The organism is Caballeronia sp. LZ034LL (assembly GCF_031451215.1).
In the GTDB taxonomy this organism is placed as follows: Bacteria; Pseudomonadota; Gammaproteobacteria; order Burkholderiales; family Burkholderiaceae; genus Caballeronia.
Genome location: NZ_JARUXR010000001.1, coordinates 1,574,007 through 1,688,590 on the forward strand (window position 1 = coordinate 1,574,007; position 114,584 = coordinate 1,688,590).

101 protein-coding genes (2 of these 101 cut by a window edge) are annotated in these 114,584 nt (G+C 64.7%); 37 read left to right on the top strand and 64 right to left on the bottom strand.

Translation table 11 applies throughout. From position 1 onward, the window contains the following. On the top strand, positions 1–122 hold the end of the coding sequence (locus QCE83_RS07250; protein ID WP_309808391.1) for a GGDEF domain-containing protein. Its footprint begins 985 nt before the window's first position; only the last 122 of its 1,107 coding nucleotides appear in the window; its start codon lies off the left edge, out of view; the stop codon is at positions 120–122. Positions 123–138: 16 nt separating this feature from the next. Here QCE83_RS07250 and QCE83_RS07255 read toward each other — a convergent pair whose 3' ends face one another. Further along, the gene (locus tag QCE83_RS07255) at positions 139–1,050 is read right to left on the bottom strand and encodes a recombination-associated protein RdgC (RefSeq protein WP_309808392.1); all 912 of its coding nucleotides are present in this window, start codon (positions 1,048–1,050) and stop codon (positions 139–141) included. Positions 1,051–1,177: 127 nt separating this feature from the next. On the opposite strand from QCE83_RS07255, the gene QCE83_RS07260 reads away from it, so the two are divergent. Then, entirely contained in the window at positions 1,178–2,044 is an 867-nt protein-coding gene (locus tag QCE83_RS07260) for a methyltransferase (protein ID WP_309808393.1), read from the top strand. 112 nt (positions 2,045–2,156) lie between these two features. Further along, positions 2,157–2,477 carry a hypothetical protein gene (locus tag QCE83_RS07265; protein WP_309808394.1) on the top strand — a complete coding sequence of 107 codons (321 nt, stop codon included), beginning with the start codon at positions 2,157–2,159 and terminating at the stop codon, positions 2,475–2,477. Between the two features lie 83 nt (positions 2,478–2,560). On the opposite strand, the gene QCE83_RS07270 is transcribed toward QCE83_RS07265, so the two are convergent. Next, the gene (locus tag QCE83_RS07270) at positions 2,561–2,716 is read right to left on the bottom strand and encodes a hypothetical protein (RefSeq protein ID WP_309808395.1); all 156 of its coding nucleotides are present in this window, start codon (positions 2,714–2,716) and stop codon (positions 2,561–2,563) included. A 158-nt stretch (positions 2,717–2,874) separates the two neighbouring features. On the opposite strand from QCE83_RS07270, the gene QCE83_RS07275 reads away from it, so the two are divergent. The 3 genes from QCE83_RS07275 to QCE83_RS07285 all read left to right on the top strand — a co-directional run bounded on the left by QCE83_RS07275 (position 2,875) and on the right by QCE83_RS07285 (position 5,818). After that, the gene (locus tag QCE83_RS07275) at positions 2,875–4,269 is read left to right on the top strand and encodes a selenium-binding family protein (RefSeq protein ID WP_309808396.1); all 1,395 of its coding nucleotides are present in this window, start codon (positions 2,875–2,877) and stop codon (positions 4,267–4,269) included. 19 nt (positions 4,270–4,288) lie between these two features. Beyond that, on the top strand, positions 4,289–4,912 hold the full coding sequence (locus tag QCE83_RS07280) for a hypothetical protein (protein WP_309808397.1): 624 nt from the start codon (positions 4,289–4,291) through the stop codon (positions 4,910–4,912). 297 nt (positions 4,913–5,209) lie between these two features. Beyond that, on the top strand, positions 5,210–5,818 hold the full coding sequence (locus QCE83_RS07285) for a methyltransferase domain-containing protein (RefSeq protein ID WP_309808398.1): 609 nt from the start codon (positions 5,210–5,212) through the stop codon (positions 5,816–5,818). 79 nt (positions 5,819–5,897) lie between these two features. On the opposite strand, the gene QCE83_RS07290 is transcribed toward QCE83_RS07285, so the two are convergent. From QCE83_RS07290 to QCE83_RS07305, 4 genes are read right to left on the bottom strand one after another with little or no spacing between them, the layout of a single operon-like run. Then, positions 5,898–6,143, bottom strand: coding sequence for a hypothetical protein (locus tag QCE83_RS07290; protein ID WP_309808399.1), 246 nt, complete (start codon positions 6,141–6,143; stop codon positions 5,898–5,900). 58 nt (positions 6,144–6,201) lie between these two features. Continuing rightward, positions 6,202–7,728, bottom strand: coding sequence for an efflux transporter outer membrane subunit (locus QCE83_RS07295; RefSeq protein WP_309808400.1), 1,527 nt, complete (start codon positions 7,726–7,728; stop codon positions 6,202–6,204). Beyond that, positions 7,725–8,939: an efflux RND transporter periplasmic adaptor subunit gene (locus tag QCE83_RS07300; RefSeq protein ID WP_309808401.1), complete on the bottom strand. Its 1,215-nt coding sequence runs from the start codon at positions 8,937–8,939 to the stop codon at positions 7,725–7,727. The genes QCE83_RS07295 and QCE83_RS07300 overlap by 4 nt, the downstream gene beginning before the upstream one ends. A gap of 2 nt (positions 8,940–8,941) precedes the next feature. Then, a complete protein-coding gene (locus QCE83_RS07305; protein ID WP_309808402.1) occupies positions 8,942–12,154 on the bottom strand; it encodes an efflux RND transporter permease subunit in 3,213 nt (1,070 codons plus the stop codon). Positions 12,155–12,724: 570 nt separating this feature from the next. On the opposite strand from QCE83_RS07305, the gene QCE83_RS07310 reads away from it, so the two are divergent. Further along, the gene (locus QCE83_RS07310; RefSeq protein ID WP_309808403.1) at positions 12,725–13,051 is read left to right on the top strand and encodes a DUF4148 domain-containing protein; all 327 of its coding nucleotides are present in this window, start codon (positions 12,725–12,727) and stop codon (positions 13,049–13,051) included. Positions 13,052–13,285: 234 nt separating this feature from the next. Here QCE83_RS07310 and QCE83_RS07315 read toward each other — a convergent pair whose 3' ends face one another. Then, positions 13,286–14,404 (bottom strand): hypothetical protein, encoded by a 1,119-nt coding sequence (locus tag QCE83_RS07315; RefSeq protein WP_309808404.1) that lies wholly within the window; start codon positions 14,402–14,404, stop codon positions 13,286–13,288. A 196-nt stretch (positions 14,405–14,600) separates the two neighbouring features. Continuing rightward, complete coding sequence (locus tag QCE83_RS07320; RefSeq protein WP_309808405.1) at positions 14,601–14,858, bottom strand: hypothetical protein; 258 nt, start codon at positions 14,856–14,858, stop codon at positions 14,601–14,603. 260 nt (positions 14,859–15,118) lie between these two features. On the opposite strand from QCE83_RS07320, the gene QCE83_RS07325 reads away from it, so the two are divergent. Next, positions 15,119–16,162: a DUF2235 domain-containing protein gene (locus QCE83_RS07325; RefSeq protein WP_309808406.1), complete on the top strand. Its 1,044-nt coding sequence runs from the start codon at positions 15,119–15,121 to the stop codon at positions 16,160–16,162. 99 nt (positions 16,163–16,261) lie between these two features. Beyond that, a complete protein-coding gene (locus QCE83_RS07330) occupies positions 16,262–17,845 on the top strand; it encodes a hypothetical protein (protein WP_309808407.1) in 1,584 nt (527 codons plus the stop codon). A gap of 24 nt (positions 17,846–17,869) precedes the next feature. Here QCE83_RS07330 and QCE83_RS07335 read toward each other — a convergent pair whose 3' ends face one another. The 5 genes from QCE83_RS07335 to QCE83_RS07355 form a co-directional block, all read right to left on the bottom strand. Further along, positions 17,870–18,256: a hypothetical protein gene (locus tag QCE83_RS07335; protein WP_309808408.1), complete on the bottom strand. Its 387-nt coding sequence runs from the start codon at positions 18,254–18,256 to the stop codon at positions 17,870–17,872. Positions 18,257–18,409: 153 nt separating this feature from the next. Beyond that, positions 18,410–19,645 carry a porin gene (locus QCE83_RS07340; RefSeq protein ID WP_309808409.1) on the bottom strand — a complete coding sequence of 412 codons (1,236 nt, stop codon included), beginning with the start codon at positions 19,643–19,645 and terminating at the stop codon, positions 18,410–18,412. Positions 19,646–20,186: 541 nt separating this feature from the next. Beyond that, on the bottom strand, positions 20,187–20,459 hold the full coding sequence (locus QCE83_RS07345) for a hypothetical protein (RefSeq protein ID WP_309808410.1): 273 nt from the start codon (positions 20,457–20,459) through the stop codon (positions 20,187–20,189). Positions 20,460–20,570: 111 nt separating this feature from the next. Further along, positions 20,571–21,728 carry an aromatic ring-hydroxylating dioxygenase subunit alpha gene (locus QCE83_RS07350; protein ID WP_309808411.1) on the bottom strand — a complete coding sequence of 386 codons (1,158 nt, stop codon included), beginning with the start codon at positions 21,726–21,728 and terminating at the stop codon, positions 20,571–20,573. Between the two features lie 121 nt (positions 21,729–21,849). Next, on the bottom strand, positions 21,850–22,803 hold the full coding sequence (locus QCE83_RS07355; protein ID WP_309808412.1) for a LysR family transcriptional regulator: 954 nt from the start codon (positions 22,801–22,803) through the stop codon (positions 21,850–21,852). Positions 22,804–22,907: 104 nt separating this feature from the next. Here QCE83_RS07355 and QCE83_RS07360 point away from each other — a divergent pair, with 104 nt between their 5' ends. Then, positions 22,908–23,855 (top strand): EamA family transporter, encoded by a 948-nt coding sequence (locus QCE83_RS07360; RefSeq protein WP_309808413.1) that lies wholly within the window; start codon positions 22,908–22,910, stop codon positions 23,853–23,855. A 5-nt stretch (positions 23,856–23,860) separates the two neighbouring features. Here QCE83_RS07360 and QCE83_RS07365 read toward each other — a convergent pair whose 3' ends face one another. Next, entirely contained in the window at positions 23,861–24,508 is a 648-nt protein-coding gene (locus QCE83_RS07365) for a DUF938 domain-containing protein (protein ID WP_309808414.1), read from the bottom strand. Positions 24,509–25,205: 697 nt separating this feature from the next. Here QCE83_RS07365 and QCE83_RS07370 point away from each other — a divergent pair. The 3 genes from QCE83_RS07370 to QCE83_RS07380 all read left to right on the top strand — a co-directional run bounded on the left by QCE83_RS07370 (position 25,206) and on the right by QCE83_RS07380 (position 28,533). Next, complete coding sequence (locus tag QCE83_RS07370; protein WP_404984747.1) at positions 25,206–25,712, top strand: ankyrin repeat domain-containing protein; 507 nt, start codon at positions 25,206–25,208, stop codon at positions 25,710–25,712. A 288-nt stretch (positions 25,713–26,000) separates the two neighbouring features. Beyond that, positions 26,001–27,263, top strand: a complete 1,263-nt coding sequence (locus QCE83_RS07375) for a hypothetical protein (protein ID WP_309808416.1) — start codon at positions 26,001–26,003, stop codon at positions 27,261–27,263. A gap of 31 nt (positions 27,264–27,294) precedes the next feature. Beyond that, complete coding sequence (locus QCE83_RS07380) at positions 27,295–28,533, top strand: MFS transporter (RefSeq protein ID WP_309808417.1); 1,239 nt, start codon at positions 27,295–27,297, stop codon at positions 28,531–28,533. A 28-nt stretch (positions 28,534–28,561) separates the two neighbouring features. On the opposite strand, the gene QCE83_RS07385 is transcribed toward QCE83_RS07380, so the two are convergent. After that, positions 28,562–29,944, bottom strand: coding sequence for an FAD-containing oxidoreductase (locus tag QCE83_RS07385; protein WP_309808418.1), 1,383 nt, complete (start codon positions 29,942–29,944; stop codon positions 28,562–28,564). A gap of 218 nt (positions 29,945–30,162) precedes the next feature. On the opposite strand from QCE83_RS07385, the gene QCE83_RS07390 reads away from it, so the two are divergent. Together QCE83_RS07390 and QCE83_RS07395 are read left to right on the top strand one after the other, a co-directional pair. Then, on the top strand, positions 30,163–31,476 hold the full coding sequence (locus QCE83_RS07390) for a cation:proton antiporter (protein ID WP_309808419.1): 1,314 nt from the start codon (positions 30,163–30,165) through the stop codon (positions 31,474–31,476). An 86-nt stretch (positions 31,477–31,562) separates the two neighbouring features. Then, a complete protein-coding gene (locus tag QCE83_RS07395) occupies positions 31,563–32,147 on the top strand; it encodes an ATP-binding protein (RefSeq protein ID WP_309808420.1) in 585 nt (194 codons plus the stop codon). Between the two features lie 69 nt (positions 32,148–32,216). On the opposite strand, the gene QCE83_RS07400 is transcribed toward QCE83_RS07395, so the two are convergent. The 3 genes from QCE83_RS07400 to QCE83_RS07410 all read right to left on the bottom strand — a co-directional run bounded on the left by QCE83_RS07400 (position 32,217) and on the right by QCE83_RS07410 (position 35,199). Further along, positions 32,217–33,326 (bottom strand): saccharopine dehydrogenase C-terminal domain-containing protein, encoded by a 1,110-nt coding sequence (locus QCE83_RS07400; RefSeq protein ID WP_309808421.1) that lies wholly within the window; start codon positions 33,324–33,326, stop codon positions 32,217–32,219. Positions 33,327–33,476: 150 nt separating this feature from the next. Beyond that, the gene (locus QCE83_RS07405) at positions 33,477–33,932 is read right to left on the bottom strand and encodes an Lrp/AsnC family transcriptional regulator (protein ID WP_309808422.1); all 456 of its coding nucleotides are present in this window, start codon (positions 33,930–33,932) and stop codon (positions 33,477–33,479) included. A 376-nt stretch (positions 33,933–34,308) separates the two neighbouring features. Further along, entirely contained in the window at positions 34,309–35,199 is an 891-nt protein-coding gene (locus QCE83_RS07410) for a LysR family transcriptional regulator (RefSeq protein WP_309808423.1), read from the bottom strand. Positions 35,200–35,344: 145 nt separating this feature from the next. Between QCE83_RS07410 and QCE83_RS07415 the strand changes: the two genes are divergently transcribed. Both QCE83_RS07415 and QCE83_RS07420 read left to right on the top strand, forming a co-directional pair. Further along, complete coding sequence (locus tag QCE83_RS07415; RefSeq protein ID WP_309808424.1) at positions 35,345–35,884, top strand: Spy/CpxP family protein refolding chaperone; 540 nt, start codon at positions 35,345–35,347, stop codon at positions 35,882–35,884. Between the two features lie 124 nt (positions 35,885–36,008). Continuing rightward, positions 36,009–36,437 (top strand): PGDYG domain-containing protein, encoded by a 429-nt coding sequence (locus QCE83_RS07420; RefSeq protein WP_309808425.1) that lies wholly within the window; start codon positions 36,009–36,011, stop codon positions 36,435–36,437. A gap of 25 nt (positions 36,438–36,462) precedes the next feature. Here the strand turns inward: QCE83_RS07420 and QCE83_RS07425 are convergent, their stop codons facing one another. The 8 genes from QCE83_RS07425 to QCE83_RS07460 form a co-directional block, all read right to left on the bottom strand. After that, the gene (locus QCE83_RS07425; RefSeq protein WP_309808426.1) at positions 36,463–36,828 is read right to left on the bottom strand and encodes a DUF3022 domain-containing protein; all 366 of its coding nucleotides are present in this window, start codon (positions 36,826–36,828) and stop codon (positions 36,463–36,465) included. A gap of 38 nt (positions 36,829–36,866) precedes the next feature. Next, positions 36,867–37,646, bottom strand: coding sequence for a YhfC family glutamic-type intramembrane protease (locus tag QCE83_RS07430; protein ID WP_309808427.1), 780 nt, complete (start codon positions 37,644–37,646; stop codon positions 36,867–36,869). Positions 37,647–37,655: 9 nt separating this feature from the next. Beyond that, positions 37,656–38,735, bottom strand: coding sequence for a LacI family DNA-binding transcriptional regulator (locus QCE83_RS07435; RefSeq protein WP_309808428.1), 1,080 nt, complete (start codon positions 38,733–38,735; stop codon positions 37,656–37,658). Positions 38,736–38,840: 105 nt separating this feature from the next. After that, a complete protein-coding gene (locus QCE83_RS07440) occupies positions 38,841–39,809 on the bottom strand; it encodes a D-glycerate dehydrogenase (protein ID WP_309808429.1) in 969 nt (322 codons plus the stop codon). Between the two features lie 46 nt (positions 39,810–39,855). After that, positions 39,856–41,139 carry an MFS transporter gene (locus QCE83_RS07445; RefSeq protein WP_309808430.1) on the bottom strand — a complete coding sequence of 428 codons (1,284 nt, stop codon included), beginning with the start codon at positions 41,137–41,139 and terminating at the stop codon, positions 39,856–39,858. A 126-nt stretch (positions 41,140–41,265) separates the two neighbouring features. Next, positions 41,266–42,267 carry a sugar kinase gene (locus QCE83_RS07450; protein ID WP_309808431.1) on the bottom strand — a complete coding sequence of 334 codons (1,002 nt, stop codon included), beginning with the start codon at positions 42,265–42,267 and terminating at the stop codon, positions 41,266–41,268. 58 nt (positions 42,268–42,325) lie between these two features. Then, a complete protein-coding gene (locus tag QCE83_RS07455) occupies positions 42,326–43,180 on the bottom strand; it encodes a TIM barrel protein (RefSeq protein WP_309808432.1) in 855 nt (284 codons plus the stop codon). Positions 43,181–43,287: 107 nt separating this feature from the next. Then, positions 43,288–44,178, bottom strand: coding sequence for a LysR family transcriptional regulator (locus QCE83_RS07460; protein WP_309808433.1), 891 nt, complete (start codon positions 44,176–44,178; stop codon positions 43,288–43,290). 109 nt (positions 44,179–44,287) lie between these two features. Between QCE83_RS07460 and QCE83_RS07465 the strand changes: the two genes are divergently transcribed. The 4 genes from QCE83_RS07465 to QCE83_RS07480 all read left to right on the top strand — a co-directional run bounded on the left by QCE83_RS07465 (position 44,288) and on the right by QCE83_RS07480 (position 50,066). Further along, positions 44,288–45,364, top strand: coding sequence for a YeiH family protein (locus QCE83_RS07465; protein ID WP_309808434.1), 1,077 nt, complete (start codon positions 44,288–44,290; stop codon positions 45,362–45,364). A 67-nt stretch (positions 45,365–45,431) separates the two neighbouring features. Further along, positions 45,432–48,362, top strand: a complete 2,931-nt coding sequence (locus QCE83_RS07470) for a molybdopterin oxidoreductase family protein (RefSeq protein ID WP_309808435.1) — start codon at positions 45,432–45,434, stop codon at positions 48,360–48,362. 11 nt (positions 48,363–48,373) lie between these two features. Then, positions 48,374–49,108: a 4Fe-4S dicluster domain-containing protein gene (locus tag QCE83_RS07475; RefSeq protein ID WP_309808436.1), complete on the top strand. Its 735-nt coding sequence runs from the start codon at positions 48,374–48,376 to the stop codon at positions 49,106–49,108. Between the two features lie 19 nt (positions 49,109–49,127). Next, positions 49,128–50,066, top strand: coding sequence for a DmsC/YnfH family molybdoenzyme membrane anchor subunit (locus tag QCE83_RS07480; protein ID WP_309808437.1), 939 nt, complete (start codon positions 49,128–49,130; stop codon positions 50,064–50,066). 54 nt (positions 50,067–50,120) lie between these two features. On the opposite strand, the gene QCE83_RS07485 is transcribed toward QCE83_RS07480, so the two are convergent. Further along, positions 50,121–51,362: a cystathionine gamma-synthase family protein gene (locus tag QCE83_RS07485; RefSeq protein WP_309808438.1), complete on the bottom strand. Its 1,242-nt coding sequence runs from the start codon at positions 51,360–51,362 to the stop codon at positions 50,121–50,123. Between the two features lie 190 nt (positions 51,363–51,552). Here QCE83_RS07485 and QCE83_RS07490 point away from each other — a divergent pair, with 190 nt between their 5' ends. The 5 genes from QCE83_RS07490 to QCE83_RS07510 all read left to right on the top strand — a co-directional run bounded on the left by QCE83_RS07490 (position 51,553) and on the right by QCE83_RS07510 (position 55,842). Beyond that, entirely contained in the window at positions 51,553–52,287 is a 735-nt protein-coding gene (locus QCE83_RS07490) for a glutathione S-transferase (protein WP_309808439.1), read from the top strand. 59 nt (positions 52,288–52,346) lie between these two features. Further along, positions 52,347–53,150 (top strand): aldo/keto reductase, encoded by an 804-nt coding sequence (locus QCE83_RS07495; protein WP_309808440.1) that lies wholly within the window; start codon positions 52,347–52,349, stop codon positions 53,148–53,150. Positions 53,151–53,323: 173 nt separating this feature from the next. Next, positions 53,324–55,060, top strand: coding sequence for a ClcB-like voltage-gated chloride channel protein (locus QCE83_RS07500; protein WP_309808441.1), 1,737 nt, complete (start codon positions 53,324–53,326; stop codon positions 55,058–55,060). Positions 55,061–55,289: 229 nt separating this feature from the next. Beyond that, positions 55,290–55,556, top strand: a complete 267-nt coding sequence (locus QCE83_RS07505; RefSeq protein ID WP_309808442.1) for a hypothetical protein — start codon at positions 55,290–55,292, stop codon at positions 55,554–55,556. A 43-nt stretch (positions 55,557–55,599) separates the two neighbouring features. Beyond that, positions 55,600–55,842, top strand: coding sequence for a DUF2795 domain-containing protein (locus QCE83_RS07510; protein ID WP_309808443.1), 243 nt, complete (start codon positions 55,600–55,602; stop codon positions 55,840–55,842). 79 nt (positions 55,843–55,921) lie between these two features. Here the strand turns inward: QCE83_RS07510 and QCE83_RS07515 are convergent, their stop codons facing one another. Further along, positions 55,922–56,185 carry a hypothetical protein gene (locus QCE83_RS07515; protein WP_309808444.1) on the bottom strand — a complete coding sequence of 88 codons (264 nt, stop codon included), beginning with the start codon at positions 56,183–56,185 and terminating at the stop codon, positions 55,922–55,924. A 351-nt stretch (positions 56,186–56,536) separates the two neighbouring features. On the opposite strand from QCE83_RS07515, the gene QCE83_RS07520 reads away from it, so the two are divergent. Continuing rightward, the gene (locus tag QCE83_RS07520) at positions 56,537–57,637 is read left to right on the top strand and encodes a hypothetical protein (protein ID WP_309808445.1); all 1,101 of its coding nucleotides are present in this window, start codon (positions 56,537–56,539) and stop codon (positions 57,635–57,637) included. Further along, entirely contained in the window at positions 57,634–58,068 is a 435-nt protein-coding gene (locus tag QCE83_RS07525; RefSeq protein WP_309808446.1) for a hypothetical protein, read from the top strand. The genes QCE83_RS07520 and QCE83_RS07525 overlap by 4 nt, the downstream gene beginning before the upstream one ends. 29 nt (positions 58,069–58,097) lie before the next feature. Here the strand turns inward: QCE83_RS07525 and QCE83_RS07530 are convergent, their stop codons facing one another. Further along, complete coding sequence (locus tag QCE83_RS07530) at positions 58,098–60,461, bottom strand: AsmA family protein (RefSeq protein ID WP_309808447.1); 2,364 nt, start codon at positions 60,459–60,461, stop codon at positions 58,098–58,100. 134 nt (positions 60,462–60,595) lie between these two features. On the opposite strand from QCE83_RS07530, the gene QCE83_RS07535 reads away from it, so the two are divergent. Further along, the gene (locus QCE83_RS07535) at positions 60,596–61,303 is read left to right on the top strand and encodes an ATP-binding cassette domain-containing protein (protein ID WP_309808448.1); all 708 of its coding nucleotides are present in this window, start codon (positions 60,596–60,598) and stop codon (positions 61,301–61,303) included. Then, entirely contained in the window at positions 61,300–62,115 is an 816-nt protein-coding gene (locus tag QCE83_RS07540; RefSeq protein ID WP_309808449.1) for an ABC transporter permease, read from the top strand. Before QCE83_RS07535 ends, QCE83_RS07540 begins: the two co-directional genes overlap by 4 nt. A 19-nt stretch (positions 62,116–62,134) precedes the next feature. Here the strand turns inward: QCE83_RS07540 and QCE83_RS07545 are convergent, their stop codons facing one another. From QCE83_RS07545 to QCE83_RS07595, 11 genes are all read right to left on the bottom strand, one after another. Beyond that, a complete protein-coding gene (locus QCE83_RS07545; RefSeq protein WP_309808450.1) occupies positions 62,135–62,608 on the bottom strand; it encodes a VOC family protein in 474 nt (157 codons plus the stop codon). Positions 62,609–62,634: 26 nt separating this feature from the next. Beyond that, positions 62,635–63,111: a VOC family protein gene (locus QCE83_RS07550; RefSeq protein ID WP_309808451.1), complete on the bottom strand. Its 477-nt coding sequence runs from the start codon at positions 63,109–63,111 to the stop codon at positions 62,635–62,637. A gap of 141 nt (positions 63,112–63,252) precedes the next feature. Continuing rightward, on the bottom strand, positions 63,253–65,190 hold the full coding sequence (locus QCE83_RS07555) for a response regulator (RefSeq protein WP_309808452.1): 1,938 nt from the start codon (positions 65,188–65,190) through the stop codon (positions 63,253–63,255). 80 nt (positions 65,191–65,270) lie between these two features. Continuing rightward, a complete protein-coding gene (locus QCE83_RS07560; protein WP_309808453.1) occupies positions 65,271–65,735 on the bottom strand; it encodes a response regulator in 465 nt (154 codons plus the stop codon). Then, positions 65,728–68,121, bottom strand: coding sequence for an ATP-binding protein (locus tag QCE83_RS07565; RefSeq protein ID WP_309808454.1), 2,394 nt, complete (start codon positions 68,119–68,121; stop codon positions 65,728–65,730). The genes QCE83_RS07560 and QCE83_RS07565 overlap by 8 nt, the downstream gene beginning before the upstream one ends. Then, positions 68,118–68,747, bottom strand: a complete 630-nt coding sequence (locus QCE83_RS07570; RefSeq protein ID WP_309808455.1) for a biliverdin-producing heme oxygenase — start codon at positions 68,745–68,747, stop codon at positions 68,118–68,120. The genes QCE83_RS07565 and QCE83_RS07570 overlap by 4 nt, the downstream gene beginning before the upstream one ends. 261 nt (positions 68,748–69,008) lie before the next feature. Beyond that, positions 69,009–69,311: a hypothetical protein gene (locus QCE83_RS07575; RefSeq protein WP_309808456.1), complete on the bottom strand. Its 303-nt coding sequence runs from the start codon at positions 69,309–69,311 to the stop codon at positions 69,009–69,011. Positions 69,312–69,332: 21 nt separating this feature from the next. Next, on the bottom strand, positions 69,333–72,050 hold the full coding sequence (ligD, locus tag QCE83_RS07580; RefSeq protein ID WP_309808457.1) for a DNA ligase D: 2,718 nt from the start codon (positions 72,048–72,050) through the stop codon (positions 69,333–69,335). 40 nt (positions 72,051–72,090) lie between these two features. Then, positions 72,091–73,002: a Ku protein gene (locus QCE83_RS07585; RefSeq protein WP_309808458.1), complete on the bottom strand. Its 912-nt coding sequence runs from the start codon at positions 73,000–73,002 to the stop codon at positions 72,091–72,093. A gap of 216 nt (positions 73,003–73,218) precedes the next feature. Then, positions 73,219–73,770: a DUF6013 family protein gene (locus tag QCE83_RS07590; RefSeq protein ID WP_309808459.1), complete on the bottom strand. Its 552-nt coding sequence runs from the start codon at positions 73,768–73,770 to the stop codon at positions 73,219–73,221. A gap of 177 nt (positions 73,771–73,947) precedes the next feature. Next, a complete protein-coding gene (locus tag QCE83_RS07595) occupies positions 73,948–74,964 on the bottom strand; it encodes a zinc-binding alcohol dehydrogenase family protein (RefSeq protein ID WP_309808460.1) in 1,017 nt (338 codons plus the stop codon). Positions 74,965–75,066: 102 nt separating this feature from the next. Here QCE83_RS07595 and QCE83_RS07600 point away from each other — a divergent pair, with 102 nt between their 5' ends. Both QCE83_RS07600 and serB read left to right on the top strand, forming a co-directional pair. Continuing rightward, a complete protein-coding gene (locus QCE83_RS07600) occupies positions 75,067–76,023 on the top strand; it encodes a LysR family transcriptional regulator (protein WP_309808461.1) in 957 nt (318 codons plus the stop codon). A gap of 71 nt (positions 76,024–76,094) precedes the next feature. Further along, positions 76,095–76,934 carry a phosphoserine phosphatase SerB gene (gene serB, locus QCE83_RS07605; protein ID WP_309808462.1) on the top strand — a complete coding sequence of 280 codons (840 nt, stop codon included), beginning with the start codon at positions 76,095–76,097 and terminating at the stop codon, positions 76,932–76,934. Positions 76,935–76,986: 52 nt separating this feature from the next. Here serB and QCE83_RS07610 read toward each other — a convergent pair whose 3' ends face one another. The 13 genes from QCE83_RS07610 to QCE83_RS07670 form a co-directional block, all read right to left on the bottom strand. Beyond that, positions 76,987–78,186, bottom strand: a complete 1,200-nt coding sequence (locus QCE83_RS07610; RefSeq protein ID WP_309808463.1) for a cystathionine beta-lyase — start codon at positions 78,184–78,186, stop codon at positions 76,987–76,989. 67 nt (positions 78,187–78,253) lie between these two features. Continuing rightward, a complete protein-coding gene (locus tag QCE83_RS07615; RefSeq protein ID WP_309808464.1) occupies positions 78,254–78,916 on the bottom strand; it encodes a hypothetical protein in 663 nt (220 codons plus the stop codon). Positions 78,917–78,963: 47 nt separating this feature from the next. Further along, the gene (gene bktB / locus QCE83_RS07620; RefSeq protein ID WP_309808465.1) at positions 78,964–80,148 is read right to left on the bottom strand and encodes a beta-ketothiolase BktB; all 1,185 of its coding nucleotides are present in this window, start codon (positions 80,146–80,148) and stop codon (positions 78,964–78,966) included. A 39-nt stretch (positions 80,149–80,187) separates the two neighbouring features. After that, a complete protein-coding gene (locus QCE83_RS07625; protein WP_309808466.1) occupies positions 80,188–81,111 on the bottom strand; it encodes a sugar kinase in 924 nt (307 codons plus the stop codon). 4 nt (positions 81,112–81,115) lie between these two features. Continuing rightward, positions 81,116–82,453 (bottom strand): 30S ribosomal protein S12 methylthiotransferase RimO, encoded by a 1,338-nt coding sequence (rimO, locus tag QCE83_RS07630; RefSeq protein ID WP_309808467.1) that lies wholly within the window; start codon positions 82,451–82,453, stop codon positions 81,116–81,118. Between the two features lie 139 nt (positions 82,454–82,592). Beyond that, positions 82,593–82,955: a transcriptional regulator gene (locus QCE83_RS07635; RefSeq protein ID WP_309808468.1), complete on the bottom strand. Its 363-nt coding sequence runs from the start codon at positions 82,953–82,955 to the stop codon at positions 82,593–82,595. Positions 82,956–82,960: 5 nt separating this feature from the next. Beyond that, positions 82,961–83,263, bottom strand: coding sequence for a type II toxin-antitoxin system HigB family toxin (locus tag QCE83_RS07640; protein ID WP_309811526.1), 303 nt, complete (start codon positions 83,261–83,263; stop codon positions 82,961–82,963). 302 nt (positions 83,264–83,565) lie between these two features. Then, positions 83,566–84,138 carry a polyhydroxyalkanoate synthesis repressor PhaR gene (phaR, locus tag QCE83_RS07645; RefSeq protein ID WP_309808469.1) on the bottom strand — a complete coding sequence of 191 codons (573 nt, stop codon included), beginning with the start codon at positions 84,136–84,138 and terminating at the stop codon, positions 83,566–83,568. A 174-nt stretch (positions 84,139–84,312) separates the two neighbouring features. Beyond that, positions 84,313–85,053 carry a 3-ketoacyl-ACP reductase gene (locus QCE83_RS07650; RefSeq protein ID WP_309808470.1) on the bottom strand — a complete coding sequence of 247 codons (741 nt, stop codon included), beginning with the start codon at positions 85,051–85,053 and terminating at the stop codon, positions 84,313–84,315. Between the two features lie 94 nt (positions 85,054–85,147). Further along, positions 85,148–86,329 (bottom strand): acetyl-CoA C-acetyltransferase, encoded by a 1,182-nt coding sequence (locus QCE83_RS07655; protein ID WP_309808471.1) that lies wholly within the window; start codon positions 86,327–86,329, stop codon positions 85,148–85,150. Positions 86,330–86,429: 100 nt separating this feature from the next. Continuing rightward, positions 86,430–88,490: a class I poly(R)-hydroxyalkanoic acid synthase gene (gene phaC / locus QCE83_RS07660; protein WP_309808472.1), complete on the bottom strand. Its 2,061-nt coding sequence runs from the start codon at positions 88,488–88,490 to the stop codon at positions 86,430–86,432. 330 nt (positions 88,491–88,820) lie between these two features. Continuing rightward, positions 88,821–89,654: a peptidoglycan editing factor PgeF gene (gene pgeF / locus QCE83_RS07665; RefSeq protein ID WP_309808473.1), complete on the bottom strand. Its 834-nt coding sequence runs from the start codon at positions 89,652–89,654 to the stop codon at positions 88,821–88,823. Then, entirely contained in the window at positions 89,651–90,856 is a 1,206-nt protein-coding gene (locus QCE83_RS07670) for an RluA family pseudouridine synthase (protein ID WP_309808474.1), read from the bottom strand. The genes pgeF and QCE83_RS07670 overlap by 4 nt, the downstream gene beginning before the upstream one ends. A gap of 164 nt (positions 90,857–91,020) precedes the next feature. Between QCE83_RS07670 and QCE83_RS07675 the strand changes: the two genes are divergently transcribed. Then, on the top strand, positions 91,021–91,857 hold the full coding sequence (locus QCE83_RS07675) for an outer membrane protein assembly factor BamD (RefSeq protein ID WP_309808475.1): 837 nt from the start codon (positions 91,021–91,023) through the stop codon (positions 91,855–91,857). A gap of 97 nt (positions 91,858–91,954) precedes the next feature. Here the strand turns inward: QCE83_RS07675 and QCE83_RS07680 are convergent, their stop codons facing one another. Beyond that, positions 91,955–98,464 (bottom strand): hypothetical protein, encoded by a 6,510-nt coding sequence (locus QCE83_RS07680; protein WP_309808476.1) that lies wholly within the window; start codon positions 98,462–98,464, stop codon positions 91,955–91,957. Here QCE83_RS07680 and QCE83_RS07685 point away from each other — a divergent pair. From QCE83_RS07685 to QCE83_RS07695, 3 genes are read left to right on the top strand one after another with little or no spacing between them, the layout of a single operon-like run. Further along, positions 98,429–99,130 (top strand): hypothetical protein, encoded by a 702-nt coding sequence (locus QCE83_RS07685; protein WP_309808477.1) that lies wholly within the window; start codon positions 98,429–98,431, stop codon positions 99,128–99,130. The genes QCE83_RS07680 and QCE83_RS07685 overlap by 36 nt on opposite strands. A gap of 51 nt (positions 99,131–99,181) precedes the next feature. Continuing rightward, positions 99,182–99,619, top strand: coding sequence for a hypothetical protein (locus tag QCE83_RS07690; RefSeq protein ID WP_309808478.1), 438 nt, complete (start codon positions 99,182–99,184; stop codon positions 99,617–99,619). Between the two features lie 48 nt (positions 99,620–99,667). Beyond that, complete coding sequence (locus tag QCE83_RS07695; protein WP_309808479.1) at positions 99,668–100,264, top strand: hypothetical protein; 597 nt, start codon at positions 99,668–99,670, stop codon at positions 100,262–100,264. A 432-nt stretch (positions 100,265–100,696) separates the two neighbouring features. Here QCE83_RS07695 and QCE83_RS07700 read toward each other — a convergent pair whose 3' ends face one another. From QCE83_RS07700 to QCE83_RS07710, 3 genes are all read right to left on the bottom strand, one after another. Continuing rightward, the gene (locus QCE83_RS07700; protein WP_309808480.1) at positions 100,697–102,925 is read right to left on the bottom strand and encodes an ATP-dependent DNA helicase; all 2,229 of its coding nucleotides are present in this window, start codon (positions 102,923–102,925) and stop codon (positions 100,697–100,699) included. Positions 102,926–103,015: 90 nt separating this feature from the next. Further along, complete coding sequence (locus QCE83_RS07705; protein WP_309811527.1) at positions 103,016–103,201, bottom strand: DUF465 domain-containing protein; 186 nt, start codon at positions 103,199–103,201, stop codon at positions 103,016–103,018. 123 nt (positions 103,202–103,324) lie between these two features. Further along, on the bottom strand, positions 103,325–104,134 hold the full coding sequence (locus QCE83_RS07710; RefSeq protein WP_309808481.1) for a colicin transporter: 810 nt from the start codon (positions 104,132–104,134) through the stop codon (positions 103,325–103,327). Positions 104,135–104,462: 328 nt separating this feature from the next. Between QCE83_RS07710 and QCE83_RS07715 the strand changes: the two genes are divergently transcribed. Further along, the gene (locus QCE83_RS07715; protein ID WP_309808482.1) at positions 104,463–106,802 is read left to right on the top strand and encodes a Tex family protein; all 2,340 of its coding nucleotides are present in this window, start codon (positions 104,463–104,465) and stop codon (positions 106,800–106,802) included. A gap of 73 nt (positions 106,803–106,875) precedes the next feature. Here the strand turns inward: QCE83_RS07715 and QCE83_RS07720 are convergent, their stop codons facing one another. The 7 genes from QCE83_RS07720 to hflK all read right to left on the bottom strand — a co-directional run. Beyond that, on the bottom strand, positions 106,876–108,768 hold the full coding sequence (locus tag QCE83_RS07720) for a potassium transporter Kup (RefSeq protein ID WP_309808483.1): 1,893 nt from the start codon (positions 108,766–108,768) through the stop codon (positions 106,876–106,878). Between the two features lie 292 nt (positions 108,769–109,060). Continuing rightward, positions 109,061–109,621, bottom strand: a complete 561-nt coding sequence (locus tag QCE83_RS07725) for a phosphoribosyltransferase (RefSeq protein ID WP_309808484.1) — start codon at positions 109,619–109,621, stop codon at positions 109,061–109,063. Between the two features lie 101 nt (positions 109,622–109,722). Then, positions 109,723–111,069: an adenylosuccinate synthase gene (locus QCE83_RS07730; protein ID WP_309808485.1), complete on the bottom strand. Its 1,347-nt coding sequence runs from the start codon at positions 111,067–111,069 to the stop codon at positions 109,723–109,725. A 166-nt stretch (positions 111,070–111,235) separates the two neighbouring features. Beyond that, complete coding sequence (locus QCE83_RS07735) at positions 111,236–112,387, bottom strand: ATP phosphoribosyltransferase regulatory subunit (protein WP_309808486.1); 1,152 nt, start codon at positions 112,385–112,387, stop codon at positions 111,236–111,238. Positions 112,388–112,507: 120 nt separating this feature from the next. Further along, complete coding sequence (locus QCE83_RS07740; protein ID WP_309811530.1) at positions 112,508–112,699, bottom strand: DUF2065 domain-containing protein; 192 nt, start codon at positions 112,697–112,699, stop codon at positions 112,508–112,510. A gap of 54 nt (positions 112,700–112,753) precedes the next feature. Next, on the bottom strand, positions 112,754–113,656 hold the full coding sequence (hflC, locus tag QCE83_RS07745; RefSeq protein ID WP_309808487.1) for a protease modulator HflC: 903 nt from the start codon (positions 113,654–113,656) through the stop codon (positions 112,754–112,756). Positions 113,657–113,667: 11 nt separating this feature from the next. Next, a protein-coding gene (gene hflK / locus QCE83_RS07750; RefSeq protein WP_309808488.1) for an FtsH protease activity modulator HflK crosses the window boundary here: on the bottom strand, positions 113,668–114,584 show its 3' portion. 475 nt of this gene lie beyond the right edge of the window; the window shows 917 of its 1,392 coding nt (coding positions 476–1,392); its start codon lies beyond the right edge, outside the window; it ends in the stop codon at positions 113,668–113,670.

Below are 114,584 nucleotides of genomic sequence, written 5' to 3' on the forward strand. Positions count from 1 at the left end.
GCGTCGACGATTACTGGCGCCTCGTCGCCGCCGCCGACGACACCATGTACACCGTCAAGCGCAACGGCAAGAACGGCTACGCGTTTGCTTCGGCTTCGGCTTCGGCTTCGGCATCGGCGTGAAGCCGAAACGGTAGCATCAGGCCGCCGCGCGCAAGTCCTCTTCGCCGCCCAGCGCCTCGGTGATGGCCGAGAGCATGCGCGCGAGTTCGCCCGTCATCAGGATGAAATCGGACTCGAAGCGTTCGTCGTCGTTGGCGGCGGTGGGATCGGCGGCTTCCTTGATGACGTCGAGCGCGGTCACGCGCTTCAGCGTCAGCGACGGCGTCAGCACGAACGACACGCGGTCATCCCACGTCATGGCCAGCCGCATGCACTGCTTGCCCGCTTCGATGTGACGGCGCATGTCCTCCGTTTCGAGCGCATGTCCGACATAACGGACCGTCGCGTTGCCTTCGCCGGTCGAGCGCAGTTCGGTATCGCGATCGAGCGTGAAGCCGCCGGGCGCGTCGCCCGACAGGAGCCACTCGGTCATCGCGGATACCGGTGAACGCGCGGTGCGCACGCTCGCGAGCGGCAAATCAGTCACCGACTTGACCAGCAGACCGATGATGTCGTCGCACACCGTGGCGGAGGCCGAATCGATCGCGAGCCAGCCGTTGACCGGATCGATCCACACGCGCGTATCGCGGCGAATGCTGAAGGCGCGCGGCAGCAGTTCGTCGGTGACCTGCTCCTTCAGTTCCTTCATTTGCTTGCGGCCGGGCTTGAAGCCCTGCTGCTCTTCGAGTTCGGCCGCGCGTTCCTTGACGAACTGCGTGACGACCGACGACGGCAACAACTTCTTTTCCGCGCGATACACGATGAGCATCTGGCGGTTCGTCGCATAGACGAGTTCGCCGTCGCCGCGCGGCGCGACCCAGCCGCGCCGTTCGTTCTCGATGCTCGACGCCGCGCTGAACGCGAGCGGCGCGAGCCATTGCTGCAGTTGTTGCGGCGTGACGGACCAGTGAGCGGGAAGACGGTGAAGCTGGAGATTCTTGAACCACATGGCGCGGAATATCGATGAGGGCGATTGCGGGCAATCGGGGGCGCCATTCTATACGACGTCTCCGGCGCGCAGCAGGCTCGGGCGGAAACGCGTATGGTGTCCCCTTCCCCGTCACGCTTTCAATCCCATGGATACTGCCCGTCTGCACCGTGCGCGCGCCGTCGCGCTTGCCACTGTCTTCTCTGCGCTCGTGCTGAGCGGATGCGCTGCATCGTCATCCAGCGCGCCTGCCGCTTCGCAGGCCGCGGCCACGACATCGCTCGATGCCGCGATCGCCGGCCCGCAACGCAGCGACAAGGCACGTGCGCGCGATGTGTACCGGCATCCGAAAGAGACGTTGCAATTCTTCGATCTTGCTCCGACGCAAGCGGTGCTGGAGATTGCGCCGGGCGGCGGATGGTACACGGACATACTCGCGCCGTATCTGCACGATGCGGGGCAGCTCTACGAGGCGCAGTATCTCAGCACGTCCGCGGATCTCGCCGCCGAGGACAGCGACACCGATGCCGCCTACCTTCGCAAGCTCGCCGCCACGCCCGCGCTCTATGGCAACGTGAAGGTGGGCACGCTGCACGCGGGCCGTTTCATCGGCTTCGACGCGCATGAACGGTTTGCACGCGTGCTCACGTTCCGCAACATCCATAACTGGATCAAGGACGCACAGGTCGATGCCAACTTCAAGGCCTTCTACGATGCCCTCCAGCATGGCGGCGAACTGGGCGTCGAGGAACATCGCGCGCGGCCGGGAACGAGCGTGCAGCAGATGATCGATACGGGTTATGTGACCGAGGTGTTCGTGATCGAACGTGCAACCGCCGCGGGCTTCGTGCTCGCCGGACGCAGCGAGATCAATGCCAATCCGCGCGACACGAAGGATTATCCCCACGGCGTATGGTCGTTGCCGCCGACCTTCAAGGGAGGCGATGTCGACCGCGCGCGTTATGCCGGGATCGGCGAATCGGACCGGATGACGCTCAAGTTCGTGAAGCCCTAACCAAGCGCGCTCCTGCGTTTTAAACCGAGCGCGAACGACGTGGGCGGCACGACCGGCGTTACACTAGGGACGCCTGAAAACCGATGACAGGCTGAGTGTGCAAGGAGCGATCATGAGTGACTTCGACGGCAACCGCACCTTTCGCGGACTACCGCTGACGCCCGAGCAGGACGCCGAGATCCGGCACTACATCAAGAAGCGAAAGCAGCGCGGCGAACCGTGGGAAACGCCCGAACTGGAGGCAATGCTGCAGGACATGCTGGAGCCGCCTCCCGACGACGACATCTTCGCCGACGAGGAAACGGAAGAGGAAACGCGCGGCGTGGCGGAACGGGCATCGGCATTCATCGACGAGGGCATGGATCCGATCGAGAACAGCGAGGAATGGCATGCCGCCATGGAAGCCGAAGCGATGAAAGGCCCGCGCCGCTGATCGGCGTTTCACACGAACCCTTCACTTCATTTCATGCATACGGCAGCGGGCCATGCCGGCGCGCTGCATGCTGCACTGCACGCTCAATGTCGGTGCAGCCAGTCGCGCTGCGGATGTGAATCCAGCCAGCGCGGCCGCGGCGTATGAATATGCGGATGCCGGCGATTCATCACGAGCACCGCCGCGATGCACAACAACAGAAGCACTCCCGCCATCACGCTGATCATCGGCTCGGTCATTGCAATCTCCCGTCGGTCAAGGGACGATACCTAGCATTCTAGGCCGCGATGCGCTTGCCGGTCCGACTTCTTCACCCAGGCGGCCCGCGTGGCCGGGAGCACGTCAAGCGCTTGTGTCCTATAGTGCTTGGCAGGCGAACCGATGACTGGAGAGGCACATGGCCACATGGAAACCGGATCCGAGCTTCTACCCTTCCCCGCGTCTTGCAGCGAAGGCGCCGCGCGAGACGCTCGCGTACGTGGCGACCTTCGACCCCGAGCGCCGCGCACCCGACAAGATCGCTGTGGTGGATGTCGATCCGGATTCGCCGGACTATACGAAGATCGTCGGCGAAATCGCCATGCCCGATACCGGCGACGAGCTGCATCATTTCGGCTGGAACGCGTGTTCATCCTGTCTGTGTCCCAATGCGCCGCATCCCCATATGGAGCGGCGCTATCTGGTGGTGCCGGGGCTGCGTTCATCGCGCATCCATATCATCGATACGAAGCCGGATCCGAAGAAGCCCGTCATCGTGAAGACGATCGAGCCTGCGGAACTCGCCGAAAAAACCGGTTATACGCGGCCGCACACCGTGCATTGCGGGCCGGGCGGAATCTATATCACGGCGCTTGGCAACGCCCTGGGCCAGGCGCCCGGCGGCGTGCTGATGCTCGACCAGCAGAGCTTCGATCCGCTCGGCCGCTGGGAAGTCGACCGCGGCCCGCAGCAGCTTGCCTACGACGGCTGGTGGCATCTCGGTTATGACACCATGGTCACGAGCGAATGGGGCACGCCGGACACCTTCGAGAACGGCCTCGTGCCCGATCTGCTGCTGGGCGCGAAGTACGGCCGCAAGCTGCATTTCTGGGACTTCACGAAGCGCAAGCATATTCAGGAGATCGATTTCGGCGACGAGTATCAGCTCGTCTTCGAACTGCGTCCCGCGCATGATCCGACCAAGGCCTACGGCTTCGTCAATTGCGTGATCAGTCTGAAGGATCTGTCGTCGTCGATCTGGACCTGGTACCGCGACAAGGACAAGTGGGCGGTCAGGAAGATCATCGATATTCCAGCCGAGCCCGCCGACGCCGATCAGCTTCCGCCCTTGCTAAAAGGCTTCAATGCGGTGCCGCCGCTCGTCTCGGACATCGATCTGTCGATGGACGACCGCTTCCTCTACGTGTCCTGCTGGGGCACCGGCGACATGCTGCAGTACGACGTGTCCGATCCGTTCGCGCCGAAGCTGACGGGCAAGGTGCGCATCGGCGGCGTGGTGTCTCGCGCGACCCATCCGGGCGCGGCCAACGGCGCGCTGAACGGCGGCCCGCAGATGGTCGAAGTGAGCCGCGACGGCCGTCGGGTGTACTTCACGAACTCGCTGTACGGCGCGGTGGATGCGCAGTTCTATCCCGAAGGCATCGACGGCTGGATGGTCAAGCTCGATGCCGGCGCGGATGGCGGGTTGTCCGTCGACGAGAAGTTCTTCATCGACTGGCCGAAGGGACATCGGCCGCATCAGATCCGGCTGCAAGGCGGCGATTGCTCGTCGGACTCGTTCTGCTACCCCTGACGCGCCGCGAGCCGCCCGCATGGATCCTGCCTCGCCCGCGCTGCTGCTCACGGCTGCGAGCCTCGGCGCCTTCCACGGGCTCAATCCCGCCATGGGATGGCTCTTCGCCGTCGCGCTCGGCCTCTATGCGCGAAGCCGGCGTGTCGCGCTGGTGTCGCTCGTGCCGATCGCGCTCGGGCATGCCGCCTCGGTCGCACTGGTGCTGGCGGGTGCGCTCACGCTCGGCATGGCGGTGGGCCACGACGTGCTCGCGCGCGGCTGCGGTGCGGTGCTTATTGGCTGGGGCGTGTGGCGTGCCTGGCGCGGACATCGCGGGAGACCGACGGTCGGGATGCGCACTGGGCTTGCCGGGCTCGCACTCTGGTCGTTCGTGATGTCGAGCGCGCACGGCGCCGGGCTAATGCTCGTGCCCGCGCTGCTGCCGCTTTGCACCGGCGGGATCTCCGAAGGGGCCTACGAAGCGGGCGCGCTCGCACTGTTCGTGCACACCGGCGCGATGCTCGCCGTGATCGCGCTGATCTCGATGATCGCGATGTCGGTGCAGGCGCGCGGCGGCCTGGGCTTTCTGCGCAGCGGCTGGATCAACATCGATTGGCTCTGGAGTGTGGCGCTCATCGCATGCGGCGCGTGGCTCTTCCTGTAGTCTCCACGTCTTGAAAGCGCCTTGATGCAGGGTGCGATGCGACCGCGCCGGCTCACTCGACGGCATGGCGGCAGGCGGCTTGAGTTCGGCGGTCAACGGCTATCGTGGCCGATTGCGCGGGGCAGCGAGTCCCGGCACTATCGCCCGGAACGAACAGTGAATATCGCGGCGCGCCACCGGAGCATCAGGCCGATAAAACCACGTGGGGAGTTTTTGATGCGCGAGATTTCATACGAAGAACAAACCGTCAATTCAGGCAATCCGCTCGCTCGTTTCGCCCATCGCACGAGAATGTCGATGGCGATCAATCTGGTCAGCGAATTGTGCCCGGAGCGCGGCACGGTCGCGGATTTCGGCGCGGGACCGGGGCTGTTCCTGCATGCCCTCGGCGAAACGCGTCCGGACGTGACGCTTATCGGTCATGACATGTTCATGGCGCCGGCGTTTCCGGAGATCAAGTACGCGGAGTCGCTCAAGTCCGTGGCGGCCAACAGCGTGGATGTGCTGACTGCATTCGAGGTCTGCGAACATCTCTACGATCACGAGCTCGATGCCCTGCTCGACGACGCCTCGCGGATTCTCAAACCGAACGGCGCGTTTGTCATCTCGGTGCCGATCATGTACGGACTCGCGATTGGACCGAAGGTCTCGAACTGGATGATCCGCAGCCGCTCGTTGCAGTCCGAGTATTCGCCGGCTGAATTCTTCAAGGCGATGGTCGGGATCCGCGTGAGCCGGCCCGAGAATCCGCGCACGACGCACAAGGGCTTCGACTTCCGCGAATTGCGCGATGTCGTGAGCAAGCGCTTCCGGATCGATGCGACTCAGCTCAGTCCGCTGCCCATCGCGCCGTGGTGGATGAGCTCGCAGTTCTTCATGACTTGCAGGCCGAAGGGCAAGAACTGAGAGACGGTGCGCGGGGCGAACGGCGTGGTCGCGTTGGCGTAGGGATAAGAAGTGAGGAAGCGCCGGGTCCTTGAGATCATCAGGGATCCGGCGTTTTGCGTTTTGCGTTTTGCGTTTTGCGTTTTGCGTTTTGCGTTTTGCGTTTTGCGTTTTGCGTTTTGCGTTTTGAATGCTTGATGCTGAATGCCAGGCGGTATTTTGCATGCTTCATGCGGCATGCATGACGCAGCATGCAGAGCGCGGAAGGCAAAGAGCCGAGTGCAGTGGCTCCGGCCTGAGAACCCGTCGCTGTTGCGCTGATCGCGACGCATCGTTCCTGCCCCATGGCATTTTGCCCTTTGCATGCATGATTCCATCCGGTCTAATGCATGCAAAATGCCTTATCACTCGCGCCGCGATAACTCGTCCGTGTCCGGCAATTCGGCGGCGCTCCAGCCGCCGCCCAGCGCCTTGATCAGCGCGACGCTCGCCGACATCCTGCGCCGCTCGATGCGCACCGCCGCCCGTTGATCCGACAACACGATTGCCTGCGTCACCACCACGCTCAGATACGTGATGGCGCCGTTCTCATAGCGGTTGCTCACTTTCGAGAGCGCGCGTTGCGCGGCGTCGACCGCATCGCGTTGCGCGGCGCTCTCGCGGCGCAACACGTCCAGCGCGTTCAGGTTGTCCTCCACCTGACCGAAGGCCGAGAGCACCGTCTGCCGATAGTCCGCGACGCTCTCGTCATAAGCGGCGCGCGCAGCATCGCGCGCTGCGGCGCGGCCGCCGAAATCGAGTACGGTGAACGCGAGCTGCGGCCCGAGCGACCAGAACCGGCTCGGCGCCTCGATCCACGAACTGAAGTGAGTGGCTTCCAGTCCGCCCGTCGCGGCGAGCAACAGGTTCGGAAAGAACGCCGCCGTGGCCACGCCGACGCGCGCATTCGCGTCCGCGACACGCCGCTCCGCCGCCGCAATGTCCGGCCGACGTTCGAGCAAGGCAGAGGGCACGCTGAGCGGCAGCGCGTTCAGCGCAGCCGATGGCCGAGGCGCATGCCCTTCGTTGAGCGGATCGACGTCGAGCGTGAAACTCGAGGGCGGCTCGCCGACGAGAATGGCGATCGCGTTGACGAGACTCGCGCGCGTCGTCTCCAGGTCGATCAACTGCGCCTGCGTCGAACGAAGCTGTTCCTCCGCCTGCGCCACGTCGGACTCAGCCGCGACGCCGCCTGCGAAGCGGTCGCGAGTCAGCGCCAGCGCCTTGTCGTAGGCCTGCAGCGTCGCCTGCAGGAGCCGCTCTTCCTCCACCGTGCCGCGCAGATCGAAGTAGTTGGTGGCGAGTTCGGCCTGCATCGACAGGATGGCGCCCTGGAGGTCTGCCGCACTCGCCTGCGCCTCGGCGCGGCCGCCTTCAACGGCGCGTGAGATGCGCCCCCACAAGTCAGGCTCCCAGGAGATCTGGGCGTCGACGAGATAGTCCGGCACCGTCACGCCCGCGCTCGACTTGTACAGCACGTTGGATGACGCGCGAGACTGGTTGAATGCCGCATTCGTGGTGATCGTCGGGAAGTACGCCGAGCGGGTCTGCGCCACGGTTGCACGCGCCCTGCGATAGCGCGCCGCAGCTGCGGCCACGGTCTGATTCGCTCCGGCGACGCGTTCCTCGAGCGCGTTCAACTGCGGATCGCCATAGACTTCCCACCATGGCGCACGCGGCGTGGCGTCGGCGGGCCGGGCGGGTTTCCAGTCCTGCGTGGCCGATGCCGATGCCGTTGCCGGAATGTCCGACGGAGTTTGCGTTTTGTATGCAACCGGCATCGCGACGTCCGGACGGACGTAGTTGGGACCCGCCGCGCACCCTGACAGCACGGCCGCTGCGAGCCAGGCGATCGGCCTGCCTCGCCGAAGAATGAATGCAGCCCGCGTCACGACTCGCTTCCTTCCGGCTTCGCCGCGCCCCCGCGCGGTCCCTGCGGCGCGCCGCCATGCGTCCGGCCGATGCGCACCGCAGTCCCGTCGATGATCGAATCCGGCGGATTCACGATCACGCGTTCATCGCCCTTCAGTCCCGTTGCAATGGCCACTCGCGTGCCGTAGTCCGTACCGAGCGTGACCGGCAACAGCTTGACGCGATCGTTGGCATCGACGCTTGCGGCATGCACGCCATCGGGACGGAACAGCAAGGCATTGCCCGGCAGCGTGTACGCAGGCGTCGCGCTCGTCAGCCGGAAACGCACCTGCGCATAGGCGCCCGCAAGCAGTTCGCCGGTCGGGTTCTTGACATCGACTTCGACCCGCATCGTGCGTGCAACCGGATCGACGGCGCCGGCTGTCCGCACCGTCACGCCTTCGAACTTGCGGTTGCGATCTTCGTTGAGCAGCAGCTCGGCAGGCAGCCCCACCGTCACCATGCGCGCATAGGCCTGCGGCACGTCGACGAACACCCGCAGCGCCGACGCATCCTGAATGTGGAACAGCTCGCGTCCTGCCGCACCGCTGCCCGCATCGATCAGCTGCCCGACATCCGTGTTTCGCGCGGTCACGACGCCATCGAAAGGCGCATAGATCTTCTGGAACGACACAAGCTGTTCGAGCCGCGACACGTTGGCTTGCGCGGCATTGAACGCGGCTTCCTTGGCGAGCATGTCGCCGTTCTTCTCATCCGTCTCCTGGCGCGAGACCGAGTTGTTCTTGAGCATCTGCGTCCAGCGCTCGGCCGTGGTCTTCGAGAGCAGATAGTTGGCCCGCGCGGTCTGCGCATCGGCGCGCGCCTGACGCAGCTGGTCGTTGATCTCGGGTGCATCGATCTCGGCGAGCAACTGCCCCTTCTTCACCCGTGTGCCGATGTCCACGGTCCAGCGCTTCAGATAGCCGTTGGTGCGCGCGAAGATCGGAGCATCGGAGAACGCGCGGATATCGCCCGCCAGCACCAGGTCCTGCGAGGCCTTCATGCGCGCCGGCTTGATTACCTCGACCGTCTGCACGCTGTGCTCGCTCGCATCGCGCTCCAGTTCCGCATGCGCCGCATGCCGCGAGACGATGCCCTGCGCGACGAGCGCGACGATCACCACCAGCGCGGCCACGAGCCACCAGCGCCCGCGCTTCGGCTTGTCGGATCGTTGCGACACCTGCTCTTCCATGCTCACTCCGCTTGCGGATCGTTGGTTTCAATGCGCGGCGCGCGCGCCGTTGCGCCCGGTCCCTTGCCGCGCGCTTCCATGCGCTGATAGATCATCGAGAACACGACCGGCACGAAGAACAGCGTCGCGATGGTGCCCACCATCAATCCGCCGATCACCGCGCGCCCGAGCGGCGCGTTCTGCTCGCCGCCTTCGCCGAGTCCGATCGCCATCGGCACCATGCCGATCATCATCGCGGTGGCCGTCATCAGCACCGGACGAAAGCGCGTATAGCCTGCCTCCAGCGCGGAACGCAGCGCATCGCCATGTTCGGCAAGCGCACCGCGTGCGAAGCTCACCACGAGGATGCTGTTGGCCGTCGCGATGCCGATGCACATGATCGCGCCCGTCAACGCGGGAATGGAGAGCGTCGTGTGCGTGAGGAACAGCATCCACACGATGCCTGCCAGCGCGCCCGGCAAGGCCGTGATGATGATGAACGGATCGAGCCATGACTGGAAGTTCACGACGATCAGCAGATAGACCAGCACGACCGCGAGGATGAGCCCGAACGCGAGACCCGAGAACGAGCTGTTCATGGTTTCGACCTGCCCGCGCATCTCGATCGACGAGCCCTTGGGCAACTCGCCGCGCGCTTCGTCGAGGATGCGCTGCACGTCATCCGATACCGCACCGAGGTCGCGCCGCTCGGTGGTCGCATAGAGATTGATGGTGGTCTGCGCGTTGTAGTGATACACGACGGCATCGCGCGCGCCACGCGACAGCGATGCAAGCGCGCCCAGAATATTCGTCTTGCCGCTCGCCGACGTGACCGGGATGTTCGCCACCGACTGCAGCGAATTCATGTCGTACTGCGGCGCTGTCGTGATCACCTGATAGCTCACGCCGTTGACGGGATTGAGCCAGAACGTGGGCGTCGTCTGCTGGCTGCCCGAGAGCGTGATGAGCACGTTGTTGGCGACATCGCGCTGCGTGAAGCCAGCTTGCAGGGCTTTCGTGCGGTCCACTTCGACATTGATCGACGGCAGGTCGGAAGGCTGCTGGATGCGCGCATCGACGAGCCCCGGCACGCGGCGGATCTTCTCGAGCAAGCGGTTCGCGAGCGCGCGGTTGGCATGCACGTCACGCCCGGTGATCGCGATATCGATCGGCGCGGGAACGCCGAAGTTGAGGATCTGGCTCACGATATCGGCGGGCAGGAACGAGAACGCCACGCCTGGAAACTCCTGCGGCAGGCGCTTGCGCAGTTCGCGGATATAGCCTTCGGTCGGCGCGTGATCCTCATTGAGGCTGATGAGCACGTCGGAATCCGCGGAGCTGATGGTGCCCGTGTTGCTGTACGAGAGATTGATGCCCGATACCGGCAGGCCCATGTTGTCGATGATCGAACGGACCTCGCCGCGTGGAATCAGTTGCCGGATACGGGCATCGACACGATCGGTCAGCGCCGCGGTTTCCTCGATGCGTGTGCCGGTCTTCGTGCGCATGTGCAGCGCGATCACGCCGGAATCGACGGACGGGAAGAAGTCGCGCCCGAGGAACGGCGCAAGCCCGAGCGACAGCAGACAGCACAGCAGGAACAGTGAAGCGAAACGTCCGGGATGCGCGAGTTGCGCTTCGAGAAAACGTCGATAGCGGCCGCGCACCGCCTCGAAGCGCCGCTCGAAGCCGAGATGGATGCGCACGAAGGGGTTGCGTGAGCCCTTCATCGATTCGACATCGCCGCCCATGTGTTCATGATGGCGCAGCAGGTACTTGGCGAGCGTCGGGATCAGTGTGCGCGAAAAGAAGTACGAAGCCAGCATCGCGAAGACCACGGCTTCGGCCATCGGCACGAAGAGATAATGCGCGACGCCCGTCAGCAGGAACATCGGGATGAAGACAATGCAGATGGACAGCGTCGAGACGAGCGTCGGCACGGCGATCTGCTGCGCGCCATCGAGAATGGCTTCTTCCAGCGCCTTGCCTTGTTCAAGGTTCTGGCTGATGTTCTCGATGGCGACCGTGGCATCATCGACGAGAATGCCGACGGCGAGCGCCAGTCCGCCCAGCGTCATGATGTTGATGGTCTGGCCGATCGCGGATAGCGCGACGATCGACGTCAGCATCGACAGCGGAATGGAGATCGCGATGATCAGCGTGGCGCGCCAGCTGCCGAGGAAGAGCAGCACCATCAGCGCGGTGAGTCCCGCCGCGATCACCGCTTCCCGCAGCACGCCCGACACCGACGCGCGCACGAACAGCGACTGGTCCGCGACCGGATCGATCTTCAGCGATTCGGGCACCATGCCCCGCAACGTGGGCAGCAGGTTCTTCACGCGCGCGACGATATCCAGCGTCGATGCATTGCCGCTCTTGTTGATCGTGAGGAGCGATGCGCGCGTGCCGTCCACGCGCACGATGTTGGTCTGCGGCTGGAAGCCGTCGCGCACGTGTGCCACGTCGCGGATATAGATCGTGCCGGCCGGGCCGGTGCGGATGGGAATGTCGTTGAGGCCTTCGATCGAGCCCGGACTCGCATTCAGTCCGACCGAATATTCCAGCGGACCTATTTTTGTGGTGCCGGTCGGCAGGATCAGGTTCTGCGCGCTGATTGCATTGACGACGTCGGTCGGCGCGAGGTTCTTCGCCTGCAGCTTGTTCGAGTCGATATCGACCATGATCTGCCGCTGCTTGCCGCCATACGGCAACGGCACGGATGCGCCCTGCACGGTCGCGAGCTGCGTCTTCAGGAAGCTGTTGCCGAAGTCGTAGAGCTGCTGTTCGGTGAGTTCGGACGACGACAGCGCGAGCCGCAGGATCGGCACCGTGGAGGCGTTGAAGCGCAGGATGTTTGGCGGCGTGATGCCCGGCGGCAGCGAGCGCAACTGCGTTTGCGAGAGCGCGGTGATCTCGGCGATGGCTTCATCGACGTTCGCACCCGGCTGAAAGTAGATGCGGATGACAGCGATGCCGGGCAAGGATTCCGACTCGATATGCTCGATGTCATTCACGGCCACCGACAGCCCGCGCTCGTAATTCAGCGTGATGCGGCGTTCCATCTGATCGGGCGGCAGACCCGTATAGGACCAGATGACACTGACGACCGGAATGTCGATGTTGGGAAAGATATCGGTCGGGGTACGCAGGATGACAAGCGGACCGATGATCAGCAGAAGCAGCGACAGGACGATGAAGGTGTACGGGCGCTTGAGCGCGAGTCTGACGATCCACATCGAAGTTCCGCTTGCCCCGTTTAGTGTTCGTTATTCGAATCGTTGGATTGCCCGACATGATCGGGCAAGAACATTCGCTACGATGACACAATTGAAGCTTACAAAACAATTTGCGCAAACGCTTGCGAGGGTTTATGCGGAAGTATTTCTGCTGAGGAATGAGCGATTGCGCCGTTTATGGCAGAACGGTCAGGGTATTTGATGGCGATTGGCTTGCAGCTTGCGCGCTAAACGATTTATGACGACGAACGCGGGCGTCGCGAGTCTAGCGGGACACCGACCGGCGATTAAGCACCGCTTCGAAGAATAATCTTTACACGTCATGCAACAAAGCATTATTCAAGCTTGCAGCCAAGGAGTTCTTTAGCCTTCAAACGCTGCTCCCAAAAGGGATCGCGCTAAAACTTTGCATGATGCGCAAAGCTCGTCATGGCGATTATTCCCGTCTCGACAAAGATCAATCAACAGATAAGAGAATGATCTTCATCAGGCCCGTCTTTAAACTCCGTTTCAAGCTGCTTGAGAAAAGAACGGCAGCACCATCAGACATCCGAATCGGAGTTAAATATCATGAAGACGCTCGTTTCCGCCCTTGCTGTTGCCGCTGCTCTCACTGTTCCCGCACTGTCGTTTGCACAGCAGTCCGATGCGCCGGTTTCGCGCGCACAGGTCCGCGCCGAACTGGTTCAGCTCCAGCAGGCTGGCTACAACCCGAACATCAGCGATCCGTCGTATCCGCAAAACATTCAGGCTGCCGAAGCTCGCGTGAGCACGCAGACGCTGGCCCAGGCTCCGGTGCAAACGAGCGACTACGGTTCGGTGGCGGCAGGATCGTCGCAATCGGGACGCACGGTCGGCGCGCAGCCGCGTGCACTGAGCGCGTATTTCGGCCAGTAAGGTCATCCGGACTCGCCCGCTTCCGTCGGATGTACTCCGACGGAGATAGATAAAAAGACAAAGAGCGGCATCTTCCGATGCCGCTCTTTGTCTTTTGCATGCGTGATGCAAAATGCCCTTCGGCATTACTAATGCTGCATGCAAAACGCAATCACGCGCGGACGGATTTCGCTACTTCCACGGTACGCCGCACGCCGCGCCTCGTGCATAGTGCCTCGTGCATGAACGTATCCGTCAATTCGCGGGAATAGTCACCACCGGCGACTTCGAGGTATCCGTCACCTCCGCGAGCGCCATCAGGTTCTGCACCACCGTGAACGCGTATTTCGAATCGAAGTCGCCGCGGTCGATCCAGTACGAAGACTCGTCGTAAAGCACGCTCACATAGGCATCCTTCGGCGGCTTCTCTCCCGTCTTCACCACGATGGTCGGCCGCGTTTCACCGCCGATCAGCCCGATCGTCGGCTTGGTCGCCCCGTTGCCCACCTGTTCGTTCGGCACGGCGATCTGCGCGCCGAGATCGGTCAGGATGCCCAGCACCGAGCGCGTGACCATCGGCACCCGGTCGTGATCCGCCGATTGCCCGTAGACGATCTCGTAGGTCTTCATCTTCGGCGACAGATGCAGGAGCTTGCGCACGAGCGCCAGGTCGTCGGTGACCTGCTTGCTGTCGCCGCTTCGCGTCGCGCCGAGCGTGATGAACACGCCGCTCTTGTCCGCATCGTTGATCCGGCTCGTGCCCTTGGCCGTCTTGTCGTCCTTGCCGCTGTCCGTATTGCGCGATTCGACGTTCAACTCACCCGCCAGTTGCAGACGGCGCAATGCCTGCAGCAACAGGAAGAACTGCGGCGAGCCCGACGAATTCGGCCCGCCCAGCGCCGTGCCGTTCTGCAGCCCTGCAATCGACTGCGCGGTAATGCGCAGCAGCAGGTCGATCGGAATTCCGCTTTCCGCGAGCGGCATGACGAGCGTCGGCGACAGCGGCCGGATATACGCGCTCGCGTAGGCATCGCCGGTGGTCGGCGTGAACGTGAAGGTGGGATGGTTCGAATAGGACACGCTGCCGGTCGCCTGCGCATAGTTCGGCTGGGCGCCCGAACCGGCGTTCAGTATTGCGCCGCCGGTGGCATCGAAAGTGTACGCGGCGATGATGCTGCTCACCGTGAGAAACGAAGGCGCATCGGCGAAGCGCAATCCGACAATCGCTGCAAGAATTTCACGTTTTTTCGCGTCGCCGAGCGCGCGGGCGTAGTCGACCTGATCGGCCTTGAGGCGGCCCGGTCCGATGCCCGCGCAGCCCGCTGCGAGTACGGAGGCGGAGAGAATGGCGATCGATAGCGCTTTCCTTGTCATGGGTCTCAATGAAGGTGAAAGGGAGGATCGACGGCGTACCGCCGCGGAGCACCCGGGCGGCGGCCGCAAATTTCATACCTTTACCCGAGAATAAAAAACGGAACGCGTTGCAAAAAAAATGCGTGCGATCGCCGTCCGGCGCGTTGCACGCCAGTTTTCCGGCAGGCCAGGCGGCCCGCCTTCGGTCATCGACAGGTCATGCGTCCGAAGCCGGAAGCGCCTGGTCTTTCGTCGGTGTTTGCAACGAAGCTGGCGATTGCGCACGGTCCTGACGCACCGGCGCCGCGCCGATGTTGCGCGCCGCTTCCCGATGCTGCGCGACGAGCGCATCGAGGCGGTCTTGCGCGAGACGCGGTCCGTCATCGCGCGCGAATGCGGATGTGCCCAGTATCGACAGCATCGCCAGCATGGCCGATGCAGCGATCAGCGCCGCGCCGAAAGGCTTGCTTTTCATGATGATCCCCGCAGGAGTGCGGCCTTTCATCCGACCGCAGACTCAGCATCGCACAAGGCCGCGCAATGTGCGCGGCATCCCTGCCGCCGCGCACGCGGACATGCCACGCTTATCCGCCAAAATGCAGCGCTTCGGTGCATGAAGCCCGCTTTCCATGCGTCGCGTGCTTGCACATGACCCCGCCGTTTCCTATTCCTTACATCGGGGCGTCAATTGTCATACCGGCGCCATCGAGTCAGGACCACCGGAGACCCGCGTTCATGAACCTCGCCATCTTCTTCGACGGCACGTGGAACGAACCCAACGATCGCACCAACGCCTATCTGCTTTACAAGCTTGCGCCGGAAACCGATCAGCAGGAAACCTTCTACGTGCCGGGCGTCGGCACGCAGGGCAAAGGCCTGTTCGCGCTCGCCGACAAATTCCTGGGCGGCGCCTTCGGCGACGGCCTCAGCCAGAACATCAAGAGCGGTTATGCATGGCTGTGCCAGCGTTACCGGCCCGAGGCGAAGATCTACATCCTCGGCTTCAGCCGCGGCGCCTATTCCGCGCGCAGCCTGGCAGGACTCATCCGTAAATGCGGCCTCACCAACGGCTGGGACGCGGACTCGGTCGATCAGGCCTACGGCATCTATCGCGATCGCGATAACGGCGCGTCGGCCGCTTCGGTCGTCGCTTTTCGCAAGCAGTTTTCGCGCGAGGTGGATGTCGAGTTCATCGGCGTGTGGGATACCGTCGGCGAACTCGGCATCCCGCTGGACGGCTTGCCGGTGCCGGGTTTCTCGAGTTATTACCGGTTCCACGACACCACGCTTTCGAACAGCACGAAGGCCGCTTATCACGCGATCGCGGCCAACGAATTCCGCTCGCTCTACAAACCGACCTTGTGGACTGCCGGCGACGAAGCGCGCGGCGACTTGCCGCTCGAACAGCGCTGGTTCGCGGGCGCGCATGCGAATGTCGGCGGCGGCTATCTCAGCCCGCCGCGCTCGCCCGCGGATCTGCTGCCGTTGATTCCGGCCGAATGGCTGCGCCAGAAAGCGGCCGCACGCGGTCTCGCCATCGACGGTCCCATCCAGATTCCACCGCTCGCCTACGACTCGCAGCCCATCGATTCGTACACCGAGTTCACCGCGCACCACCCGTTCCTCAAGGCAGTCTGCAAGGAGGAGCCGCGCACCGCTGGCCAGGCTTTGAACGAAACGATCGATCCGAGTCTCGTCGCGCGGCTGAAGGATCCGGGCTTTCTCAGCGCGTATCCGGCATTCGTCACGCAATTGAAGGCGCTGACTGTCGGCACATGAACGCCTTTCGCCGATAGTTGCAATCGCAATCATCCATGCGCCTGGCCAGCATGACGTCCGCCCGCAGCCCATGCTCCGCCCGGACACGAGGAGACCGGAATGAGCACATCCACGACATCGGAACGCGCCGCGCACGCCTCCAACGCTCAGGAACACGAAGAAGAAGACCAGGACGAAGCCGGCAGCGGCCAGCCCGGTCCGCGCGTCGCCGAGGACCTGGCTGCATGCGAAGCGCTGATCTCGCATGCGGCCGGGAGCGGCACCGTCCTGACGAAAGCCGATGTCGACGCCGTGCGCCGTGCGCGCGAGGCGTTCGATCAAGGCGTATGGGATCGCGAGATCGGCAGCGCGTTCTATGAGGCGATGATCCGCATCGCCGCTTCGGTGCACTATCCCGGACGGCGCATCGTCAGCGATCTCGACCACTGCCGCGACCTGATTTCGTATGGCGCGCAGAACGGCAAGCTGCTCGACGAGCACGATGTCGAAGCCATCGCGAAAGCGCGCGCCGCGCAGGGAGAGCACGCGTGGGACGCGGGCATCGAGAGCGCGTTCTACGCCGCCATGAGCCGCATCGCCCATGCGGTCACGCCGGTCGTCGCGGAGACCGCGGGCGACGAGGCGCGGCACGGCGCGCGCCGCGCGATCCGCATCTACACGTATTCGGCGATTGCGTTGACGGTGTTCGTCGTGTCCCTGTCGTGTCTGTTGTTCGTCGCCAATCAGGTCGCCACCGACATCGCCTCGGTCGTCAAGAGCAACGACGCCGCCGCGCTCACGCTGCACAACCAGTTGCAGGCGCATGCGGTGGCGATCGGCGAGGCCGAAAAAAAGCATGACGCCGATGCCGTCATCGCGTTGCAGAATTCGCAGCCCGCGCTGCAGATCAAGGAGGAACTGCAGAACTTCGCGACCAATAATCGCCAGTTGTTCGCGGACGTCTCGCGCATCAGCGCCTTCACGACGAGTCTCGGGCTCGGCGCGATCCGCAGCCCCTACAAGGCGCCCTGCGACGCCCAGGAAAGCGTGCTCAATTTTCAGGGCGCTTATCGCACTTCGCATTCACCGCGCTATTTCTCCGGCAAGACGCAGAGCGGCGACTGGCAATGCAATCCGGATGTCGCACGCAAAGTGCTCGAAATTACCCTGCCGCTGCTCGCCAGGCCGAACGCGGAACCCGGCGACAGCCATCCGCCCACCGACCTCGACGCCGTCCAGCAAGGCTTCCAGAAAATCGCCGTCTATCAGGACATTCGCGCAATGGCGCTCTATGCGAACGACATCATCCTGTCGATCGTCGGCGCGGTCACCGGCTTCATGTTGCCGGTGCTCTATGCATGGCTGGGCGCGTGTGCGGCGATCCTGCGCCAGTTGTCCGCGGATTCCGCGGCCAGCACCTTTCATCCGGAGCATTCGAAAGTCGCCAACCGGGCGCATGTGACGAGCGCGGTGATCGTCGGGATATCGATCGGGCTGTTCAGCGGCTTGCTCGAAGGCGGCAAGAACGTTTCGCCGCTCGCCATCGCGTTCATTGCGGGCTACGCGTCCGACAAGTTCTTCTTCTTCGTCGATCGTCTGGTCGGCGCGATGTTTCCGCCACGCACCGATCACGCCGATCACACCGCACGTCGTCCGCCTGGTGCACCGAAGGACACGGCGAAGACGCTGCGGTCCGGCTCCTGAATGCGCGCCGCAGCGCTTGGAACCTCAGAACAAATGCGGCGGCCGGGGTTCGGTCATGTCGCGCGGAAAGGTCTCGTCGAGTTCGAACTCGATGCCCGGATAGTCCTGCAAACGTCCGCTGACTTCGGCTTCGCGCTCGCTCGTGAAGAGGCCATCGAGGAAGTCGAACGACAGGTGCTCGACCAGCGCCTTCAACGCAAGCTCGGCGCTGCGCTTCGGCTCCGTGACGATGTCGCCCGAATCCGTGCGCGCGCAGAAGGCGCCGTTCTTTGCCTCCATCGCGCCGATATCGATCACCTTGCCGTCCACGTTCTGCGCCAGCAAGCGCTGTTCGACCGCGAACAACCTGAAGGGACGCGCGAGGGCGGCGGGAGCATCGGCGCCGGATGATGAGTCTGAGCGATTGGACATGATTGGATTCTCCATGGCTGCATTGGTGAAATGCGGTCAGCAAGGCCTGCGCCCGCCGGCGCAGCGGATCAGCGTGGAGAAGCACAAAAAAAACCGGACGCACGAGGCGTCCGGTTTTGCAACGATCCGCGGCACGCGGCCGCGAAGTAATGCTTAGAAGCGGTGGATGATACCCACGCCCGCCGCGAACTGGCTGCGCGAGGATGACGGTGCGCCCTGGAAGCCGTCGCCGATCGATGCAGTCGCATTGATCTGGCGGTTGACCGCGCCCGTCGGCGTGAACACCGGCGTGCCCAGCGTGCGGCCATTCGCGCGCTGGAACGCTTCCAGTGCGTACAGGCCCGTGCGCTTCGACAGCGAGTAGTACTGGGACAGGTTGAACTGGTGGTACGACGCTGCGTCGTCGATGCCGTTCGCCTTGCTGGCCCACGTGTAGCTGTAGCCTGCCGCGAAGTCCCATGCCGTCGTTGCCTTCCAGTGCAGCACGGTGCCGGCCGTGTTGAAGATGGCCGTGTCGGTGAACTTCGAGTTGATGCCCGGGATGTACTGAACGTTCGTGTACGTCGCCGAGACATCCCACGCGCTGTTGAAGGTGTAGCCGAAGCCCACCGCGAAGCGGTTCTGCGCCTGCGCGCCCTGGTAGCCGTTGGTCACCGCCGACACGCCCGACTGACCGCCGGTGTTGGTCGTCGAGTCCGCGCCGTACACGCCGCCGCCGTTGGTCGAGTTGTTGATGCGCGTGAACGCCACTGCGCCGCCGATCGGGCCTTGCTGATACTGGATCGCAGCCGACCACGTGGAACCCTGGTAGGCGCTGTCAGGCACGCCTGCGAGCGAGTACGAACCGCTCACCGTGAAGCCGTACAGCTTCGGCGACGTATAGACGATCGAGTTGTTCGCGCGGTAGATCGTGTCGAGTTCGTCCAGATCGCCCGGGTGCGCGCCGAAATAGCCGGTCAGCCAGTTGGTCGGGCTGTACGGCGACATCAGCGTGTAGTACGAGGTGTATTGACGGCCCAGCGTGAGGGTACCGTAGCCCGGGTTCGTCAGACCGACCCATGCCTGGCGGCCGAACATGGCGTTGGTGTACTGCTGGCCGCCGGTGTTGATGTTGAAGCCCGATTCCAGCTGGAAGATGGCCTTGTTGCCGCCGCCCAGATCTTCAGCGCCCTTCAGGCCGAAGCGGCTGCCTGCCCAGATGCCCGACGCCATCTTGACGTTGGAGCGGCCGCCGCTGTTCGAACCCAGCGACGTCTGGCTGCTTTGATAGACGATCGAATCGTCGACGATACCGTAGAGCGTGACGCTGCTCTGGGCGAAAGCCGGTGCCGCGGCCGCGAATGTCGTGGCTGCGACGGCAGCGGCCTGGGTCAGCGCGAAACGCTTCATTTTTAATCTCCTCATGCAATGGGCTGAACTTGTGTCGTCGACTTGTGGAACCGGTGCCGCTGAAGCGGCTTGACGTGTATCAAGTCGTAACTTTATCGACGGGAAGTGTATGGCTTACAGACAGAATGCGAAAGAACGTCACACTTTGTTGTCGTTTTTTTTCACTGTCTGGTTAACCAGAATTTTCGCAAGCTGCATTTGGCGGCATCCGGTCGCGAAACTGACGTTTAGCTGACTTCAGCGTGGCGTCGGAGCGGCTTTTGCATGAGACGAACGATCACACGGCAAATGCGGCCGGATCGCCTGAAAGGTCGATGGCGCGGGATTGCGGAGGGATTGGGATGCCGGAAAAAGACGACGCGCAAAGAGACCGGCACGGGGAACGCGCGGTACGGGTCAGCTGACCCGCGGCGTCAGTACTGGAATTACTTCGATAAGGCGTCTGGCTTTCTGCTCAGCGTTACAGCAATGGAAAACGAAAGCATAAAGAAAGGACTCTGCCAGCACCGGGGCGCGGCGCTGGCCGTATTCCCCGGCCGGTTCAGGGCTCGATTTTCGTGCGTAGTTCTCGCGCGGTTTCCAGAAGGCCTTCATAGCCCGAGCGCGCATGCGCGGGAAGATCGGGGTCGCCGACGAGCGTGCCGAGCGTCTCGATGATGCTGTACAGGATGCCCTTCGCCGCGCCCGCGGCCATCTTGCCGGCGGCGTAGGACTGATCGACGTGCGAGATCGCCGCGTCGAAGTGCTCGACTTCGGGATGCGCATCGTCGATGTGCGGAGCGTCGCTGCGCGGCTCGGTCGGGTCGTTGTTCATGATGAATGTCCTCCGTGCTTAACCGTTCGCCTGCTGTCGATGGATGCCTTCGGTTTCTGTATAACGCCGCGCCGCGGCGCGCGCAATCGAGAGCGCTCCGCAGGAAGCGCCTCACGAAGCCGGCAGCTCCTGCACCGGCTGAATGAAATGCACGCGACGCGTCTCGCCGCCGCCGCGTCCGGTGCCGTGCGGAACGCCTCGCTCCGACAACAGCGCGCGCAGATCCAGGATCACCGGGAACACCTCGTGGTTGTGATCCGCGCCCTGCCGGTCATGCGCTTCCTGCTCACGTTCGACGATCCACCGGTCCTCCGTGAAAATGCGCTCGGTAAACCAGACCAGCAGCGGCCACGCGGCGTCGAGCACCAGCGGCAGCTTCGGACGGCGGATCGACAGCAGGCCGAAGGTGCGGTTGGTGCGCTGCTCGGCGTCGAGCGGCACATACGCGATCCACAGATCCATCACCATGGTGTCGTCCTTGGTGCGGATCTTGAGCGTCTGCCACGGATACTCGGTGCGGACCGTCATGACGTCCTTGTTCGAGTCGTCGGGCTTCGCGCCGCGCTTCTGGCTGAACACCAGCGCCTCGCCGATCGGCTGCTTGCCTGCCTCCCGCGCGAACACGTAGTCGACCTCGATCCAGTCATCCCCGCGACGCCGTCCGAGCGAACGCGCGCGCATGCTGCCCATCTGCCGGCGATGCAGGAACTGATGGTTCATGTCCATCAGATTTTCGTGCATGAAGGTGTAGTGGCACTTCACATCGCCGCCGAAACGGCGTGTCTTGTAGGCGCGATCGTCGGCGGAACCGAGTTCGGGGAACTTCGCTTGCGGGGCGAGCGCCGGGTCGCCGGTGAACACGAAAATCAGCCCCGCCGCCTCGCGGCACGGATACGCGCGCACGCCGTTGGGCAGGCGCTCGCGGCCGAGATAGGGAATGTCGGTGCAGCGGCCGGTGCAGTCGTAGGTCCAGCCGTGATAGCAGCAACGAATCGACTCGCCGTCGACGACGCCCGCCGACAGCGGCACCTGCCGATGCGCGCAGCGGTCTTCGAGCGCGAACACCTGGCCCGATTCGGTGCGCACGAGCACGATCGGATCGCCGGCGAACTTCACGCCATGCGCGCGGCCGCGCTTCACCTCGCGCGACCATGCGAGCGGATACCAGTTGTCTGGATGGATGTCGACGCGGCGCAGATCGCGCGTCGGTCTTGCGGGTGTATCGGTGGAACCGGCTTCCTGCTCGCCTTGCGGCAACGCTGCGTGCATGTACGACGCCTCCGGGAAAGGGGAGATCGGATTGAGCGCCCCGGGCGACTGCGGCGCAATGAACGACCATTCGCAGTCTACACGGCGATGTCGGTTTCGGCGCGTGCAAGCTTGTCCTAAATCAAGCCGATGGCGACGCGTCCCCGAGGTGCGCATGCAGGTGATCGATCAGCGCCCGCACCTTCGGCGGCAGGAAGCGGTTCGGCGGATACAGCAGCCACACCGGGCCCTGATAGGCACGCACCTGAATCTCCCAGTCGGCCAGGACGGGCTGCACGCTGGCGGCGGCGAGCGCATCGCGGGCGGCGAATTCGGGCAGCGCCGCGATGCCGAGCCCGCGTTCCGCCGCCTCCAGCCGCGCGCCCGCGTGATTCGCGAGGTAGCGTCCGTGCACCGTGACCGTCGCCGTCTCGGCGTTCTCGCCGCCCGCGTGGCTCGCGTGCCGGGTGAAGCGCCAGCGATTGTCGTCGGCGGTTTCGCCGAGATAGATGCAATCGTGCGCCGCGAGTTCGCGCGGATGTTCAGGCACGCCCCGCGCGCGCAAGTAATCCGCCGACGCGCACAGCTGCCAGCGCACGCGCCCGAGCGGGCGGGCAGCGAGCCCTTGCGGCGGCTGGCTGGTCGCGCGGATGACGAGATCGATGTCGTGTTCGAGCGGATCGATGTCGTGGTCGCTGAAGACGAGCTGCACGTCGACTTCCGGATAGGCCGCCAGAAACGCCGGCACGAGCGGATGGATGACCGATTTCGCGTAGGCCGTCGGCGCCGACAGCGTAACGCGCCCCTGCGGCTTGCCGGTAGAGAGGCCCGCGGCATCGACGGCGGCCGCGGCGGCGGCGGCCATGTCGCGGCAGTATCGATACACCTGCTGCCCTGCTTCCGTGACGCGGACCTTGCGCGTCGAGCGTTCGAGCAGGCGCGTGGCGAGCGCCTCTTCGAGACGCTTGATCTGGCGGCTCACCGTGGAGGGCGGCGTGCCCAGCTGCCGTGCGGCGACGGAGAAGTTGCCGGCATCGACCACGCGTGCGAACACGGCCATGTCGGGCATCAGGGCGAACAGATCGACGGGATTCATTTGTGCATCTGCGACAATAACGCTGTGCGTGACGACCCGATTATCACGTACCGCGCATCATTCGACAATGACGGCTTCTTTCGCTTCTTCTTTCGGAGCCGTCCATGTCCCGCGAATCGCCCGCCCGCCGTATATTGCCGCTTGCCGATCTGCTGCTGTTCGCCGTCGCGATGGTGTGGGGAAGCAGCTACGGCGTCGTCAAGAGCGCGCTGGCCTTCTACCCCGTGCTCGGGCTGCTGACCCTGCGCTTCGGCATCACGTTCTGCCTGCTGGCTGTCCATTTGCGGCATCTGCGGTCGGCTGGCCGGAAGACACTTGCCGGTGTGGTCGTGCTCGGCCTTTTGCTGCTGTCGATCTTTCTCGCCGAAACCTTCGGCGTCTTGCACACGCGTGCTGCGAATGCCGCGTTTCTCATCAGTCTGTGCGTGGTGCTGACGCCGCTCGTCGAATGGGGCCTGCTCCGCCGACGGCCCTCGACGCCCGAATGGATCGCAGTCGGCGTGTCCTTCGCGGGCGCGTGGCTGCTCGCCAGCAACGGCACCCTTTCCTTCGATTTCAATCTCGGCGACGGCCTGATCCTCGCCGCGGCCGTGTTGCGCGCGCTATCGGTCTGCGTGACCAAGCGCGTGCTGCGGGCAACGCCGCTGCCGGCGCTCACGGTGACGGCCGTGCAGGCGGGCGTCGTGACGATGGGCAGCGCGGCGATCGCATTGACGCTTGCGCCGTCGCAATGGCAGGCGCTGCCGTCGGTCGCGGGTCATGCGGCGTTCTGGGGCTCGGTTTTGTATCTCGTGTTTGCATGCACGCTGTTTGCATTCTTTGCGCAAAACTACGCGATCGGCCGCAGCAGTCCCACGCGGGTGTCGCTGTTGATGGGCAGCGAGCCCGCCTTCGGCGCGCTGTTCGCGAGCGTATGGCTCGGTGAACACGTCTCGAGCGCCGGATGGATCGGCGGGGCGATGATCGTAGCCGCCTCACTCATGGCAAGTGTTTCATGGCGCGGACGGCTGGTGCGCCTCGGTGCGGGTGCGCGCTCGGCTGGCGAAGCTTGAATGCGTTATGCCAATTTCTCGAAGACGACGCTGAAATTGTTCGCAGGCATCGCGATGACCTCCTTGAGCGCAAAGCCGACGCGCCCGCCGGTGCTCTCCACGTCCTCCAGATCGCGTACGCCCCAGCGCGGATCGCGCGCGCGCAACTGTTGATCGAAGGCTTCATTGCTCGGCGCCGTGTGCGAACCGTTGCGCCGGTACGGCCCGTACAGGTACAGTACGCCCCCCGCGCCGAGTCTCGCGCCGGCGCCCCGAAAAAGCGCCTCCGTGGCCGCCCACGGCGCAATGTGGATCATGTTGATGCACACCACCGCCGACACCGCGCCGATGCCCCAGTCATCGCTCGTCACGTCGATAGCGAGCGGTTCGCGCAGGTTCGTCAGTCCGGCGTGAGCGCGCCAAGCCGCGATGGAGTCGCGCGACGCGGCATCCGGATCGCTCGGCTGCCACACGATGTCCGGCAACGCGGCAGCGCAGTGCGTCGCGTGTTGTCCGGTTCCGCTTGCGATCTCCAGCACGACGCCCTTTCGCGGCAGTACCCGCTTGAGGACCGATAGAATCGCATCGCCATTGCGCTCGGCGGCCGGCGCGCGACGGCGAATGCCCGTTTCGGGTTGTGGTGTGCCATGGGAATCAGATGCTGCGTCGGTCATTTGGGTCGTGTCGTGGTGAGGGTGCGGGGAAGGCGTTGCGAAACGCCGGCGATTGGGTGTTTTCAGGATTCGTGCTGTGTGTGTCTGGGTGTTGCAGGTTCGATCGGGGTGGGTGCTTCACAGCGTCGCGAACTTCAAGGTTCCGCAAGACCCGTTATAGCTGCGAGAGACTGCAGCGCCTGCGGCTTCGGTAGCTGCTGCAACTTCCGGCTTTTGCCGTCTCGCGGTTTTACGGCATTTGCGGCTCTCGCGGCTTCTCCAGCTCTTGCGGCTTCCGCAACTCACCCCGCTGACGATACGTTTGCAGCCCCTCGCAACAATCATCGTCACGTGCAACGCCGCAAGCGCTCGCAGCCCTGCGGACGGATGCGCGAAACGCAACATACAGCGTACCCGCACCGCGCGCCTGGGCTCGATTCGTGCTGCTTCGGCCCGCGGCAAGCGTGGCGCGACATGAAACCTGTGTATGCTCCCGGTTGATCCCGCGTCCGCCGCTCATTTTGCATGATGCGTTTTGCATGCGAAATGCCACTTGGTATGCATGACCCATGCATGCAAAACACAGCAAGGCACCCGCTTGCAACGCTTCGCTCAGGAAAGAAGCAGCGCGTGCGGCGCAATCGAAATGGAGTCAAGCATGCAGCATGATCCGAACCAGCAGGCGCCGAAGCAATCGAACCCCGGCCCCGACGACGACATGATCGCCTTTGCAAGCGAAGTGTTCGACGTGGCCCGCCGCGGCGACGCCTCAATGCTCGACGCCCTGCTGTCCAAGGGTCTGCCGCCCAACCTGCGCAACGACAAGGGCGACAGTCTCGTGATGCTTTCGAGTTATCACGGCCACGCCGAAGCCGTGCGCGTCCTGCTCGGGCACAAGGCCGATCCGGACCTGCGCAACGACAACGGCCAGACGCCGATCGCGGGCGCCGCGTTCAAGGGCTTCACCGACGTCATCGAGACGCTGCTCGCGCATGGCGCCGATGTCGAAGGCGCGTCGCCCGACGGACGCACCGCGCTGATGATCGCCGCGATGTTCAATCGCGTGGAGATCGTCGAGTTGCTGGTCGAGCGCGGCGCCGATCCCGATGCGCGCGATGCCGGCGGCTTCTCGGCCCGCGACGCCGCCGAAAAGATGGGCGCGCCCGATACCGCCGCCCGCCTCGCCGAAATATCGGCTGCGCGCAATCAGCCGGGCGCGGCATGAGGGTGCCGGTAGGGACGCACGGCGGCGGTCAGCGGGCAGTCACGGCGCGTCGACTTCCTCCTGCGGGACTTTGCATTCAGCCTTTTGCATGCAGGATGCAAACCGTCCCGGCGATCGACACACGCAGCATGCGGGGTGCAGTGTGCTAAAACGGGTACGCCGCCGGCAACCGCGCATGACGGACGCATACGTACATGCACGTGCGGATACCAACTGCGCGACGCCACGATCCGACCAACGACAATCAAGATCAACAAGCAGGTGATTCGGAACCATGGAGCTTTTGTGATGACAGGCGGTTACCCGCATCGGGGTCATGGGTCGTCGAACCGTGAGCGCGCGCCTCGCCGCGTGCGCCCGATCGATGGCGCCTTGCACGCGGCCGCGTACTGCCTGGCGCGTCTCTTTGCGCGCATGCTGGCGCTCGTCGCCCTATGCGCATTGATTGGCACACGAACCCGCGCACGAACCTGCGCACGAACCCGCAGCGCCCTCCGGCTTCGCACCGCGGCAACCCTGCTGGGCGCCGCGGTGCTCTCCGCATGCGGTTTGCTGCCGAAGCAGGTGCCCGCGCCGATCGTCGAGCATTCCTACATCCCGACGCCCGCCGAAGCCGCGCCCAACGAGCCCGAGGAGCCCTTGCCCGAAGTGCAGGCCCCCGAGCCCGCCTCCGCCGTCAAGCCCGCGCCGGCGCCGAAGCCCAAGCGCCGCATCGTCCGGCCGAAACCGCAGGAGCCGGCCGTCACGCCGCCGCCCGAGCCGGCCGAGCCGCCGCCGCCGCCGCAGATCATCTCGACCCGCACCATGCAGCACGATCAGCTGCACGGCCTCCTCGATGCCGAAGTGCAGCGCCCGGACGGCAAGGTCGTCGGGCGTGCGGTGGACATGTATATCGATACGGCCGCGCGACCCAAGCTGCTGATGGTGAACCTGGCCGGCTTCATGGGCGTCGGTGACCGCAAGGTCAATTTCCCGTGGACGGCCTTCCGCTTCACGCCCAATGCGAAGGGCGCGCCGATCACCTTCGTGCAGCCGTCGCCGCCCGCCAAGGGCAAGCCCGCCGATCCGGCGCCCAAGCCGCAGCCGGTCAACGAGGCGCCGCCGAATCTCGTGCAGCTGGTCGACTCGACGGTGGCGCAGAAGAGCGGCGCGCGCATCGGCCGGGTGGTCGACGTGCTGGTCGATTCGCAGTCTCAGCCGCAGGCACTCGTCCTCGATCTGTCGAGCTCGCTGGCGGAGGACAAGCGCCATGTGGCCGCCAACTGGGGAGATCTGCATGTCGTCTCGCACAACAAGCAATGGCAGTTGCAGATGGACTTCAACGACGCGCAACTGAAGGCGACGCCGACCTACTCGCCCGAGCAGCCGATCAAGATCGTCTCGCCGGTGGTGCCGGCGCCTGCGTCGGCGCCAGCGGGCTCATCGGCTGCACCGGCGGCGTCGGGGACATCAGGAACATCGGGCGCCGCAGCGACGGGCCCCACAGGAACGACGGCCTCGGGCGCTGTGTCGGCGCAGAAGCCGGCCTCCAGCGCGCGCCCCGCCAAATAACGGATAACGACATCGAGAACAGATTCACAACATGGTAATTGCACGCAGTCTGCGCGCGCTCGACTGGCTGAACTTCTTTGTCGCCAACGTGCAGACCGGCTTCGGCCCCTTCATCGCTTCGTACCTTGCGGCCAATAAATGGACGCAGGGCGAGATCGGCCTGATGCTTTCCGTCGGCACGATCAGCGCGATGGCGAGCCAGTTGCCGGCCGGCGCGCTCGTCGACGCCATGCGCAACAAGAAATTTGCTGCGCTTTCCGCGATCGTTGCGATCATCGTGAGCGCGCTGTTGCTCGCCGCGAGTCCGACCTTCGTCCCCGTCTTCGCCGCCGAGGTGCTGCACGGCTTCGCGAGCTGCATGCTCGTCCCGGCGATGGCCGCGATCTCGCTCGCCCTCGTCTCACGCGCCGATCTCGGCGACCGGCTGGGCCGCAATGCGCGCTGGGCGTCGATCGGCAGTGCGCTGACCGCTGCGTTGATGGGCGCGTTCGGCGAGTACCTGTCGCTGCGTTCGGTCTTCTTCCTGACCGCCGCGCTCGCCGTGCCGGCGATCTTCGCGCTGCGCATGATCCATTACGACATGGCGCCTGCCGTACCGCGTGCACCGCCCGGCAAACCGAAGATCACGCCCGAAGGTGAAGAACGCGAGTCGCTGCGCGAGTTGCTGAAAGACCGGCGCCTCCTGATCTTCGCGATATGCGTCGTGCTGTTCCACTTGTCGAACGCGGCGATGCTCAATCTCGCCGCCGGTGAAGTCACCGCGCACATGGGCGATAACGTTCAACTGGTGATCGCCGCGTGCATCATCGTGCCGCAGTTCCTCGTCGCGGTGATGTCGCCGTGGGTCGGACGCCAGGCGCAGAAGTGGGGACGCAGGCCGGTGCTGATCCTCGGCTTCTGCGCCCTGCCCGTACGCGCGATTCTGTTCGCCGGCGTGAGCAGCCCTTACCTGCTCGTGCCGGTGCAGATGCTCGACGGCATCAGCGCGGCCGTGTTCGGCGTGATGCTGCCGCTCATCGCCGCGGACGTCGCGGGCGGACGCGGGCACTACAACCTGACGATCGGTTTCTTCGGTCTCGCTGCGGGCGTCGGCGCGACGCTGTCCACGGCGGCAGCGGGCTTCGCCGCGGATCGCTTCGGCACGACCATGAGCTTCTTTGGATTAGCCGGCGCAGGCGCGCTGGCCGTGCTGATGGTGTGGCTCGCGATGCCCGAGACCCGCACCGAGCACGCGAAGACCGTGGAGGTCGAGCCGCCGGTCAAGGCCTGACCTTGCACGCGTGCAGTGAAGCTACGCATCATCGCAACGGCTTCAGGCCTTCGAGCAGCGTCGGGATCAGTTCGCTCACCGTCGGGTGGATGTGCATCGCGCGCTGCAGCGTCGTGTAAGGCGCGTCCGCGTTCATGATGTCGATGAAGGTATGGATCGCCTCATCGCCTTCTATGCCGTAGATCGCCGCGCCGAGGAAGCGCTTCGTGCGCGCATCGACGAGTGCCTTCATGAAGCCATCGGTTTCGCCGCGCTCGCGGGCCCGGCCGACACGCGCCATCGGCATCGTCGCAATGAGCGCCTCGCGGCCGTCCTTGCACACCTCTTCCTCGCTCATTCCCACGCGCGCGAACGGCGGATCGACGAACACCGCGTACGCCATGATGCGTGTGTCGACGCTGCGCGCCTCGCCATCGAGAAGGTTCGAAGCGACGATCTCGTAGTCGTTCCATGAGGTATGCGTGAACGCGCCGCGCCCGTTCACGTCGCCGATTGCATAAATGCCCGGCACGCTGGTGCGCAACTGTCCGTCCACGTCGATCATGCCGTGCCGGTTCACCGCGATGCCCGCGTGCGCGAGGCCGAGATCGTCGGTGTTCGGCGTGCGGCCGGTCGCGAACAGCAGATGCGACGCATCGACCGTCCCGGTGCCGGTCACGATGCGCACGCCCGCCGCCAGCGGCTCGACGCGCTGCAGGTCGGTCCCGAAGCGGAACTCGACGCCCTCGCGCGACAGCACGTCCTGCATCGCGCGGGCGACGTCCTCGTCCTCGCGCGTGAGGATCCGCTCGCCGCGCACGAGCAAGGTCACGCGGCTGCCGAAGCGCCGGAACATCTGGCCGAATTCCAGCGCGATATAACTGGCGCCGACGATCACCAGATGCTCCGGCACCTCGGTGAGTTCGAGGATGGAGGCGTTGGTCAGATAAGGCACGCTCTCGAGCCCGTCCACGGGCGGCACCGCTGCGCGCGTGCCCGTGTTGATGAAGACGAGATCGGCATCGATGTCCTGGGTCGAGCCGTCGGCGGCCTCGATGCGCAATGCATGCGGCCCCGTGAAGCGTCCGTGGCCCTTGAACACGGTGAGGTTCTTCGTGCTGCGCAGCCACTTTTCGACGCTGCTGCGTGAACCGCCGATCACCTCGTCCTTGCGCGCTTTCACGCGGGCCATGTCGATGGCAATGTCGCCGTCGATCATCACGCCATAGCGCGCCGCCGTGCGCGCGACATGCGCGGCCCGTGCACTCGCCACGTAGGTTTTGGTGGGCGTGCAGCCGACGTTCACGCAGGTGCCGCCGAACAGATGCCGCTCGATGATCGCCGTGCGCCGGCCGCTCTCGGCCAGCCGTACCGCGAGCGGCGAGCCGCCCTGTCCCGTGCCGATGACGACTGCATCGAAATGCTGTGACATGGTGAGGTCTCCGTGATCCGTTGCGGGCGCGCCGTCGTGGACGGCGAAGCGCTGAACATGAGTCGAAGCATCTTACGCGCAAGCCGCCACGGCTTCAGGAACGGTGCACCGGGCGTCCGATGCGGACATGGGCATGACACGTGCTCCTTTTGTGTGACTCATGCCGCGCGTTGGCCCGCGGCGTTCATCCATTCCGGCTCACGTGAGCGAAGGCATTCATGATCGAGACGATATGGTTTCTCGTCGTCGGCGGCGTGCTCATCTTCATGGGCCTTGCCAGTTCGACGTTCCGGCGCCTGCCGATCAGCACCGCGATGTGCTATCTGGCGATCGGCTTCGCGCTCGGTCCCGCCGCGGCCAATCTGCTGACGCTCGACCTCGCCACCGACGCGACGGTCCTGCGGCGCATCACCGAAGTCGCGATGCTCGCATCGCTGTTCGCCATTGGCTTGCGCCTGCGCGTGCCGCCGACCGATCGCATCTGGATCCTGCCCGTGCGTCTCGGGCTGGTCGCGATGGTGCTCACCGTCGTTGCGCTCACGGTCTTCTGCGTCTATGTGCTCGGCCTGGGCTGGGGCCCGGCGTTGTTGCTCGCCGCGATGCTCGCGCCCACCGACCCGGTGCTCGCGCACGACGTGCAAGTGGAAACCCCTGGCGACATCGACTTGCTGCGTTTTTCGCTGACGGGCGAAGGCGGCCTCAACGACGGCATTGCGCTGCCCTTCGCGCTGCTCGGCATCGCCGTGTGCCGCTTCGAGGCCACGCCAAGCGAAGCGCTGCACTGGGATTTCGCGTTGCAGGCCGTATGGGGCATCGCGGGCGCGCTTGCGAGCGGCTGGCTGCTCGGCGCGCTGTCGGTGCGACTCGTGGCGTATCTGCGCACGCGTCATGGACAGGCGCTGGGTCCGGAAGGCTTCTATGCGCTGGGACTGATCGCGCTGTCGTATGGCGTCGCCGAACTGCTACACACCTATGCCTTCCTCGCGGTGTTCGCGGCAGGGCTCGCGATGCGCCGCGTCGAACAGAAGGCGAGCGGCGACAAGACGCCGCGGCAGGCGGTCGGCAAGATCGATGCAGACGATGTCGGCGCGGCTGCGGCCGATCCCGAGCGCGCCCACGCGTTCGTGGCCGAGCGCGTGCATGGCTTCACGATCGAACTGGAGCGTATCGCCGAGGTGGCCATCATGCTGATGGTCGGCGCCCTGCTCGCGACGATGTGGCGCGACCTCTTCACGTGGAAGGCCGCAGCGTTGATTGCGGCGCTTTTCCTCGTGCTGCGGCCGGCGGCCGTCGAGCTGTCGCTGATCGGCTCCAATGCGAGCGGCACGCAACGTCGGCTGATGAGCTGGTTCGGCATACGCGGCGTGGGCTCGTTCTACTACCTGCTCTATGCGCTCGAACATGCTCCGCGCGACATCGCGACGCCGCTCGTGCCGCTCGTCATCGCGACCATTGCGGCATCGGTCGTGGTTCACGGCATCACTGCCACGCCGCTCATGAACCGCTATCAGCGCTGGAGCGCGGACGATTAACGGCGCACTTGCCGGCGCGCTTGCCTGAATGCGCGGGCGCGCGGCATCATCGTCGTCATGCACAACCCATTCGAGGATGTTCAGGCGTGAAGCATTTGCTCTTCTTCTGCGGTCATGCGGGCACCGGCAAGACCACGCTGGCCAGGCGCCTGTTCGCGCCGCTCAGCAACGCTGCCGGCGAGCCTTTCTGTCTTCTCGACAAGGACACGCTCTACGGACCATACAGCGCTGCGGCGATCGGCGCGCTCACCGGCGATCCGCACGATCGCGACAGTCCGCAGTTCATCGAGCACTTCCGTGATCCCGAATACCGTTCGCTCATCAATACCGCGGCTGAGAATCTTTCGCTGGGTACCAGCGTGATTGTGGTGGCGCCGCTCACGCGCGAGGTGCGCAGCGGCCGCCTGTTCGATCGAGCGTGGCTGGGTATCGACGACGATGTCGCGATTCGCGTCGTATGGGTTCACACCGCAGAGGCGGTGGCGCGCGAGCGCATTCTGGCCCGCGCCGATCCAAACGATGCGTACAAACTGGCGCATTGGGACGAGTATCGCCGGCGCCTGTTCGTACCCGACGACACCCTCGCCCAGACGCTCGTGATGGTCGACAACACCGCGCCCTCGGACGATACGCATGCTGACTTGCTGGCGCGTCTTGTCGAGACAGGATGATGCATGTTGCATTACGCGTAATGAATGCACTTTTGCATTACGCGTAATGAATGCACCTCGGTATGCACATCACGCAACTGCGAGCCGCCGCGCCGGCGCCAGCGCATTCGCGCCTTCGTACAGCTTGCCGAAGCGGTTTTCAAGAAACGCCTCGAGCGGCACCTGCTCCTGACGCACGAAGCCGGACTGCGGCAGCACGCCCTCGCGGAACAGATCGAGTTCGGCGCAAATCGCGCCGGCCGTGGTGATCTGAATCGCACTCATCGGCACGCCGCACACATTCTTCGCAAAGATCTTGCGCGTGAACACGTCCTGCACGAGCTGGCCATGACGCATGCCTGTCACCGTGACGAAGATCAGCACCACGTCCTGCGCCGTCGACGGCACCGCGCGCTTGAGCATGCTCTTGAGACCGTCGCGGTCGGTGGACATGCGCAGATCGTCGAGCAGGAATTGCATCAGGTCGCGATGCCCCGGATAGCGCACCGACTTGTAGTCGAGCGTCTCCACCTTGCCGGCAAGCGTTTCGCATAGCGTGCCGAGTCCGCCCGATGTGTTGAACGCCTCGTATTCGATGCCATCGAGAGAGAAATGCTCGACGCCTTCGAGCGGCTGCACCCACTGCGTACGGCCTTCGCGAATCGCCTCGCAGGGCTGGCAATACTCGTTGATGAGGCCGTCGATGCTCCAGGTGAGGTTGTACTTGAGCGCGTTGGTCGGAAACTCGGGCAGCGCGCCGACGCGCATCTTGACTTCGCGAACATCGTCGAGACGCTTCGCGAGATCGTGCGCCACGATGCCGATGAAACCCGGCGCGAGACCGCATTGCGGCATGAAGGCGAGTTCCGAATCATCGGCGATGGCGCGGATCGCATGCGTCGCGCGGACGTCCTCGGTCAGATCGAAATAATGAACGCCTGCCGCCTTCGCTGCCGAAGCGACGTTGATCGCGAGGTAGTAAGGCAATGCGTTGACGAGAGCATCGAAGCCTTGCAACGCCTGCCGCAGCGAGGGGGTATCGGCGGAATCGACACGGCGTGTCGCGAAGCCTTGCGCGTCGAGCAGTGCAAGCGCGTGTTCGTCGCGATCGAACGTGACCACTTCGAAATCCCCGCTGTCACGCAGCAACTGAGCAATGCTTCGACCGATCAATCCGGCGCCGACGAGAGCCACTTTCATATTCGTCTCCTTGTGTGTGTTCGAGTGGGGCCGAAGCCTTCTCCAAACAGTGTAGGGGCGGACGAATGCGGTTCCTAGACGCAAAGTGATGCGCTTCGACGAAGGTTTTCGACGTTTCGACGAGATGATGCTGCGTTTTGTCGTGTTCGGCTAGCCAGCCCGGTCGATCTTGCGCGCCAGGATGATGGACGTCGTCGTCCGCTCTACGCCTTCCAGCGCGCCAATTTCGTCGAGCAGGTCGTTCAGGCGGTCGGGTGAGTCGGCGCGCAGCCAGGCGACGTAATCGAACTCGCCGCTCACCGCGCAGAGCAACTGGATCTCGGGCATGCGCGCGAAACGCTTCTGCAGATCGCGCTCGTATCGCGGCGTCAGCTTGATGCCCACGTAGGCCTGGATGCTCGCGTCGAGCACGTCCTGCCCGAGCCGCACGCCATAGCCCGCGATCACCTGGTTCTTCTCGAGCCGGGCGATGCGGGCGATCACTGTCGTGCGAGCGACGCCCAGCTTCCGCGAAAGTTCGGCGACGCTCTCGCGGGCGTTCATCTGCAAGAGCGCGACGAGGTTGCGATCGATGTCGTCGAGTTGATCGAGGCGCGGCGGTCTCATGTGTGCGTGGTTCCTGGCGTTTTGAATTAGCTGAGTGGGTTCTATGCGTTATGCCTTTTGCGTTATGCCTTTTGAATGCCAGGGTATCTGGCATGCGTAATCCTGTATGCAAACGCATGGGTATGTGCTTTGTGTCGTGCTCACGTTCGGCCCGCCGGTGGCGAAGCAACTTCACGCCTCCCTTCTACTTCCCACTTCACTCCAGCCACGTTGCATTTTGCGTTATGCGTTTTGAATGCAAACCGGCATTTGGCATTTTGTGTTTTGCATTATCGCCGACGGGCTTGGGACATCGGCAGCGTCGTACATTCAGATCGCGGCGAGGTACAAGGCTTGCGGCCACCCACCTACAACTACCGTCCACCAATACTCACCATCACACCCCCAGCCGCGCCATCATGAAGTCGACGAAACTGGCCAGCTTCGGCGTCGCCCGCGTGTCACGGGGATACACCAGATGCACCGGCGAGGACTTCGGCAAGTACGGCTGCAACACCGCCACCAGCGCGCCGCTATTCAACTCGTCCTCCACCAGCGCATGCGGCTGCAATACCAGCCCGAAGCCCGCCAGCGCGGCTTTCTTCAGCGCCTCGCCGTTGTTTGCCCGAAAGCGCGCGGACCCGGTGCGGCGTGCGAGGATCGCATCATCCTCCCCTTCCAGCCGCCAGCCCGCCTCGCGTCCCTGATGCACGAAGCCCAGGCACTCGTGTCCCGCGAGATCGGCGGGCGTCGCGGGCGTCCCCGCACGCGCGAGATAGCCGGGCGCCGCGCAGACAGCCATCGCATAGGGCTTCAGCGGGCGCGCGACGAAGCTCGAATCCGCCAGCGCGCCGATGCGCACCGCTGCATCGAAGCGTTCCTCGACGATATCGACCATGCGGTTGGTGAGATCCAGCTCCACCGCGATCTGCGGAAACGCCGCCAGAAACTCGGTCACGGCCGGCGTGACGAAATGCACGCCGTACGTCAGCGGCACCGTCACGCGCAACACGCCGCGCGGCGTCGCGCTCATGGATTCTGCAAGCGTATCGGCGGCATCGACCTCGGCGAGAATGCGGCGGCAGCGTTCATAGTATTCACGGCCCACCTCGGTCAGACTCTGGCGGCGCGTCGTTCGCACCATCAGCCGCGTGTCCAGACGCGCCTCCAGCGCCTGCAAGTGCTTGCCCGCCATCGGCGCGGAAATCGAAAAGCGCTCGGCCGCGGCGCTCAGGCTGCCCAGGTCCACGATGGCCACGAAGACCCGCATGCTCAACAAGGTATCCACTGCGCTTATTTTCCAGAGTCGTATCGAATGTAAGCAGTTGTCGCAATGCAAGCGAATTCGAATGCAATCGTGATACTAATATCCGCCGACGGCATGCAGCATACCGGCACGCCCACCTTTCATCTCGATTCAAGGTACACAACGAATGAAAAGAACTCTCGTCACCCTGGCCGCCTCGCTGGTCTCGCTGGGCGCATTGAGCCCGGTCTTCGCGCAATCGTCCGCGCCCGCAGCCGCTTCTGCGTCGGCCGCTCCTTCTGCCCAAGCCGCTGCTTCAGCGCCGGCCGCGTCGAACCGCGAAGCGCGCACGGAAGAACGTATTTCTGAGCTCCACTCGAGCCTCAAGATTACGCCGCAGCAGGAAGAGCAATGGTCGAAGTTCGCCGACGTGATGCGCGACAACGGCCGCACCATGGCGGATCTGTATCGCCAGCGCGTCGCCCAGCGCAGCACGATGTCCGCGCTCGACGACATGAAGCAGTATCAGCAGATCACGCAAGCGAACGCGGACGGCACGAAGCGCCTCGTCGAAGCTTTCGAACCGCTTTACGCAAGCCTCTCGCCGGAACAGAAGAAACTCGCCGACACCAGCTTCCGCGACGAGCATGCCAAGGACCACCGCCATCGTGCGCATCGTCGCCCGCATGCGGCCGCGGCAGCGCCGGCTTCGGCGACCAAGCCCTGAGTCCACTCTTGCATCATGCATACAAAGCCCGCTCAGGCGGGCTTTTTCACGTGACGAGGTGCACAATGCGCGCGAATGCCGTTACGATCCCGCATTCCCACGTCATGCCATCCGGCAACGCACCATGCTCCATCTGACCCAGCTCGATCTCGCCTCCGACCCGGCCGCATGCCGCGTCGTCAAGGACGAAGCCGTAACCGTCGAATTCGCAGCCGGCGACGGCGAACTGATGAGTCTCGAAGGCCCGAACCGGCACATGCAAGGCGATGCCATCGTCAGCGGCGCCGGCGGGGAACGCTGGGTCGTGTCGCGCGCACGCTTCGATCCGAAGTACGCGCCCGAAGGCGGCATTGCGCATGGCGAGCCGGGCATCTATCGCAACCTGCCGAGCATCGTGCTTGCTCGCGAGATGCATGAGCCCTTCTCCATCGCGCGCTCGGCCGCCGGCGACATCCTCACGGGCGATGCCGGCGACTGGGTCATGCAATACGCGCCCGGTGACTACGGCGTCGTCAAGGCAGCGCGCTTCGCCAAGGTGTATCGCGTGCTTTAACAACGGACGCTAAAAGCCAGTCGCGTCAGGCGAAGTCCTCGCCCATCTCCAGTTCCACTTCGCGCGGTACAGCCTCGCCGTTCGCATACTGCTCCTCCAGCGATCCAAGCGTGGCCTCCACATAGGCGCGTAATACCGCATAACTGCGCGCGTGCATGCGCGGCGGCGTCGCCCGGTAACGTGCGAGTGCGTGCGGATCGAACCGCACGTCGATGGCGATGCGCCGCGCTTGCGCGCCAAAGCGCATGGCCACGTAGTGAATCACGAGCGACGTGTGGCCCGTGTCGTCCTTGCGCTCGACGAACTGCGTCTGTTCCGGAAAGAGGTCGGAGATCACACGCGCGAGCATGTCGATGTCCGCGCTCGGGCAGTCGTATTGATAGTCTTCCATGCCGTGTCGAAGAGAGATCGGGAGTTGTCGGATACCGTTCAGGCAGCGCGCCGATAGTAGCGCACCAGCCCCACTGCGACGAACACGCCGAGCGCGAGATACACGGCATCGGCGGCGAAGAGCGGCACCAGCCGCGCCTGGAACAGCGCGGCAGGCAGGCCGACGAGCGCATGCGCCGCGATCAGGAACGGCAGCGCATGACGCGACCGTTCGCGCAACATCTGCCACATCAGGGCAGAAAAGCCGAGCTGCAGGACGAACGCGCTCGCGCGCTCGATCACGAAGATGCCCGCCGATACCGGCGAGAGACTCAGCAGCACCAGATGAATGCGTGCGACCGCTTCGAGCGGCGCATTGGCGAAATGGGCATCGAGCGTGCCGCGGTCGGCGAGCACCGCGTAGATGATCCATTGCACCTGCACCAGCACGCCGACAATCCACGCCTCCGCGCCGCCATGACCGATGCCAAGCCCAAGACCCGGCCCGACGCGGTCCAGCGCGCCGGGTTCGCGCGAGATGAGCCACTTCATCGCGAGAAAGCGGCCAACTTCTTCACATACGCCGGCGGCCAGCGCGCCATACACGACGAACACGGCGGGGCTCGCGAGCCAGCCGGACGTGACGGCATTGCTGAGCACGAAGCCATGCAGCGCACGTTCGATGACCATCGCGAAGAGCGCGAACACGCCCACGCCGAGAATCGTCTCGCGCGGCACGATGCCGAAGCGCGGCCTCAGCCTGCGATACAGCACGATGGGCAGCGCGGCGATCAGCAGCGCCGCCAGCGCAAGACACAACAAGGTCGACACACTGACCATTCCAGTTCCTCAGGTTTCTTGGGATAGCGCGTGCGGGTCGCGCGCGGTGGAAGCGCGCACGATGAGCTCGCCGGGCAGCAGGCATTCACGCGCGGGCATCGTAGCGCCGCCGAGCCGTTCATGCAGGAATTCGACCGCGCGCCGGCCGATATCGCCGGTCGGCTGCCGCACCGTCGTCATGCCGGCGAGCTGGGCCCATTCGGAATCGTCGATCGACATCAGCGCGACGCGTGCCTGCCAGTCCGCGCCATAGCGCGCCTTCAGATGCACGGCAACGCGCAACGCCACCGGTCCGTTCGCCGCGAACAGCGCGACGCGCCTGCCCGCTGCCTGTGCCGCGCTCACACGTGCGTCGAGTTCGTCGAGCGCGGCCGAGGCATCGGCGAGATCGATCACGAGCGTTGCGCCGCTCGCGTCCATTGCCGCGACCGTTTCACGAAAGGCCGCTTCGCGCAGACGCCGCGAGCTGACGTGCGTAACGGGCTGCACGATGAACAGCAGCTCGTCGAACCCTGCAGCGACGAGATGACGCGTGGCCAGCGCCACGGCCGCGTGATTGTCGAGCCCGACCATGTCGGTGACGAGCCCTTCCACCGAGCGGTCCACCAGCACCACCGGAATGCCGCCCTGCGCAAAGCCCTGCAGCAACGCTTCCTTCACGCCGAGCGCATTGACGATGACCCCCTCGACGCGATACGTCGTCAGCAGTTGCAGATAGCGCCGCTCCATGTCGATCTCGTTGGCCGCGTGACAGATGAGCGGCATGTAGCCGAGCGTGTGGCACGCGGCCTCGACGCCCTGCAGCACTTCCACGGAGTACGGGTTGGTGAGGTCGGCGAGCAGCATGCCGATCAGGCGGTTGCGGCCGCGCTTGAGGCCCCGCGCCATCTGATTGGGCCGATAGTCCAGCCTGGCGATGGCCGCCTCGATGCGCTCGCGCAGGTCGGGCGACAGCACGCCCATCTCGCCGTTCAGGTAGCGCGAGATGCTGGTCTTGCCGGTGCCCGCCTCGCGGGCGACATCGGTGATCGTTGCACGGCGCGCGACGAACGGCGCCGGGGGCTGGGTTGAAGAGGGATCGTCGGACATAAGGGTCGTGGCCCGCGCGGCGCCTGACGGCGACACGCGCGGCCTTGATTATGGTTCTGCTCGCATCGCGCATGTTAGCGCATGCACGGGTCCGATCCCGGTCGTTCAGCGCGTCAGCACGTCGCGATTGACGATATTTTGCGTAAGCGTGCCGTCGAGCGCGCCGATCAGGTTTTCGGCGGCATTGCGCGCCATCGCGTGACGCGTCTCGTGCGTGGCCGAGCCGATATGCGGCAACGCGACGACATTCTTCATCGCGAGCAACGGTGAATCGGCGGCCAGCGGTTCGTGCTCGAACACATCGAGGCCCGCGCCGCGGATCGTGCCGTCGCGCAATGCGTCGATCAGCGCGGCTTCGTCGACTGTCGGGCCACGCGACGCATTGATGAGGATCGCGCTGCGCTTCATCTTGCGCAACTCGGCCGCGCCGATCATGCCGCGCGTCTCGGGCGTGAGCGGCACTTGCAGGCACACGAAGTCGGCCTGCGCGAGCAGTTCGTCGAGTTCGACACGCCGCGCGCCGTAATCACGCTCGGCCTGCTCGTTCGGGCTGCGGTTGGTGTAGAGCACGTTCATCCGGAAGCCGAGCGCCGCACGCCGTGCGACCGCCCCGCCGATGCGTCCCAGCCCCACGATGCCGAGCGTCTTGCCCTGCACGTCCACGCCGAAGCAATCCTCGCCGATGCTCCCCTTCCAGTGGCCTTCGCGAACCCAGTCGGCCAGTTCCACGACGCGGCGCGCGCTCGAGAGGATCAGCGCGAACACGGTGTCGGCGGTGGATTCCGTGAGCACGTCGGGCGTATGCGTGAGCACGATGCCACGTCGCGTGAGGTCGGCGACATCGAACTGATCGAAGCCGACGGAGATCGTCGAGAACGCCTTCAGGCGCGTGGCGCCGTCGAGCATGTCGGCGGAGATCTTCACGCTTGCGCCGATGGCGCCATCGGCACGCTGCAGCGCCGCGACGAATGCGGCGTGGTCTTTCGGATCGACATCGATGACGTCGGCGCGCTCGCGCAGCCAGGCGTCGACGTCGGGGGGCAAGGCTTTGTAGGCAACAATGGTTCGGGTCATGGGCGCTCGATGCGATTGCGGGTTGGAGGGGCCAAGCATAAACGGCTCAGGACCGCGCCGCCACGCCCGTGCGCACCGTGGCCTGCGGCTTGACGGCCAGCGTGAGCCAGACCGACAGCAGCAGCGCCGCGCTCATGAAGACGTAGGAGGCAGCAGGCGAACCGGTCGCGCCATTCAGATAGCCGACAACATAGGAGCCGACGAACGAGCCCAGCGCGCCCATGCTGTTGATGAGCGCCATCGCGCCGCCCGCGACGTTCTTCGGCAGCAACTCGGGCACGATCGCGAAGAACGGGCCGTACGGCGCATACATGGCCGCGCCGGCGATCACCAGCAGCGCGTACGAGGCCCAGAAGTTCGTCGAGCCGAGCAGATACGAGCCCGCGAAGGCAATGGCGCCGATCAGCAGGAACGGCCACACGAAGGCCTTGCGCGCCTGCAGCTTGTCCGACGCCCAGGACGCCAGCAGCATCGCGATGGTCGCCGCGAGATACGGCACCGCCGAGAGCCAGCCGGTCTCGACCATGCCGAGCGTCGAGCCGCTCTTCAGGATGGACGGCAGCCACAGCACGAAGCCGTACACGCCGATGCTCCAGCAGAAATACTGCGCGCACAGCTTGATGACGGCCGGCGACTTGAAGGCCTCGCGGTAGTTCTTGACCGGCTTGATCGCCGCCTGCTCGGCGCGCAGCGTGGCGTCGAGATCGCGTTTCTCCTGCTCCGAGAGCCAGCTGACCTGCGCCGGCTTGTCCTTCACGATGAACCACCAGATCACCGCCCAGACCACGGCCGGCAAGCCTTCCGCGATGAACATGTGACGCCAGCCGAACGAATTCACCAGATAACCCGATACGACCGACATCCACAGCACTGTCACCGGATTGCCGAGGATGAGGAAGGTGTTCGCGCGCGAGCGCTCCGACTTTGTGAACCAGTTGGCGATGAACACGAGCATCGCCGGCATCACCGCGGCCTCGACCACGCCGAGCACGAAGCGGATCGCCATCAGCGACGGAATATTGCTCACCATGCCGGTGAGCGCCGCGCACCCGCCCCACAGGATCAGGCTCCAGAACACCAGCTTCTTCACGCTGCGCCGCTCGGCGTAGATCGCGCCCGGGATCTGAAAGAAGAAATAGCCGAGGAAGAACAGCGCGCCGATCAGCGACGACAGCCCCTTGCTGATGCCGAGATCCTGGTTGATGCCGGCGGCCGATGCGAAACCGTAGTTCGCGCGATCCAGATAGGCGAGGCTGTAGGTGATGAAGACGATCGGCATGATCGCCCACCAGCGGCGCACGGCCAGCGTGGGAGTGGAGGAAGTCTGCATGGTTGTCTCCTGAAGCAGAACGGTGGGTGCGCGGCATCGTGCATGTTGAATGCAACATGAATGCACGGTTTAACGCACTTTGAATGCACGATTCAATTCACGATCGAAGGCCTTCGCGGCCCTCGTTCAGGCCGGATCGAACGCGGCGCTGGCCGTCCTGTCGCTGGCATCCTGCCGTTCGAGCAGGTCGAGCGCGGCGCGCGTCGGCAGGCCTTCGCTGTCGCCGATCACCTGGATCGCCAGCCCGCCGATACGGTTGCCGCGCGCAATGGCATGCCGCACGTCGCGTCCTTCGAGCAGCGCGCTCACCACGCCCACAGCGAAGCCGTCGCCGGCGCCGACCGTGTCGACCACGTTCGGCACCGGAAGCGCCGGCACGATGCCCTGCTCGTCGTCCGCCGTGCGGAAGTACGCGCCATGCGCACCCAGTTTCACGACCACGCCCTTCGCGCCGCGCTCGAGATAGAACGCGGCAATGTCCTCGGGCTTCGCATAGCCGGTCAGCGTCAGGCCCTCGGTTACGCCTGGCAGCACCCAGTCGGCCAGCGCGGCCAGTGCATTGAGCGACTCCGCCATGGCTTCGCGTGACGGCCACAAAGTCGGCCGCAGGTTCGGATCGAACGAGATCGTCTTGCCTGCCGCACGCATTTCGCGGGCCATGTGGAAGGCGAGTTCGCGTGAAGTCGCGGAAATCGCCGGAGCGACGCCCGTCAGATGCAGATGGCGTGCGCCGAGGACGTAGTCGGCAGCGTAGTCGTCGAGCGACAGGTGACTGGCCGCCGATCCGGCGCGGAAGTACTCCACTGCCGGGTCGCTGCCGTCGTCGCACTTGCCCTTGAGCTGGAAGCCGGTCGGATAGCGCCGGTCCACCGTCACGCGGCGCGCGTCGATGCCCTCTGCCGCTAGCACGTCCAGCACGTAGCGGCCGAACGAATCGTTGCCGACGCGGCTCATCCAGCCCACCTTGAAGCCGAGCCGCGACAGCCCGATCGCCACGTTCAGGTCCGCGCCCGCCACCCGCTTGGTGAACTGGCCGACGCGGGCGAGATCGCCGGTCTGGGCCGCGACGAACATCGTCATTGCCTCGCCGTAGGTGACGACGTCCAGTGAGTCGGTCTGAGCTTGCATGTCGGTTCCTCTACAGGTTGATGCTGAATGCAAAATGCACTGGTGAATGCAAAATGCGTTATTCAAAATGCCGCGCAAATGCGCCGATGCGGGCAACCTGCCGCATGGCATCGTCGGCGAGCGAGATGTCCGCGCCTGCCATGAACGGATATTCGATGCCGCGCGGCACGTCGCCCGGCAACTGCGCGAGCAGCGTCGCGAAACGCGCGTCGCCGTCGGCCGGCGCGGCGGCGAAACGACGCCCGCCTTCGCCCATCACCGCCTTGCAATGCACGTAGGCGACATGCGGCGCAAGCCGTCGGGCGGCATCGAGCGGATCCTGCTCCGCCCACTGCCAGTTGCCGGTATCGAAGGTCATCGCGAGGCCGCTCTGGCGCGGCAGTGCGGCGAACAGCGTCTCGAACGCGCCGATCGTTCCGCCCGCCATCAACTGTCCGTTCTCGACCACCACACGCGCCCGCGACGTCGCGACACCCGACAGCAGCCGATCCAGCGTGACGCCATCCGTCTTGACCGCGCGCTCCGTGCCGCCCAGTTGCAGCTTTACGAGACGCGCGCCCAGGGCCGCAGCTTCGTTGATCGCCAGCGCAAGCGCGTCTGAATCGAGCGCGCCGTCGTCGCGAAACAGACAGGCGGGCGTGGAATACACGGTCCACAAACCCCGCGCGCGAATCCGTTCGCCGAGGCGCGCGAGCGCGGATGGCTGGACCTCGGCAGCGCTTGCGAACAGCTCGCGGCGCACTTCGAAGCCGTGCGCGCCCGCCCGCGCCGCCGCGCTGGCCCAGACGGCGTGACCATCGCAACGAATCGCCTCGGCGCCGAACGCGCTCGCGACGATCACCACCTCCGGCACCACTTTCTGTCGAGACTTCTGCTTCACCTGCCAGCCACCATCGATTTTGGTCCGATTCATACGACTGGAACCGGTTCCATTTGAAGTTTTCAAAAAAGACGCCGCAGCGTCCTGATTCAGAGCGAATGGTGCGTCAGAGTGCGGGAGGCACGCCATAGTGGAATTCCCTAGCCGATCAGTCCGGGCTCCTCGCACAGTTCCAGGAAGCGCGTGGCGACCCGCGACGGCGTAGCGGCATGCGGCAACAAAATGGAGAAACGCCGCGTGAGCGGTTCGGGCGCGAGGCGCAGCCGTTGCAGCGCATTGTCCTCGTGCCGGATCGACATCGCCGAAACGAAGCCGATGCCCATCCCCGCGCGCACCGCCTCCTTCACGCCCTCCACGCCCGCGATTTCGAGCGCCGCGCGCATTGGTGCGCCGTGTTCCGCGAACGCCCGTTCGACGATCAACCGTACCCCCGAGCCCGGCTCGCGCAACACCAGCGGTTGCGCGCCCAGTTCATCGAGCGTGACGAACTCGCGGCCGTCCGCGAGCGGATGCCCTTTCGGCGCAATCGCGACGATCTCGTCCTCGCGCCACGACGTCACCGTGGTGCCGAGCGGCAGCTCCTGCCCGGCCGGGCCTTCGACCAATGCGATGTCGAGCGCGCCGAGCGCCGCGACGATGTCGCTGGTATTGCCGTCGATGGTCGTCACGGTGACATCGGGATAGCGCTTGTGAAACGCCGCGATCAGGTACGGCAGCAGGTAGCTGGCGGGCGTCGTACTGGCGCCGATACGCAGCGTGCCGCGTTCGAGCCCCCGCAGCGCATCGCGCAGCGCATGGGCCTGGGCGAAGGTTTCACGCAGCCGTTCGGCGTGCCCGAGCAGTTGTTCGCCGGCCGCTGTCAGGCGGATGCCGCGGCCGTCGCGTTGATATAGCGGCTCGCCGAATTCGTCCTGCAACAGCCGCAATTGCCCCGAGACCGCAGGCTGCGAGAGATGAAGCGCCACCGCTGCGCGGCTGATGTTGCCGTGTTCCGCAACGGTCGCGAACGTTATCAGCTGTTCCGGGGTCATCGCTTTCAAATATCCGCTTATCCGATATTTGACATTCTAAATCACGATTTTTCATATTGATATATCGAGAATAGGATTAGCCTGTCGATCACCCATACTCCAGCCCTCCATGTCCACGGTCCCGTCCGCCTCACCTCTGGCACCCGCCGCGTCTTCGACACGCGGACAGCTCAACGGCATTCTCTTCGTCGCGCTGTTTGCCGCCGCCGTCACTCGTGTTGCCGCCGTGCCCGCCATTGCGGGACTCGGGATCAGCCCGCTGATCGTCGGCATCATCGCGGGCGCGCTCTACGGCAACGCACTGCGCCACGGCATGCCCGACAGCTGGGCCGCCGGCGTCAACTTCTCGGCGCGCAAGCTGTTGCGCATCGCCGTCGCGTTCTTCGGCCTGCGGGTCAGCCTGCAGGAGATCGCGCAGGTCGGCGCAGCCGGGTTCACGGTGTCAGTGCTGGTCGTCGTCAGCACGCTCGTCGTGGGCACCTGGGCCGGCATGAAGCTCATGAAGCTCGACCGCGACACCGCGCTGCTCACCGCCGCCGGCAGCGCCATCTGCGGCGCGGCCGCCGTGCTCGCCTTCGAATCCACGCTCCAGTCCAAGCCGCACAAGAGCGCGATGGCGGTCGGCAGCGTCGTGCTGTTCGGCACGCTCTCGATGTTCCTCTATCCGCTCGCGCTCAATGCCGGCTGGCTGCATCTCGATACCCTCGGCGCAGGCCTGTTCTTCGGCGGCACGATCCATGAAGTCGCCCAAGTGGTCGGCGCGGCGAGCAACGTCAGTCCGGAAGCGACGCACATCGCCACCATCGTGAAGATGACGCGCGTGATGCTGCTGGTGCCCGTGCTGCTGGTCATCGGTTTCTGGATCAGCCGCTCGCGCAACGCCGCCGCAGGTCAGGACCCGACCCAAGGCAAGGGCAAGGTCGCGGTGCCGTGGTTTGCGCTCGGCTTCCTCGCACTGGTCGTCGTGAACTCGCTGCACGTCCTGCCCGATACCGCCACCAGCACGATCAACATGCTCGACACCTTCGCGCTCACGATGGCCATGACGGCGCTCGGCATGGAAACCCGCTTCGCGCAGATTCGCGCAGCCGGCCCGCGTGCGCTCGCCACCGGCGCGATCCTGTATGCATGGCTTGTTGGCGGCGGTCTTGCGATCACCCTCGGCGTCGAGCGTCTGTTCGGCTGACCGGGTTGTTGCAGCACCCATCGCGCGAACTCCCCATCGCGCGATGGCGCTTTTTGAAGGAGCACTCATGGAACACGGCGCTCGCACCCAGAACGAGACGCTCGATGTCAAGACCACGACGTGCTACATGTGCGCATGCCGTTGCGGCATCCGCGTGCATTTGCGCGACGGCGAGGTTCGCTACATCGACGGCAATCCGAACCATCCATTGAACCAGGGCGTGATCTGCGCGAAAGGCGCGTCGGGCATCATGAAGCAGTACTCGCCCGCGCGTCTCACCCAGCCGCTGATGCGCAAGCCCGGCGCGTTGCGCGGCGAGGCGCAGTTCGAGCCGGTGTCGTGGGACGTGGCCCTCGACACACTCGAAAAACGTCTCGCGCATCTGCGCGCCACCGATCCCAAACAGTTCGCCCTCTTCACCGGCCGCGACCAGATGCAGGCGCTGACCGGCCTGTTCGCGAAGAACTTCGGCACGCCCAATTACGCCGCGCACGGCGGCTTCTGCTCGGCCAACATGGCGGCCGGCATGATCTACACGATGGGCGGCTCGTTCTGGGAGTTCGGCGGTCCCGATCTCGACCAGTCGAAGCTGTTCTTCATGATCGGCACGGCGGAGGATCATCACTCGAATCCGCTCAAGATCGCCATCTCGAAGTTCAAGCGCGCGGGCGGACGCTTCATCGCGATCAATCCGGTGCGCACGGGTTATGCGGCCATCGCCGACGAATGGGTGCCGATCCGCCCGGGCACCGACGGCGCCCTCTTCATGGCGCTGATCCACGAACTGATCGCCGCCGACGCCTACGACCACGAGTTCGTCACGCGCTACACCAACGCGGCCGAGCTGCTCGACATGAACGAGGCGAGCGAGCGCTTCGGCTTGTTCGTCGAGGATGCCGGCACGCCCGAAGGCAACAAGCTCTTCCCGCAGAATCATCTGTGGTGGGACACGAAGACGAACCGCGCGGTCGCGCATCACGCGCCGGACGCCGAGCCCGCGCTCGACGGCCGCTATACGCTCGAAGACGGCACGCCCGTCGCGCCGTCCTTCGCGCTGTTGCGCGAGCAGGTGGCGTCCTGCACGCCGGAGTGGGCGGCGGAGATCACCGGCATTCCGGTCGCGACCATCCGGCGTCTCGCCGCCGAAATGATCCAGGTGAGCCGCGACCACAAGATCAGCCTGCCGATCCGCTGGACTGACGCCTGGGGCAAGACGCATGAACACGTGACGGGCAATCCCATCGCGTTCCATGCGATGCGCGGCCTTGCTGCGCACTCGAACGGCTTCCAGTCGATTCGCGGCCTCGCGGTGCTGATGTCCTTGCTCGGCACCATCGACCGGCCGGGCGGCTTCCGCCACAAGTCGCCGTTTCCGCGCGCGGTGCCGCCGTCCGCGAAACCGCCGAATCATCCCGACCAGGTGCAGCCCAATACGCCGCTCGCCAGCGGCCCGCTCGGCTGGCCCGCCGCGCCCGAGGACCTGTTCATCCACGACGACGGCACGCCGGTGCGCATCGACAAGGCCTTCTCGTGGGAATATCCGCTCGCGGTGCATGGCGTGATGCACAGCGTCATCACGAACGCCTGGCGCGGCGATCCGTATCCCATCGACACGCTGATGATCTTCATGGCCAACATGGCCTGGAACTCGTCGATGAACACGATGGAAGTGCGCAAGATGCTCGCCGACAAGGACGCAAGCGGCGCATACAAGATTCCGTTCATCGTCGTGTGCGATGCATTCCAGTCCGAGATGACCGCGTTCGCCGATCTCGTGCTGCCCGACACGACCTATCTCGAACGCCACGACGCGATGTCGATGCTCGATCGCCCGATCTCCGAGTTCGACGGTCCGTGCGATTCGGTACGCGTACCGGTCGTGCCGCGCACCGGCGAATGCCGGCCGTTCCAGGAAGTGCTCGTCGAACTCGGCAGCCGGCTGAAGCTGCCCGCCTTCACGACGCCGGAAGGCACGCGCAAGTATCGCGACTATCCGGACTTCATCGTCAATCACCAGACCGCGCCGGGCTCGGGCGTGGGCTTCCTGATGGGCTGGCGCGGCAAGGACGGCAAAGATGCGCTGGTCGGCGAGCCGAATCCGAACCAGTGGGAAGAGTATGCGAAGCACGACTGCGTCTTCCACTACACGATGCCCGAGGAATTCCAGTACATGCGCGGCCAGAACGGGCCGTACCTGAAGTGGTCGGTGGAAAAAGGCTTCCGCAAGTTCGACACGCCGATCCTGATCCAGCTCTACTCCGACGTGATGCAGAAGTTCCGCCTTGCCGCCCAGGGACGCACGAAGGGCCGGCAGCCGCCTGACCATCTGCGTGCGCGCATCGAGCATTACTTCGATCCGCTGCCTTTCTGGTACGCCCCGCTCGAACGCGACACGACCGACCTCGAACGCTATCCGCTCGCCGCCGTCACGCAACGCCCGATGGCGATGTATCACTCGTGGGACTCGCAGAACGCGTGGCTGCGGCAGATTCATGGCGAGAACCTGCTGTACATGAATCCGCGCATGGCGCAGGCGAACGGCATCGAGGACGGCGGCTGGATCTACGTCGAATCGCCATGGGGCAAGGTGCGCTGCATGGCGCGCTACAGCGAGGCGGTCGAGCCCGGCACCGTGTGGACCTGGAACGCGATCGGCAAGGCCTCGGGTGCGTGGAGCCTCGGCGCCGGGGCCAACGAATCGCAACGCGGCTTCCTGCTCAATCACCTCATCACCGATGAAATCCCCGACCCGCAGCGCGACGGCGCCCGCTACTCCAATTCGGACCCCGTGACGGGACAGGCGGCGTGGTACGACGTGCGCGTGCGCGTCTATCCCGCTGAAGCCGACGCGCGCCACACCCTGCCGCAATTTCCGCCGATGCGTCCCGCGCCGGGCATGGCCGGACCGGTGCAGCGCGTGGTGCAGACCTACTTCGCGGGACGCGGCGAGTTCGCGGCGCGCCTGCGCAACGCGTTGAAGCGCAACCCGGGCAACTGAAGGAGACTCCGATGACCCAGATGGCCCTCGTGATCGATCTGAACGTCTGCGTCGGCTGCCATGCCTGCGTGACGAGCTGCAAGGAATGGAACACCTCCGGCGAAGCGGGCAGCCTCGCGGATCAGCGCCCCTACGACGCCGATCCCTCCGGCACCTTCTTCAACCGCGTGCAGACCTATGAGTCGGGCGAATTTCCGCTCGCCGACACCATTCACTTCCCGAAGTCGTGTCTGCACTGCGAGGACCCGCCGTGCGTGCCCGTCTGTCCGACCGGCGCGAGCTACAAGCGCAAGGAAGACGGGCTCGTGCTGGTGGATTTCGACAAGTGCATCGGCTGCAAGTACTGCGCGTGGGCGTGCCCCTACGGCGCGCGCGAACTCGACGAAGAACGCAAGGAGATGACCAAGTGCACGCTGTGCGCCGACCGCATCTATAACGAGGCGCTGCCCGAGCGCGACCGCAAGCCTGCCTGCGTGCTCGCGTGCCCGACTTCGGCGCGGCTTTTCGGCGACATCCATGATCCGGAGTCGGTCGTCTCGAAGGCGATCGAAGAGCGCGGCGGCTATCAGCTGATGCCCGAATGGGACACGAAGCCCGCGAATCACTACTTGCCGCGCAATCCGGTGAATGCGTGCGGCAGCGGTTCGTGCGGGTGTAAATCCAATGGCGAGTCGAATGCCGCCGACGATGACGCGCTCGACGCCCACGGCGAACTGAATCTGGCGGCCATGGCCGCCCGCGTCTGACCTCTCACGGAGCATCCTCATGAAACCCGCGTTTTCTGTCGTGTTCCTCACGACCCTGAGCGGCGCCGCGCAAGGCCTGCTGATCGCGCTCGTCGGCGTGGAACTGCTGGCGCGCATCGGCGTGTTCGCCAGGCCGTCGCAGACCTTCTTCGTCGTCGGCGCGGCGGTTGCCGTGGCGCTCGGCGGCCTTGGACTGATCGCGTCGTTCTTTCACCTCGGCCATCCGGAACGCGCGTGGCGCGCCATCGCGATGTGGCGCACCTCATGGCTCTCGCGCGAATGCCTGTGCCTGCCGGCCTTTCTCGGCTGCGCCGCGCTCTACGGTTTTGCGCACTGGCTCGGCGCGACGTGGTCGCTGGCCATCGGCTTGATCGGCGTGCTCGCGGCGGCCGCGCTGTTCGTCTGCACCGCGATGATCTACGCGTGCCTGCGCTTCCTCCAGGAATGGGCGACGCCGCTCACGCTGGTCAACTTCGTGCTGCTCGGCTGCGCGTCCGGGTTCACGCTCGCCAGCGCAGGCGCGGCGTGGCTCGCGCCGTCGCTCGCCGCGGGGCTCGCGGCCTGCGCCTGCACGCTGACGCTCGCGGGTTGTGTGGCGCGTGTCGCGTCGTTACAGCGCAACGCGCGTCTGCGGCCCAAGTCCACCGTGCAGAGCGCGACGGGCATCAAGGGGCCCAACGTCGTGCAGAAATCGCGCGGCTTCACAGCGGGCGCCTTCAACCTGCGCGAGTTCTTCCATGGACAGACCGTGCAGGCGATCCGCCGCATCAAGTGGACCTTCCTGATCGGCGCGTTCGGCGTGCCCTTCGTGCTGATGGTCGCGGGCATCGGCGCGCAGTCCGCCGCGCTGTTCTGCGTGGCCTTCGTCACGCAGTATCTGGGACTCGTCGCCGAACGATGGTTCTTCTTCGCGGAAGCGCGCCACCCGCAGAACATCTACTACGCGCGGGCTTCGTGATCAGCTGATCCACAGCAGAAACGACGCGTGCCCGGGAAGGCACGCGTTATCGGTTTACGAGGCCAGCTTGAGCGCCTGATCGAAGTCGGCGATCAGGTCCGCGGTATCCTCGATGCCCGCCGAGAGCCGCAGCATGCCGTCCGAGATGCCCATCGACTTGCGCACTTCGGCGCCGGCCTCGTAAAAGATGGTCGGCGCAACCGGGATGATCAGCGTGCGCGTATCGCCGAGTCCGGTCGCCTTGATCGGCAGCTTCAGCGCATTGACGACGTCGATCATCCGGTCCGCGCGGCGCAGTTCGAAAGACAGCAGCCAGGACGCGCCCTTGAACAGCTTCTGCGCGATCGCATACTGCGGATGACTCTCGAGCCCCGGATAGAACACGCGGCCGATCGCCTCGTGCCCTTCGAGAAAGCGCGCCAGCGCGAGCGCGTTGTCGCTGCACCGGGCGACGCGCAACGCGAGCGTCTCCGCGCCCATCGCGATGGAATGCGCCTGCTCCGACGAAAGCGAGCCGCCCATGTCGCGCAGCCCCTTCTTGCGAACCTGCAACAGCCCTTGTTCCTTCGGCGCCGAGCTGCGGTAATCGTCGGCGATGTTCGGATACTTGCTCCAGTCGAACAGGCCGGTATCGGTCACCGCGCCGCCGAGTGCCGCGCCGTGCCCCGCGATGGTCTTGGTCAGCGAATTGACGACGAGGCTCGCGCCCACGGCCTTCGGCACGAACAGCGCGGGCGACGTGATGGTGTTGTCGACGACATAGGCGAGACCGCGCTCGCGGCACAGCGCGCCGATGCCTTCGAGATCGGGAATCTGCGTGCCCGGATTCGCGATGGTCTCGACGAACACCATGCGCGTGTTCGGCTTGATGGCGTTCGCGACGTTGTCAGCGGAAGTGGCATCGACCGTGGTCACTTCGATGCCGAGCGTCCTGAGCGTGCCAAACACGCTGTTGGTGTTGCCGAATACATAGCGGCTCGACACGAGGTGATCGCCCGCGCGCAGCAGCGTCAGGAACACCGCGGAGAGCGCGGCCATGCCCGTGCCGAAGCAGATGGACCCGACGCCCTGCTCCAGGCTCGTGATCTTGCGCTCCAGCGCGGCCGTGGTCGGCGTGCCCTGGCGGGCGTAGTTGAAGCCGCCCTTCTTCGTGCCCTGGAATACGCCGATCAGATCTTCCACGCGCTCGAATCCGTACTGCACCGATGTATGGATCGGCTGACGCACGCCGCCGTGTTCCGCGCCGGGCTGTCTGTCGCCGTGAACGATGCCTGTGGTGAAACCTTGCTTGTCCATTACTTCTCCGCTAGCGAGTCGATCCGAAACCATCGATTTTGCCTGATCTTCAGCCGCTCATGGCATCCACGGCTTACGGGTACGCATGTTGCTCGCCTGTTCCTTCGTCCGCGCCGTTCGCGACGAGCACGCCCACCCTGCTCCGCTCGTGAACCCCGGCGCGGCATTCCCCGACAAGGAGCCCCAACTCATGCCTTACGAACTCCATTACTGGGACGGATTGCAGGGCCGCGGCGAATTCGTCCGGCTGGCGCTGGAAGACGCCGGCGCGCCGTATATCGAGGTCGCGCGCGAGTCGAAAAAAAGCGGCTACGGCATGAACGCGATGATGAAGATTCTCGACAGCAAGACCGAGCCGCATATTCCCTTCGCGCCGCCGTTCCTGAAGGACGGCGAGCTGATCGTGCCGCACGTCGCGAACATCCTGCTCTATCTCGGTCCCAGGCTGGGCCTGGCGCCGCAGGACGAAAACCTGCGCTACGTGGCCAATGGCCTGCAGCTGACCATCGCGGATTTCGTTGCCGAAGTGCACGACACGCACCATCCGCTGGCCACCGACCTCTACTATGAAGATCAGAAGGACGCCGCGAAGATCCGCACGCAGAATTTCCTCGACAAGCGCGTCCCGAAGTTCGTGGGCTATTTCGAACGCGTGCTGAAGCAGAATCCGGCGGGCGACACACAGATGATCGGCGACCAGACCAGCTATGTGGACCTGTCCCTGTTCCAGATCGTCGATGGCCTGCATTACGCGTTTCCACGCGCGATGAAGCGCTTCGGCGAGCAGTATCCGCGTGTCGCAGCGCTGCACGATGCCGTACTGCAGCGGCCCAATATCGCCGCCTACGTCGATTCAGAGCGGCGCCTGCCGTTCAACGAATCCGGCATCTTCAGGCACTATCCCGAACTCGATCAGGACGCGTGACTCACCATGGCCCACGCGCGCCTGACGCCCATCCACTCTCGACTCAGCAAGGAGCCAGCATGATCGAAACGATTCCTTCCTTCGGTCTCGGCACGTTTCGCGTCGATGCCGCCGAGACCACGGAAGCCGTGAAGAGCGCGCTCAATATCGGCTACCGCCATATCGACACCGCGCAGTACTACAACAACGAGGCCGCCGTGGGCCAGGGCGTGCGCGACTCGGGCATCGCGCGCGACGATGTCTGGGTCACGACCAAGGTCTGGTGGGACCGGCTTTCACGCGACGCGCTGATCGCCAGCCTGAAGGACAGTCACGCGAAACTCGACATCGGCACGATCGATCTCGCGCTGGTCCACTGGCCATCGCCCAAGGGCGCGGTGCCGATCGCGGAAACGCTCGCGGCGCTGCAGGAGGCGCAGCAATTGGGGCTGATCCGCCACTACGGCGTGTCCAACTTCACCGCGCCGCTGCTCGAAGAAGCGCTGGCGGCGCCGGGCGGCAAGGACATCGTCACCAATCAGATCGAAGTCAGCCCGTTCCTCGCCAATCGCTCGCTCGTCGATGCAACGCAGAAGTCCGGCGTCAAGGTGACGGCGTACATGCCGCTCGGCGAAGGCCGCGCACACAAGGACATGACCCTCAAGGCGATCGCCGCGAAACACGGTGTCACGCCCGCGCAGGTGACGTTCGCGTGGCTGCTGGCGCGCGATATCGTGGTGTTGTCGGCCTCGACGAATCCGGAGCATCAGCAAAGCAACTGGGACGCGCAGAAACTCAAGCTCGACGCCGACGACATCGCCCAGATCGATGCCCTCGACGAAGGCCGGCGCAACGCCAATCCTTCGTTCGCGCCGAAGTGGTGACAGCGATGCGCGGCGCATGCCGCGACGCATGACATCCGTACAGAGCCGCCCGGCCGATGCGTTCGCCGGGCGTTTTTCTTCGGCGTCCCGAAGCCCGCAGACCCGCCTTGCGATGCTATCCTTGCGGGCGTCCTTATTCCATTTCCTTCTAAGCTTTCCACGATTTCGCAAAAGTGCTTTCGTTCCTGCTCAAGCTCCGTACCCGCGCCCAACGGCTCTTTCGTCTGTCGGACTCGCATACGATGCTCGTCTGGGCAGTCGTGGTCGGCGTGGCCGGCGCGTTTGCCACGGCGCTGTTTCGCGAAGGCATCGAGATCCTGCAACATCTGCTGGGCAATCGTTCCGAAGGACTCGTGGCGCTCGCGCTCGGCCTGCCCTGGCCCGTGCGCATGCTGCTGCCCGCCGCGGGCGGCGTCATCGCGGGCTTCTGCCTGCTGATCGCGCGCCGGCGCGTCAACAAGAACGCGAGCACCGACTACATGGAAGCCGTCACCATCGGCGATGGCGTCGTGCCGGTCTGGCAGAGCTTCTGGCGCAGCCTGTCCTCGCTCATCACCATTTCGAGCGGCGGCTCGATCGGCCGCGAAGGCTCGATGGTCCAGCTCGCCGCGCTCGTGTCTTCACTGATCGGCCGCTGGGTCCACTTCGATCCGCCGCGCCTGCGCCTCTTGGTCGCGTGCGGCGCGGCCGCCGGGATCACCTCGGCCTACAACGCGCCGATCGCCGGCGCCTTCTTCGTCACCGAACTCGTGCTCGGCTCCATGGCGATGGAAAGCTTCGGGCCCATCGTCGTCTCGTCGGTGGTCGCCAACATCACGATGCGCGAGTTCGCCGGCTATCGGCCGCCGTACGAAATGCCGGTTTTCCCCACCGTCACCGGCGTCGAAGTGCTGCTCTTCGTCGTGCTCGGCCTGTTTTGCGGCGTGCTCGCGCCGCAATTCCTGCGGCTGCTCAGCGCCTCGAAGAAGCGCTTCGCCATGTTGCCGTGGCCCTTGCCCGTGCGGCTTGCGGCGGGCGGGCTGATCGTCGGCGTGATCTCGATCTGGTGGCCCGAGGTCTGGGGCAACGGCTATGAAGTCGTGAATTCGCTGCTGCACGAGCAATGGACCTGGACCACGCTGCTCACGCTGCTGCTCTTCAAGATCATCGCGACGGCCGCCACGGCCGGCTCCGGCGCGGTCGGCGGGATCTTCACGCCGACGCTGTTCTTCGGCGCGGTGGTGGGCTGCCTGTTTGGCATCGGCGCGCATGCCATCTGGCCGCATGCCACCTCGGCGCCGTTCGCCTACGCGATGGTCGGCATGGGCGCGTTCCTCGCCGCCGCCACGCATGCGCCGCTGATGGCCATCCTGATGATCTTCGAGATGACGCTCTCGTATCAGGTGATGCTGCCGCTGATGCTGTCGTGCGTGATTGCGTACTTCATTGCGCGCACGTCGGAACAGACCTCGATGTACGAAGTCACGCTGCGCCGCAACCGCGAGGAGAAGGAACGCGTGCGGCTGGCCGCCACGCAGATGCGCGAGCTCGTCAAGCCTGCGGATACCGTTGTTCCGCTGACGGCGAACATCAAGGACATGACGCGGGTGTTCCTCGAGTATCCGGTGAAGTACCTGTATGTCGTCGATGAAGCCGGGCGCTTTCGCGGCGTGGTGGCGCTGAAGGACATCACCTCCGACCTGCTCGACGAGCACGACACGGAAGCCAAGACCGCCGCCGACTATCTTCAGCCGCAATTCGACGTGCTGATGCCCGACATGTCGCTCGGCGAGGCGCTGCAGCACTTCCTTGCGTTCCAGGGCGAGCGCCTGCCGGTGGTCGAGAACAAGAGCCAGCCGCTGCTGTTGGGGGTCGTGTACAAAACCTCGCTGCTGGACGCATACTTCCGTTTGAACCCGACGTCGCGCTGAAACTGCGCAGCCGTGCAATTTCGCGGCGCGGCGGTCCGCTTGCGTACGTGCTGCGCGCGGTCCGGGTCCACTTCACATTTCACTCGAAGTACGTCCGCGCGACGCCCGCACGTCGCGCCCGTGCGCAGCCCGCTCAGGCGGTCGCGGCGCGCGGCCAGGCAGGTCATGCGAGCATCGGCACAGGCTTTGCTTGATGCTTTTCGCTGCCTACGTGAGGAGGGGTTGCCCGATGAAGACCTCAACGTTGTTGTCGATGGCCCTGGTGTCGGTCTCGTGCTATGCCGCGCCGCTGCATACGAGTTCCACCGACGAATCCACCGCCGCCGCTACCGCGACGCGTGCCGCCTTGCGCGTGAATGTCGCTCCGGTTGCGCCGCCGGCGCCTGAAGTCGCCGCGCAGGACCTCGATCACGCGCGCTGGCGCCACGTGCCGCTGCCGAAGTCGCGCACGCCGAATCACGGGATGGCAAGCCAGCCGGTTCAGGTGCAGACCTGACGGTTGCCTTTCTTTTCGAATCATCAATCATCAAGTCAGCGCAATGACCGACACCCACGCAAAACACGCCTTAAACGACGAGCCGATCGACGATGAGATCGCTCAAGTGCTGCGCCTCGTGAAGTATCCCGCCAACAAGGACGCCATCGTCGATGCCGCGCGCGAAGCCGGCGTCAGCAACGATGTCGTTACGCTGTTCGACGGACTGCCCGAGCAGGATTATGCGGATGCGGATTCGGTCGAGCAGCTGCTGGGGAGTAATGGCGGGCCGGGGCTTTCGATCTGAGTGTCGGTGCATGTGTAGAAGCGGCACGCTTCCGTGCTGTCCTTCGGGCACGTCGTACAAATCGTGCACCGTCAAAGACTTAGGCCAATCCCCCGGCCTTTTCAACAGCGCTGTCCACAGAATATGTGGATAAGTCGGGCTTCGATTGCACCGCTTTGCTCGGTGACAATCGTGGTTCGATCCGCACCACGTCTGGATTTCCCAACGAATTCAAACGACTGAGCAAGTCACCCAGCGGTTTTCCACAGGCCTTTCCACGATGCCTGTGGAGAACTTCTAATGCATCATCTTCTTTGCGTGCAGGGGAAACGGCTGACCAGCCCCCCGGCATGGCGATCTTCATCTGCCTGCCATGAAGCAAGAGATCGCGCCCATTCGGGACACAATTTCACAAACAGAAACACTCAACTAAAAGCAGGTTTGTCCTATTCTGCGAAATCTCGTTGCATGCGCAGCGGGACAGATTGGAAGCCTGTAGCAAAGCGGAACCCGCGTCTCGCTCGAGCTGAACGAGCGAGCGCGTCAGCCTCTATCCGTTTTGCAAAACGGATTGCGCAGTAATCCCGCGCTCTTCGAAACGAGGTAAGCACGTTCCCCCAAGCCTTCCACATCATCGCCACTGCTAAAGCCGCGGATTGAACACTCTCTTTCTGGCCCGACGTAAGTCGCATTACTCATGTTCTTAGGAATCTGAATGAAAAACGAAGTTTATTTAAGAGATCTCGGATTCACGATACGCCGGCGTCTTGACTTCCATCAGCGTTCATTCGGAGACCGCGCCGGCAGCATCGATGCCGATGTGTTCCTGCATCGGCGTACGGAGTGGTCGACGGATCTCATAGTCATGACCGAGTTATGCGCGCTTATCGATATACATGGGATGGAATGCTTCGACGCATACGAAGACATCGAGCGCGCGATTCTTTCCGGCGAGCTGCAAGTCGAATTGAACCAACCAACACGGGTCTTCGCTCGCGAAGAGAACTTGCCTCCGTCGCGCTCCAAAACGTACACGCCTTCGCAGTTGTGGAAGCGCACCGAGCGTGACAACGCGCCGCCGCTGGATGCCTCGAAGCTCAGAACCGGAATGGCGACGCGTCTCGATTGTTCGTACCTCGATGGCTCGCGCGGTCGCATAGACGCACCTGCGGAGTTATACAGGCACACCAATCAAGTCACGGTGGTGTCGCGCGAGCGGTCGACGTTCGATTTTCCGGGAGGTGGACCCAGTCCTGCGCTTTTGCAACGCGCCACGGTCAACGGGCGTGAGGTGGATATCTTTGAAACCGTACACAGCGCTCCCGCCGGTTATGCCCTTCCAAGCGGGACGAAGGTAGTCAAAGCACTCGAAACGCTTGCGCCGAAGCAATACGAGCACTTGAGCAAGGTTTCAGTGAATCCGAAGACTAACCCCGATGATGTCAATTGGCGCGCCGAATACGGAGATGCTGGTTTTTCATCGGCTGCTACCGCGGAAATTGAACAAGGCATCGCCTTTTTCCCTTGGAAGGACTGGCGCGAAATCCCGCAAGCGTACGTCGATAGCACCATGAATCATGAGGCCGGCAACTTATGGAGCCAATCGCTGTGGGAGGATGTGACGAAGAAGCAAGGATGGCTCGACGCGATGGCCCGCGATGGTAAAGCGCCTTCTGACTATGCTCGACGCAACGCAAAGGAGGACTTCGCAGAGTCCGTGAATATGTACTTCTCCAGCTTGGGCTCGCCTTGCGAAGCGCGCGGTCGTGAAAATTATCCGGCTCGTTATCGCTATCTGGACGAGCAGACAAGATGAAGCCCATTGCATTGCTGGCTATCGTCACTTTCATGCTCGGCTGTTGCGCGAGCACCGCCAAACCGAACTCATTGCATATGAAACGATCCGACTTCCCAGGTGCTCAAGACGCATCTCAGCCTCATCCGGGCACCATCACGATGAAGTACGAATGGAATGGAACAAGCAAGGAATTACGCGCCTCCGACTATCAAGATTCGTTCATCTTTTACTGTTTTGACAACGAAGGGAAACGTGCCGAACGAAATGCAGCTGCGTGGTGCGTTCCCATTGTTGAAATCGAGACCGTGTCGGCCGACAAAGACGGTAAGCCGGCCGAACCACGCGTAGCCGAGTATATTGAAATCACGCAATATGGTCCGGGCCATAAATTCCTGAAACACACAACGGCACAGCCCCGCTCCCAGCGAGTGCCCCCGCACCCCGAATAAAAGGCACCGCCGATAAAGCAACCGCCCCCTCAACTCCCCTTATACTGCGCCGCACTAGCCCCCACCGGCGCCGCCGGCTTCTTCTTCGCGCCCTGGTCACTCGCCGCCGCCCCCGACGACATATAAGCCGGCGCCGCCTTGGCCTTCTCCTTCTGTCCCGCGGGCGGCGCAGTCGGCGCCTTGCCGATATCAGCAAGCATCTGCTGGCACGGCAACGGCTTGTTGTTACTCGGCGCAATCAGCGGAATCAGCGCCGCAAACGGATTGATGAGCCCCAATCCAACCGCCGCCGCACCGCGTATCGCCAGCACCGGACTCACGCCAATATGCGGATCCTTGAACGTGCCCTTCACATACAGCGGCGAGCGCAGCGAGAAGATCCGCACGCCCTTCGTGTGCGGATGGATCCCGAGATCCATGGCTTCGGTCTTGAGGTTGATCGTGCCGTCGACATTGATGACCGCATCGTCGGTATCGAGCGCGAAAACGCGTGAATCGAGCACACCATCCGTCACGACAAAATCCGCCGCCGCGCAGTTGATGTTCACATCGCGCTTGCCGAACAGCTTCTCGTACACGACATTCGCCACGTTCAACCCGGCCGCTTCCATGTAAAGCCGGCTGACCGTGCCCTCGGTGATCAACGCCTTCACCTCGCCGTTCGATGTCGCCGCAAGCGCCGCCGGCGAATTGCCCGTAGCGGACAACGCCGCATCGCCGTTGATTTCACCCAGCGCCGACTGCATCGTCTTGTTGGTCGGGAACAGCTGTTTGAGCTTCAGATGCCGCGCCTGCGCCGACACGCGTCCCTTGAGCGGCGCAGCGCTGCCGTCGAGATGAATGTTCGACGCCAGCGAGCCGCCCGCCACACCGAACTTCAATGGCTCGAACGACAGCACGCCATCGTTCATCACCACGTGCGTGTACAGGTTCGTGATCGGCAGATCCGGGTCCTTGATGATGCGCTCACCGGTGAACTTCACATCGGCGTCGATGGACTTCCAGCGATCCGTCTTGAACTCCTCGGTGGGCAGCGCCTTCGACGATGGCTGCTTCTCCGTCTCGCCGCGCTTGGCCTTGCTCGCGTTGGAATCGGCGCCGATGATCGGTGCGAGATCCTTGAACTGCAACAGATGCGACACCAGTTCGCCCTGCAGCAGCGGACGCGGCTTCTTGCCCGCGTAGACCAGCGAGCCGTTGATGTCGCTGCCGCCCACGCGTCCCGTGAAGTTCTCGTAATGGAACACGTTGCCGTCTTCGCGGAACTGTCCGGTCAGGCGCCCTTCGGTCGCGAACGGCGGCGTCTCGGGTAGCGTCACGCCGGTGAACGGGTACAGATGCGCCATGCTGACGGCCTGGATCCACAGGCGCAGGTCGAGCGCCGCGAGATGCGCGGGATCGGTCACGGTGCCGACGAAAGCGATATGCGTGTCGCCGAGGCGCACGTCCGCCTGCACGGGGAACGGCCGCTGTGCGTCCTGCACCGCGAGCACGCCGCCCAGCTTGCCGTCGCCGGACACCTTGCCGCCGTTGTAGGTCCCCTTCACGGTCCAGCCAAACGCATAGGGCGGAACCGGCGGCTTAGGAGCGTCCTTTGTGGTGATGCTGGTGTTTGCAGAAGTGCTGGCCGGATTGGGCGCCGATGCATTCGCCGCCGCGGCAGCGGACGCCGCCGATGCCGCCGACGCTTCCGAAGCCGCCGCCGCATCGGCCTGCTTGTTGAGCTTCGCCGCGCCGCTCTTGCCGACCATCTCCGCCGATGACTTCGCCGACGCCACTTCCTGTTGCTTCATGACTTCACCGATGGGCACGGGCTGGCCGAGCGTATCGATGACCGCCTGCATGTCTGCCTTGGTGACTTCGTCCCGCAGACTGACGGTGCCCTTCGCGAGCGAGATGTCGCCGAGCTTGAGATTCCAGGTGGACGGTTCGTTCGACTGCTTGAACTTGAACGTCCAGTTGTTGCGCTTGTCCTTGAGCCGCTCGATGTCGATGGACGGATTCACGAGGTTGATCGACGGAATCACGATGTCATGCGCAAGCAGCGGCAGCACGGCGACCTGGAAGTCGATTTCGTCGAGCGTCGCGAAGAATTTCTGGCGCGTCCAGTCCGGATTCGCGATGGTGATTTTCTCGGCCGAAAAGCGCGGCCATGGCACCCAGCGTTTCCATCCGGTCTCATTGGGCGGACGACGCCAGCCCACCTTCAGGTCGCCGGTGATCTCGAAGCGGCGGCCGATGGCCTCGGACACCTTGTCGTCCACCCACGGTCGCAGCCGGTTCCAGTCGAAAGTCAGGAAAATGACCACCAGGATCGCAATCAGCACCGCCAGAATGCCGAAGAACCAGGCGGCGATCTTGCCGATTTTGCGGGTCGTTCCAGCCTGCGCCATGACCTCTCCATGCGTATTATCGTTACCCGGTGCGGCAGCACATAATGTGCCCGCCGTGCGTGCATGCGCCTTCTCGACACCGCTTGAAACTCCGTAAGATGTCGATCTCGCCCCCTCCACCTCACTTGCATCCGATGCCCGAAGCGACATCGCCTGGCGTTTCCCCGAAGACCGAGCTCGTGACCGCTCACGGCGTCACGCGGCGCGACGCCGCGAGGGGCACGACGCTCCTCCAGCCCACTGATTTCACGCTGTATGGCGGCGAGCGCGCCGCGATCACGGGCCCTTCCGGCTCCGGCAAGAGCGTCTTCCTGCGCACGCTGGCGCTGCTCGACGCTTGCGATGCAGGCTACGTGACCTGGCGCGGGGAACGGATCGCGCGCTCGCGCATTCCCGCGTACCGGCGGCGCGTGGCCTATATCGCGCAACGTCCTGCGATGCTCGACGGCAGCGTCGAGGACAATCTGCGCTATCCGTTCATGCTCAGGGCCTATCGAGATGTGCGTTTCGATCGAGACGTTGCCGCGCGGCTGGCCCAAGCTGCCGGACGCGGCGCCGACTTCCTCGACAAGTCCGCCAGCGAGCTGTCGGGCGGCGAGGCGCAGATCGCCGCGCTCGTGCGCAGCTTGCAACTTGCGCCCGACGTGCTCCTGCTCGACGAACCCACCGCCTCGCTCGACCCGGCTTCCGCGCGTTCGATCGAAGCGCTCGTTGCCGCCTGGTTCGATGCCGATGCCGCCCGCGCCTGCATCTGGGTATCGCACGATCCGGAACAGGCGCGCCGCGTCGCCGCGCGCCACCTGACCATGCATGCCGGCGTGCTCGGAGGCGACCTGCGATGAACGGCTATCAGAATCTCGGGATCGTCGATATCGGACTGGCGGCCTTGCTGATCGTGGTGAATGGCGCGTTGTCGGTCGCGCTCCAGCTCGGCCTTGAACGCAAGCTCGCCGTCGCGGCGGTGCGCACCGTCGTGCAATTGCTGCTGATCGGCTATGTGCTCGGCTGGGTGTTCGCGTTCAACCGCTGGTATGTCGTCCTGCCGCTGATGGCGCTGATGACCGTCATCGCCGGCTTCGCGGCATCCGGGCGCGGACGGCGCACTTACGCGGGCCAGCGGGTCGACAGCATCCTGTCGATCTGGGGCAGTTCATGGCTGATCGGCGCGTTCGGGCTGTTCGTCGTGATCCGCATTCATCCCTGGTACGAGCCGCAATACGCGATTCCGATCCTCGGCATGATTCTCGGCAATACGCTGACGGGCGTATCGCTGGGCATCGAGCGGATGACCGAGGAACTGACGGCCGGACGCGCCGCCGTGGAGATGTCGCTCGCGCTTGGCGCAACCCGCTGGGAAGCGGCGCAAGGACCCGCGCGCCAGGCCGTGCGCGCGGGCATGATTCCCACCCTGAACCAGATGGCGGTGGTCGGCCTCGTCAGCCTGCCTGGCATGATGACCGGCCAGGTGCTCGCCGGACAGTCGCCGTTGCAGGCGGTGCGCTATCAGATCGTCATCATGTTCCTGATCGCGGCGGCCTCGGCGCTCGGCGTGGTTGCCGCGATCGTGCTGACTTACCGGCGGCTCTTTGCGGCGGACCATCGCTTCATGGCGGCGAAACTCGTGGAGCGCCGCCCGCGCAAGCGCGCCACTTGAGTTGTCCGGTCTTGTCCGGTCACGCGCCGTTGTAGACCCGCTCCAGCTCGACGAAGTCCAGCTTGATCATGTCCATCATCGCGCGCATCGTGCGGTTCGCCTTCTCCGCATCCGGGTCCTGCAGCATCTTGAGCAGACGCCTCGGCGCGACCTGCCACACGACGCCAAAGCGGTCGGTGAGCCAGCCGCAGGCCATCGACTTGCCGCCGTCCATCAGCTTGTCCCAGTAATAGTCGATCTCTTCCTGGGTATCGCACTTGATGAACATCGAGACGGCCGGCGTGAAGTCGAACTGCGAATTGCCGTTCAGGGCCATGAACGCCTCGCCTTCCAGTTCGAACAGCACGGCGAGCACGCTGCCGGCGGGACCGGGACTGGCCTCCGTATGGCGCATGACTTCGGTGATGCGCGCACCCTTGAAGGTCGCGACGTAAAAGTTCGCGGCTTCTTCCGCGTTGCCTTTGAACCAGAGGCAGGGCGAGATCTTGTCCATCTGCGGGTCTCCGTTCTCGATTGGGGTCATTGGCCGGGCGCGCAGCCCTTTTCCATCGCGGCCTTCATCTCTTCCGGGTTCATGTCGCGCTTGTGCGTCGCGACCGACCACTGATGCCCGAACGGATCCTCGAGACGGCCGTAGCGGTCGCCCCAGAACATGTCGGCGACGGGCATCGTCACTTTCGCGCCGGCCTCGGCCGCCTGCCTGACCGTGGCGTCGACATCCGTGACGTAAAGATGCACGGTGACAGGCGACCCCTTGATCGCCTTCGGCCCGAGCATGCCGAATTCCGGATGTTCGTCGACCAGCATCAGCATTGAATCGCCGATCTTGACCATCGCGTGCATGAGCCGGCCGTCCGGGCCGGGCATGCGGCCCATCTCGACGGCGTGGAAGGCGCGCTTGTAGAAGTCGATGGCCTCGGCAGCGCCCGCGCAGCACAGGTGCGGGGTCAGCGAATGCATGCCGGGAGGGATGGGGTCAGTAGCAGAAGAGGACATGTCGGCTCCGTGAGAGTGGACGAGGCGCGCCAGGCAGTGGCGGCGCTCTCACACCCTACAACGATCGGCGCGGACGTCAATCGACATGAACGCGCAGCGGCGGCGCAAAAATTTCACGCGGCGCCGGGATGCCTCGATAGCCTATTTCGAAGACTGCTCGGCAAGCGATTGAATCAGGCCTTCGAGCCGCGAGAAATTCACCGGCTTGGTCAGATGATCGAGGAAGCCGGCTTCGCGACAACGGCGAATGTCCTCGTCCATGCCGTAGCCCGTGATGGCGACGGAAGGCTTGTCGGGCTGCAGGCTCGTCCAGGCTCGTGCGATGTCGAGTCCGCTGCCGTCCGGCAGTCCGATATCGCTGACCAGCAGATCGAACGACGCGCGCTTCGCATGTCCGATCGCCTCCGCCACCGTGATGGCGACGGTCACCTGATGCCCCAGCATTTCCAGCACTTCGGCCATGGCGGAGGACGTCTGTTCGTTGTCTTCCACCAGCAGGACTCTCAGCGCGCGGCTGTGTTCCTGCTGCGCCGCCTCGACGCGCGGCGTGTCCTCATGCTCGGGCTGCACGCGGGCGAGCGGCAGCGTCAGCGTGAAGCGCGCGCCCTTCTCGCGCCCTTCGCTATAGGCCGACAGCGTGCCGCCGTGCTTCTGCGCGAGCGTGCTGGCGATGGCCAGTCCCAGCCCCAGCCCGCCGAACGAACGGGTGATGGAATCGTCGGCCTGTTCGAACGCCGAGAAAATGCGCGGCAACGCCTCGGCGCTGATGCCGATGCCGCTGTCCGTGACCGAAACCGAAATGGTCGCGAGATCCGGGTTCCAGGTGCGCACCTCGATGCGGCCGTTCGCCGGAGTGAACTTCACCGCGTTCTTCATCAGGTTCCAGACGATCTGCTGCAAGCGCGCGGCGTCGCCCAGCACGACGAAGCGGCTCGCGTCGAAGTACGTCTTCAGGGTGAGGCTCTTGGCGCGCAGGTCGGCTTCGGACATGTCGAGCGCGCTCGTCAGCAGCGTATCCAGCGCGACGTTCGCGAAATTCAGCGAGAGCTTGCCGCGCGCGATACTCGTGAGATCGAGCAGATCGTCGATCAGGCGCGCTTCCAGTTCGACATTGCGACGGATCAGGTCGAGCGTCGGATGCGCCTCGCGCGGCAGCGCATGCTTCATTTCGAGCAGCCGCACGGCCGCCAGAATCGGCGTGAGCGGCGTGCGCAGTTCGTGCGACAGCACCGCCAGAAAATGGTCCTTGGCGCGGTTGGCCGATTCGGCCTGATCCTTCGCGAGACGCAGCGCGTCGGCGGCCATGTGGGCGTCGGTGGCATCGCGCACGATCTTCGAGAAGCCGATCAGTTCGTCATGCTCGCTGCGGATCGCGGTGGTCACGCCCGACGCGAAGAACGAATGGCCGTCCTTGCGCCACAGCCAGCGGTCGTCGCTTGCGCTGCCTTCGCGGCGCGCGGTGTCCAGTTCCGTGTCGAACACGCCGGTCTCGCGGTCTTCCTGGCTATAGAAGATATCCGCCGACTGGCCGAGCACGTCCTGCGCCGGAAATCCCAGAATGCGCTCCGAGGCCGCGTTCCAGGTGCGGATCCGCCCTTCCGGGTCGAGCGTGATGACGGCGTAATCCTTGAGCGCGTCGATCAGCAGCCGGAAGTGGGTTTCGGTTTCGCGCAGCGCGCGTTCCACGGCGATGCGTTGCGCCCGTTCGGCGCTCTCGCGCATCGCGCGGCGCACGACGGCGGGCAGGCGCTGGAGGCGCTGCTTCAGCACGTAGTCGGTCGCGCCGCGCTTCAGCATGTCGACCGCATGTTCCTCGCCGAGCAGCCCCGACACGAAGATGAACGGCGTGTCCGGCGTGCGTTCGCTCGCAATGGTCAGCGCCTCGATGCCCGAGAATGTGGGCATCACGAAATCGGCGAGGATCACGTCGAAACGCTTCTTCTCGAGTTCGGCGACGAACGCCGCGGAGTCGTAGACGATCGACGCCTCGACCGCATAGTCCGCGCGTTCGAGCTGGGCGATCGTCAACTCCGCATCGAGTGCGTTGTCTTCGACGAGAAGCAGATGCAGGGGCTGCATGATCTACACGCCCTCGCCGGAAGTCGGGTGCGGGGACGGGTGCGCGAAGCGGCCGGACGCCGCGGACAGGATCGCTGCGCTCATTGCGCGTTGGGCGGACGGCGCAGGCGCGTCGAGCCCGGCGGCGGCTCGTTGAGCACGGCCCAGAACACGCCGAGATCGCTGATCGCCTCGACGAACTCCGCGAACTCCACCGGCTTCACGACATACGCATTCACGCCGAGTTCGTAGCTGCGAATCAAATCCTGCTCCTCGCGCGACGAGGTCAGCATCACGACCGGAATGCTCTTGAGCGCCGCGTTCGAGCGGATCATGTCGAGCACTTCCAGCCCGTCGATCTTCGGCAGCTTCAGGTCGAGCAGAATGACGGCGGGATTGCCCGGCGCACGCGCCTTCCACTCGCCTTCGGAGGTGAGATAGTCGATGGCTTCCTGGCCGTCGCGCGCCACGATGACCTCGTTGGCGAGCTGGCTCTTGTCGAGCGCGACGAGCGTCAGCTCGAGGTCGTTCGGGTTGTCTTCGACAAGCAATATCGGTTTAAGCATGGTCTCTTCGTGACTTCGTTGCTGACGTGCCTTGGCTGCCGCGGGGTTCCTTTGCGCCTTGCGCGGCGCCGACGCTGCGAAACACGACCGGCAGCGAGAAATAGAATACCGCGCCCTGCCCCGGATGCCCTTCGGCCCAGGTCCGCCCTTCGTGCCGTTCGATGATGCGCCGCACGTTCGCAAGCCCGATGCCCGTGCCTTCGAACTCTTCCGCGCGATGCAGGCGCTGGAACACGCCGAACAGCTTGGCGCCGTACTTCATGTCGAAGCCGACGCCATTATCCCGGACGCCGATGATGTATTCCTCGCCGCTGCGGCTGGCGAATACCTCGATTTTCGCCGATTCCCGCGTTCTCGTATATTTCACCGCGTTCGACAGCAGGTTGCGCACCGCCAGTTGCAGGAAAGCCGCGTCGCCGGTGACGCGCGGCAGGTCGCCGATCACCCATTCGATATCGCGTCCCGCCGCCTCCTGCTCGAACTCCTGCACGACCGAGCGCACCAGCATGCCGAGGTCCACCGGCGCGGGGCGCAGCGCGGCGCGGCCCATCTGCGAAAAGGTCAGGAGATCGTCGACGAGCGTGCCCGCGAAGCGCGCCGAATCCAGCATGTTGTTGAGAAAGCGCCGGCTTTTCTCCGACATGCGCTCGCCCTCCTGCTCGCGCAGCAGGTCGCCGTATCCGGCGATATGGCGCAGCGGCGCGCGCAGGTCGTGCGACACCGAATAGGAAAACGCTTCAAGTTCCTTGTTGGCGCGCGTGAGCTCGGTGGCGAGCGCCGCGCGTTCCTCGGCGCGCCGCAGCACGATGTTCAGGAGCGCGCCGCGCAGCTCGCCCGCAATCTCGATCTCGCCCGCGCGCCAGGGCTTCGAATGTCCGCGCACGGTTTCGAGCCACGGCGAGAAGCTGGTGCGCGGCGCGCTCGCGCCGGCCGCGTCCTCGATCTTGACCGGTTCGCCCGCCCACTTGATGGTCTGCATCACCTCGGGCCTGAACCATAGCAGATAGTTGCGGAAGATCTGCGACACCGGCACCGCCAGCACGCCGCACGCACGGTCTTCGTGCGCCTTGGCGGGCGGCCAGTGGCGCGCCAGGGAATCGGTGGCCCAGACGCCGCTGGTATGTTCCGCGAGCCAGTGCGTGAGCGCGCGCACCGTGTCTTCGTCGGGCGTGACGCCGAGCAGCGTCACCTGATCGTCGAACACGATGGCCGCGCCGGCGGAGCGCGCGAAGTTCAGCACGTCGGCGGGCACCGACTGAAGTCCGGTCACGAAGCGCTCGTGCTCGCCCATCGCGGCGATCAGGCGGCCCATGGTCCGGCGCAGGTCGGTGAGATATTCGCCTTCGGCGCGCTCTTCCTTCGCCTCGATCTGCAAGGACAGCATGTTGCCGAGATGCTCGACCGCGACGCGCGTGTTGAACGGCACGATGCGCGGCGCGTGGTCGTGGCACGAGACGAGACCCCACAAACGGCCCCGCACGACGATCGACACCGACATCGACGCATGCGTGTTCATGTTGCGCATGTATTCGAGGTGCACCGGCGAGAAGCTGCGCAGCGTCGAATAGGTGAGGTCGGTCGGACGGCCCGTGAGCGGGTTCACGTCCGGCACGAGGCGCGCGGGCGTGTAGTTGACGTCGGCGACCAGGCGGATGCGGTTCTTCAGATACAGCGCGCGCGCCTGGCGCGGAATGTCGGAGGCCGGAAAGAACTGATGCAGGAACGACGCGTAGTCCGCTTCGCGGTCTTCCGCGAGCACGTGGCTGCGCCCTTCCTCGTCGAAACTGTAGAGCATCACGCGACCGAAGCCCGTGATCGCGCGCACCTCGCGCACCGCGAGTTCCGCCAGTTCCTGGACGGTCGCCGCATCCTGCAGGCCGCGCGCGAAGGTGCGCACGAGCGGATACATCGAGGCGAACGCGTCGCCGCTTGCCGCCGCCGCTTCCATCTCGACGATCAGGGTGCCGTCGTGCCGGTGCAACGTGACATCGAGACGCGCGGAGCCGGCGGGCGTGGCCGGTATTTCGACCGGTCCGACATACAGCGGCGAATCCTCCAGCGCCGCCATGCTGGCCACGTGCGCGATGCGCTGCGCGGCGGCCTCGCCGAGCGCCACCGCGAGCGGCTGGCCGAGCAGCGTATCCAGCGGCGCGCCCGTCAGTGCAGGCAGGTTGTCGCTGGCCTGCACGATGCGGAGATCGTCGGCCAGCGCGAGCAGATAACCATGCGGCTGGATGCCGCCGGGAACGTGGATCGGCTCGGCGTCGCAATCCTTGCTCGCGACGCCCGAACTGAGCGTGAGCCGGCGTGCCTCGGCGTCGGGCGGTCCGTAGCTGCCCGCTCCGGGTATGCGTGAACCGCCGGATCCGCTGTCCGTCCCGCTCATGTGACGGCTCCCGGCACGGGCGGGACGGCGTCGACACCGGCCGCTTCCGGGCACAGCCAGGACTGCAGACTCTCGAAGGTGGCGATGGCGGCCTTCACCGCGTCGTCATGCTGGGCCCCGGGCACGGAAGCGGCGGCGGTTTCGCGAAACGCGTTCCACATGCTGCCGGTGCGCGCGCCATAGCCTTCGAAATAGGCATTGCCCAGACCTGCAGCGAGATCGAGACGCTGCGCGACGTGCGGCGCAATGAACCGGCCGCCGAGCGTGCTGCCTTCCATCACGTACATGGAGCCGAACGCATCGCCCAGGTTGTGCAGGCGCGGCAGGTCGTAGCGCGTGTCGGCCTGCGGCACGGAGCCGACCGGCCGGCGCTCGCCGGTCAGCGCGGCGAGATCGGCGGCCAGCAGCGGCGCCTTGCGGCGCTGGTCGAAGAAGACCGACAGCGTGGCCGGCAGGCACGCGGCCGCGGCGTCCTCCCACGGTGCAACATAGCCATAGAATCGTTCGAGCAGCGCGATGTATTCGTCGCGTTGCAGATCGTCCCGCATCAGGTCAAGCGCATTCTCAAGCCGTGTGTGACACGCGGCGGTTTCGTTCTTCAGGCGGGACAGAAGGTCGGATTGCATGTTGCGATGAGTGGGCTTAAGGACCGCGAGGCGGACGAATGATGCGGGTATCGGCAGGGCTTACCGGTTCGGGCGCCTGGCTGAGCGTGGGTGTCGGTAGAAATCGCACCGCAAGCGCTTCGCCGCGAACTTGATGCGAGCGCTCATTTAAAAAAGAGTCATTCTACGCATCCGGCTTCGCCGCTGCCATGCAAAGCCAGCGCTTATAAGCAATCTGCAGCGCCGTTGCCGGAACAATTCACCGGCCAGTTCAAATTTTTTTCAGGGCTTGCGCGGCTGGCCATCGCCGCTATTGACGTTGGCATGCTCGTCGCGTTGCGTGCCGCGCTGATAGTCGCCGCCGCCGCGCCGGTCGGTATCGACGAGCCCGCGCTCGAGATCCTCGTGCGCCTGCTTGCCGACCTCGCGCGGATCGTGCTCATGCTGCGATTCGACGTTCTGGTCCGCTTCGTGAGGCAACGGTGCGTTCGCGGCATCGTCGCGCGTCTGGGTCTTGCGATCGCTGCTCGACACCTCGCGGCCGCGTTCCGGCGCGCTGGCGGGTTCCTTGTTCGACTGCTTCATGATCGTCTCCTGTCGATTGCTTCACTTCAGCCCGAGGCGCTTCTTCATCTCGGTGCTCAGGCGCTTGCGCGCCTTGTCGTAGCCGGCCCACGGATCGTGTTTCAATGCGTCGAGCCGTTCGTGCGCATTGCCGATGTTCCATTGATCGCCGCTCGTCACGTCGTCGAGTTCGTCCCACGCAATCGGCATCGATGCGCCGAGCCCCGGACGCGCGCGCAGCGAGAACGCCGCCACCGTGCTGGAGCCGCGGTTGTTGCGCAGATAGTCGATGAAGATCTTGCCCTTGCGGTTCTGCATGCCCATCTTCGCGGAGAAGAGCTTGGGCAGCGTGCTCGCCATGTGCTGCGCGACGGCTTGCGAGAAGTTCTTCACGTCATCCCAGCCGGCCTGCTTCACGAGCGGCACGATCACATGGAAGCCCTTGCCGCCGCTCGTCTTGCAGAACGATTCAAGACCCAGTTCGGCGAGCAGCTCCTTTGTGAGGCGCGCCGCCTCGATCATCCGTTCCCAGCCGACGCCTTCGCCCGGATCGAGATCGAACACCATGCGGTCAGGCTTTTCCAGGTTCGATGCAAGCGCGTTCCAGGTATGCAGCTCGATGGTGCCCATCTGCGCACAGCCCGCAAGCGCGCCCGCCGACTCGATGGTGAGCAGCGGCGGATGACCGGGATCGATGTCCGGATGCTGCTTGATATGGGGAATGGCGAGCTTCGCGCTGTGCTTCTGGAAGAACAGCTCGCCGCCGATATCTTCCGGCGCGCGCACGAGGGACACCGGGCGGTCTTTCAGATGCGGCAGCATCCATTGCGCGACGCTGGCGTAGTACTCGACCACGTCGATCTTGCGCGAACCGCTGGATTTGTCGATCACGCGGTCGGGATGACTGATCTTCACGCCCTCGACTTCCGCGGATGCAGCCTTGGCCTTCTTCGCTGCGGTGGTCTTCTTCGTTGCGGCGGTCTTCTTCGCTGCCGTCTTGGCCGCAACCGGCTCTTCCTTGACGATCTGCCGCGCGGGTTTGTCGTCACGCAGACTGACGAACGATGCTTGTCGCACGATGCGCTCCTTGGTCCATTCCGCGAAATTGCATTCGGCCACGAGTTCGGGCTTGACCCAATGCACGGGCGTCCGGCTGCGCTCCTGCGGCTCGCTCGCGAAGGGCATGCGCTTCGTCTCGCGCTTGTCGAGTTCCTTCTTCACCGCGACGAGCAGCGCGTGATCGAAACCGGTGCCCACGCGGCCCGCGTACTGCAGCTTGCCGTGCGCGTCGTACACGCCGAGCAGCAACGCGCCGAACTGGCCGCGGCTGCCGGTCGGCTCGGAATAGCCGCCGATCACGAACTCCTGGCGCCGCCGGCACTTGAGCTTGATCCACGCGTTGCCGCGCCCCGACACATAACCGCTGTCCATGCGCTTGCCGATGATGCCTTCGAGCGCCATGTCGCATGCGCTCTTCAGCAGATCGTCGGCGTGGAACGCGAAGTCCTGTGAATAGCGCAACACCGGATCGTCCGCCGGTTCGACGAGCGCCTTCAGCAGCGCGCGACGCTGCACGAGCGGCACATTGCGCAGGTCATAGCCGTTGAGCCAGGGCACGTCGAAGAAGTACACGACGATGTCCTGCGGCCGGCCTGCGTCGAAGGCGTTTTGCAGAGCCTGGAAGTCGGGCAGTCCGCGTGCATCGAGCACCACGGCTTCGCCGTCGAGCCAGCCGCTCTCAATCTCCAGCTGTTCCAGCGCCTGCACCTGCTTCGGGAATTTCGCGGTCCAGTCGTTGCCGTTGCGCGTGAAGATCGCGATACGGCGTTTGCCCTTCACCGTGTCGATGCGCGCCAGCACCCGATAGCCATCGAACTTGATCTCGTAGGCCCAGTCGTCGCCGGACGGCGCGGCATCGACGAGCGTGGCGAGCTGCGGCTTGATCGTGGCGGGCAGCTTCGCCTTCACCGCGCCCTCGATGGCGGGTTCATGCGACAAGGTCCGCAGCGATTCCGCGCTGCGAGTCGCGACGATGTCCGGATGATCGTGGCCGTTCGCCTTCGCGGCGGAGGTTTTCTTGCGGGCGGGCGTCTTTGCGGGCGCTTTCTTCGCCGCCTTGCGTTCGGATCGTTCGAGCACTACACCATCCTTGCCGCGCGCGCCGGGCGCATCCGACATCACGCTGCCCGGCCTTTTGAGAAGCACGTCGTATTCGCTCTCCGGGCGCGCCGTGTCGTCGCGCTCCTTGATGAGCAGCCATTGCTCCTTGTCGCCGCTGCCGCGCATGTGGCTCTTCACGAGCGTCCAGCCGCCCTGCAGCTTCTCGCCATCGAGCGTGAACTTGAGCTTGCCCTTTTCATATTCGCGCAGTGCATCCGCGAAGCTGCCCGACTGCGGCGCCCACGTGCCGCGATCCCACACGATGACGCTGCCCGCGCCGTAATTGCCCTCGGGAATCTCGCCTTCGAACGAGCCGTAGTCGAGCGGATGGTCCTCGACATGCACCGCCAGCCGCTTCACCGAGGGATCGAGGCTCGGTCCCTTCGGCACGGCCCACGACTTGAGCGTGCCGTCGAGTTCCAGGCGGAAGTCGTAGTGCAGACGGCGTGCATCGTGTTCCTGGATGACGAAAGACAAGCTGGACTTTGCGGGCGGTTTAGCCGTCTTGCGGGCCCGCGCGGCGCGCTTCGCGGCGCCGGACGGCTCCGGCGTCTTGTCGAACGCGCGCATGCGCTGATAGGTATCGAGTTTGCCGGCCATCGTCGGGAATCCGCAGTGTCAGGGGCGAGACAGACGCGCTTCACGCACGCTTGCGGCGCGCAGTCTTGCGCGCCGGACGCGCGGCTTCTTCGCCGGAGTCGTCCTCGTCGTCGGCTTGCTCCGCGGCCGCGGCCTTGCCGCGTTTCGCCGGTGCGCCGCCCTTCTTGAGACTGCGCTTGAGCAGTTCGGACAAGTCGAGGATGTCGGCGGACGACTTCTGTTCCCCGCCCTCTTCCACCTTCATCACCTCGGCCACCTTGCCTTGCTTCACCTTCTTGTCGACGAGCGCCATGATGTCGTCCTTGAAGGTGTCGTGATACTTCGACGGATCCCAGCTGTCGCTCATGTCGTCGATGAGCCGCTTGGCCATCTCCAGTTCCTTCGGCGTCACGCCGGCCTTCTTCGTATCTTCGTCGGGAAACTTGAACTCGCCGAAGTCGCGGACCTCGTCGCCCCAGCGCAGCGTATTGAGCGCCAGCGCCGGACCCACCGGAATCAGCGCCGCGAGATGCTGCTTGTTGTGCAGCACGACGCTCGCGATGCCCACCTTGCCCGTGTCCTTCAGCGCGTCGCGCAACAGCGCATAGACCTTCTCGCCCTTGCGGTCGGGCGCGAGGTAATAAGGCGTGTCGAGCGACAGGAACGAGATCTCGGGGGCATCGACGAAAGCAAGAATGTCGACCGTCTGGGTGGACTCCGGATTCGCCGCGCGAATCTCGGCGTCGGTCATCACGACATACTTGCCCTTCTCATACTCGAAGCCGCGCACGATGTTGTCGCGCGTGACTTCCTTGCCCGTGTTCTTGTTGATCTGCTTGTAGCCGATCGGGTCCATCGAGCGCTTGTCGAGCAGGTTGAAGCCGACCTTCTCCGACTGCGTCGCGGGATAGAGTTGCACGGGCACGTGGACCAGTCCGAAGCTGATCGCGCCTTTCCAGATCATGTGCGGCATCGCGGCACCTTGGCGGTCGGGAAGAGTCGATGGACACGCCTCGCGCCCGGGCGGGCGTCGAGGCGTTTTCCGTGCGTCAGGGCAGCACGGTATCGGATGGAATCGCAGGAAACATGCCAAGGCGGGCGGGCGCGCCGAGGCACGCGGCGCTCGGCCGTGCATGCCTGTATTGGGCAGGCGATCTGTAAGCCTTACGCTGCTCGCAACCCAAAAACGCTATTTGCGATTGGCGGTCACGGTCAGCTGCGTGCCGTCGTCGAGCGTGACGGTCTTCTTGGAACCGGTGGAAGTCGGCATGGAGAAGCGCACGATCTGGCTGAAGCGGTTGTCCACCGGACATTGCAAGCTCTTGCCGCTCACCGTGACGCGCGTCGTGCCTTTCGGCGCATAGGCCCGGAAACTGATCTGCACGTTGGCCGTGCCGTTGTCGCCGACCATCGGCGCAAAGCGGATCTGCACCTGCCGCACCGCGGCGCCGTCCGCGCTCTTCGGCACCGAGGCCGCCTGCGGACAGCCGTCCGGCACGGCCTGCGCGCCGCCAGCGGCGTTGCCTTGCCAGGTGAAGTCGTCGGTCTGTCCGGAGCGGATGGTGCGCGTTTCCTGCTCGTTGCCGAACGACTTCGAGGTCATCTTGACCGTGTACTTGATGGGGCCGTCATTGGCCGCCTCGGAGAGCACCTTGATGCCCGGCGTGGCCCGGGCGGTCGCGGCGACCATCGTGAGCGCGGCGACGGAAACGATGCGACGAACGATCGAAAGACGATTCATGCCGCCACCTCCGTAACAGGCGCTGTGAGTGAATCCGGCGCGTCTTGCGCACCGGGACGCGGGGTGCGTGCAACGGACCGGATTCAGTCTAGCGCCACGTTTGACGGGTCATCGTCATGGATAACCCGAGTGCGCGAACGGCGGCTTGCGCATGGTCAAAAATCGGTCAGCGGCGCCTCAAAAGCCCGTCAACACCAGCTTGCCGACCGTGCGCCCTTCTTCCAGCAGCCGATGCGCCTCGCGCAGGTTCGTCGCATTGATCGGTCCGAGGTCGCGTCCGAGGGTCGTGCGCAGCGTGCCTGCGTCGATCAGCCGCGCCACTTCCGACAACAGCTTGTGCTGCTCGATCATGTCGGGCGTATTGAACATCGCGCGCGTGAACATGAACTCCCAGTGGAACGCGGCGCTCTTCGCCTTCAGCAGTTCCACCGGCAACGGCCGCGCATTCTCGACGATCGTGCAGATGCCGCCTTGCGGCTTGATGACTTCGGCGGCGGCCGGGAAGTGCTTGTCGGTGTCGTTGAAGATCAGCACGTAGTCGACCTGCGGGAAGCCAATCTCTTTCATCTGCGCCGGGATGTCCCCGAAGTGATCGACGATGTGATCCGCGCCAAGCTCCTGCGCCCACCTGGCCGATTCGGGCCGCGACGCCGTGGCGATCACCTGCAGCTTCGCCACCCGCTTCGCGAGCTGGATGCCGATTGACCCGACGCCGCCCGCCCCGCCGACGATCAGCACCGACTTGCCCGCGTCCTTGCCTTCCGCCGACACGCCCAGGCGGTCGAACAGCGCTTCCCAGGCGGTGATGGTGGTCAGCGGCAACGCGGCGGCGCTGCTGAAATCGAGCGAGGCCGGCTTCGTGCCGACGATGCGTTCATCGATCAGATGGAATTCGCTGTTCGCGCCGGGCCGGGTGATGTCGCCGGCGTAGTAGACCGGATCGCCGACCTTGAACAGCGTCGCCTCCGGCCCGACGGCGGCCACCACGCCCGCCGCGTCCCAGCCCAGCACGCGCGGGGCCGATTCGACCTTGTCCTTGGGCGCGCGCACCTTGGTGTCAACCGGATTGACGGCGATCGCCTCGACCTTCACGAGCAAATCGCGCCCGGTGGGCGTGGGTTGATCGAGTTCGATGTCGACCAGCGCTTGCGGGTCGGAAATCGGCAGGTAGCGCGTGAAACCGATGGCTTTCATGGGTGCTCCTTTGAAGTGAGTGAACTGTTGCCCATGGTAAGACGCATGCGATATCCGGAAAACCGTCATAATCACTGAAACATTTTTCGCGAAATCCATCAAATGGCAAGCGATCTCCTCGCGGACGCCACGCCGCGCGAGCGTCTCGATCTCCTCGATATCGGTCTTTTCGTGCGTGCGGCGGCGTTGGCGAATCTGTCCGCTGCCGCGCGCGAATTCGGGCTTTCGCCCGCGGTGGCGAGCGCGCGCATCGCGGCGCTGGAGCGCATGCTCGGCGCTCGGCTGCTGCATCGCACGACCCGGCGCGTCTCGCTCACCCAGGAGGGCGAGATCTTCGCCGATCACGCGCGCGGCCTGCTCGACGCCGCCGACGCGGCGCGCGCGTCGGTCGGACAGGCGCGCGAACATCCGCACGGGCGCCTGCGCGTGACCATGCCTTCGTCGCTCGGCCGCCAGCACATTTCGCCGCTGATGCCTGCGTTCCTGCGCCAGTACCCGGGCGTGAGCGTCGATCTGCGCATGACCGACCAGATCGTCGATCTCGTGGACGAGGGCATCGACCTCGCGATCCGCATCGGCGCGCTGAAGGATTCGACGCTGGTCGCGAAGAAGCTTGCGAGCAACCGCCGCGTGCTGTGCGCGTCGCCCGGCTATCTCGCGCGGCACGGCACGCCGCGTCATCCGGCCGATCTCGCGCGCCACGAGTGCGTGATCCTCGCCGACCAACGCGACTGGAGTTTCGTCACGCCGACCGGCGTGATCGACGTGCGCGTGTCCGGTCGGCTCGTGACCGACAACGGCGAGGTGATCCGCGATGCGCTGGCGGCGGGCATCGGCATCGGGCTGAAATCGACATGGAGCGTCGCGCCGCTGATCGCGAGCGGCGAACTCGTCACGCTGCTCGACGACTACCCGCCCGCGCAGACCGTGGCGATCTGGGCCGTGTATCCGAGCCGCGCGTTCGTGCCGCCGAAAACGCTGGCCTTCATCGACTTCCTCGCCGGACAGTTCGGCGAGCCGCCCTACTGGGACGTCGATCCCGCGAAGGTGCAGCGCTAGCACGCGCAAGCCGGCCGGTACAATGGCGCTTTCGCGCGTCCACTGTTCCTTGGCCTTCGCCCTCGCCTTCGATGAACCTCGTCATTCAAAGCCTCGCCCCGATCTCCGATTCGCATCTGCGCCCGCTCGCGGCGCTGGCCCGCTCGCAGGCTCCGCAGCGCGTCGATGACACGTTGCTGCGTCTTGCCGGCGCCGACCCGCTGCAACGTCCCGACATCGACGCGTATTGCGGCACGCACGGCCTCGACTACGCCTACATCGCGCCGGATGCGACGCTCGCCGGTTTCGGCCTCGTCGCGATGGACATGGACTCGACGCTCATCACGATCGAATGCATCGACGAAATCGCGGATTTCTGCGGGCTGAAGGCGGAAGTCGCGGCGATCACCGAGGCGTCGATGCGCGGCGAGATCAAGGATTTCAACGAGAGCCTCACGCGCCGCGTCGCGCTGCTGAAGGGACTCGATGCAAACGCGCTCGAACGGGTCTATGAGGAACGCCTGAAACTGTCGCCGGGCGCCGAGCGCATGCTCGCCGGCGCGCGCGCGGCGGGTCTGAAGACGCTGCTCGTATCGGGCGGTTTCACGTTCTTCACCGAGCGGCTGAAGGCGCGTCTCGGCCTCGATTACACGCGGGCGAACACGCTCGAAATCGTCGATGGCAAGCTGACGGGCAAGGTAGTCGGCGAAATCGTCAACGCCGATGTGAAGGCGCGCACGCTGCTCGAGACCTGCGCGCAACTCGGCATCGATCCGAATCGCGCGATCGCCATGGGCGACGGCTCGAACGATCTGAAGATGATGGCCGAAGCGGGCTTGTCGGTGGCGTTTCGCGCGAAGCCGGTCGTGCGCGAGTCGGCGAGCCTCGCGTTCAACTTCGTCGGCCTCGACGGCTTGCTGCGGTTGTTCTGAAGGCTGCGGCTTTCGTGCGTTTGACAAACGGCGCCCGAGGGCGCCGTTTGTCTTAACCGAACGCCTTGACCAGCGCCGCTTCGAGATCGGCGCGCAGGTCCGCTTCCGCCTCCAGGCCGATATAGAACCGCACCAGCACGCCTTCGTGCGGCCATTGCGAAGCCGTGCGCATCGTGCGGACGGTGTAGGGCATCGCGAGGCTGTGCGAGCCGCCCCAGCTCCAGCCGATCGAAAACAGTTCGAGCGCCTCGACGAATGCATCGACTTGCGCCGCGCTGTATTGCTTGTCGAAGACGATGGAGAACAGGCCGCCCGCGCCGCCCTTGAAATCACGCTCGAAGAACGCGTGGCCCGGACAGTCCGGCAGCGCCGGATGCAGCACGGCGGCCACTTCGGAGCGCGTCTTCAGCCAGGTGGCGAGCGCGAACGCCGCGCGGTCGTGGGCCTCGTAACGCGCCTTCATCGAAGGCAGGCTGCGCAATACGAGCGATGCATCGTCCGCCGATACCCCGACGCCCAGCCGCATGCGCGCGCGCTTCAGCTTGCTGTGCAAATCGGCGTTGCGCGTGATGGTCGCGCCCATCAGCACGTCGCTGCCGCCGGACTGATACTTCGTCAGCGCCTGCACCGAGATATCGACGCCATGCTCGAACGGCTTGAAAGCGAGGCCCGCCGAGAACGTGTTGTCGATAGCCGTCACGATGCCCTTCGCCCGCGCGGCCGCGGCGATGGCGGGCACGTCCTGCACTTCCATCGTCACGGAACCGGGCGCTTCGAGCCAGACCAGCTTCGTGTTGGCGCGCAGCAAGGTATCGATGCCCGCGCCGATCATCGGATCGTAATACGTCACCTCGATGCCGAAATCCTCGGCGAGCCAGTCCGCGTGATCGCGGTTCGGGCCGTAGGCGTTGTCGGGCACGAGCACGTGATCGCCCGTCCGCACGAGACCGAAATAGACATTCGAGATCGCCGCGAGTCCCGAGGGCTGCAACAGCGCGTAGTCCCCGCCTTCGATCGCCGCGATGCGCTGCGCCAGCGCGATGGTCGTCGGCGTCCCGTGCAGGCCGTAGCGCCACTTGGAGTCGTCGCTCCAGACGAGCGAGCGCATCGTCGCGAGATCGGGAAACACGACCGTCGACGCCCGCGCCACCGGCACCGAGAACGACTCGAAGCCGGGCGTGATGCGATCCTCCGGCTGCACGATGCGGGTTTGCGGATCGCGGTTGGGGGCGTTGTCGTGGGAATCGGTCATGGCGTGGCGTTGAAACGAAACAAGGAAGACGCCGCCGGAGCAAGCCGGCGGCATGTGAAAGACAAGGCTATTCGCCGATGATGACGTTGCTCGTGCCGCCGACGCTGTTCTTTGGCGGCGCGGGCGGCGCGGGTTCCAGCGACGGCGCGGGCGGCGCCTTCGAGGCACCCGCTGAACCCGCGGTATTCCCGCCCGGCAGCGGCGGCAGCCCGGCGCCCGCAACAGCAGGCCGAAGCTCGAAGGGCTGCCCGTTGGAATCGTCGGGATCCATGCGTTCGCCGGACACGCTGCCGTCCGGCGCGAACTTGCCGACCCAGTTGCCGGTGATGTGCGTGCCGTCGTTCGATTCCTCGATCTCGAGCGTGTCGCTGTCGCGATCGCCCGCCACGAGAACCACGTTCGGGCTGCCGGCAAAGCGGTATTCGCCGTGGACGCCGGACGGATCGTCGGTTTTCGCGCCGAGCTTCATCTCGATCTGCCGCGTCCCCAGCGTGCCGACATAGCGCGGAAAGCGCGCGTACTCCGGATTGGGCGTCAGCGGCTTTTGCGGCGGCAGCGCCAGTTCGGCGATGGCCGCTTGCGCGCCGTGCGCATCCGCGCCGGCGGGCTCGCGCTGGTCAGGCGGCAACACGCCGGAGCGGCCTGCGGGCATCGGCGAGTTGCAGGCGGCCAGCGCCGCCGTGATGGCCAGCGCCGCGACGAGACGCGAGCCGTGCATGCTGTGGATCATCCGTGCTTCCTTCGTTGTGTACGGGATTCGATCGCGCATCGGCTGCCTCAAATACGCTCGAAGATCGCCGCGATGCCCTGCCCGCCGCCGATGCACATCGTCACGAGCGCATAGCGGCCGCCGATGCGCTGCAGTTCGTACAGCGCCTTCACGGTGATCAGCGCGCCGGTGGCGCCGATCGGATGGCCGAGCGAAATGCCCGAGCCATTCGGATTGACCCTGGCGGGATCCAGCTTCAGTTCCTGCGACACGGCGCAGGCCTGCGCGGCGAACGCCTCGTTGGCCTCGATGACGTCGAGATCCGCGACCGACAAACCCGCGCGCTCCAGCACCTTTTGCGTCGCGGGCACCGGGCCGATGCCCATGATCTTCGGATCGACGCCTGCGTGCGCGTACGCGACCAGCCTGGCCAGCGGCTGCGCGCCGCGCTTCTCGGCGACGCTGCGCTCCATCAGCACGACGGCCGCCGCGGCGTCGTTGATGCCCGACGCATTGCCTGCCGTCACCGTGCCGTTTTCTTTCGCGAACACGGGCTTGAGCTTCGCGAAGTCCTCGGCAGTGGCGTTCATGCGCACGTGTTCGTCGCGCTCGAACACCGTGTCGCCTTTCTTCGACGCGAGCGTGATCGGCAGGATCTGCTCCTTGAAGAAGCCGGCCTCGATGGCGTGCGCCGCGCGCTTGTGCGATTCGAGCGCGAGCGCGTCCTGCATCTCGCGCGTGATGCCGAACTGCCGCGCGACGTTCTCGGCGGTCACGCCCATGTGGATCTTGTCGAACGGATCGTTCAGCGCGCCGACCATCATGTCGACGATGCGCGCGTCCCCCATGCGCTGGCCAAAGCGCGCGGCGGGCATGATGTACGGCGCGCGGCTCATGCTCTCAGCGCCGCCGCCGATGGCGACATCCGCATCGCCCAGCAGGATGCTCTGCGACGCCGAAACGATCGCCTGCAGGCCCGAACCGCACAGGCGGTTCACCGTGAGCGCGGGCGCGTGCTGCGTGACGCCGCCGTCGAGCGCGGCGACGCGGGCAAGATACATGTCGCGCGGCTCGGTCTGGATCACGTTGCCGAACACCACATGACCGACTTCATCGCCCTGCACGTTCGCACGCGACAAGGCCTCGCGCACGACGCGTGCGCCGAGATCGGTCGGCGTGAAATCCTTCAGCGCGCCGCCGAAATCGCCGATTGCCGTGCGCACGCCGCTCACCACCACCACTTCACGTTGCATGTCGTCTCCGCTGTCGGGTTGTTGTTGCTGGATTGACGCTCAGGCTTTCAGCGCGCGCTCCACCGCGGCCTGATCAGGAATCGGCGCGACCGCGCCAAAGCCTTGCGTCGACAAGGCGGCCGCCGCGTTCGCATAGCGCGCGGCCGCGAAAGGATCGTCGCCCGCGACGATGCGCGCAATGAACGCGCCGCCGAAGCAGTCGCCCGCGCCGGTGGCATCGACCGCCTGCACGACGCGGCCGGGCACGACGCGCCGCTCGGCGGGCGTGGCAATGTACGCGCCCTCGCGGCCCAGCTTCAGCGCGACGACCTTCGGACCGAGCGCGAGCAAGGCATCGACGATCGCGTCCTTGTCTTCGTGGCCCGTGAGCAGCGTGACGTCGTCCCAGCTCGGCAGGCAGATGTCGGCCGAGCGGATGGCTTCGAGCATCACGGCGCGGGCGCGCGCGAGCGGCCACAGCTTGAGGCGCAGGTTGGTGTCGAAACTGACGGTGACGCGGTGCGAGCGCGCGTGGTCGATGGCGGCGAGCGCGGCATCGCACGCGGACACGCCGATCGCCAGGCTGATGCCCGACAGATGCACGACGCGGGCGGCCGCGATGGCATCGAGCGGCAGGTGCGACGGCGCATAGCGGCTCGCCGCCGAGCCCGCGCGCAAGTAGTCGAAGCGATGCCCCTGCTCGCCGTGCGACACAAAATACACGCCCGTGGGCGCGTCCTGATCGACGCGCACCGTGGCGGTATCGACATTCTCCGCGCGCCACAGGTCGAGCAGCAACTGGCCGAAGTGATCGTTGCCGACGGCGGAAACGAAGCCGGTCGAGGCGCCCTGACGCGACGCCGCGATCAGGAAGTTCGACACATCGCCGCCGAAGCCTTGCAGATAGTCCGGCTGGCCGCGCTGTGACTGGTTGAACTCGATCATTGCCTCGCCGAGGGCGAGGACCTGCGGAGCGTGCGCCATGGTGTCAGACCTCGCCCCAGAGATCGTGGCCATCGGCGCCGGTGATTTTCACGGAGACGAAATCGCCGGCCTTATAGCGCTTCGATGCCTTGGTGGCCGGCGCGATGTACACGACGCCGTCGATTTCCGGCGCATCCGCCGCCGTGCGGCCGATGCCGCCGTCCGTGCCGATCTCGTCGACGAGCACCCGCAGCGTCTTGCCCACTTTCTTCTTCATACGCTTCGCCGACAGTTCCTCGGCAAGTTCCATGAAGCGCGCGCGGCGCTCTTCGCGGATTTCATCGGGCAAGGCGCCGTCGAGTTCGTTGGCGCTCGCGCCTTCGACCGGCGAATACGCAAAGCAGCCGACGCGGTCCAGATCCGCTTCCTCGATGAAGTCGAGCAGGGTCTGGAACTGCTCTTCCGTTTCGCCCGGGAAGCCCGCGATGAAGGTGCTGCGAATGGTCAGGTCGGGACAGATTTCGCGCCACGTGCGGACGCGCTCGAGCACTTTCTCGGCGTTGGCCGGGCGCTTCATGCGCTTGAGCACCTCGGGATGCGCGTGCTGGAACGGCACGTCGAGATACGGCAGCACGTGGCCCTTGAGCGGGCCTTCGGCCATCATCGGGATGACTTCGTCGACGCTCGGGTACGGATACACGTAATGCAAGCGCACCCAGGCGCCGTATTGGGCGGCGAGTTCGCCGAGCGCGCCGACCAGGTCGGTCATGCGGGTCTTGAGCGGCTTGCCGTTCCAGAAGCCGGTGCGGTACTTGACGTCGACGCCGTACGCGCTCGTGTCCTGCGAGATCACGAGCAGTTCCTTCACGCCGGACTTGAAGAGATTCTCGGCTTCGAGCATGACTTCGGCGACGGGACGCGAGACGAGATCACCGCGCATCGACGGGATGATGCAGAAGGTGCAGCGATGATTGCAGCCTTCGGAGATCTTCAGATAGGCGTAGTGGCGCGGCGTGAGCTTGATGCCGGCGGGCGGGACGAGATCGGTGAACGGATCGTGCGGCTTGGGCAGATACGTGTGCACCGCGTTCATCACTTCGTTGGTGGCGTGGGGGCCGGTGACCGCGAGCACCTTCGGATGCACTTCCTCGATCAGGCCACCGCCGCTCGCGCTCTTTTTCGCGCCGAGGCAGCCGGTGACGATGACCTTGCCGTTTTCGGAGAGCGCCTCGCCGATGGCGTCGAGGCTTTCCTGCACGGCTTCGTCGATGAAGCCGCAGGTGTTGACCACGACGAGGTCCGCGCCGTCATAGGTGCCGGAGATCTGGTAACCCTCGGCGCGCAGCTGGGTGATGATCTGCTCGGAGTCGACGAGGGCTTTCGGGCAGCCGAGGGACACCATGCCGATTTTAGGGGCCGGGGCCTGGGCGGTTGATTCCAAAGAGTTTTTCACGGGGAGATACGATGTTGTGGGGCTCGGCCGAAGGCGCCGGGCGAATCCACTATTTTACATCGGAGCGGTGGGGAGGCGGTTTGGAGGGTCAGGCGGGGCCGATGAGTACTTCGGCGGGAATCCGAAGACCTTCATGAAGCCGACGGATCATCGCGAGACTCAGCGCACGCTTGCCCGCCAGCACCTCGTACACGCGATTCGCATTGCCGATGTACGGCTGCATGTCCGGCACCGTCAGCCCCGCCTGCTCCATGCGGAATTTGATCGCTTCGATCGGACTTGGCGCCGGGAGGGGAAAGTGATCCGCCTCGTAGCGCTCGATCAGGATCGACAGAATGTCGAGGGCCTCGCCTTCGGGCGTATCCGGCGCCGGGTCGAGATCAACAAGAGCGGCCACTTTCGCGAGGCAGGTTCTGTAGTCAGCTTCGGTTCGGATCGGGTGAATTTCCATGCTGGTCACTCCATTTCGACGGTCGCGACATCGACCTTGTCGTATTCGGCATGCGTTCCGACGAATTTGATGTACGCGACTCCAACCTGATAAGCGACCGCCACGATCAGCCGGTAATCGTTGCCCTTGATGTTGAATACCACTCGATTACGCCCGACAAAACTCGCCGTCGCGTACTGGTTCCTGATGTCCTGAGGTGTTTTCCAGATTGCCTTCGACGCTTCGGAGTGCCATGCCAACAGCGGCTGCTCGGCTCGCGAATGTTTCTGTATAAAGCTCAGCAAGACTCTCTTCGCGATGATCCGCATAACACCCATTTTAGTCCCATTTTGGGACTGTTGCAATTCATTCAGTGTAGCGTGAAGGCAAAGCTCGACGTGGTCCATCAACATCTTTTAACGAAGTTGCGAGCGCGGGGTGCTACACCGTAGAAATTCGGTCGTCGCGGTTGGCTGCGGCGCGGAAGAATATGAAACGCGGCGCGAATGAGTGAGCACAAGAAAACGCCGCGGGCAAGCGGGTGACGGGCCATCGGAGAGAGCGCCGCCGGAGCGCGGCAGGCAGGGGGGCGTCCGTGCCACGCGATGCAGCACTTTGCGCCCCCAGCCCCCTACTTCTTCTCCGTAGTCGGCCCCGTAGGCGCCGGAAACGGGAACGTATTGAACATCGTCTTCGCCTGCGACTGCATCTGCTCCTGCATCTGCACGAACATGTTCTTCGACTGCTCGATGTAGCTCGTCATCATGCCCTGCATCATCGGCGCCTGCATGTTCATGAACTGCGACCAGACCTCGGGATTCAGCGCGTTGCCGTCGTAGATGCCCTTGCTCTGCTCGGACAGCTTCTGCTGGATGTCGATGAACGCCTGGATGTTCTTCTCCAGGTACGTGCCCATCATGCCCTGCATCGCGTGGCCATAAAAGCGGATGATCTGCGACAGCATCACCGAGGAGAACATCGGCAGGCCGCCGCTCTCTTCCTCGAGAATGATCTGCAGCAGGATGCTGCGCGTGAGGTCGTCGTTGGACTTCGCGTCGAGCACCTTGAACTCTTCCTGATCGAGCACGAGTTGCTTCACATCCGACAACGTGATGTAGGTGCTCGTCTCCGTGTCATACAAACGACGGTTCGGATACTTCTTGATCAGTCGCTCGGCGGATTTCTTTGTAGTAGTAGTGGTCATTGAACGCCTTTAAACGCAAAACTTTACTGCGATGGCAGCAAGCAGGTCTTGCGTCGTCGCAAAAAAGCGCTGCTGCATGTTCGCCGCATCGTTGAAAAAATCCGGCGAGTGGCGGCCCGCCCGGATGCACACAACGCACGCAATGCACGCCGCGCCCGGACGAGCCTCCGCCCGTCAGCCCATATGCAAGCCGCCGTTCAGCGAGAAGTCCGCGCCGGTCGAGAAGCCCGATTCATCGGAGGCCAGCCACGCGCAGATCGAGCCGATCTCGTCCGGCGTGCCGAGCCGCCGCACCGGAATGGTCGCGACGATCTTCTCCAGCACTTCCGGCCGGATGGCCTTCACCATGTCCGTGCCGATGTAACCCGGCGACACCGTGTTGACCGTCACGCCCTTGGTCGCCACTTCCTGCGCCAGCGCCATCGTGAAGCCGTGAATGCCGGCCTTGGCGGTCGAGTAGTTGGTCTGGCCGAACTGCCCCTTCTGCCCGTTCACCGACGAAATGTTGATGATGCGGCCAAAACCCCGCTCCACCATGCCGTCGATGACCTGCTTGGTCACGTTGAACAAACTCGTCAGGTTGGTGTCGATGACGGCCGTCCAGTCCTCGTGCGTCATCTTGCGGAACACGACGTCGCGCGTGATGCCTGCATTGTTCACCAGCACGTCGACTTCGCCGACTTCGGCCTTGACCTTGTCGAACGCGTTCTTGGTCGATTCCCAGTCGCCGACGTTGCCTTCCGAGGCAATGAAGTCGAAGCCGAGCGCCTTCTGGTCTTCCAGCCATTTCACCCGGCGCGGCGAGTTGGGGCCGCAGCCCGCGACCACCGTGAAGCCATCCTTGTGCAGGCGCTGGCAGATGCTGGTGCCGATGCCGCCCATGCCGCCGGTTACATACGCTATGCGCTTCGTCATTCCTCACTCCATTTTCGTTATGCGGACGGCGATCTCCAGGCCGCCCGCCAATCCTTCCCAGTCCTGCCCTGCGTACTTGTGCCGCGCGCCCTGCTTACGGACGTTCCACTGCCAGCGCCACGCCCATGCCGCCGCCGATGCACAGCGACGCCAGACCCTTCTTCGCATCGCGCTTCTGCATCTCGTGCAGCAGCGTCACCAGAATCCGGCAGCCCGATGCGCCAATCGGATGGCCGATCGCGATCGCCCCGCCGTTCACGTTGATCTTCGACTGATCCCAGCCCATCTGCTGATGCACCGCCAGCGCTTGCGCCGCGAACGCTTCGTTGATTTCCATCAGGTCCAGGTCGTTGACGCTCCAGCCCGCGCGCTCCAGACAGCGCTTCGACGCCGGCACCGGACCCATGCCCATGATCTTCGGGCTCACGCCCGCGTTCGCGTAAGCCTTGATGCGCGCCAGCGGCGTCAAACCGAGCGCTTCAGCCTTCTTCGCCGACATCACGACCACGGCCGCCGCGCCGTCGTTGATGCCCGAGGCATTCGCCGCCGTCACCGTGCCTTCCTTCGAGAACGCCGGCTTCAGACCCGCCAGCGCTTCTGCCGTCACGCCGTGACGCACGAATTCGTCGGTATTGAATTGAAGCGGCTCGCCCTTGCGTTGCGGAATCGAGACCGGCACGATCTCGTCGTTGAAGCGGCCTTCCTTCTGTGCCTTTTCGGCCTTGTTCTGCGATAGCGCCGCGAACGCATCCTGCTGCTCGCGCGTGATGCCGAATTCCTTCGCGACGTTTTCCGCCGTCGTGCCCATGTGATAGTTGTTATAGACGTCCCACAGGCCGTCGACGATCATCGTGTCAATCAGTTTCGCATCGCCCATCCGGAAGCCGTCGCGCGAGCCCGGCAGCACATGCGGCGCCGCGCTCATGTTTTCCTGGCCGCCCGCGATCACGATGTCCGCATCGCCCGCGATGATCGCGTTGGCCGCCAGCATCACCGCCTTCAGGCCCGAGCCGCACACCTTGTTGATCGTCATGCCGGGCACCATGTCCGGCAGCCCTGCCTTGATGAGCGACTGGCGCGCCGGGTTCTGGCCCGAGCCCGCGGCCAGCACCTGGCCGAGAATGACTTCGCTCACCTGATCCGGCTTCACGCCTGCGCGTTCGAGCACGGCCTTGATGACCGTTGCGCCCAGTTCCGGCGCCGCGATCTTCGCGAGCGAGCCGCCGAATTTGCCTACCGCCGTACGCGCGGCCGATACGATCACTACGTCAGTCATTTCAGTTTCCTTTGGCATCGATTGTTAATGCATTAGCCCGGGCATGATCCGCGTGCCCATGAGCGCCACGGCGCGCCACTCCCGCACGCAGGTCCCGCACTCAGGCATCGCGCTCCAGCACGTAGCGGCCCGGGGCGGCCTCGATCACCGGGTACGCCTTCGAACCCTGCGCCGCCGCCGGCTTGACCTGCTCGCCCGCGTTGGCCGCGAGCCATGCGGACCACGTGGGCCACCAGCTTCCGGGATGCTCCGCCGCGGCGTCGAACCAGGCGTCCGCGAATTCGGGCAGCGAACCGGTGTCGCCATCGACCATCCAGAAGCCGCGCTTGTTCTTCGACGGCGGATTGATCACGCCCGCAATATGTCCCGATGCGCCCAGCACGAAGGTCCGCGGACCGCTGAGGATGGGCGTCGAAGCATACGCCGACTTCCACGGCACGATGTGATCCTCGCGCGAGCCGTAGATGAACGTGGGCAACGCGAGCCGCGAGAGATCGATCTTCTCGCCGCATACCGTCAACGCATTCGGTTCCTTCAGCGCGTTTTCGAGATACGTGTTGCGCAGGTACCAGACGCACATCGGCCCGGGAAGGTTGGTCGAATCGCTGTTCCAGAACAGCAGGTCGAACGCCTGGGGCGTGCGTCCTTTGAGATAGTTATCGACGACGTAGTTCCATACCAGATCATTCGGGCGCAGATACGAGAACGTGTTGGCGAACTCGACGCCGCGCATCAGCCCGGCCGGCGCGCCGTTCTTGCCGCCGATCGCCTGCTCGCGCAAGCGCACGTGCGACTCGTCGACGAACACATCCAGCACGCCCGTGTCGGAGAAGTCGAGCATCGAGGTGAGCAGCGTCATCGAGGCCGCCGGCTCCTCGCCACGGGCCGACGCCACCGCGAGCGCGGTCGCGAGAATGGTCCCGCCGATGCAGAAGCCGAGCGTATTGATCTGCTCCGCGCCGGTGATCGACTGCACGACGCCGATGGTCTCGAGCACGCCCTGTTCGACGTAGTCGTCCCAGGTCTTGTGCGCGATCGACTGGTCCGCGTTGCGCCACGACAGGATGAAGACCTGATGGCCTTCATCGAGCGCATAGCGCACGAGCGAACTCTCGGCCGAAAGATCGAGGATGTAGAACTTGTTGATGCACGGCGGCACGATCAGCAACGGCCGCGCATAGACCTTCGGAGCGCGCGGCTTGTACTGGATCAGCTGCACGAGTTCGTTCTCGTACACGACCGAGCCTTCGGTCGACGCGATGTTCTTGCCGACCGCAAAACCCGATTCGTCCGATTGCGAGATCTTGCCGCGCTGCATGTCGGCGAGCAGGTTCATCATGCCCTGGCGCAGGCTCTCGCCCTTGCTCTCGATGAGCGTCTTTTGCGCATCGGGATTCAGCGCGAAATAGTTGCTCGGCGATGCTGCCGCGGCCCATTGCTGCACGGTGAAGCGAATCCGTTCGCGGGTCTTCGGGTCGCTCTGCACGGCGTCCGCGAGTTCCTGCAGATAGCGCGCGTTCAGCAGGTACCACGCGGCGGTGAACGCATATGCGGGCGTGGTCTGCCAGGAGGTATCCGTGAAACGGCGGTCCTTCAGCGCGCCCGGGTCGATGTGCTGTTCGCCTGCCTGCCGAAGCAGTTCGGATGCATCGCGCGAATAGTTGCTTTGCAACTGCTGGAGACGCTCGGGCGGAATCGCCGCAGTGGGGATCTTCGGCAGTGTCGGCAAGCCCTGCATCGCGGCGCCGAAGCCCGGCATGCTGCTCGCCAGCTTGGCGAACTCGGCCATGCCGTTCATGTTCGTGAAGTCGGGCATCTGCGGCATCTGGGGCATCGCGCCCGGCGCCGGAAATGCGCCCTGGAACGGAGCCGGAAACGCGGGTGGAAAGCCACCGGGGAATGCGTTGGGGAATGCATTGGCGAAGGCGCCGAACGCCGCGAACGGCGAAGCCGCCGCAGCGGCTCCCGCTCCGGCCGCATCAGGCGCGGTATTCGTCTGCTGAGTCAGCTTCGCCCATTGCGCGGGATCGGCAACGGTGCGCCAGGCGTTCAGCCATTGATCGAACGCGTGCTGTACGCCAGTCGATTCGGCCGATGCTTGAGCCGAAGTGCTGTCGGCGGTACGGGAGCGGGAAGATGAGGAAGATGTTTTGGAAGCCATACCCGCCATTGACCTGTGAGTCTCGCAAGACTGGATTGCTGATGCAGGCATCGCCGGGCTTTCCTCGACCAGCGCGCAAGTGTTGATGCGCCCTATGCGCGCCGCAAGAAACCGCCTTGCTACGCCGTGCCCGATTGATTGAATTCCGGGAACATTCTTGCTCCAGGCTATCGGGCATGTCAATGCTTCGTCCCGATTTTGCCGCAGTGCGATAAATTTTTAATTATCGTTTTCCCCCATCCGAAATATTGTATTCACAAGGGGTTTCGTCACGCCCGGGAAACGTTCGTCAGGCACGATTGAACACAGCTTCATCGTGCCGGACAGGCCTCAGTCGGCAAGCCAGATCATCGCCGCCATGCGTCCCGTCACCCTATCCCGCCGATACGAATAGAAGCGCGTCTGCTCGGTCACCGTGCAATGCGTGCCGCCGTCGATGCGCGCCTCGTCGACGCCCAGTTCCGCGAGCCGCAGCCGCGCGAGCGCATAGATGTCCGCGAAGTACTTGGCCGGCGCACCGCCGGCGGGCCGGAAGGCGGCCGTGGTGGCGTCGCGCCGGGCCGCCGGCGCCGCGCCGGCGAACGCATCGAGCACGTCCTCGCCCACCTCGAACGCCGACGGTCCGATCGCCGGCCCGAGATACGCATGCAGCCCGGCAGGCGAGACGCCCGCGAGCGTTGCCACGCGTTCAGCCGTCCGTTCGATGACCCCGCCCGCCAGACCGCGCCAGCCCGCATGCGCCGCGCCGACCGCACGGCCCGCGTCGTCGCAGAACAGCACCGGCAGGCAATCCGCCGTCATCACGACGCACACGACGCCCGCGCGATCCGTCACGCTCGCATCCGCGCGCGAGCGTCCGCCGAACACGAGGCGGTCGACCACCGCGTGCGCGTCCTCGACCTGCGCGCCGTGAATCTGCTCGAGCCATGCAGCGTGCCGCGAAGGCGTCAGCGCCAGCGCGCGGCGCCGGTTCTCCGCGACGGCCTCGGGCGCGTCGCCCGTCGAGAAGCCCAGGTTGAGACCGCCCGCGCCGGAGCCGTCGTCGAACGGCGCGGCGCTGACGCCGCCCGCGCGCGTCGTGACGAACGCGCGCACGCGCGGCGACACTTTCCATTGCGGCCACAGACAAGCGCCGTGGTCCAGTGCGGCAACGTGATGCTTCATGCTTCGTCATCCTCGTAATCGTCGTCGTCCCAGTCTTCGTCGTCTTCGCCGATCACATAGACCTGCGCGAACTCCGGATCCTCGTCGGACTCGATCTCCTCGTCCTCGCCGAAGCCGAGCGCGGCGGAGAGCGCCTCCATGTCCGCGGGCACATCGGCGCGCCAGTGCACCGGCTTGCCGGTCGCCGGATGAACCAGGCCGAGGCGCCACGCGTGCAGCGCCTGCCGGGCGAAGCCGTCCGGCAGCGGCGTGACGGAACGCTTGCCGCGTACGTGCCCGTACAGCGGATCGCCCAGCAGCGGATGGCCCGCAGCCGCGCAATGCACACGGATCTGATGCGTGCGGCCGGTTTCGAGATCGCAGTGGATTGCGCTCACCGGCTGGTTGTGCCACAGGGTTCGCTGGATGGTCTTGAAGTGCGTGCGCGCCGGCTTGCCCGCGGCGCTCTGCACGACCGCCATGCGCTTGCGTTCGCGCGGATCGCGGCCGATGGGCGCGTCGATCGTGCCTTCGTCGCGCATGTTGCCCCACACGAAGGCCACGTAACGGCGCTTCACCGTGCGCGCCTGCAACTGGCGCACGAGGTCGGTCTGCGCTTCGAGGGTGCGTGCGACCACCATCAGTCCCGAGGTTTCCTTGTCCAGCCGATGCACGATGCCCGCGCGCGGCAAACCGGCCGCCGCCGCGCCATAGCGATGCAGCAGACCGTTCAGCAGCGTGCCGCTCCAGTTGCCCGCAGCCGGATGCACGACCATGCCGGCCGGCTTGTTGATGACCACGAGCGACTCGTCTTCGTAGACGACATCGAGCGGCACCGGTTCGGGCGTGAATGCGAGTTGTTCGGGCAGGAGGTCCGGCACGAGCGTGATGGTCGCGCCGAGCGGCACAGGCTGGCGCACTTTCGCACCGGCGCCGTCGACCTGCACGCGCCCCTCTTCGATCCACCCCTGCAGCCGGCTGCGCGAGAACTCCGGGAAAAGTTTCGCGAGCACCTTGTCGAGGCGGTCGCCGGCGAGTTCGTCGGGCACGTGCGCGACGCGCGGCGGTTCTGCGTCCGCGCCCGTCGTGCCCGTCGTGCCTGTCGCGCCCGTCGCGCGGGAGGCGTCAGGGTTTGCATCGGGCTGCGCTGCGTCGTCGCCGGTGGCGCTTGGGCTATAATCTTTGAGTCGGTCTTTGGTACGACGGGTACTTGAGCGGGTCATTTGAACGAGATTCGGCAGGACTTGCCGTAGAAAACCGCGCCTTTTAAAACGCGCGTAAGGATCCACGCAAACGCCGCACGCGAAAGCCGCGAGACATTGCGCGAGCGGCGGCGCCGGACACACAGCTGGACACAGCGAGAATCAGCCAGGAACACCAAGCACTGATGCGAGCCTTCAACACCATTCATCAATCGATGCGTCAAACGATCAAGTATCTTGCGCTGGCCGCCAGCGTCGCGATCGTCGCAGCCTGTCACGGCCTGCCGGAGAAGACCGACGAAACCGCGCTGTGGAACAACAACAAATTATATACGGAGGCCCAGGACGCGCTCTCCGGCAGCGACTGGGGCAAGTGCGCGAAGTACTTCGAGGCGCTCGAAGGCCGTGATCCGTTCGGCCACTTCGCCCAGCAGGCGCAGATCAACGTCGCGTACTGCAACTGGAAAGATGGTGAAACCGCCAACGCCGACCAGGCCATCGACCGCTTCATCAAGCTGCACCCGGATCATCCCGATATTTCCTATGCCTACTACCTGAAAGGCATGATCCACTTCAACGACGACCTGGGCCTGTTCGGCCGCTTCTCGGGTCAGGACATGAGCGAGCGCGATCCGAAGTCGCTGCGCGAGTCCTATGACGCGTTCAAGGTGGTCGTCGACAAGTACCCGCAGAGCAAGTACGCACCGGACGCCGCGCAGCGCATGCGCTATATCGTCAACGCGCTGGCGTCGCACGAGGTGCATGCGGCGGACTATTACTATCGGCGCGGCGCGTATGTCGCGGCCATCAACCGCGCGCAGCTCGCCATCCGCGAGTACAAGAACGCGCCAGCCACCGAAGACGCGCTGCACATCATGATGCTGTCCTACGGCAAGCTCGATCAGCCGCAACTCGCCGACGACACCAAGCGCGTGCTCGCCGCCACCTTCCCGGACAGCCCGTATGTCACCGGCAAGCGTCGTCCGGGAACGGACGACAAGCCGTGGTACCAGATCTGGTAAGCGGCGCATGAAAGCAGGACAGCGGTCCTGCATCTGTTTCGGAAACGGCGCGCGATCGATGATCGCGCGCCGTTTTGTTTATGTACCCGGCCGCTGGCTAGCTCACGAAGTTCCACATGAGGCGGCCACTGCGCGAACGCAGCCAGACGTCATGGCGGGAGACGAAGTCCTTGTAACTGGCGGGACTGGTTTCGGACAACCGCAGCAGCCACACGGCATACGAGAAGTTATCTGCGTTGGCCATCTTGTCCACGGCCGGCAGACGCGCCAGGTCGGCGACGTCCATTCCGCGCTGTCCGGGCACCATCGTGGCGTACTTCTGGTCCGTCGACGTATGGGCCATCGCATGATGCCATTCGTGCGTGACGACCTGCGACATCTGTGACTTCAGACTCGACGGCGGAACATATTCGGCCAGCGTCCTGATGCCCTCGTCATAAACGGTGAGCTGGACGTCCTCCAGCGCATCATCCACCTGCGCGATCCCCCCGGCCGCGCGGGCAGGCGTATGCGTCGTCATGACCGTCGAGGGACTGGTCGCGCCGTCCGCCTTGGTCAGAACGCTTCTGAAGTCGAGGTGCGAATAGTTCAATCGTGCCGAGTACTGTTGCGTGCGCTCGACCAGCTTGAGGAAGTTCTGCCTGTCCGCGGTCCGCGTGCTGCCCCAGAAGATCTGCAGCACCTTGTCGACCCTCGCCAGGTCGCTCGCTGTGGTGCTCTTCACCATTCTCCGCGCCACCTCGAGACTCGCTTCGGCGTAGTCCGCGCCGTCGATCAGAAGCACTCGCAGTTCGCGAGCCCTTGCAATCGGTATTCCGTAGACGCGGTCAAGCGGGATCGGCGCTCCCCGATAGCGCCTCCACAGGTTTCTGAAGCCAGTGCCGTGCCGTCCGCCCGAAGCAAACACCAAGGACCAGCGGGAATCGACCCATTGCACCGGCGCGCCGTACGACACCAGATTGCCCGCGGTCGGATTCGCGAGCCGGTAACTGCCATAGTTCGCATCCCAGTCGACCCGATAAAGATCGAGGTTCTGCCTGATGAAGAGTTGCGGAGGGCTGACCCGGGATCTGTCTCCGGTGCTCCACAGGCCGCGGTCGAGAGGCTCGAGTTCATCGGTCGTCCGGGTGACGAAGCGGGCAGGAAGCGACGTGCTGCTGTCCGCCGCCGACGAGATCGGCACCGAGTCGAGCAACGGCTTTTTTGTTGGGGCGGACGACAAGGTTCTGCCGCCCGGCTTCAGCCCTTTGGCGATCTGCCGGAACGGCAGGGGTTCGATGACATCGTAGAGCAACAGCGCCGCGCTGCTGACGACGCCCAGCGACATGCGCCCGAACACGCCCGCCATGTCGCGAGCGACATATTTCATCAGCGCCCGCCCGCTCAGACCTTGCGCCCGGCCCGCCCGGATGAGCGAGCTCGCGCGTGCCGCATTCCTGGCCAGCGTGCTCGACAGCGACGTGCCGGCCGTTGCAACCGCAACGATCACATTCAGGCCATCCATGACCGCCTGCACGATGTCGCCGGCATCCGGGACATAGTCCTTGTCGTGAATCGAGTAGTAGGCCATCTTGTAGAACGGCACGAACAGTTCCGCGAGCGTCTGACCGCGCGTCGGCGTGTACAACGCTGTCTTTCGCGCGTCAGCGTAGCGGCACTGAAGCTGTCGCAGCAAATCTGCAAGAAGCGGCAGCAGCAGACGCTCGGCCGGAAGATTTCGCGGCTTCAGCTCCACGCCCTGATCGGGCCACACCATTTCGATGATCGCGCCGGCTCCGCTCTCCAGCGCACCGGGTACGTAGCGGCCTTCCTGGACGCCTTCCAGACACTCGCCGTCAGCCAGTGCAGGAGGTGTTTTCCAGAACGTCGCTTGTTCGCTCCTGATGGTCGCCTCGTCGGCTTTCCTGCACGACTCGTCACGCTCACTCACACGAATGGATAACCACGAACCCGAAGCGAGCTTCAACATCAGCACGAACGCATCGTTTGTCTCGTCGTAGATCCGTATGTACTGCCTCACCGAACTCTCGAAGTCATCGAGGGTCAGGCCGACCGAAGCAAGCAATCTGACGGCACGGCTGAATCCGTCGAAGCTGGCGCTCGTTGCCTTGTATTGCCCGAACTGATTCACGTAGTCCGTGTGGCTAGCGAAGAAGTCGCTCGGCTTCAACAGATGCAACGGCCTGTAGCCTTCCGGTTTCGAGAAACAGGCTTCGTACGGACTGTCCGCGAGCGCTGCCGTGAATCCGGACTGAACGGAAATGAAGTCTTTTCTTGCGAGCTGGTGAACGTTGGTGCGGTCCGTATCCAGCGCGTACAGTGCCATCGCGATGAGCTGGATCAGCGTCTCGGCGTGCTCGTCAGCCAAGCCTTCTTCCGGGCCGGTCGTCGCGCGATGTGGGCTTGGCGTGTACCACTGCGCGTGCAGGAGCGTGGCCTGTCGGTAGGCCGCTCGCGCCTTCTGATATCTCGATCCGCCGGACAAGGGATCCGGCTTGTTCGCAGCCAGTTTCTCGAGCAAGGTCAGGTATTCACGCATCAGCGTTCTTCTGCGTTCGATATAGGCGCGCGCGACATCCAGCGCCTCCAGCGTTTCCCTGCTGGCCCGCATCGCCAGCGCTTCGATGAAGGCCGCATCCAGGGCGGACTGCGCCTTCAGATAGGCGATCTCATACTGGAGGCGGACATTGTCGATGTCTCCCGTCATGCCCTGACGGGCAACGAAGCGCGCCTCACTCGCCCGGCCCTTCGTCAATCCGTCCTGATAGACCGCGTAGCCGCCGAAGGCGAACACGCCGCGCTCGAGGTCATCGAGCGATTTCTCGGCGCTCGACTTGACGTCGCGTTGCGATTGCTGCTCGCCCTTGAGCGACTCGATATGTCGGTCATACCACTTGATCTGGCGATCGACACTGTCCTTCCTGACAGTAAGGGCGGAAATCATCGCCTCTTTGCCTTTAACTGTGCTAAACCTGGTCTCGTCGATTTCGACTTCGATCTGCGCCAGCTTGAGTTCCTCCACGCGCCGCGCAGCCATATCCGCGGCCAGTTGCCCGTCGAGCTTGGCCAGTTCCTCTTCCGCCAGGCTGATGATTCTCCGGAACACGACTGCGCGATCGCCCACCGTGGAATCGTCGATCACCCTCGACAACAACCCATGATCCACCGGTCCCGCAATCAGCGCGTCCCGATACCACTGCAGCAGATCGGCGTCACCGTCCGCCGTGCCGATAATCGGAGGAAGAACCGACTTCAGCCCCGAGAAGCGATAGTCGATTTCCGCGCGCAATTGAAGGATAGTTTCGAGCGTCGAAGCCTGAGGGGTTCGATAGACCTTCAGGAATTCAGTCTCAAGCTGCTTGAACAGTTCCAGCAGCAGATGCGAAAACGAGAGCGCGCTGCCCGATTGCACGATCTGCCGGGTGTGCGTCGCCATCCGCGCGCCGACGTCGCCGGCGTGCGCAAAAGACGCAAGCAGTTGCGCGAGCACCCACTTCGAACGGCCTGCCTGCTGTTCGAGGCGCTTCTCCCACACACCGTCCCGGTTCACCAGCATCAGCATCAGGTCCTGCTGTTTCGAGGCAGCAGCGAGCAATCCATGGCTGGGTGTCTTGAGCGCAAACGGCCAATAGTGGCCGCCGAGAAACATGCACGTGGAAGAAGCATCCGCCCGGTACACCGTGCCCTCGACGCCTGCCGCCTGCCCGAAGAAGGCGTGCGCCCTGCCTGAATCGAAGGTTCTCGCCTGATCCGCCAACGACTTCGCCACCTGAGGCTTGACGGCCGTCTTCGTGGCAGGCGGACCGGTGAAACCCTTCGGTACCGATTCGAAACGCCAGGCTGCCTTGTCCGAGTCCTTGACGATCGTCTGATAAGGCTGGTCCTCCGACTGGATCTGCAAATGTGCGTTCAGTGCGCCCTTGACACGCCAGGTCCCGTGCACCGGCCAATAGCAACCTTTTGCGTAGAGGTAATCGACCTTCGAGCTGGCCTTCGTCTTGTAGAAGTTCGCGCTCGCCCCTTGCGATGCGAAGTCGCCGGGCAACGGCACGTACGGCTGCGTCGCGTTCTTTTGCACCAGCCATGCCAGATGGTTCTCTGCCGTCGCACTGAGGGCGGCCTGTCGGGGCAGCCAGTCGAGGTCGCTGCGCTGGGCTTGCGTCAGTTGCCTGGACGGGATAGCGCGAATGGCATAGAAGTTTTGTTTTCCGTAGACGACCAGGAATTCACTGATGATGTCGCACGGCCAATAGATGCCGTGAAGAAAGATGTAGCAACGCTTGTCACGCTCGACATAGACCGTTCCTTCGACACCCGGCGCCAGATACCGGTAGGCGTATCCCGGTCCGGCGCCCAGCAACTTCCTGGCCTCCCGGGCGAGTTCCTTGTCCAGCATTGGGGGACGCTCGGCGGGGCCATGCGCATCGGCTTTTTCTTCGGAACTCAAGGTCCAGTTCCGGGCGGACTCGTCGAACATGATGATCAACGTTCGTTTGCCCGTGTTGACCCTGGCGAACTTGGTCGTCCCGTTGAGGACATGCCGGTTTTCGAGCGGCCAGTAATAGCCGGCGATGTAGAGGTATTTCGTGTCGCCGGCTTCGTACAGGCCGACTTCGTCGCGCTCGTCGAATTCGCGCTCGCCGGGCCGATAGCCGCGCAGCGCCCGGGCGGCCACATCGTTCCCGACTGCATTCAGCAGCTTGTCCGCCACCGATGTCTGCCGCGGCATCGCCCAGAGACCATCGGCATTCGGCTCGAGGTTCTCGTCCGGAATTTCTCCCACCACCCAACGTCGGGTGCGCGGCGCGCGTAGCGCCGCCTGAGTATCGGCGACGGCCGGCGGTGGAAGCCAGTTCGTGACGATGCTGTCCACGCCGGGCAGCAGGTCGTCAGCGCCGCCCGATGCCTGCGCCCAGCGCCAGCGCCGCCAGGCATAGGCCGTGCCGCCCGCCACGCCCGCGCCGATGAGCGCGGCGAGCGCGGCGCCGCCATATCGTTTCCATCCGCTTCCAACTGCTGCGTTGCGTTGCGAAGCGGATGGTCCTGCAAGGTCGGAGGGCTGTGTCAGCCCGCGCGCAACCTGACGCTTGACCGCCGGCGCGTGGCGCTCTCCTGCGAGCAGGCGGTCGGTTTCTTCACGCCCTTGTCCAGCCCGTTCTTGCTGCTGCCCAGGCGCGGATGGCGTGTCGGGCGTCGTAACTAGTTCGGATCGCGGACGGTGCACCGGGACCAGCTCGATCGTCTCCGCCCGATATCGATTGCCCGAAAGAGCGCGTTCCTCCGACGCCGCCGCGGGCCGCTGCGTATTCGCCGACAATTGCCTCGTGCACAACCAGAAGAGTCCCAGCCCGGAGAGCGCCCCGATTGCCCCGAGCGCGGCGGGCACGATCCAGCCGGAGTCGTCGCACAGTTCACGCAGTTCCGTATCGGTGAGCTGGATGATGAAATCGGACGGCAGGTGCAATTCGTCCGCATCCGGCGTCTGCGCCAGCCCTGCGGAATCATCTTCCTCGACGCCCGCCCGCCGCACCGGCCCGGATCCCCGCGCGCCGCGCGACAGCAGGCGGATCCGCCAATGACCCGCGAGCCGTTCGACGGGCGGCGACCAGGACAAGGTCCCCATGCCTTCCTTCATCAACCGCCAGGTTTCCTGCGAGCGGTCCCGGCAGACGCGATACGCGCGCCCGTTCTCCAGGATGAACTGCTGCTCTTCCCCCTTCGCGCTGATGATCGTGTAGATGCCCTCGTCGTCGGGCGCATGCGGTTCAAGGACGATATCGCGTGCCCACGCGCTCATCAGCGCGTGAGCGCCCGCCGCCGGCGAACCGGCTTCGCGTCGTCCGTCGCCAGAAGCGCGCGCACGCTCCGCCCAGGCGCCGAACAGATGATCGATGCCGCGCTCGAGCCCGCCGATCGCCCACTTCGACACGCACTCCTCCAGCGCCGCGCACAGGCGCCGGTGTGCCGGAGACGTGCTGCTCGCGAGGACCTTCATCAAGGCGAGCGCCCACTCCGACCATGAACGGGTCGGCGGCATCCGCGCGATGACATCCGCCTGCACGCGCAGCAAGTCCGGCATGATCGGCATGAGCTGCGCCAATGCGTCCGCGCCGGGCCAGCCGCCGGTATCGCGAAGCTGCCGTTGTACCGTCTTCAACAGGCGACGCTGTTCGCGTGGATCGGTGCATTCGCTCGCGCGGGCCAGTGTCCAGCACATGCACAGGAACATGACCTGTTCGTAGACCCAGCGCAGTTCCGGATGGTCCTTGCACGCCTGGACGGTCGATGCCCACAGGTCGTTCGGATCCGCGTCGAGCGAAAAACTTCGGATGGCGGACAGCGCCTGCTCCACGCCAGCTTCACCGGCGCCGGCAAGATGGGCAAACTTGTCGGGATGAGTCTGAATGTCATCCCGCGCGATCTGCAGGAACTGCCGCAGGGTGCGTTGCCACGACGCCTGGGGATCCGTCTGCCTGTACCAGTCCAGGCCTTGATGCATGACCGGCAGAAGCGTTGCGCCGCAAGGGGAACCGACCGCCCACGCCCCCGCCGAGAGTCCCCATTGCGCCGCATGGATCACGGTGTTGCGCGTGATGCACGGCGCCATCAGCAGCCGGACCTTCGCTTTGAGCGGCTGATCCGTGAGCTGCATCGCGCGCGCGAAATTCTCGAAGACCGGATTACCGGTGTCCATGCTGATGATTTCCATCCAGGCATCGACATCGAACTCCATGTCGTTCATCGCCAGCAGATCGCGCAGTTCGGCGCTGCGCAACAGCCGCGCAAGCCATGCGATCTGTTCGGCCACCGATCCCTGCACGGGAAGCGCGCTCACGTCGTCGAACAGCTTCAGTCCGGATCGCACCCATGCATGGCAGGTCTCCGGAAGCAGCGAGAGGACCGTCGCGCGTGTTTCGTGCGCCAGCAGGATCTCGTAGAGCCAGACCACGATCTCCGGCAGCGTCTCCGGAAGCTTCCGGACGGGCGCATGACGCGTCCTGGCGAGCGCCCGGGAAACCGCTCCGGCGAAACGGACGGCCGGCTGCAACTGCCTTGCCAGCCACGAATCGTCCCCTTCCATCTGGAGCAGGACGGACACGTACTGCTCGAACGAAGGCTGCGCGGGCAGTTCGGCTGCTGTCCGGCCAAGGCGAAACACCAGCCGGGACGAGTGCAGCGCGTCACGCCAGTCGCCGGCGTGAGCCATGAACAAGGGATCGCTGGCGAGCGCGGCGAGTTGATCGAGCGCGGTCGTCGTGGCGTCCTGCCATGAGCGGTCGCGGGCCCACACAGCGCGCCCGGCAGCCAGCACCCGCGCGACGTTTTGCAGCGCGCCCAGGCAATCGATCACCGGCGCACGAAGATCTGTCGGGAGCAACAGCGGTTGTTCTTCCAGAAGCCGGCTCGCCTCTTTGAGCTTCAGCAACAGATCGGTGTCGCCGGAACGTATCCGCAGGTAGCAGGCATACGCCTGGCGGGCAGCGCTCAGATACGCCGTCAGTTCCTGCAGCGCGGAGCGCGACGCTTCGAGCGACGCGCTGACCCAGGCGGGAACACAATCGGCGAAGCAGATGTGCAGCTTGTCGAGCAGGGTATCCAGCATGTCCAGCAGGCCGCGCGACGATTGCCCGCTCTGCATGACGAACCGTCCCAGGTCGCGGAACTGCGCGAACTTTGCCGCCAGTCCTTGCAGCATCAAGGCATGATCACTCGACCCGTGCTGAAGCGTGAGTTCGGCCACGAATTCATCGAAGGAGAATGAACGCACCCGATAGCCCTGTATCTCGCCTTTCAGGGCGAGCGACAGGTGATGAAGCATGGCGATATCGCCCGGCTCGATGACTTCGCGTCTCATGCCGGCCGGCAGACAGTCGGCCTTGCTGCGGATGAGGTCATTGATCCTGGCAATGCGCAGCGTTGCATCGTTAAGGCAGCACAGCGAATCCAGCGCCCCGACTATTTCCTCGACGCCACGCACATTGCTCATCCGTGCGTTGAATGCCGCGCTCAGGCTGTCGAGCGTCTCGCTGAACTCCGCCGGCAGGACGCGGGAAAACTCCTGACGAAGGTGAACGACGATGCGCGACCATTCAAGCAAGGTGCCTTGTGCTTCACCCTGGATGTGTTGAAGCTCGCTGCAAAGCTTCTGGGCCATCGAGAAGTACGTCAGAATTTCCTGCAGTTTCCCGACGCCGCCTTCGATCCGGACCCTGAACGCTTCAGGCCACAGATCGTGGTAGAGAACACAGACGGTAATCAGATCGTCCAGCCGCGTTTCCCAATGCGCGCTGCTCCTGCAGACCGCTTCGACGTCCTGGAAAGCAGCGGCAGCATGGTGATAGCGGTTGAAAAGACTCTCGGCGATTCGCGTTGCCATTCTGGAAACGACTTCGCGCGTAACCGCTGAAAAATCGAAGTGATCGTCGCGTCGAAACGCTTCTTCCGATTCTTCCGGAAATGCTTCTTCCGCTTCGCTCTCTTCGGTCTCTCCGGTTTCGAAAGTCGTGTCGTGCAACGCTCCCTCCCAGGCCGAATCTACCGGGCTAAGGGTCGAGGAATGCGTTGCAGAAGGATGAGCCTGCTTGCCGCGAGGACGGCGCGATCTCAGTTCGCTTTCCGAAGCAAATGGCATTGACCGACTCTCCCGGGAATCTGATTCCCGCAGACAATGCCTTGGCCAACGAGGACTGGCAAGAACAGAAAACCGGTCGATTGAACGGAGCGAATCGAAAGATCGGGAGCGCGCGTTCCGCGAAACAAACGCGGCACGAAATGGAGATCATCAGAGGCAGCATCTTCCGGCGCGAGTGCAATCGCCGGATAGCTGCCGTTCAAAACACTACTCGGCCAGCTCCGTTTTCCACTTCGCGGCATCGCTGAAGAATTCCCGCACCACGTCCAGTTCACGCGTGCGCTTGAACGGCGGCAGGCTTTGCCAGATGCGCCGGCCATACGGCTTCTCGACGAGACGCGTATCGCAGATCATCAGCACGCCGCGGTCCGTTTCCGCGCGAATCAGCCGCCCCGCGCCCTGCTTGAGCGTGATGACCGCCTGCGGCAGCTGATGCACCGCGAACGGGCTCAATCCCTTCTTCGAGAGCGCGTCGAGGCGGGCCGCGAGCACGGGATCGTCGGGCGGTGCGAACGGCAGCTTGTCGATGACCACCAGCGACAGCGCATCGCCGCGCACGTCCACGCCTTCCCAGAAGCTCTGGCTGCCGACCAGGATCGCATTGCCGTACGCGCGGAAACGGTCGAGCAACTCGGTCCGGCTGGCATCGCCCTGCACGAGCAGCGGATTGTCCCAGCCACGGCGCTCGATCACCTCGCGCAGCCGCGTGGCGATGCGGTCGACCGCGCGCAGCGTCGTACACAGCACGAACGCGCCGCCGCCCGCCGCCTCGATCACCGGCAGCGCAGCTTCGAACACGGCATCGGTGAACTGCGGCGACGACGGCTGCGGCAGATTGCGCGGCACGTACAACAGCCCTTGCGACGGATAGTCGAACGGGCTCGGCAGGGTCATCGAGCGGCGCGAATTGAGGCCCATCTGCGCCGCGTAGTGCGTGAAGTCGCCGCGCACCGAGAGCGTCGCCGACGTGAAGATCCACGCGCGCGGCACGCCCGCGCGCTGCTTGGCGAAGATCGGCGCGACCGACAACGGCGTCTCGTGCAGCTGCACCGTGTGCGAGAACACTTCGATCCAGCGCACCATCTCGTTCGGCTCTTCCTTCGCGGCCGCTGCGGCGGTCTGTTCGTCCGCGACGACCGCGCGTTCGAGCGAGGTCGGCGGCGTGGTCCAGCCGGCCAGCAGGTCCTGCAGTTCGCGCGCGCGGCGCACCAGCGCCTGCAGCGATTCAGCGCGCTCCGCATGCGACGACAACGCCGCCGCCAGCGCCGCAAGATGCGTTTCGAGCGTGTCGAGCGCCTCGAACAAGGGATGACCGTCGGGCAACTGGCCAAGCGACAGGCGCACCGAATCTTCCTTGAACACCAGCCGCAGATCGCGCGCCGCGCGCTCGAGCGCAGCGCCGAGCTTGGTCCAGTCGGCGGCATCGCGCGCATGCGAAAGACCTTCGGCGACCGTATCGCGTGCGAGTTCGAGCAGCTGCGTGGTGGACAGCGTGTCGCCGAAGAACAGCGTGGCCGTTTCCGGCAACTGATGCGCCTCGTCGAAGATGATCGTGTTGGCCATCGGCAGGAGTTCGGCCATGCCGGTGTCGCGCAGCATCACGTCCGCGAAGAACAGATGGTGATTCACCACGACGATGTCCGCCTGCTGCGCTTCCTTGCGCGCCTGCATGACGAAGCATTCCTTGTAGTGCGGACAGTCCTGACCGAGACAGTTGTCGCGCGTGGAGGTGACCATCGGCCAGACCGGCGAATTTTCCGGCACGCTCGCGAGTTCGGCCTTGTCGCCGGTGCGCGTGATCTTCGCGAACCGCACGATTTCCTGCAAATGCGACGTGTCCTGGCGCGTCGGCAGACGGCCGTTGTCGGCCGTGCGCTCGAGATAGTAGTGACACAGGTAGTTCGCGCGGCCCTTCAGCATCGCCACCGACACCGGCACCGCCAGCGCGTCGCGCACGGTAGGGATATCGCGCTGGAACAGCTGGTCCTGCAGATGCTTCGTGCCGGTCGAGACGATCACCTTGCCGCCCCACAGCATGGCCGGCACGAGATACGCGTAGGTCTTGCCCGTGCCCGTCCCGGCTTCGACGATCAGCGTGTTCTCGCCACCGTCGATCGCCGTCTTCGCTGTTGCGATGCCCAGGTCTTCCGCCGGCGGCGCGTCGGGGTCATGCGGCTTGTCCGAGGGTCCGAGCTTGCGGGCGGGACGGCGCTGCGCCTCGAACATCGCGGGCTCGGGCATCGCGCGGCCGGAGGCTTCCATGGCGGCGGCGACCGAGCGCGCCATTTCGATCTGCGAGGCACGCGGCCGATAACCGTCGATGGCGCGCGCGAGCAGTCCCTGCGCCGCGAAGATGGCGTCGAGTTCGGCGGCGCGCTTGTCCGTGAGCGCGTGCGGCGCGGGAACGTCGTCGCGAGAAGGTGTGGGTGCGTTCAAGGCGTGCTCAATCCTGCGGGGTTCCGGCGGCGAGTGCGGAAGGCGCCGCCGCCGGCATGCATGGGCATGCGCCGCCGGCGGCGCGCGGCGTCAGTGCGCGTCCGGGTCCAGCTGCAATTGCAGCAGGAGTATGGTGTCCTTCACCTTGAGCTTGCGCTTCTTCAAGCGTCTCAACTCGAGGTCTTCGATGCCCGACATCTTGTCGATCAGGATGTCCAGGCTGTGATGCTCTTCCTGCAACTGCGCGATGCGATCGCGCAGCAATGCGGCATCCATGGTGGGTTGTCGGGGTGCGTTCAAGCGCTGCTGCATGCTCGCCTCCTTTCATCCGCTCTTGCATCCGCTTCTCATGTGCTCTTCGTCCGCTACGCGTGTGCCCGCAACGCGCACACGCATGCGCTACTTGCCTTGCTGTTGTTGCTGCTGCTCCTGCTGTTGCTGCTGTTGTTGCTGCTGGTCTTCGGCGGCCTGCTGCGCCTTCTCCTGCTGCTTCCTGGCTGCTTCCTTCTGCCGCGCCTCGACTTCGGCGCGATGCTGCGCGGCTTCCTGCTGCTTCTGTTCGTAACGCTGCGCCTTCAGATCCCGGTCCTGCGCGTCCTGCACGCCGCGTGCGCGCGCCTCGTCGAGTTGCTTCTGGTAGTCCGCCTGCTTGCGGTCATACGCCGCCTGATTGGCCGCGCGCTGCGGCGCCTCGGCCTGGCGCTGGGCGGCAGACAATGCGTTCTGGCGCTGCTTCTCGTCGAACGACTGCTGGCTCGCACGTTCGTTGGCCGCGCGCTGCGGCGCCTGCGCGTCGTATTGCGCCTGCTTGATCGCGGTCTGCTGGTCGCGCTCGCGGGCGCGCTCGGTGCGCTGTTCGTCGTCGAGCGCGAGCTGGTCCTGACGGATCTCCTGGCGCGTCTCGCGCATCTCGTTGCGCGCATTGTCGAGACAATGATTGACGAAGAAGTTGGCATAGCAGTCGTGCCGCTTCACGCCATAGCGATAGTCGTTTTCCTCGGTACGCTTGTTCAACGCCTGCTGCCGTTGCGTGAACTGCGCCTTGAGCGCGGCGTCGGGGTCTTGCGTGTCGCTGGAGGGTGCGCCGTCGAGCGGACGCGTGGTGACCGCGGTATCGGCAGAGATGGGCTTCGGGGTCTGCGCATGCGCATGATCCGGCACGAAGGCCGCAACCAGCACGACTGCCGTGGCGAACCCGACCGCCGTCAAGGCAGACGCGGTCGACGCGACGCGTGCGCCTTCAGCTGCGCCGGCGTGGCCTGCAGCCGGGCCGGAATGGGCGGCGCGAAAAAAGCGGAATGTGGGCAAAGGAATGAACGGCAACGTGATCAGGAATCAGGTGCGAAGCGGCTTGGGCGATGCCCAAATTCTATCACTGCACGCCGGAGGGCTCTGCCATTTATGGCAAAATGCCCCGCTCCAGCAACCCGGTCCGAACCGGCTCGTCACGCGGTCACGCGCCCGCCGCGCCTCGCTCACAGCAGGCCCGTGCGTGCGGCGCGATGCCTGCCGGCGAGCCTGAGAACAGCGCAGACACATGACGGAAACCGTAGCACTCAAGATCGTACAGCGCATCGCCACTGAACTCACCGTGCAGCCGCGCCAGGTCGCTGCTGCCGTGCAGCTTCTCGATGAAGGCTCGACTGTCCCGTTCATCGCCCGGTATCGCAAGGAAGTCACCGGCAATCTCGACGATACGCAACTGCGCACCCTCGAAGAGCGCCTGATCTACCTGCGCGAACTCGAAGAGCGCCGCGCCACGATCCTGTCGAGCATCGACGAGCAAGGCAAGCTCAGCGACGAACTGCGCGGCGCCATCGAAGACGCGGACAGCAAGCAGGTGCTCGAAGATCTCTACCTGCCCTACAAGCCCAAGCGCCGCACGCGCGCGCAGATCGCCCGCGAAGCCGGTCTCGAACCGCTCGCACAGGCGCTGCTCGCCGATCCGACACTCGACCCGCAAGCCGAAGCCGCGAAATTCGTCGATGCCGAAAAAGGCGTCGCCGACCCCAAGGCCGCCCTCGACGGCGCACGCGACATTCTCTCGGAGCAGTTCGGCGAGACGGCCGGCGTCCTCGGCAAGCTGCGCGACCATCTGTTCAATCAGGGGCTCGTGATGTCGAGCGTGGTCGACGGCAAGCAGAACGAGGAAGGCGAGAAGTTCCGCGACTACTACGACTACAGCGAGACGGTCCGCACCGTGCCGTCGCACCGCGCGCTCGCGCTGTTTCGCGGCCGCAATGCGGGCGTGCTGAGCGTCAAGCTCGGCCTCGGCGAGGAGCTCGACGCGCAGGTTCCGCATCCTTGCGAGGCGATGATCGCGCAGCAGGTGGGCATCGCCAACCGCGGCCGCGCCGCCGACAAATGGCTGTCCGACGTCTGCCGCTGGTGCTGGCGCGTGAAGGTGCAACCGCACATCGAAACTGAATTGCTCACGCAACTGCGCGAGCAGGCCGAGCACGAAGCCATCCGCGTGTTCGCACGCAACCTGAAGGATCTGCTGCTGGCCGCGCCGGCAGGCCCGAAGGCCGTGATCGGTCTCGATCCGGGCCTGCGCACCGGCGTGAAGGTCGCGGTCGTCGATCGCACCGGCAAGCTGCTCGCCACCGACACCATTTATCCGCACGAGCCGCGCCGCGACTGGGACGGCTCGCTCGCGAAACTCGCCCGCATCGCGCAGGCGACGCAGGCCGAACTGGTGTCGATCGGCAACGGCACGGCTTCGCGCGAAACCGACAAGCTCGCAAGCGAACTGATCGCGAAGCATCCGGAATTCAAGTTGCAGAAGATCGTGGTGTCTGAAGCGGGCGCGTCGGTGTATTCGGCGTCGGAACTCGCGGCGAAGGAATTCCCTGAGCTCGATGTCTCGCTGCGCGGCGCCGTGTCCATCGCGCGCCGTCTGCAGGATCCGCTTGCGGAGCTCGTCAAGATCGAGCCGAAGGCGATCGGCGTCGGCCAGTATCAGCACGACGTCAATCAGCGCGAACTGGCGCGCTCGCTCGATGCCGTCGTCGAGGACTGCGTGAATGCCGTCGGCGTCGATGCGAACACGGCCTCCATCGCCCTGCTCGCCCGCGTGTCGGGACTCAATGCGACGCTCGCGCGCAATATCGTCGAGTTTCGCGACGCCAACGGGCCGTTCCCTTCGCGCGAGCATCTGAAGAAGGTGCCGCGCCTCGGCGACAAGACCTTCGAACAGGCCGCGGGCTTCCTGCGCATCAACAATGGCGAGAACCCGCTGGACCGGTCGTCGGTGCACCCGGAAGCGTATCCGGTCGTCGAACGCATGCTCGCGAAGATCAAGAAGCAGCTCGGCGACGTGCTCGGCAAGCGCGAGGCGTTGACCGGGCTGTCGCCGGCCGAGTTCGTCGACGAACGCTTCGGCCTGCCCACCGTGCGCGACATTCTCGCGGAACTCGAGAAGCCCGGCCGCGATCCGCGTCCCGAGTTCAAGACGGCGACCTTCAAGGACGGCATCGAGAAGATCTCCGATCTCGTGCCGGGCATGATCCTCGAAGGCGTCGTGACGAACGTGGCGGCGTTTGGCGCGTTCGTCGATATCGGCGTGCATCAGGATGGCCTCGTGCACGTGTCGTCGATGTCGACGAAGTTCATCAAGGATCCGCACGAAGTCGTGAAGGCCGGTCAGGTCGTCAAGGTGAAGGTGCTGGAGACGGATGTGAAACGCCAGCGCATTTCACTGACGATGCGTCTCGATGACGACTTCCCGTCTGCGTCCGCCGGCAGCGGCGCCGGTGCGCAGTCGCGCGGCGGACAGGACCGTCAGGACCGGCGCTCGGGCCAGCGTCCGCAGCAACGCCGCGAGCCGGAAGCGGCAGGCGCGATGGCCGCGGCGTTCGCGAAGCTGAAGCGCTGAGGGCTTCGGCACCAAACTAAAACCCCACGTTCACACGTGGGGTTTTTGCTTTCTTACGCGCCAAAAATCTGCATCAAATCTCGATCTTCGTACCCAGCTCCACCACCCGGTTCGCCGGAATGCTGAAGAAATCCGTAGGCTTCGCAGCGTTCTGATGCATCCACGCGAACACCCGCTCGCGCCACACCGACATGCCCGGCAATTCGGTCGGCACCACGGTTTCGCGCGCCATGAAGAACGACGTGTCCATCAGCTCGAAGATCATCGCGTGCGTGCGCGTGATCTGCTCGAGCACCGCCTTCACATCGGGCGTTTCGTTGAAGCCATAGGCGGCCTTCACGAGAAACAGTCCGCCGCCGATGTCCTTCACTTCGAGCCGGTGCGCGTCGTCGACATAGGGAATGTCGCGCGTCTGGAAGTTCATGAAGAGCGTGCGCTCGTGCAGCACCTTGTTGTGCTTCAGATTGTGCAGCAGGCTCACGGGCACCAGCGAATCGCTGCCCGTGAGATAGATGGCCGTGCCCGACACGCGATGCGGCGGATGCGCGAGCAGACCCTGGAGGAAAGGCATCAGCGGGATACCGTCGGCGGCCGTGCGGTCCTTGACGATCATGCGGCCCTTGTACCAGGTCATCAGCAGGAAGAACAGTGCGCCGCCGATACACAACGGCAGCCAGCCGCCCTGCTCGATCTTCAACAGGCTCGCGCCGAAGAAACCGATGTCGATGGCAAGGAACACCGCGATCATCGCGCCGACCAGCCAGCGGCTCCAGCCCCACAGGTTCACCATCACGACCGACACGAGGATGGTGGTGGTCAGCATGGTCGCGGTGACGGCGAGACCGTAGGCCGCCGCGAGGTTCTCCGAGCTCTTGAAGCCGACCACGATGCACAGGATGATGAACAGCAGCATCCAGTTCACGAGCGGGATATAGATCTGCCCGATCGCCAGTTCGGACGTATGCAGAATCTTCATGCGCGGCACGTAGCCCAGCTGGATGGCCTGGCTCGTCAGCGAATACGCGCCCGAGATGACCGCCTGCGAAGCGATCACCGTGGCGACGGTCGAGAGGATCACGAGCGGCAGCAGCGCCCAGTCGGGCGCGAGCAGGAAGAACGGGCTTTCGATGGCCTTCGGGTCGTGCATCAGCAACGCGCCCTGGCCGAAGTAGTTGAGCAGCAGCGACGGCATCACCAGCATGTACCAGCCGCAGCGGATCGGCTTGGCGCCGAAGTGGCCCATGTCGGCATAGAGCGCTTCCGCGCCGGTCAGCACGAGCACGACCGACCCCAGGACGATGTACGCCTGCAGCACGTGCTGCGCCATGAAGGAGAAAGCGTAATAAGGATTCAGCGCGGCGATGATGCGCGGTTCCATCACGATGTGCGCCGCGCCGAGCACGGCGAGCGTGACGAACCACACGAGCATGATCGGGCCGAACAGCCTGCCGACCACCGCCGTGCCGTGCCGCTGGATCCAGAACAGCGCGATCAGGATGACGATGGTGATGGGCAGCACATAGGGCGAGAGCTTGGGCGCGGCGATCTCGAGGCCTTCGACCGCGGAGATCACCGACATGGCCGGCGTGATGACGGCGTCGCCGTAGAACATGCACGCGCCGAAGATGCCGAGCATCATCAGCACGCCCGAGATCTTGCCGGATTCCTTCACGCTGCGCAGCGCGAGCGTGGTCATGGCGAACACGCCGCCTTCGCCGTTGTTGTCGGCGCGCATGACGAACAGCACGTATTTGACGGCCACCACCATGATGATGGCCCAGAACAGCAGGGAGATGACACCGAGGATGGAGGCCTCGGACAGGCCGATGCCATGCGACGGGCTGAACGCTTCTTTCAGTGAATACAGCGGGCTGGTGCCGATGTCGCCGAAGACGATGCCAATGGCCGCGACCGTAAGCGAGGGCAATGACTGTTTATGCTCGTGCGCGTGAGTCGTTGTGGTCATAAAAGCGGGATATCCGTCCAGAGCGGAAAAAACGAACGCCATTCTATCGAACGCGGCATGCCGGAGCACGTATCTCGACCGCACTGGGCGCGCCGTCGCAGACGCGAGTGAGAGTTTAGCATCGTGCCCCGTGCGCGTTGGCGCGGGCGCGCGTGACCTTTCGTGACGCCTGCGGCGCGGCGCGCATGGCAAAACGCCGTTGCATCCCGGCATCGAGCCCGGACGAACGGCGTTGTTTCATGCATGCGCGGTAATCAGGCGCCGATGCAGGTGCCGAACCAAGCGCTGGACCTCATTCGCGCCCGTTCTGCAGCCCGCGCTTGATCCACGCACCCAGATTGTGCGGCCGCACCGTATCCCATTCCTCGAACGGCTGATGAATCCACGGGTTCGTTTCGAGAAACTGCACGTGATAGTCAGGCTTCACCTTCGAGCACGCCTTGTACCAGAGCACCGCCGAGCGCACCGCCGTGATGGCCGGATAGCGCTCCTTCAGATGCTCCTGCACGCGCGCCAGCGTGACGCCGGAGTCCACCAGGTCGTCGACCAGCAGCACGTTGCCGGAGAGGTCGCCGCGCGTCATCGTGATGTACTGCGCGATGTCGAGCGCGCCCTGCTCGGTGCCGGCGGCTTCGCGATAGGAACTCGTCGCGAGAATGGCGAGCGGCAGGTCATAGATGCGCGAGAGCTGGTCGCCGACACGCAAGCCGCCGCGCGCGAGGCACAGGATCTTGTCGAACTTCCAGCCCGACTCGTGCACCTTCAGCGCGAGCAGTTCGATCAGCCGGTGGTATTCGTCCCAGCCGACCCAGAGGTTCTTGTCGTCGTTGCGCGGATCCGTCATCGCGATCATGGTGAGGCTCTTCAAATTCAAGTGTTATATACAAAATGTGGCCGCAGAGGCGGCCACATTCTTTACAGCGTCCGTTCAGGCAACCCGGGCTCGCGTGGAGCTCAGACCTTGAACGGGTGACGCAGCAGGATGGTTTCGTCGCGGTCCGGACCGGTCGAGACCATGTCGATCGGCACGCCCGCCACTTCCTGCACGCGCGTCAGGTACTTGCGCGCGTTGTCCGGCAGGCTGTCCCATTGCGTGATGCCGATGGTGCTTTCCTTCCAGCCGCCGAAGGTTTCGTACACCGGCTCGCAGCGCGCCACTTCCGAAGCGCCGCGCGGCAGGATGTCGACCTGCTTGCCGTCGAGCGTATAGCCCGTGCAGAGCTTCACTTCGTCGAGGCCGTCCAGCACGTCGAGCTTGGTGATGCACAGGCCCGAGATGCCGTTGATCTGGATGGAACGGCGCAGCGCTGCCGCGTCCAGCCAGCCGGTGCGGCGCGGACGGCCCGTGACGGAGCCGAATTCCTTGCCGACGGTGGCGAGCGTCAGGCCGACCTGCTCCTGGCGCGCAGCGTTGTCGGCGTCGTACAGTTCGCTCGGGAACGGGCCCGAACCGACGCGCGTGCAATATGCCTTCGTGATGCCCAGGATGTAGTTCAGGCGCTGCGGCCCGATGCCCGCGCCCGCCGTGGCCGCGCCCGCGACGCAGTTGCTCGACGTGACATACGGATAGGTGCCGTGGTCGATATCGAGCAGCGTGCCTTGCGCGCCTTCGAACAACAGGTTGCGGCCGGCGTGGTTCTCGTCGTAGAGACGGCGGGAGACGTCGGTGACCATCGGCGCGAGACGGTCGGCATAGCCGAGCATGGTCTCGAGGGTTTGCTGGAAGTCGACGGCCTTCGCGCCGAGATACTGCGTCAGGACGAAGTTGTGGAAGTCGAGTGCTTCGCGCAGGCGCTCTTCGAACACGGTGCGGTCGAACAGGTCCTGCACGCGCAGGCCGCGGCGCGCGACCTTGTCTTCGTACGCCGGGCCGATGCCGCGACCGGTCGTGCCGATCTTGCCGGCGCCGCGCTTGGCTTCGCGCGCCTGGTCGATGGCGACGTGATACGGGAGAACGAGCGTGGCGGCTTCGGAAATGAACAGACGCTTCGACACGTCGATGCCGGCGGCTTCCAGTTCGTCGATTTCCTTGAACAGCGCTTCCGGCGACAACACGACGCCATTGCCGATGTAGCAGGCCGTGCCCGCGCGCATGATGCCCGAAGGAATGAGGCGCAAGATGGTTTTCTTGCCGCCGATGATGAGTGTGTGGCCGGCGTTGTGACCGCCCTGGAAACGGACGACGCCCTGGGCGTGGTCCGTCAGCCAGTCGACGATCTTGCCCTTGCCCTCATCACCCCACTGGGTGCCCACCACGACGACGTTGCGCCCCGGGTTCACATTCACTGCACTGGCAGACATGTTGATTCGTTAGCTGGTTAAAAACGCATTTTACCTATGTTCGCGAAAGGTTCCGAGTTTTTCGGGACGCGATTCGCGATTCCTTCACGCATGCGCCATTGGAATGTGCTACCAAAAACCCTTGCCGATCAAGCGATTGTATTCATCGCGGCTTTCGGGCAAGGGTTCAGGAGCGCGCTTCCACCGTCCAGGCGCCGTCGCGCTCGACCAGCACGCGGTCGAAGGCGAATTCGTCCAGATCGTGTTCATGGCCGGGCAGCGCCTGGATCACCACCTCGCCCGCGTCGCGCAGCGCGGCAATGGCTACGCGCAGCGGTTCGTCGTGTTTCCACGGCGCCAGGATCGCGCTGCCGCGGGCATCGACGGGCGAAATGCGCGCCACTTCCCGCAGGTCGAGCGAGAAACCCGTCGCGGGCCGCGCACGGCCATACGCGAGACCCACATCGTCGTAACGGCCGCCGCGCGCAACCGCGTTCGGCACACCATCCACGTACGCCGAGAACATTACGCCGCTGTGGTACGCGTAGCCGCGCAGGTCGGCGAGATCGATCATCAGCTCCGCGCCTTCCACCTGGCTCGCGAGGAACGCGAGGTCGTCGAGGGCGCGCGAGATCACCGGCAGGTTCGGCAGGCGGCCGCGCGCGATCTGCAGCACAGACGCATCGCCGTACAGCGACGGCAGCGCCCGCAATGCATCGCGCGGCACCGGGCCGAGATGCGCGGTGAGTTCGTTCAGGCGCGGCACGTCCTTGGTGGCCAGCGCGTCATAGAGCGCCTCGCCGAGCGATACCGCGGCCGGCTCCAGCTCCAGCAGCGCCGCCAGCACGCCCGCGTGACACAGGTCCAGCCGCACCTTGCGCAGTCCGGCGAGATGCAGCGAATCGAGCATCAGTTGCTGGATTTCGAGATCTGCTTCCAGTCCGGCATGGCCGTAGATTTCCGCGCCGATCTGAATCTGCTCGCGGGTCGCGTGCAGGCCGCGCGGACGCGTGTGCAGCACGACGCCCGCATAGCAGAGACGCGTGACGCCCTGCCGGTTCAGCAGATGCGCGTCGATGCGCGACACCTGCGGCGTGATGTCGGCGCGCAGGCCGAGCGTGCGCCCGGACAATTGATCGACGAGCTTGAAGGTGCGCAGATTCAGGTCGCTGCCGCCGCTCGTCAGCAGCGATTCGAGGTATTCGAGCATCGGCGGCATGACGAGCTCGTAACCGTACGAGCGGAACCGGTCGAGCAGGCGGCGACGCAGCTCTTCGATCTTGCGGGCTTCCGACGGCAGGACGTCGGCAATATTCTCGGGAAGCAACCAGGTGGACATCGATACGTTTCCTACGGGACGCAAGCTGTTGCGCTCAGTGCGCGGGCTTGCGGACAACAACGGTCAGGGACGGAAGATCAAGGACAAGATAGGTCAAAAGCCGGCGTGGCGCCGCGTGCTTCACGTCGCGATCAGCAGCAGGATGAGCCCGAGCACCATCGCAATCAGCCCGCCGATGCGGATGTGGTTCACCGGCCGCTCCGCGATGCGGCGAAACGTGTCGCGCCAGGCGGTCGGAAACACGAAGGGAAACATGCCTTCGATGATGAGCATCAGCGCAACAGCGAGCAGTAACGTCTCGGCCATGTCCAGGAAATCGAAGATGCAGCGCGACCGCGGATGACCGGTCGCACCGCGCGGGCAGGATCAGCGCTTCGCCGTGGCGGGCGCGGACGTGTCCGGAAGGCCGCCGGTCGGGCTCTTCATGAAGCGGAAGAAGTCGCTGTTCGGGTCGACAATCATCACGTCGCCCGGCTTGAACGTCTTCTTATACGCTTCGAGGCTCTGATAGAACTGGTAGAACTGCGGATCGCGCCCATAGGCGTCGGCCGCTATGCCCGCCGCCTTGCTGTCTCCTTCGCCCTTGATCGACTGCGCCTGGCTGTAGGCGTCGGCGAGAATCTGCTGCTGCTCGCGCTCCGCGTCCGCCTTGATCTTGTCAGCATCCGCCGTGCCCTTCGCGCGCTCGTTCGCCGCCGCCTGCTGGCGCGCCGCGATCATGCGCTTGTAGACCGAATCCGCCACCGCCGACGGAAAGTCGATGCGCGTCATCTGCAGATCCACCAGTTGCACGCCGAAGGCCGCAGCCGCGGCTTCCACGCTCTTCTGGGCTTCGCTTGCCAGGGTTTGCTGGTTGCCGAGCGCGTCGGTGAGCGAGCGCTTCGCGAAGCCGCTCGCGAGCGCCGTGCGCGCGAGCGCCGTGATGCGCTCCTGCGCCGTCTGCGTGTTCTTCTCGTTGCTTTCGAACAGCTTGAGCGGATCGGCGACACGGTACTTGATCACCGTGTTGACCATGACTTCGTTCTTGTCGGCAGTGGTGAAGCGGTCCGCGCCGGATTCGTCGATGGTGAGCGTGCGCGTGTCGATCAGCGTGAGCGTCTGGAACGGCGGCGGCAGCTTGAAGTGCAGGCCCGGGCCCGCGACGCGCGGATTGCCTTCGCCATGCGCGGCCACGACGCCGGCATGTCGTTCGTCGACGGTAAAGATCATCGACGAGCCGATGAACAGCACGATGACGACCGCGACCACGAGCGCAATGATTCGGTTCATGTTCGCGCTCCTTACTGCAGGTCTTCGGAACGGCTGCGCGAGCGGAACGCATCGCGCGAGCGCAGCGGGTCGCTCGCGCTTGCGCCGCTGGCCGCACTGGCCGCGCTGGCCACGCTCCCAGGCGCGGCAGCGGCCGGCGCCGATGCGGGCGCTGCGCTCTGCGCGCGCGCCTGCTGTCCGTCGGCGGCAGCGTTGGCCGCCGCCGGGGCGCTGGCGCCCTCGGCCGCGTCCTTCGCCTGCTGGCGATTCGCTTCAACGAGCTTGTCGAGCGGCAGATACACCACGTTGTTGCCTGCCTTGCTGTCTACGAAAACCTTCGTGGTGCGCGAATAGATCTGCTGCATCGTGTCCAGGTACATGCGTTGGCGGATGACCGCGGGCGCCTTCGAATATTCGGCGTAGACCTCCTTGAAGCGTTCGGCGTCGCCTTGGGCCTGCGTGACTTCGCGATTGCTGTAGGCGGTGGCTTCGTCGACCATCTTCGCCGCGTCGGCCTTCGCGCGCGGCAGGAGTTGATCGGCGTAGGCTTGCGCGGTGTCGCGCGCGCGTTCGTTGTCCTGGCGCACGCGCGACGCTTCCTCGAACGCCGACTGCACCTGCTGCGGCACCTGCACGCTCTGCACCGCGACGCCCGTGACCTGCAGGCCGGTGCGGTAGGCGTCGAGCGAGCGCTGGATGGCGTCCATCAGCCGCGTGCGCAGAGCCTCGCGATCCTTGTAGAGCATGTCGTCGGTGCTGAGGCCGCCAGCGATCTCGCGGATCGCCGCCTGCGCGGCCTGTACGACACTCTGGTCGGGATCGAGGTTGCGGTAGAGGAAGTCGGTGGCCGAGCGGATCTGGTACTGCACGGCAAAGCGCACGTCGACGATGTCCGCGTCGCGGGTCAGCAGCGAGGCATCGCGCACGTTGCCCTGCGACAGCGCGGTGC

What these genes read in the sequence shown, in the direction of transcription:
- QCE83_RS07320 (WP_309808405.1), bottom strand. Translation starts at nt 14,858, where the DNA reads ATGAAAAGCAAGCCTTTCGGCGCGGCGCTGATCGCTGCATCGGCCATG.
- QCE83_RS07375 (WP_309808416.1), top strand. Translation starts at nt 26,001, where the DNA reads ATGACAGGCGGTTACCCGCATCGGGGTCATGGGTCGTCGAACCGTGAG.
- QCE83_RS07715 (WP_309808482.1), top strand. Translation starts at nt 104,463, where the DNA reads ATGACGGAAACCGTAGCACTCAAGATCGTACAGCGCATCGCCACTGAA.
- QCE83_RS07590 (WP_309808459.1), bottom strand. Translation starts at nt 73,770, where the DNA reads ATGAATCGTCTTTCGATCGTTCGTCGCATCGTTTCCGTCGCCGCGCTC.
- QCE83_RS07300 (WP_309808401.1), bottom strand. Translation starts at nt 8,939, where the DNA reads ATGGAAGAGCAGGTGTCGCAACGATCCGACAAGCCGAAGCGCGGGCGC.
- QCE83_RS07640 (WP_309811526.1), bottom strand. Translation starts at nt 83,263, where the DNA reads ATGCGGATCATCGCGAAGAGAGTCTTGCTGAGCTTTATACAGAAACAT.
- QCE83_RS07635 (WP_309808468.1), bottom strand. Translation starts at nt 82,955, where the DNA reads ATGGAAATTCACCCGATCCGAACCGAAGCTGACTACAGAACCTGCCTC.
- serB (WP_309808462.1), top strand. Translation starts at nt 76,095, where the DNA reads ATGAACCTCGTCATTCAAAGCCTCGCCCCGATCTCCGATTCGCATCTG.
- QCE83_RS07495 (WP_309808440.1), top strand. Translation starts at nt 52,347, where the DNA reads ATGATCGAAACGATTCCTTCCTTCGGTCTCGGCACGTTTCGCGTCGAT.
- QCE83_RS07720 (WP_309808483.1), bottom strand. Translation starts at nt 108,768, where the DNA reads ATGACCACAACGACTCACGCGCACGAGCATAAACAGTCATTGCCCTCG.
- QCE83_RS07365 (WP_309808414.1), bottom strand. Translation starts at nt 24,508, where the DNA reads ATGACCGACGCAGCATCTGATTCCCATGGCACACCACAACCCGAAACG.
- QCE83_RS07350 (WP_309808411.1), bottom strand. Translation starts at nt 21,728, where the DNA reads ATGCACGCAGCGTTGCCGCAAGGCGAGCAGGAAGCCGGTTCCACCGAT.
- QCE83_RS07615 (WP_309808464.1), bottom strand. Translation starts at nt 78,916, where the DNA reads ATGATCCACAGCATGCACGGCTCGCGTCTCGTCGCGGCGCTGGCCATC.
- QCE83_RS07550 (WP_309808451.1), bottom strand. Translation starts at nt 63,111, where the DNA reads ATGTCCTCTTCTGCTACTGACCCCATCCCTCCCGGCATGCATTCGCTG.
- QCE83_RS07540 (WP_309808449.1), top strand. Translation starts at nt 61,300, where the DNA reads ATGAACGGCTATCAGAATCTCGGGATCGTCGATATCGGACTGGCGGCC.
- QCE83_RS07560 (WP_309808453.1), bottom strand. Translation starts at nt 65,735, where the DNA reads ATGCTTAAACCGATATTGCTTGTCGAAGACAACCCGAACGACCTCGAG.
- QCE83_RS07695 (WP_309808479.1), top strand. Translation starts at nt 99,668, where the DNA reads ATGAAGCATGGCGATATCGCCCGGCTCGATGACTTCGCGTCTCATGCC.
- QCE83_RS07535 (WP_309808448.1), top strand. Translation starts at nt 60,596, where the DNA reads ATGCCCGAAGCGACATCGCCTGGCGTTTCCCCGAAGACCGAGCTCGTG.
- QCE83_RS07595 (WP_309808460.1), bottom strand. Translation starts at nt 74,964, where the DNA reads ATGAAAGCCATCGGTTTCACGCGCTACCTGCCGATTTCCGACCCGCAA.
- ligD (WP_309808457.1), bottom strand. Translation starts at nt 72,050, where the DNA reads ATGGCCGGCAAACTCGATACCTATCAGCGCATGCGCGCGTTCGACAAG.
- QCE83_RS07480 (WP_309808437.1), top strand. Translation starts at nt 49,128, where the DNA reads ATGAAACCCGCGTTTTCTGTCGTGTTCCTCACGACCCTGAGCGGCGCC.
- QCE83_RS07380 (WP_309808417.1), top strand. Translation starts at nt 27,295, where the DNA reads ATGGTAATTGCACGCAGTCTGCGCGCGCTCGACTGGCTGAACTTCTTT.
- QCE83_RS07485 (WP_309808438.1), bottom strand. Translation starts at nt 51,362, where the DNA reads ATGGACAAGCAAGGTTTCACCACAGGCATCGTTCACGGCGACAGACAG.
- QCE83_RS07345 (WP_309808410.1), bottom strand. Translation starts at nt 20,459, where the DNA reads ATGAACAACGACCCGACCGAGCCGCGCAGCGACGCTCCGCACATCGAC.
- QCE83_RS07310 (WP_309808403.1), top strand. Translation starts at nt 12,725, where the DNA reads ATGAAGACGCTCGTTTCCGCCCTTGCTGTTGCCGCTGCTCTCACTGTT.
- QCE83_RS07705 (WP_309811527.1), bottom strand. Translation starts at nt 103,201, where the DNA reads ATGGATGCCGCATTGCTGCGCGATCGCATCGCGCAGTTGCAGGAAGAG.
- QCE83_RS07675 (WP_309808475.1), top strand. Translation starts at nt 91,021, where the DNA reads ATGCGAGCCTTCAACACCATTCATCAATCGATGCGTCAAACGATCAAG.
- QCE83_RS07530 (WP_309808447.1), bottom strand. Translation starts at nt 60,461, where the DNA reads ATGGCGCAGGCTGGAACGACCCGCAAAATCGGCAAGATCGCCGCCTGG.
- QCE83_RS07515 (WP_309808444.1), bottom strand. Translation starts at nt 56,185, where the DNA reads ATGAAGATCGCCATGCCGGGGGGCTGGTCAGCCGTTTCCCCTGCACGC.
- QCE83_RS07290 (WP_309808399.1), bottom strand. Translation starts at nt 6,143, where the DNA reads ATGGGGCAGGAACGATGCGTCGCGATCAGCGCAACAGCGACGGGTTCT.
- QCE83_RS07275 (WP_309808396.1), top strand. Translation starts at nt 2,875, where the DNA reads ATGGCCACATGGAAACCGGATCCGAGCTTCTACCCTTCCCCGCGTCTT.
- QCE83_RS07730 (WP_309808485.1), bottom strand. Translation starts at nt 111,069, where the DNA reads ATGTCTGCCAGTGCAGTGAATGTGAACCCGGGGCGCAACGTCGTCGTG.
- phaC (WP_309808472.1), bottom strand. Translation starts at nt 88,490, where the DNA reads ATGGCTTCCAAAACATCTTCCTCATCTTCCCGCTCCCGTACCGCCGAC.
- QCE83_RS07735 (WP_309808486.1), bottom strand. Translation starts at nt 112,387, where the DNA reads ATGTCCACCTGGTTGCTTCCCGAGAATATTGCCGACGTCCTGCCGTCG.
- QCE83_RS07355 (WP_309808412.1), bottom strand. Translation starts at nt 22,803, where the DNA reads ATGAATCCCGTCGATCTGTTCGCCCTGATGCCCGACATGGCCGTGTTC.
- QCE83_RS07450 (WP_309808431.1), bottom strand. Translation starts at nt 42,267, where the DNA reads ATGCAAGCTCAGACCGACTCACTGGACGTCGTCACCTACGGCGAGGCA.
- QCE83_RS07570 (WP_309808455.1), bottom strand. Translation starts at nt 68,747, where the DNA reads ATGCAATCCGACCTTCTGTCCCGCCTGAAGAACGAAACCGCCGCGTGT.
- QCE83_RS07400 (WP_309808421.1), bottom strand. Translation starts at nt 33,326, where the DNA reads ATGAAAGTGGCTCTCGTCGGCGCCGGATTGATCGGTCGAAGCATTGCT.
- QCE83_RS07420 (WP_309808425.1), top strand. Translation starts at nt 36,009, where the DNA reads ATGCTCCATCTGACCCAGCTCGATCTCGCCTCCGACCCGGCCGCATGC.
- QCE83_RS07545 (WP_309808450.1), bottom strand. Translation starts at nt 62,608, where the DNA reads ATGGACAAGATCTCGCCCTGCCTCTGGTTCAAAGGCAACGCGGAAGAA.
- QCE83_RS07305 (WP_309808402.1), bottom strand. Translation starts at nt 12,154, where the DNA reads ATGTGGATCGTCAGACTCGCGCTCAAGCGCCCGTACACCTTCATCGTC.
- QCE83_RS07555 (WP_309808452.1), bottom strand. Translation starts at nt 65,190, where the DNA reads ATGCAGCCCCTGCATCTGCTTCTCGTCGAAGACAACGCACTCGATGCG.
- QCE83_RS07330 (WP_309808407.1), top strand. Translation starts at nt 16,262, where the DNA reads ATGAGCACATCCACGACATCGGAACGCGCCGCGCACGCCTCCAACGCT.
- QCE83_RS07475 (WP_309808436.1), top strand. Translation starts at nt 48,374, where the DNA reads ATGACCCAGATGGCCCTCGTGATCGATCTGAACGTCTGCGTCGGCTGC.
- QCE83_RS07340 (WP_309808409.1), bottom strand. Translation starts at nt 19,645, where the DNA reads ATGAAGCGTTTCGCGCTGACCCAGGCCGCTGCCGTCGCAGCCACGACA.
- QCE83_RS07325 (WP_309808406.1), top strand. Translation starts at nt 15,119, where the DNA reads ATGAACCTCGCCATCTTCTTCGACGGCACGTGGAACGAACCCAACGAT.
- QCE83_RS07670 (WP_309808474.1), bottom strand. Translation starts at nt 90,856, where the DNA reads ATGACCCGCTCAAGTACCCGTCGTACCAAAGACCGACTCAAAGATTAT.
- QCE83_RS07460 (WP_309808433.1), bottom strand. Translation starts at nt 44,178, where the DNA reads ATGACCCCGGAACAGCTGATAACGTTCGCGACCGTTGCGGAACACGGC.
- QCE83_RS07360 (WP_309808413.1), top strand. Translation starts at nt 22,908, where the DNA reads ATGTCCCGCGAATCGCCCGCCCGCCGTATATTGCCGCTTGCCGATCTG.
- QCE83_RS07565 (WP_309808454.1), bottom strand. Translation starts at nt 68,121, where the DNA reads ATGAGCGGGACGGACAGCGGATCCGGCGGTTCACGCATACCCGGAGCG.
- QCE83_RS07335 (WP_309808408.1), bottom strand. Translation starts at nt 18,256, where the DNA reads ATGTCCAATCGCTCAGACTCATCATCCGGCGCCGATGCTCCCGCCGCC.
- QCE83_RS07255 (WP_309808392.1), bottom strand. Translation starts at nt 1,050, where the DNA reads ATGTGGTTCAAGAATCTCCAGCTTCACCGTCTTCCCGCTCACTGGTCC.
- QCE83_RS07315 (WP_309808404.1), bottom strand. Translation starts at nt 14,404, where the DNA reads ATGACAAGGAAAGCGCTATCGATCGCCATTCTCTCCGCCTCCGTACTC.
- QCE83_RS07505 (WP_309808442.1), top strand. Translation starts at nt 55,290, where the DNA reads ATGAAGACCTCAACGTTGTTGTCGATGGCCCTGGTGTCGGTCTCGTGC.
- QCE83_RS07260 (WP_309808393.1), top strand. Translation starts at nt 1,178, where the DNA reads ATGGATACTGCCCGTCTGCACCGTGCGCGCGCCGTCGCGCTTGCCACT.
- QCE83_RS07510 (WP_309808443.1), top strand. Translation starts at nt 55,600, where the DNA reads ATGACCGACACCCACGCAAAACACGCCTTAAACGACGAGCCGATCGAC.
- QCE83_RS07725 (WP_309808484.1), bottom strand. Translation starts at nt 109,621, where the DNA reads ATGATCGCGATGACGGATCCGCGCAACGACGACAAGAACCTCTGGGTC.
- QCE83_RS07465 (WP_309808434.1), top strand. Translation starts at nt 44,288, where the DNA reads ATGTCCACGGTCCCGTCCGCCTCACCTCTGGCACCCGCCGCGTCTTCG.
- QCE83_RS07625 (WP_309808466.1), bottom strand. Translation starts at nt 81,111, where the DNA reads ATGGCGCACGCTCCGCAGGTCCTCGCCCTCGGCGAGGCAATGATCGAG.
- QCE83_RS07470 (WP_309808435.1), top strand. Translation starts at nt 45,432, where the DNA reads ATGGAACACGGCGCTCGCACCCAGAACGAGACGCTCGATGTCAAGACC.
- QCE83_RS07685 (WP_309808477.1), top strand. Translation starts at nt 98,429, where the DNA reads ATGGATCACGGTGTTGCGCGTGATGCACGGCGCCATCAGCAGCCGGAC.
- QCE83_RS07265 (WP_309808394.1), top strand. Translation starts at nt 2,157, where the DNA reads ATGAGTGACTTCGACGGCAACCGCACCTTTCGCGGACTACCGCTGACG.
- QCE83_RS07425 (WP_309808426.1), bottom strand. Translation starts at nt 36,828, where the DNA reads ATGGAAGACTATCAATACGACTGCCCGAGCGCGGACATCGACATGCTC.
- QCE83_RS07455 (WP_309808432.1), bottom strand. Translation starts at nt 43,180, where the DNA reads ATGAATCGGACCAAAATCGATGGTGGCTGGCAGGTGAAGCAGAAGTCT.
- QCE83_RS07680 (WP_309808476.1), bottom strand. Translation starts at nt 98,464, where the DNA reads ATGGCGCCGTGCATCACGCGCAACACCGTGATCCATGCGGCGCAATGG.
- bktB (WP_309808465.1), bottom strand. Translation starts at nt 80,148, where the DNA reads ATGCAACGTGAAGTGGTGGTGGTGAGCGGCGTGCGCACGGCAATCGGC.
- pgeF (WP_309808473.1), bottom strand. Translation starts at nt 89,654, where the DNA reads ATGAAGCATCACGTTGCCGCACTGGACCACGGCGCTTGTCTGTGGCCG.
- QCE83_RS07435 (WP_309808428.1), bottom strand. Translation starts at nt 38,735, where the DNA reads ATGTCCGACGATCCCTCTTCAACCCAGCCCCCGGCGCCGTTCGTCGCG.
- QCE83_RS07585 (WP_309808458.1), bottom strand. Translation starts at nt 73,002, where the DNA reads ATGCCGCACATGATCTGGAAAGGCGCGATCAGCTTCGGACTGGTCCAC.
- QCE83_RS07370 (WP_404984747.1), top strand. Translation starts at nt 25,206, where the DNA reads ATGATCGCCTTTGCAAGCGAAGTGTTCGACGTGGCCCGCCGCGGCGAC.
- QCE83_RS07390 (WP_309808419.1), top strand. Translation starts at nt 30,163, where the DNA reads ATGATCGAGACGATATGGTTTCTCGTCGTCGGCGGCGTGCTCATCTTC.
- QCE83_RS07405 (WP_309808422.1), bottom strand. Translation starts at nt 33,932, where the DNA reads ATGAGACCGCCGCGCCTCGATCAACTCGACGACATCGATCGCAACCTC.
- QCE83_RS07650 (WP_309808470.1), bottom strand. Translation starts at nt 85,053, where the DNA reads ATGACGAAGCGCATAGCGTATGTAACCGGCGGCATGGGCGGCATCGGC.
- QCE83_RS07525 (WP_309808446.1), top strand. Translation starts at nt 57,634, where the DNA reads ATGAAGCCCATTGCATTGCTGGCTATCGTCACTTTCATGCTCGGCTGT.
- rimO (WP_309808467.1), bottom strand. Translation starts at nt 82,453, where the DNA reads ATGGTGTCCCTCGGCTGCCCGAAAGCCCTCGTCGACTCCGAGCAGATC.
- QCE83_RS07285 (WP_309808398.1), top strand. Translation starts at nt 5,210, where the DNA reads ATGGCGATCAATCTGGTCAGCGAATTGTGCCCGGAGCGCGGCACGGTC.
- QCE83_RS07445 (WP_309808430.1), bottom strand. Translation starts at nt 41,139, where the DNA reads ATGCAGACTTCCTCCACTCCCACGCTGGCCGTGCGCCGCTGGTGGGCG.
- QCE83_RS07490 (WP_309808439.1), top strand. Translation starts at nt 51,553, where the DNA reads ATGCCTTACGAACTCCATTACTGGGACGGATTGCAGGGCCGCGGCGAA.
- QCE83_RS07600 (WP_309808461.1), top strand. Translation starts at nt 75,067, where the DNA reads ATGGCAAGCGATCTCCTCGCGGACGCCACGCCGCGCGAGCGTCTCGAT.
- QCE83_RS07280 (WP_309808397.1), top strand. Translation starts at nt 4,289, where the DNA reads ATGGATCCTGCCTCGCCCGCGCTGCTGCTCACGGCTGCGAGCCTCGGC.
- QCE83_RS07610 (WP_309808463.1), bottom strand. Translation starts at nt 78,186, where the DNA reads ATGACCGATTCCCACGACAACGCCCCCAACCGCGATCCGCAAACCCGC.
- QCE83_RS07655 (WP_309808471.1), bottom strand. Translation starts at nt 86,329, where the DNA reads ATGACTGACGTAGTGATCGTATCGGCCGCGCGTACGGCGGTAGGCAAA.
- QCE83_RS07385 (WP_309808418.1), bottom strand. Translation starts at nt 29,944, where the DNA reads ATGTCACAGCATTTCGATGCAGTCGTCATCGGCACGGGACAGGGCGGC.
- QCE83_RS07440 (WP_309808429.1), bottom strand. Translation starts at nt 39,809, where the DNA reads ATGACCCGAACCATTGTTGCCTACAAAGCCTTGCCCCCCGACGTCGAC.
- hflC (WP_309808487.1), bottom strand. Translation starts at nt 113,656, where the DNA reads ATGAACCGAATCATTGCGCTCGTGGTCGCGGTCGTCATCGTGCTGTTC.
- QCE83_RS07270 (WP_309808395.1), bottom strand. Translation starts at nt 2,716, where the DNA reads ATGACCGAGCCGATGATCAGCGTGATGGCGGGAGTGCTTCTGTTGTTG.
- QCE83_RS07430 (WP_309808427.1), bottom strand. Translation starts at nt 37,646, where the DNA reads ATGGTCAGTGTGTCGACCTTGTTGTGTCTTGCGCTGGCGGCGCTGCTG.
- phaR (WP_309808469.1), bottom strand. Translation starts at nt 84,138, where the DNA reads ATGACCACTACTACTACAAAGAAATCCGCCGAGCGACTGATCAAGAAG.
- QCE83_RS07415 (WP_309808424.1), top strand. Translation starts at nt 35,345, where the DNA reads ATGAAAAGAACTCTCGTCACCCTGGCCGCCTCGCTGGTCTCGCTGGGC.
- QCE83_RS07520 (WP_309808445.1), top strand. Translation starts at nt 56,537, where the DNA reads ATGAAAAACGAAGTTTATTTAAGAGATCTCGGATTCACGATACGCCGG.
- QCE83_RS07575 (WP_309808456.1), bottom strand. Translation starts at nt 69,311, where the DNA reads ATGAAGCAGTCGAACAAGGAACCCGCCAGCGCGCCGGAACGCGGCCGC.